Source organism: Flavobacterium sp. (genome assembly GCF_031409475.1).
GTDB lineage: Bacteria > Bacteroidota > Bacteroidia > Flavobacteriales > Flavobacteriaceae > Flavobacterium.
Window position 1 is genome coordinate 1 of the sequence record NZ_JANNXH010000029.1, and the last position, 115,343, is coordinate 115,343.

Below are 115,343 nucleotides of genomic sequence, written 5' to 3' on the forward strand. Positions count from 1 at the left end.
ATTACCCAAACCAGAATAGCCAAACTCAGTAGCCACACCCGGAACTTGAGTCGCGCTTGCTAACAAAATACCTTGAGATGCTCCTGTAGAAGTACTCGTAATATTAAGTGTTCCTTCGTTAACAATATTTCCTCCCGCAAGGGTTACTACGTTCACCGTAGCATTGTTTACAGTAAGTGTTCCTGATGCAATTGTCAAAGTTGCTCCTGAAGCAGTTCCAAAAGCATTACTAACCGTAAGCTTACCTATCTGACTAGTGCCTGTAAAGGTTGGAGCGAAAAGCGTACTATTATTGTCTACAACAACAAAGTCTACTAAAAATGTTTGACCTGGATAATCATCTCCTACACCAGGTGCGGATTGATTCCAGTTGGCTGCATCTGCCCAAGCGGTAGAAGTACTCCCGTTCCAAGTAAATGTTTCTTGCGCCATTACCGAATTGGCAAACAGACCACAAAAGAATATCATAAAGGAAACCAAATGCCTTTTAGGTTTTTTAATAAAATAATTTTTTTTCATAATATAAATAGAGTTTAGTAATGTATTATTTGCAGTAGTAAGAAATTTTTTAAATCTGTTTGTGCCATTTATTTGATTTAAGTTAAGGATGTTTTCTACTTTAATTTAAAATTCTCGAAAACATCCTTAACTTTTAATGTAACCTAAAGAAAAATTGAACTATTGTTTAATAACTTTAAAAGTTTCTTTAGTATTCTCAATAGTAACTTCCATTAGATAAACCCCTTTTTGTAGATTAGATATACTCAATCTTTTTTGTGTATCATTCACAGCATCACTTAGCACTTTTTGACCTAAAAGATTATAAAGTTCTACTTTACTTATATTTTTAACAGATGATAGATTTACTTCATCGCTTGTTGGATTTGGGTACACTCTAAATTTAAAGTTAGAGAATTGAGTTGTTGCAAGATTTGGATCAAAAGCCAATTGTACTTTTCCTCCTAAACCACCTGGATATACTACAGTCCAACCATTTGGTTTACCCACTACAGAAGCAAATTCGCCTATAACACCACCTTCTGAAAGAAGCGTAGTATTCGTTATAATGATATCTATTGTAGTCAACACGGTTGGAATATAAATTCCTGTTAAATCAAGTGTTGCAGCAGAAATGTCTATGATGTCAAGAGCACCTGTCAATTTCATTTGATCAAAATCTACACCGACAGTGGCACTTGCAGAAGCCTGAATTTTTAACGTACCACGAAATGTCAATAAATCCCCTGCTACTTCACCAAAAGCAGCAATTCCTTTTCCGGTGTCGCCACCAGGTGATAAAACGCTAGTAGCATCTGGTGTAGTAACTCCAGAAACACCAGTCATAGCAGTAATTCCAGTGTTAGTATTAATAGTACCACTGTTTAAGGTAGGTGCGAAAAAGGCATTATTATTATTAGTAACAATCGCCGTGAATATTATTGATGCATCACCAGCACCTGCTCCAGTTTTTGTAAGAGCTGATGCTGCTACTACTGGTGGTCCCACTGAAGCTACTACTACAGGAGGAGTAATAGCATTAGCAGCAACAGTAGCTATAAGGGCAGTACCTGTTGCAGCAACTTTAGCAGAAACTACGGTGTATACATTTAAGTTAGAATCAGTATAGGTTGTTCCAACGGCAGCAGCTGCGGCAATAGGAATTGTAAAAGTGGTTATTTTTAGAATGTTTGCTGGGTTACTTGCAAAATTGATATTCCCTGTACTCGTGTTTACGGTATAAAAAGATCTAAGTTCTTGATCTGTATTTAAGGTTCCAGAGTTGGTTATTCTAGAAGTACCTGTCTGCGTAAGCACATTAAGAGGATTATAAACTTTTGCTCCAAAATTGAAATTAGACCCTTTAAGGTTTAATGTACCGCTATTATTTACGTGCAAATTAGGAGCACCACCGAAAGTTGTCATAATAATTGCTGCACCCCAACTACCTCCATTAGGCAAGGTCTTTAATGTCATAGTACCTGTATTAGTAACATTAACATCAGCAGGTAGCGTCGCTCCTTGATTATTTGAAATACTAATACCTGACGCATTAGAATTTACATCTAAGTCAAAGATTCCATTATTTACAACATTAACTATAGCATTGTTTTGAGCACTAAAAGATAACGGGCTTCTTGCCACTGGACCTTTGATATTAAGAGTCCCATTATTTGTAATAAAACTGGGAATAGATGTTGCTCCAAAGGCATACATCGATAGTATTGGCATTGGATTATTGATATTACTGAATACATTAATAGTTGTTCCTGAAGCTATTGAAACATCAACTCCTCCTCCAGAAGCAGCAATCAATCCATTAACACCTCCTGAAAACGAATCTCCAATATCAAAACCTGTACCACCAAGTATTACTTTACAAGCAGCTAATGCGCCAATTCCTACAGCTCTAAATAAATGAGTATTTGCAGTATTTGTCGCTGATTTTACAGCAGAAAGCAATAAGTTAGTTGTTCCATTAAAAAGAATTTTATACGTAGCGTTACCCGCATTGGCATGAGCACCGTTAAGCATAATACCGCCACTGAACTGGTTTCCTGCAGATGTATCAATTTTTAAAGTCCCGATTCCTGAATAAGTATATTCTGTTGGTGCAGTAGGCACTACAGCCGGAAGACTAAATGTCATACCGTAAGCAGCAACAGTATTATTTGACCCAAAAGTTGCACTATTCGTCCCATTACCTAGAAAACTTTTGATATCTAAATAACCGTTGTTATTAATATTTCCTCCTTTTATCAAAACAGCCTCGTTCGAAGCAGCTTCAATAAAGATTTCAACATCAGCAGGGATTGTTAAAGTAGAACCTGTAATAGCACCTGTTTCATTGCTAATAGTAAGTCCACCTATATAGTAAGAACCAGCAGACAGAGTAGGGTTTCCGCCATTACTAATCAACGCAATATCAACAATGGTTGGTCCGCTTAAAGCTACTTTAGGAGCAGCAAAAGTAAATTGAACATTTGTACCTGGAGTTCCCACTCCAGCAATAGTATTTGAGCTGAGCGTAATTATTTTACTAGTTACATCTATAGCAGTAATGGTGGCACCAAAAGGAATCCCATAACCAGCCACTTTATCTCCAACAGCAATGTCTGTGTTAGCCGCAGTTAAAGTAATATTGGCCACGTTGCCAGCAAATGTTGCTACAGAGGTATTCGCAGGATAATTCCAGTTCCCTGCATTTGTCCAATCATTGTTAACAGCGCCTGTCCAGCCAATGTTTTTTTGAGCAAAAGCAGTATTGCCAAAAAGACCACACAAGGTCAATAAAAAGGCAATACATCCTTTTTTTAAATTTTTGATGCTAGAGTAATTTTTTTTCATAATGAATTAAATTTTTAGGATTTAAAATGCGAAATAGTTTTAATTTGTTTTAAAAAAGTTTGAAAAATTTATGCTTTAATGATTCATTTGAATTAAAATTTAAAAAAAAATCAATTCCTAATGATTGTAAAACAACCCTAAAACAAAGCTTTTTAAAAAAATAAATTAAAATGATTTGTTTTTTGAAAACAGCAAATTCAGAAAAAAAATTAACCCTTTTTTATACTGAGTTCTGACTTATTTCACAACTTCAAAAATAATTCTTTAACACAAATCAATACTTGTCAAATCAACCAATTAGTAGGGGTAAATCAATCAATCGTATATTTAGCCTTGAGATTAAGGGCTTTAAGCCTCGAGGCAAACAAATATTGGACTCTGTTTGTTTTTATTTTTTTTATTAAAAAAAAGCAAACCTCAATAAAAAAATTCCTAAATAATTTTAATTAAAAAGAAATTTTGATTCTAAAAATTTGATGAAAAAGTATATTTTTACAAAGTGAATTCTTACTATATACTCTTTAAACTGTGTATTCAAAAAGACTTAATATGCCTAACAATTGACCCAATCACCCTAATGTATATTTATTTATTTTTTGAACTTTGAGGACCTTTAGAATAGTATTTTTAACGCATTATTTTATGGCGTTTAAATAAGAAATAAAATTTTCAATAAACGCACAACTACACGAATAGGCAAAATTTAATTAGAAAAAAAATGAAAATAAATTACGTTCAAAATAGATTTCAGCATTCATTAACCTTAATCATTGTACTTTTTTTTTCAATATATTTTTACCCTCAAACGAATCTTATTGTCGATTCTGATTTTGAAAACGGAACTATTGCTTGGGATGTTTGGGGTGGCGCGACCAAAGTTTTAAATCCTACAAAATCGGGTAGTTATGCCGTTGCAGCTATTGATAATAGTGGTGTAAACCAAACCATAAGTGAACTTTCGCCTAATACAACATATTTGCTTACAGGATGGCTAAAATCAAGTAACAGCGCAGCTGTGATACTTGGAGTAAGGTCGCATGGAGGAAATGAATTAACCGTGCAAACATCTTCCGTTAACTATGTACAATTATCGCTTAAATTCACAACTGGTCCAGCCAGCACAACAGCCATTATATATGGCTATAATCCTTCTGGTGGTAGTAATACAATGCATATTGACGACTTGTCATTGATTTTAACTTCGGAAACGCCTTATCAACTAGTTTGGTCAGATGAATTTAATCAAAACGGAATAATTAATGCGCTTGATTGGAGTTTTGAAAATGGTTTTGTTCGAAACGAGGAAGAACAATGGTATCAATCTAATAACGCTTTTCAACAAGATGGTTATTTAAAAATAGAAGGGAGAAAAGAAAATGCCATCAATACAAGACTCAATCCAAATTACGTTTCAGGTTCAACAAATTGGAAATTGTCACGCCAATTTATAAATTATACTTCTTCGAGTATAAAGACCGCAGGAAAACAGTCTTGGTTATACGGTAGGTTTGAAATACGAGCCAAAATAACAAATCAAACTGGGACTTGGCCTGCCATTTGGACATTAGGCAACACTTGCGAATGGCCTTCAAATGGAGAAGTGGATATTATGGAAAATTATGGCGGTGCAATTTTAGCCAATTTTGCTTGGGGAACTAATACAAGATGGAGTGCAAAATGGGATACTGTTAAACAAAATGTAATCACAAATTTTGTAAACAATGACCCAGACTGGCTGTCTAAATTTCATATTTGGTCATTAGATTGGGACGAAAACAAAATGAGTATTTATCTTGATAATGTATTATTAAATGAAGTGAATTTAAACACCGTAGTCAACGGAACAGCCAATTGTTCTGGCGAGAATCCATTCAAAAAGAAACACTATTTATTGTTAAATCTTGCTTTGGGTTCCAATGGCGGAAGTGTCACCAACTTAGCTTTCCCTACACAATATTTAATTGACTATGTAAAAGTGTATCAACTGAAATCAAATTTAGCTGTAAACCAAATTGAAAATGAAGTTAAAATTAAAGTATATCCAAATCCAGTAAAAAAAATCTTGACAATTGACTGCCTAAATAGTAAACCAAAATATAAATTATATGATACTTCAGGCAAAGTAATACTTAGTGGCATTGGATCAGAAGTTGATTTAAGCTTGGTAGAAAAAGGAATATATTTTATCAAGATTGAAAATTTAAAGCCCATTAAAATCATAAAAGAGTAATGCGCAAAACTAGAGTATTAATAAACTCATCAAAGAAAATAAAACAACTCCCAATCATAACAAACGCTATTTAAATCATTGATTACTAGAATCAATCAATTTTAATTAAAGAATTGCGACTTAATACACCTTATAATTGACATATTTGTCCCTTCTACTCTCTTGTAACATTTTTTAACTTTGACTCCAAAGTTTGGTTGCTATAATCACAACTCAAAATCCGTTAAAAAATAAACTACATTATCATGAATAAAACCGCATACTTTGGAACACTATTATTTTTGTTACTCGGACAATTTGCTAATGCACAAGATATAGTTTGGACAGGAAGTGCATCAAACAATGATTTTTTTGATGAAGGGAATTGGAAAAATTCAGTTACAAATGCAGTACCTACCAGCGGTGCAATTGATCCAGCTACAGCTATTAATTTACCTTTAAAAATCAATACTGTTGCTACTACAATCACAGCAAACGGAGAAATTAATTTGGGAACAGGAACTCTTGATGTTACTACAGCAACCCTTTCAGGTCAATCATTATCTGGCGCTGGTGGAACTTTAACAGTCAATCAAGGCGGATATATAGAGTTGAGTGACGCTACACCATTTAAAACAACAACACCAAAAGTACAAATCAATTTTACTTCTGGTATTGGATGGGTAAAAACCTTAAATACCTCAGCTAGAATTATTTCGCTTAGTAATTTAGGGCAAATAAAAGTAAATGGAATTGCTTCTTCTTATACTTCAAATTTACGTTTAGATAATTATTACCTCAAAGGATGTGTGATTCGATCTAATGAAGCGACCACATCACCACTGACCGTTTATGACAGCGGAAACTTGCAAGGAAACTCTGGGCTAATTACTGTAAACACCATTCATAGCGGTGATGCAATTACTAGTACTATGAATAACAAAATAGAATCTTTTATACTAAAAAAAGGGTTTATGGCCACATTTGCTGACGAAGCAAATGGAACTGGAAGTAGTAAAAATTACATTGCTTCTGAGAGTGATTTAGTAATCAACGTTTTCCCTAAACTATTACAAAACTCTATTTCATTCATTCGTGTTTTACCTTGGAACTGGGTTACCAAAAAAGGAAGAAATAATACAGGCATCGATTTAAACACTTCTTGGCGTTACCAATGGAATCATACTGAATCAAGTAGTGTAAATTGGGAATTTGCCCCTATGTCTTGGGGTCACGGAACCACCACTGACGGAGCTATTGCTGGGTTTGTTGCGAAATACGGTAGCCCTTATATTATGTCATTTAACGAGCCCGATGATTGCGATGCGCAATCAGGACAGTATGGATTTGTTGGCTCTCCGAAATTATGTGTTATTGATGAAGCTGTAAAACTACATAAAAGCTTTATGAAAACCGGAATGCGAATTGTATCTCCTGGCGGAAGAGAAGAAGCTCCTTTTGGTTGGTTAGAAGAATTTTACAACAAAGCAAAAGCTCAAGATATTAGGATAGATGTCATTGCGGTTCACTGGTATGATTGGGGAAGCAATCCTGTTGCAAACCCTAATCCAACTGCGCTGCAAGTTTTTAATCGGTTTAAAGCCTATCTTACTAATGTGCACAATAAGTATGGTTTGCCAATATGGATAACCGAATTTAATGCAAACCCAGCACGATCACAAGCTATAAATGCAGGATTTTTAGCCTTGGCTATGCCTTATTTAGAAAGCTTAGAGTATATCGAAAGATATTGTTGGTTTCCTTATAACACAGGTACACATTTCTATACAACACTTGATGCAGCTGCGACTACTTTGAGTCAAGTTGGAACTATCTATAAAAACATAAATAATACTACACCTGTAGCTTCAACACCATCCATTCCCGAAGCTACTGTAGATGCAAATAACAATTTAAATTTACTAACCTATCCTAATATTGCCCTAAATAAACCTGCCACGGCAAATTCCTCTTATTCTCCATCCTATTTACCCTCGAATGCAGTTGATGGCGATATAACTACTGCCTCTTCGCAGTGGTTTGTAAACTTTGGAGTGTCTGGTGATGTTAATTATACTCCTTTACCTGCTTGGATTGAAATTGATTTACAAGGGAGTTATACTGTTGACAGTTTTAGAATTATTGAATTCTCAAAGGCTTTGAAAGACTTTCGTTTTGAAGTTTGGGATGCAACATTAAACTCTGGTGCTGGTGGTTGGGCAAGTGCTTTGACTGTAACCGGAAATCCTGCTTCACCATTAACAACCTTCAAGTCAATTTCGCCTGTAACAACAACAAAAGTGAGATTATACATAACGGCACACAATAGCACTGGTTACATGAGAATGTTTGAATTAGAAGTATATGGAAAGGCTATACAAACACTTGATGTGAAACAATATGAAAAACAAGGCTTTAAAGTATATCCAAATCCAGTTTCAAACGGAATACTAAATATTAATGGCAATCAAGAAGTGCAAACCGTTGAAGTATATTCGATTTTAGGAGCCCAAATAAATACTCCTTTTGAAAATGGTCAATTACTAGTAAATGATTTAGCGCCAGGTATCTATTTTTTAAGAATCAACAAGAGTTACAGTGTAAAATTCATAAAAAAATAACAATAATAGAATGAGGCTGTGAACTCATTAAAAGAATTTAGTTTTTAACTCTAATTTCTGTTTTGGATACGATTTTCTATCGAAAAAAGTTTTTAAACCAATTAATAGATAAACGAAAAAATCGAAATTAACTAAATCCAGTTAGGATTTTATTAAATTAAATATTCATAATAATGAACAAAATTGTACACTTTGGAACTTTTTTATTTTTGTTGATTGGGCTTTTGTCCAATACGGTAATGGGGCAAACCAACTATGTTTGGAATGGAACTACTGGTAGCTGGGCAACAGCTACCAATTGGACACCCAATGGTGTTCCTGGAACAAATTCCGGAGATACTGCTACGATTAGCAACGGTGGAACTCCTAGCATTGGTGATGGTATTACACCTATAAGCTATACATTAGCTAGAGTGACTATTACAAACGCCACCGGCTCTTTGTCAGGCTCTACCTTGTCAATCAATCCTGAAGCTATTCTTGCATTAAGTAGCAGTACGGCGGCGGTTATTACCTTAAACGGCGGGAACATTGTCAATAACGGAACATTAAGTGTCACTAGTACCAGTACCGCTGCTAGCATAGGAATTACTTGTGCAACTCCTACTAATCCTCCTACAATAAGTACACCAACTACTTATGGATATTCAGGAAGTGGCACTTTGAGCATTAATGTTAGCGCTTCTTTTACTGCTAACAGTTCTGCAGTGGCTGTTACTTCTCTTAATGCAAATACTACTTATCAAATGCTTTTTAATGCGGCAACTACAACAATTAATCTGTCTTCTACTCCTAATGCAGCCATTCCTCCTGTTTTAACGGCTTCCTATGCTATTAGAGCCACAGGAGGAACACTAGATTCTCCATTAATTATTGGAGGAACTGGTTTTACGATTGGTGGTGTAAATGGTGGATTATTATCGCTGGGAAGTCAATCTACTGTTACGGTAAACGCAGGAACGACCCTTACATTGAATAGTTCAAATACGAATGTTACTAATGGTATTCTAGGTGGAAATTCTACGGCTACTCCTACACAGTTCACAAATAAAGGAACTATCAACATACTTGGCGAAACACTAAGAAACGGATTAGCATTCAATACAAATTCAGCAGCGGCTGGAGACGATAGAAAAATAAGAATCATAAACGATGGTGTTTTAAACGTTGATATCATCGCTTCTAGTCCTACTGCTTCTGGGGTAAGTTATGCAGCCTTTGCTATCACTGATCCATCCGCTGGCGTAGGTAATCCAACAGGTAGTTTGGTTGACGTTGTTAATAATGGTACTCTTTCCTTAAAAAACTCTTCTAATGCACTTTCAACCGGTTTTGCTATATGGGGAACTGCAGCTGGTCAGGGAGCTGAATCAAAATTCACAAACAATGGTGTTTTCAACCTTTCGAGTACAGTAAATAGTGCATATCAACGAGTTGCAATTGTCAACAACAACGTTTTAAATTCAAACGGTCCTATAACACCTAGTAGAGGACTTATTAATAATACTAGTGGCACTATTAATTTTACGAATTCTCCTGCTAATTTTAGTGTGCTTGCAATTGTTGCAGCTACTGCTGGTGCAACCTACACTGATGATAACTTAAATGTTTATACTATTAGTGCTAACAAAATTTCTGGTACAGGGACACGTTTACTAGCGTCGTTAACAAATGCAATAAGCACTGTTCTAGCAACAGGAAGTCTTACTCTTGTTAGTGGGACAGGAGATGAAACAATTGCATATACCGCAGTGGGAACACTAGCAAATGCGATAACATTTGGTAGTGCTACTGTTAGTAATCCAAACAGCGGTGTTATTAATACTGGTAGAGGAACAGGTTCAAATTTAAGTGTTATTTCATACGTTTCAGACACATCAACTGGAACTATCTCGCCAGGTGGTTCCACTGGTAATGGAATTGCTCATTTTTCAAGAACTGCTGCTTTTCTAGATGCAACTTTCCCTGAAGTAACATTATCCGGAAAATTAACACTTCAAATATCTGGTAGTACTGCCGCAGGAGTTGATTTTGATCAAATTACCAATTCCGCAACAAATGGAGGATTTGATATATCAGCTGCAACATTAGATATTACCTCTTTATACACTCCTATCAGCAGTACAGTAATCCCTATCGTTACTACATCTGGAACAGGTACTATAACAGGTACTTTTGCGAGTATAACCGGTCTAACATCAGGATGGACAATATCCTATGCATCACCGACATCAGTTAATTTAGTATATACTGTCATTGTAATACCAACAGTTTGGACAGGTACGGCCAATAATGACTTTTTTAATGAGGCAAACTGGAGAGACTCAGTAACTAATATTGTCCCAGCTGCAAATACAATCAATCCAAGTGAAAATATAAATTTGCACTTGCAAATCAATAGTGCTGCGACTACTATTACAAGTGGAGTAATTCAATTTGGTAGTGGAAGCCTTGCTGTTGGTTCCGCAAACCTTACCGCTACTTCATTATCAGGAGGAACTGTAACAATAAATGAAGCTGCTTATGTAACATTAAGCAGTGCTACACCTTTTCTAAATAATGTACAAATCAACTTCACATCTGGAATTGGATGGATAAAAACACCTAATTATACCGCTAGTGCTGTATCTGCTGGTAATTTGGGACAAATAAAAGTAAATAGTAGTGCTGCAGTTTATGCAACGAATCTACGACTGGATCATTATTACCTCAACGGCTGCGTAATCAGGGCAAATCTAGCTGCAACAGCACCATTGACTGTTTATGACAGTGCAAATTTGGGTGGGAGTTCGGCTGCAATTACGGTAAACTCTGTACATAGTAATAGTGCAATCGCAAACAATATGAACAATAGAATAGAATCTTTTATACTGAAAAAAGGATTTATGGTCACTATTGCTATTGAAGATGATGGTACTGGAAAAAGTAAAAACTATATCGCCTCAGAACAAGATTTAGTGATTAACGTACTGCCGCAAACATTACAAAATTCAATTTCATTTATCAGGGTAATGCCTTGGAATTGGGTTACTAAAAAAGGCTTCAATGCACCAGTTGATTCTAACCTTGACGTATCCTGGCGCTATCAATGGAATCCTAATCAGTCTTCTACTCTTGATTGGGAATTTGCGCCAATGGCTTGGGGTCATACTAGTGCAAATGACCCGGCGGATGTAGCATTATTCATTGGGAAATATAACAGTCCTTATGTAATGTCCTTTAACGAACCTGATGATTGTGGCGGACAATCTGGTCAGTACGGTAATTTATGTCAAACTGATGTTGCAGTAGGGTTACATAAAAACTTGATGAAAACAGGAATGCGAATTGTGTCTCCAGGGGGAAGAGAAGAAGCCCCTTTTGGATGGCTTAAAGAATTTCATGATAAAGCAACTGTTCAAGATATAAGAGTTGATGTAATAGCTGTACACTGGTACGATTGGGGAAATAATCCTGCAGTCAATACCAACCCTACTGCTCTTCAAGTTTTTAACCGATTTAAAACCTATCTTACCAACGTTCACAATTTGTATGGTTTACCGATTTGGATAACAGAATTTAACGCTAATCCTGCCCGTTCACAAGCTATAAATGCCGGTTTCCTTGAATTGGCTTTGCCTTACTTAGAAAGCTTAGAGTATATCGAAAGGTATTGCTGGTTTCCTTTTAATACTAATACCCACTTTACAGGCTGGAACGATGCGACTAATATGCCTTCAAATACTATACCAACGCTAGTGGGCACAATTTACAAAAACATTAATAACACAACACCTGTAAATTCTAGTCCTTCAATTCCAGAAGCAACAGTAAATGCGAACAATAGCCTGGATTTATCTAATAATCCCAACGTGGCTTTAAATAAACCCGCAACTGCGAGTTCAGTCTATTTGTCAAATGTAGCCTCTGATGCAGTAGATGGAGATACAACCTCAAGCACATCACAATGGCAAGTAGAATTCGCAACCAGACCATTACCCGCTTGGATTGAAGTAAATTTACAAGGTAGTTTTACCATTGATAGTTTCCGTATTTTTGAAGGCTCTAATGCAGTTAGGGACTTTAGATTTGAGATTTGGGATAGCACATTAAATTCAGGAGCTGGTGATTGGGTTAGTGCCTTAACAGTCATAAACAATTCAACCGCATTAATTACATACAGGACAATTACGCCAGTTTCTACTACAAAAGTAAGGTTATTTGTTACTCGACATTACAATGCTACCTTTTTAAGAATGTTTGAACTAGAAGTTTATGGTTTGAAAAATAATCCTACTTGGACTGGAGGAACAAGTACAGCTTGGACAACTGCAACAAACTGGTCTACGGGAATAGTACCTGATCAATTTACTAATGTTTTAATTGCTGGAGGAGCGACATTTCAACCTACAATTTCGGCTACTACAACCATTAACTCTTTGACTATTGCAACTGGAGCCGCGCTAACTGTAACCGCACCAAATTTAACCGTTAAAGGAGTAATTGACAATGATGGAACAATGAGCGTGGCGAACAACTCCAACCTAATTCAAGGAGAAGAATTTTATCCAAACACGGGAAATGTTAGTATCAATAGAAACAGCAGTGCTTTAAGTCGTTTGGATTACACGATTTGGTCTTCACCAGTTGAAAATCAAAATTTATTGGCTTTCTCTCCAGCGACTTCATTAAATCGGTTTTACAACTATAATCAAACTTCCAACTTATATAATGCCGTGGCAAGTCCATCGACTACAGTGTTTGGATTGGCTGCCGGCAATTTAATTCGTATGCCAAATACGCATCCTACCTCTCCAACAGTATGGAATGGAACTTTCACAGGAGTACCTAACAACGGAACTATTACAAGAGTAGTGACCTATAAAAATGAAGCTCCTCTTAATTATGGTTACAATATGATTGGAAATCCGTATCCATCAACCCTAAATGCGAGTGCGTTTATTGTTGAGAATACTACAAAAATTGAAAGTACCTTGTATTTCTGGAGAAAAACGAATGGTGCACTAGGTTCAGCATATGCTACTTGGATTAATGGTATAGGTGGAACGGCTTCAGGTGCTGGTAGCGCAGTACCCAATGGAACTATTCAAGTAGGTCAAGGGTTTTTCGTGAGAGCAAAACCTGGAACTAATCCAGCTCTTTTGACCTATAATCAGACCTTAACCTTTAATAATACTATGCGTTTAGGAAATACAAGCACACAGTTTTTCAAAACCAAACAAGAAACGAAAGACCGCGTCTGGTTGAACTTGACCAATACTTCAGGCGTTTTTAGTCAAGCCTTGATAGGTTACGTGCCTAGTGCCACTACAGGTGTAGATGATTTTGATGGAAAATATATCAATGACAGCCCTATTGCGTTGACCTCGAATATCAACAACGAAGAATATACCATTCAGGGTCGTCCCTCATTCGACCCTGCTGATGTGGTTGTCTTAAACTTCAAAACGGATTTAGCTGGAGAGTATACTATTGCCTTAGACAACTTCGAAGGTACTTTTTCTATGGGTCAAGATGTTTATTTAGTTGACAGCAAAACTGGAACTGAAACAGATTTGAAAGCTTCGGCATACACCTTTACTGCCGCAGCAGGAGTAGATAATGCTAGATTTACATTAAAATACCAAAAAACATTAAAAGTGATTGATTCCGAATTTAATGAAAACAGCGTAAGAATATATAAAAACAACGCAACGTTTTATGTTAACTCAGGAGTAGTTCCCATAAGCAACATCAAAGTGTATGACCTTCAAGGAAGGCTAATAGCAGAGCAAAAGAACCTGAAAGCGAATACTGCGGTAATCAAGGATTTGAAAGCTACTCATCAAGTTCTGATTGTTAAAATTACAGGCGAAGATAAAAATGTGGTTACTAAAAAAGTAGTGAATTAACCCGTTGATTGTAATCAATAGAAAGCTCAATTATTAATGAAATTAAAAAAATAGGCCTGTATTAAGACCGTTTTATGTTTTTAAAATATAATTAATTAAACCCGTTGTGTGTAATTATTAAATTTTTAGAAATAGTAAAAATTGAAACGCATAGAATCATAGAAAAAAGAGTTAGATAGACCGTGTCTTGGATTCACATAGTTATGATTTACTAAAATTAAGCGAAGCGTCTTGGGGAAATCAATAAAAAACTATGTTCCTACCTGTCGGCAGACAGGTCTATGCGTTTCAAAAAAAATATAAATATAATTATGAATAAAATAGCAAGCTTTGGAACATTAGTATTTTTGTTCATTAGCCTTTTTGCTAAATCTCAAACTATTGTCTGGACTGGTGTCTCAAATAGTGATTTTTTTAATGAAGCAAACTGGAAAGACTTGGTAACGAATGGTGTTCCAGCTGACAATGCAATTAATCCCAGTCAAAACATTAATTTGGTATTGCAAATAAATGTAGCTACAACTATTTCAGCCAATGGAATAATCCAATTGGGTACAGGAAGTCTTGCTGTTGGTTCTGCAAACCTCACCGCCACATCATTGTCAGGTGGAAATATAACCATTAATACCGAAGGATATGTAGATTTAACAAGCACCTCTCCTTTTCAAAATAATGTGCAAATCAATTTTACATCTGGAATTGGGTGGATACGAACCTTGAATTATAAAACTACAGCTGTTTCCACTAACAATTTGGGGCAAATAAAAGTGAATAATAGCCCTTCTGTTTACAAAACAAATTTACATTTAGATAATTATTACCTCGACGGCTGTGTGATCAGAAGTAATATAGCTTCAACAACTCCTTTGACTGTGTATGACAGCACTAATTTACAAGGAAATTCGGCTTCAATAACGGTAAATACTATTCACAGCGACAATGCCATTGGTAATTCGATGAACAATAAAATTGAATCTTTTATATTAAAAAAGGGGTTTATGGTCACTTTTGCCAATGAAATGGAGGGCATCGGAAAAAGCAAAAACTACATCGCCTCCGAAGGTGATTTGGTAATTAATACACTTCCTAAAGCATTACAAAATTCCATTTCATTTATCCGAGTATTGCCTTGGAATTGGGTTAGTAAAAAAGGAATTGGGGGGTTAATTACAGGTTTAGATGAAAATTGGTACTATAGATGGGCTAATGTCGGAGAATCAACTGTTGAACGAGAATATGCACCAATGAGTTTTGGTCTAAGTGGAGCAAACGATGCTTCGGATATTACTTTATACAAAGGAAAATACAAAGCAACACACGTTATGGGATATAATGAACCTGATAATTGTACTGGTCAAGGAGGGACAAATGGAGGATGTATTATTGAAAATGCTGTAGGAACCTATCAAAATTTAATGAAAACCGGATTGCGTTTGGTATCACCTTCTTGTACAGAAGGGGCTGCATTTACTTGGTTGAAAAATTTTCACACAAGGGCTATTGAGTTAGATGTTCGTATTGATGTGATAGCAGTTCACTGGTATGATTGGGGATCTAATCCTACTGTGAATGCCAATCCTACTCCTGAACAAGTTTTTAATAGATTTAAAACCTATCTAACCAATGTACATAATTTATATGGTTTGCCTATTTGGATAACAGAGTTTAATGCCAATCCCAATAGGACAGGTAGTGTAAACCTAGAATTTATGAAACTTGCACTACCCTATTTAGAAAGCCTTAATTATATAGAACGATATGCCTGGTTTCAACCCAGTTCTGGTGTGGCAAATTACTTTGATGCCGGTGGAAATTATACTGCAGCAGGGATTTATTATAAAAATCATTTTTCCACCGCAGCTATTCCTGAACTGACTGTAAATGCAACAAACAATTTGAATTTAGTAGATTATCCAAATGTTGCAATGAATAAAACTGCAACTGCAAGCACGACCTATTCTCCATCCTATTTGCCAGTTAATGTAATTGATGGAGATAAAACCACATCGCAGTGGATTCTGAACTTTGGAGTTTCTGGAGATGTCAATTATGTCCCTTTGCCTGCTTGGCTCGAAGTGGATTTACAAGGTAGTTTTACAATTGATAGTTTTCGCATTATTGAAGCGACTAAAGCATTAAAAAACTTTAGATTTGAAGTTTGGGATGCTGCATTAGCCTCAGGTTCTGGTGCTTGGTCTAATGTTCTAACAGTTACAGGGAATCCTGCAACTCCAGTAACCACTTATAAAACATTTACTCCAGTAACCACAACAAAAGTAAGGCTCTATATCACTGGGCATAATAGTTTAGATTATATGAAGCTACTTGAATTTGAAGTATATGGAGTAGCTTCTGCAACTCTTGGAGTTACACAATTTGAAAAAAATCTACCCTTTACCGTCTATCCAAATCCAGTCGTGAATGGAATTTTAAATATAACTGGTAATCAAGAAGTGAAAACCGTTGTTGTTTATACTATTTCGGGGGATAAAATAAATACTCATTTTGAAAGGGGACAGCTACAGGTTAATGATTTAGCAACTGGGGTTTATTTTTTAAGAGTCAATAATAAATATAGCTTTAAATTCATAAAAAAATAATAGTTGTAAAAAAGATATTTTGAAAATCAATATAATAAATAGTATGAAAAAAATTACTCTCCTTATTCTCTTGCTTTCAATCTCGGGATTTTCACAATCAAAGTCAACTGCTATTATAGCTTTAAACGCTGATATGACTGCCCAATTCACTTTAGATAATGCAACATCCAAAGTTTCATTAGTGTTAACTGGCCCTTCGGATAAGTGGTCTTCATTAGGATTAGGAACTGCTTCTTCAACCACGAGCGGAGATGCTTATGTATATACAACATCGGTTACTGATGGAACTACCAGTCCGACCAACACGAATCAAGATTGGAATACTATATCTAATACTGTTACTTCGGGTAGAAGAACAATAACTTTAGAAAGAACCCTTACTAATTCAGACCTTAATGATTTGCAATTGGCTTTTGACACTACAAATTCTATAGATGTAGTTTGGTCTCGATCGGGTTCAGCCATTGCACCTGCTCCTAATGTCAATCGAGGTTCTCTTAACGCTACTTTTACAACTACTTTAGGGGTTAATGATGTTTCTCTAAATGATGAAATGCTACTTTATCCAAACCCAACTTCTGGTGAGTTATTCATTAAAACTAAAACTAATTTATCCAAGATTAATATTTATAATCAAACTGGTGCGTTGGTTAAAACTATACTAATTAAAGATAATTCAAACGAAGTTAAAGTAAACGTGAACGATTTGCCAAAAGCTTTTTACCTTTTTGAATTGCAAAACGATTCCGAAAAAACTTGGAAAAAAATACTGGTAAACTAATTAATTTGAAAAAAAATTACAATGAAAATATTAATTAAATACTTTGCCCTTCTTATTTTGTTACTATTAGCAACAACTGCCTTTTGCCAAGTAAGATTGCCTAAATTAGTAAGTAATGGTATGGTTTTACAACGTGATGCCAACATTAAAGTTTGGGGTTGGGCAGCTCCCAATGAAGCTATTTCTATAGATTTCATCAATGTAAACTATCAAGTTCAAGCAAATAGTAACGGAAATTGGGAATTGCAATTGCCAGTTTTAAGTGCTGGAGGTCCTTACACGATGACATTGACAGCAAGCAATACCATTACAATAAGTGATATTGTGATTGGCGATGTTTGGCTTTGCTCTGGTCAATCGAATATGGCTATGGCTATGTCAGGAGTAGCGAGTACTTACCCAACAGATGTCAGTAACTCAACCAATGATTTTATACGGAATTTTAATGTGCCTAGAGAATATGAATTTAATACGCCAAGAACAGATTTAACCGATGGTTATTGGATGAAAGCCAACCCTACTGATGTATTAAAATTTTCGGCTGCGTCCTATTTTTTTGCCAAGGCACTTTATGAAAAATACCAAGTGCCTATTGGCTTGATTCATGCTAGTTATGGAGGAACACCAATACACGCTTGGATGAGCGAAAAAGCCTTGAAAAATTTCCCAGAAACCTTAGCTGAAATTCAACTATTAAAAGATCCAACTTACGTTAACAATATCGTACAAAATGATATTACCCTGGAAAACAATTGGAACACTACGCTAAAAAACAATGACGCTGGAATAAAAAATAATTGGAAATCTAATGCTACAGATGCATCAACTTGGGCAGATATTACAGTTGGGTTTACCAAAAAAGATATAGGTTCGGTTTGGTATAAAAAGGATATCATTGTTAGTAGTCAAACTGCCTCTAACCCTTCGCTTTTGCAGTTAGCCATTCTTATTGAAGAAGATGAAACCTATGTAAACGGTATACTCGTAGGTTCCACAAATAATCAGTATGCCATCAGAAAATATAACATTCCTGCCAATACATTTGTAGTAGGCAAAAACACGATTACCGTAAGACTTGTAAATAACAGCTTAACAGGAGGTTTTTACGGTTCTACTTTTCAATTAATAGGTACTAATGAAACTATAAATTTAGCAGGAACTTGGAAAACTAAAGTAGGTTATGCTATGCCAACTTTAGCAACTCCGATTAATTTATTATTGAAGCCTACTGCTTTGTACAATTCGATGATAGAACCCTTGAAAAACTATGTTATGAAAGGAGCTATTTGGTACCAAGGCGAAGGAAATACAGGTAAACCATCTCTGTATTCCATCTATTTACGTTCGATGATTGAAGATTGGAGAACCCTTTTTAACAATCCAACGATGCCATTTCTATATGTTCAATTACCTAATTATCAAGCAGTAGTAGCCAATCCAGTTGAAAGTAACTGGGCACTTTTGAGAGAATCACAATTAAAAACTTTATCAGTTCCTTTCACAGGAATGGCAACAACTATAGATGTTGGAGATGCTAACAACATTCATCCTGTTTATAAAAAACCTGTAGGAATACGCTTAGCACTTGCTGCTCAAAGAGTAGTTTACAACAACCAACTAGTTGTTTCTTCTGGTCCAATGTACGAATCAATGAAAATTGTCAACAACACTATTGAGCTAACTTTTAATACTCTAGCAAGTCTCTTGAAATTCAAATCAACAGGAACGCCAGTAGGAACTCATACCAATTTTGCCATTGCAGGAAGTAATAAAGCTTTTTCTTGGGCACATGCCAGAATAGAAGGTAACAAAGTGATTGTCTGGAATGACGCCATACCTAATCCAATAGCTGTCCGTTATGCTTGGGGACAAAACCCAGCAGGAGAAAAATTATTTAACACCGAGGATTTACCTGCATCTCCATTCAGGACTGACTCTTGGACAATAGGGAAGCAATATTTTTTAATTAATTACAATTAAAAAACATAATCTAACAGTAACATTGAAATTGTGATTAACTTTTATAAACAATTTAAAAAAATGAAAATTAAACTATGTATAGTGCTATTAGTCAATAGTTTATTGATGTATTCACAAAATCAGATACAACATATTAGTTCGGCACAAGTTAGCCAAATCGAACGGGGTTATGGAATGTTTATTCATTTTGGGATCAACACATTTAACGAAATTGAATGGTCCAAAGGAAATTTACCAGCATCATCATATAATCCCACCAATTTAGATTGTGATCAATGGATAAAAACAGCTAAGGAAGCTGGGTTTAGGTATGTAATTCTAATTACAAAACATCACGATGGGTTTTGTCTTTGGGATAGTAAATACACGGATTACGATGTTGCATCATCTCTTGTAAAAACTGATGTGGTTGCAGAAGTAGCAAAAGCTTGTAAAAAATATGGAATTAAATTAGGTCTTTACTATTCATTATGGGATAGACACGAACCCTCCTACAAAGATGAATTGGCCTACAAAGATTATATGAAAAACCAATTAGGGGAACTCATGTCAAATTATGGAGATATTTGCGAATTATGGTTTGATGGGGGTTGGGACAAAAAGGAAAGTGCGTGGCATATACAAGAAATATATGATTCTGTTAAGGCAAAACAACCCAATTGTTTGATAACAATTAATCATTCTATTGGGTATCCAAAAGGAGGAACAAAAAAATCTATAATTGAACCTGTAGATTACAAATATGGTGATCCTATTCGTTATTTTCCTATTGATTTTAGAATCAAAGACCCCAATTTTGCGAGATGGGACGATCCAAAATATTTTAAATATGATAATACAATGTATTACCTACCTTTCGAGCACACTATTTGCCTTTCGGATCGATGGAATTGGTTTCAAAAGAAAAAAGTTTTAGCAGCAAGACCAATAGATGAGTTAGAGGAATTGGTCTATTGGGGCACTGCCAATAATAATATAATGATTATTAATGTTCCGCCCGATCCTACTGGACAAATCAGAACCAACGAGAAAAATAGAATTTTTGAGTTAGCAGATAGATTGGGAATTCGTGGTGGAAAAAAGAAACTTCCTTCTGGTCCAATAAATTTAACCTTCGAACAAAAAATAATCGCCAGCAGCGAACAAAAGGATTTTCCTGCCGAAAAGGCAAATGATTATAGCTTAGAAACCTACTGGACAGCCAATGATTCTGTGGCTGATTTAGAAATTACCTTCGACACTAAAGCCACATTTGATCGTATTGTTTTATTTGAAAATGCGGTATTGAAAGACTTGGGTGATAATTTTTCAAAAATCAGAACTTTCAAAATCAAAGAATATGAATTATTGTCGTATTCTAACGGAATTTGGGATACTTTTTACACCGGAGATTTAATTGGAGCCGCCAAAATTATCAAACTTCCGAATGAAATTACAGCCGAAAAAGTCAAATTGAAAATTCTTAAATCGGATGGCAATCCATCTATTTGTCATTTTTCGGTTTCTAAGGAATCTAGTAAAAATATTCGTAAGGTTACCAAATGATTAATTTTGTTCTAAAACCGAAGATTCTCTAATGTTTAATTGTCCATTTAGGACTATGATTTGGGGTTTGTAATTTACAGGATTTTCGATTTGTTCAATTAGTATTCTTGCAGCTTGTCTACCAATTTCTTTGGCAGGTTGCAAAACCGATGTTAAAGGCGGATCAATAATAGCTCCCATTCTTGACTCAGTAAAACCAACAAAAGCAATGTCTTTTGGAATCACAAACCCTCTTTTTTTAAAAACTTGCATTGCACCTATTGCCGAAGGATCATTTGAAGCAAATATAGCATCGGGAATTTTGCCACTATTGATAATTGCATCGGCTACTCTTTTGCCATCTTCAATATCAAATCCAGTGGGTATAATTTGTTCTTTCGAAAGGGCTAATTTGTGTTTAGCGTGTGCGTCTACGAAACCTTTCATTCTATCATTGGTTAAGGAAAGTGATTCTTTGCCTTTGAGATGGTATATGTTTTTATAACCCTGATTGATTAAATGTTCTGTAGCGAAAAAGGCCCATTTATAATCGTTGAAAAGTATTTTAGATGCTGATATTTCATCACATACCCGATTGAAAAATACAATAGGAAATCCAGAGTTGATTAAATGTTGATAGTAATCTACGTTTTTAGTTTCGCTAGTTTGTGAAATTATAATTCCATCAACCATACTATCCTCTAGGGCTTTGACATTTATGAGTTCGGTTTCATAATTTTCGTTTGATTGGGTGATTAATACTTGATAGCCTTTTTGAAATAAAATTTCTTGAGCTCCAATAATCACCTCGGGGAAAAAACTATTCAAAAATTCAGGAACCACAATACCTATTGTCAACGACCTTTTTTGCATTAATTTCTTAGCCATTGGATTGGGACGGTAGCCCATTTCTTTGGCCGTTTTTAAAATTAATTTTTTTGTTTCTAATTTGATGTCATTCTTGTTATTGAAAGCACGAGAAACTGTCGCTATAGAAATGTTTAATTTTTTGGCTATATCCTTAATGGTTATGTAGATCATATAAAGTAAATATAAAGATAGAATCGTGTTCTTCTTTGATTTTTAAAAGTTTTTAAGTTTTAATATTAAACCATAAAGGTATAGGTTTTTAGAAAATTATTGTAACAAATGATTTACATTTATTTAACTTACGAAAACGTTTCCGTTAAATATCTTGCTTCCGTAAGCGTTTCCGAAATGGTTTTAAACAAAGATTTAAATTTACAATAAAAAGGTGTTGTATTTTTACTTATCGTGGTTTTTTTATAATTAACTAAATCCTTAGTTTCAAAACAACCTAATAAAAAAAACAAAAAAATACAAATTGAATATGAAAAAGTTATCCATCCGTTTTTTTAAGATTTTTTACGGGATACTATTTTTAGCTGTAATTATTTTATCACCTGCAAGTATTGTAAACGCACAGGTTTCTACCAAAGCAAAAGCTGAAAATATAATCCAATTCAATGAGCAGGAAATAAATCCTACCCTCGATGGATTTGTTGCTCAAGCCTCTGGGAATTTTAATTCGAGCTTGTCGTATGCAGAGCTGAAAAGGTTTACAGGTTTTAACCGGGAAATCTATTTAACTTATGATTTTTCTACCCTTTCGATAGCTGCCAAATCGGCAAAATTGAAGATTTTTTGTCAATCATTCGACAAATTTGGTGATCTTACAGTATCTGTATATTGCTTACCCGAGTATCAAACTACTGGACTCACATGGGCAACACGTCCAACTGTTACAACAGCCATTGCGACCCTGTTAATTAATCAAACTGAGCACGCTAACAATTGGTTAGAATGCGATATTTCGTCAAGTCTTGCAACTGTTTTAAACACTCAAAGCAAACAAGCAACCTATGTAATAAAAATTACAGCTGGAAACGATGCATTATTGAGATTTGCTACAAGCGAAAGCGCTACCAATAAACCATCGATAGTTTTATCAGACGAAGATCCGCTGAATGGCGGTATTAATTCCACCATAAAAATGCCAACACTTTTTTCGGACAATATGGTGATGCAACGGGATAAACCCATAAAAGTATGGGGTGAAGTATTACCAAACTTACCTGTTTCTTTAGATTTTGATGGACAAACATACAATACACAATGTGATGTAAACGGAAAATTCATGACCCTAATTCCTCCCAAAAGTGCTTCTTCTAGTATTTATATACTAACTGTTACGGCAAATAACGAAATCCAAACCTATAAAAATATAGTTATGGGTGATGTGTATTTATGTGGTGGACAATCAAATATGGCAATGTATGTAAGTGGTTCCAATGCGGATCAAGTGGCAAATGCTATAGCTGATTCGAATTATCCTAATTTAAGATTTTTTGAAGTGGCCAAAATTGTAAGTGGTGGTGTTTTAATTAATGCTAAGGACAACCCTTGGAAAAGTGCTTTACCCGAGCGTGTTGTTAATTGGTCGGCAGTAGCTTTTTTTATTGGTCGCGATTTGCATAAACACCTGAATGTCCCTATAGGATTAATTAATGTGAGTCACGGTGGTGCACCATCGGATGCCTTTATATCGCCAGAAGCTTATGCTAATGACCCTATTCTGAATGCGGCAAAACGTCCAAATGCTACAGGAATTTACAGCTATTATCAGTCTCCATCGTCTTTGTACAACTCTATGATTTCCAAAGTTGCTGGCTACCCAATAAAAGCTGTTTTATGGTATCAAGCTGAGGCAAATGCCAACTATTGGCAAAATTATAAAACCATTTTTAAAGGGTTAATTAAAGATTGGCGTACCAAGTTTAACGAACCAACTTTACCTTGGTTGTTTGTGCAATTGCCTTCGTTTGATCCAAGTGGAGATGCTACAAAAATGACTTGGGCTGAAATACGAGATATTCAACTTCAGGTGTGGAAAGAAGATACAAACTCAGGAATGGCAGTAGCTATCGATTTAGGCGAAGCTGCTAATATTCATCCTACTGATAAATATACGGTTGCTAAACGAATGCTGCCTCATGTTAAATCATTGGTTTACAACGAACAAATTACACACAAATCTCCCATTTACAAATCGCATAGTGTTCAAGGCGCAGATTTGATATTGACTTTCGATAATTTAGGTAGTGGTCTGACAGCAGTAAAACCGATAACAGAATTTGAAATTGCAGGTTCCGATAAAGTTTACAAAACAGCTATTGCGACACTTTTACCAGATAATCGGATGAACCTAACTAATGCAACGGTTCCCAATCCGGTATATGCGCGTTATGCGTTTATAAATTTCCCTACTGTTTCTGTTTTCACTACTGATGCGTTGTCTTTGCCATTATCACCATTTAAAACGGAGAGTGGAGGAACTCTAAATATTCGAAATTTTAATACGAATTCTTCAGATTTGATAATTTATCCAAATCCTACCAAAGGGATACTAAATATTAAAAAGGAACAAGATCCAAAAAAAATTGAGGTTTTTGACTTGACTGGAACCACTGTCTATAAAGACAAATTCACCCCTAAAATTGACTTATCATTCTTACCTAAAGGAGTATACTTTGTTAGAACAGATTTGAATCAATTAGTGAAAGTTGTTATTGAAGAGTAGCTATTTCGAGTTAGACCTAAAAAATCAGAATGCTTAAACTTGATAAATCTATGATTACCAACAAGATAATAATACAATTTAAACAAACCATAATGAAAAAATTAGCAAAACATTTTATATTTTTTTTAACCCTAGTTGGGTTTCAACTTTCAGCTCAAAATGCTGTTTTGGTTGAAAACCAAAAGCTTACAATCACCAATCTAGGCGGGAATAATTACACTCTAGGAACTAATGCAGAATTACGTATAAACACTCCAATTACTGCTAATGGAACAATTAATTTCACCAGTGATTCAGCTTGGATAATTTTAGATGGCATTATACCTTCGGTAGCAATTGCTTCTCACATTGGTTACATAAACGTAAATGGACAACCTGCGGTAAACAATGTAAATATAAAAGTTACTAACTATTTAAGAGGCTGTATTATTATGCCTCATGCGCCAGATTTTAAAGCATTAACCGTTTATAAAGATGCTGGATTTTCAGGTGAGGAAATGAAACTCCAACCCTATACTTATTATAAAATAGCACAATTAGGAAGCTTTGATAATACTATTTCTTCGTTTAAACTTCAAAAAGGCTATATGGCAACATTTGCTCAAAATGAAAATGGTTCAGGATATAGCAAAGTTTTTATTGCAGATAGCCAAGATATTCAAATCAGTACACTACAAGTAGGCTTAAACGATAAAGTCTCATTTATCCGTGTGTTTCCATGGCGATATACCGAAAAAAAAGGATTTGGATCAGGATTACCTGATTTTAATAGAAGTGTGAAACCAGTAAATTTAACCAATTCGGGATGGTTTTACCATTGGGGTACAACATCGGCAGAGGATTTAACGAATGCAGAATTTGTACCAATGAAATGGAATGCAAAATCATTAACCGATTACAGATGGCAAGAAATTCTGGACATCAATTACTCCAATCATATTTTGGGATTCAATGAACCTGATGGTGCAACTCAAGGCAATATGACTTTGGACGAACTGCTGTTATATTGGCCAAAAATGATGGAATCTGGCTTGCGATTGGGTTCGCCAGCACCAGCAGGCAATCTACAATTACTATATGATTTTATAGATAAATGTGATGAATTAAATTATAGAGTTGATTTTGCTGCCATTCATGATTATGGCGAAGGAACTGCACTAGCTTTCTACAATAAATGTAAAGCGGTACACGACAGAACAGGCAGACCTGTTTGGGTTACTGAATTTAACTCTGGTGGTACATGGACTAATAGCACTCCAACTTACCCTGCTATATCAACACGAATTGCCGAGATTATGGATAAGTATGATACTGAAGGTATCATTGAGCGGTATTCCATATTCAATTTTGATGAAGATGTAAATAATTCTGGTGGTGCTCAAAATAGAGCGATTTTTTACACTCCTGCAATTCCAACTTATACTTTCACTCCACTTGGTGATACCTACAGAGATAATGTTTCTCCTATGGCATTTAATCCCGTAGAGCAAATCAATTTGCTTTTGAAACTAGTTGCTCCACAAAATTTAAAAATTACAAATGTTAGTAATACTATTAATAAACTAGAATGGATTAATTTAAATTTTGCTGATATAGGAACTGTTTTTATTGAAAGAGCGTCAGGAACCGGAGGTTATATAACTGTTGCACAAATAAGTAGTAACAATACTAGTTATAATGATGACATATCCGCTACTGGTCTAGTTCAGTATAATTATCGACTTTCGGTTAGACATGCCGGTTTTGCAAATTCTAAATTGGTTACTGCGTCAATAGATTTAAACCCAAATATTGTCCTAAATGTTGCCCTAAATAAAAATGTTTTTGCGAGTAGCGTTCACTCTGCTCCTTATCCAGCAACGATGGCTGTAGATGGAGATATCGTTTCTGATGCAAGTCGCTGGGTTACCAAAGCAGGCGAACTACCAGCTTATATAGAGATCGATTTGAATGGCACTTTTTTGATAAGTCAACTCAAATTTTACTCAGGATATCAAGGATACAATTCTCCAATAACGTCATTTGTATTTCAATATTGGAATGTGGATCGTTGGGAGGATTTGGTAACAGAAACTTCAAATATCATAAGTTCTTACAGCAAAAATTTTGCTGAAGTACGAACAAACAAAGTTAGATTGAATGTGAATTCAACAACCTCCGGAGTTGCACGATTCTATGAAATTGAGATATATGGTAGAGTAGCTAGCACTTTAGGCATTGATGAATTAAGTTCAAATAAGTTCACGATTTATCCCAATCCCACATCCAACATACTTCATATTTCAGGTATAAATGAGGTTGATTTTTTAGAGATTTTAGATTTAAATGGAAAACAATTAATTAAAAAAACAAGTGCAAATTCAGTTGATATTTCAAATCTTTCCAAAGGAGTTTATTTTCTAAAGTTGAACAATAAAGAAATATTTAAGTTTATTAAAAAATAAAAAGAAAAAATTATTATGTTAGTACAAGATTTTAGTCAAGTTACAAGAGGAAATAAAACAATCAGTACCAAATCAGATTTAGTTGTTATAGGTGGTGGTTTGGCAGGTTTATGCTGTGCCATTGCAGCTGCTCGTGACGGAATAACCGTAACTTTAGTGCAAGACCGACCTGTTTTGGGAGGAAATGCCTCAAGTGAAGTTCGTTTGTGGACATTAGGCGCTACATCGCACATGGGGAATAACAACCGTTGGTCTCGTGAAGGTGGAATAATCGACGAAATTCTAGTCGAAAATATGTATCGAAATAAAGAAGGAAACACCTTAATTTTTGATACCATTTTATTAGAAAAAGTAGTGAACGAAAAAAACATTACCCTTTTATTGAACACAGCAGTTTATGATGTAAAAAAATCAGACCCAACTACCATTAGTCAAGTTGTAGGTTTTTGCAGCCAAAACTCAACAACTTATGAGTTAAATGCAGATTTGTTTTGTGATGCGTCAGGAGATGGAATCGTAGGTTTTCAAGCTGGTGCGGCTTTTAGAATGGGTGCGGAAACAGTAGAAGAATTTGGCGAAAAGTTTGCTCCAGATATTGCTTACGGAGAACTATTAGGACATACTATTTATTTTTACAGTAAAAATGTAGGTGTTCCAGTAAAATATGTTGCTCCAGAATTTGCTTTGAAAGACATCACGAAAATTCCTCGCTATAAAGTTTTAAACGATAAAGACTTTGGGTGTAGATTGTGGTGGCTAGAATATGGCGGACGAAGAGATACCATTCACGAATCAGAAGATATCAAGTGGGAATTATGGAAAGTGGTTTATGGAGTTTGGGATTATATCAAAAATTCTGGAGCGTTTCCTGACTCTGAAAATTTAACACTAGAATGGGTCGGAACGATTCCCGGAAAACGTGAAAGTAGACGTTTTGAAGGATTGTATATGATTAAACAACAAGATTTAGTAGAACAAGCGCAATTTGATGATGCCGTTTCCTTTGGTGGTTGGGCTGTTGATTTACATCCGTCAGATGGAGTGTATGATAGCAAACCGGGTTGTACGCAATACCATTCTAAAGGGATTTATCAGATTCCATTAAGCACCATGATTAGCAAGAATATTACGAATCTATTTTTGGGCGGACGAGTAATCAGCGCCACTCACGTGGCTTTTGGATCTACTAGAGTTATGGCAACAACCGCACTCAGCGGACAAGCTGTTGGTTTTGGAGCGGCACAGTGCATCAAGAATAAAATACTTCCAGCTCAATTGTTAGAACAAAATCAAATTAAAGAACTGCAACAAACCTTGAGTATAAACGGTCAAAGTATACCCGGAATTGCGATTGATAAAGCGGCTAATTTAGCTAGTATTTCAAAAATAACCACTTCTTCTAATTTCAAATTAGACAGCTTAAAACCCAACGGCGATTGGTTTAACTTGACAACTGGCGTTGCACAAATACTTCCACTCGAAGCCAATACTAAATACAATTATACATTTTCATTTTCGGTTTATCAAGCCACTACTGTAAAAGTAGAATTACGAATTTGTGAAAATACGGGACATTATACTCCAGATGTAATTTTGGAAAGTAAATCCATCGAATTGGTTGAGGGCGAACAAGAAATTCAATTTGCATTCGATACCGTTTTAAGCAAAAAACAATATGCTTTTATAACCTTTTTGAGCAATGAATCCGTTTCTATTCGCCGAAGCGAACAACGTTCAACAGGACTTATATCTGTATTTAACGGAGTAAATAAAGCCGTAAACAACAATGGGAAACAAGTACCACCAGATAATATTGGAATTGATGCTTTTGAGTTTTGGATTCCGCAAAGAAGACCTAATGGTGAAAACTTAGCTTTTTCGATTAGTCCAGCTTTAGAATTGTATGATGGTGCAAATCTATGCAATGGTTTTGTAAGACCGTATATAGGAACCAATGCTTGGGCTGCAGATCTTAATGATGCCAAGCCAGAAGTAACTTTAGAATGGAATGCTACAAAAGAAATAAACAGTATAAAATTATTTTTCGATACTGATTATGACCACGCAATGGAATCGTCGTTGATGGGACATCCAGAAAGTGTAATGCCGTTTTGTGCCAAAAGCTATACAATATCCGATGGAAATGGTAATTTAGTTTATGAAACAAAAGCGAATCATCAAACCATCAACTCAATCGTATTGCCAAACACTTTAAAAACGAACAAATTGACAATAGAATTTGAACCTCAAGGAAGCAATGTTCCAGTTTCGGTATTTGAAGTTTTTATCGCCTAAATTAATTCTTGTAATTGCAAGCAACGAAGCAATATCATTAGAAATAATCCAAGCGAATAATTAACCACAAAGTACACAAAGAAGGCACCAAGTTCACAAAATGAGAAAATAATCTGTGAAATCTGTGGCTAAAAAAATCGTTTAATGCCCAAATTTATCATAAAACCTATGTACTCAAAAAAAATCATAATCGCTATTTGCTGTTTTTTCAGCTTTGCTTTATTTGCACAAGATGCGACTAAACTGTCATTGGACGGAAATTGGTCTTTTAAAATTGACCCAGAATATCAAGGGGAAACTTTAGGATTCGAGAAGCAAAATTTTGATGCCTCGCATTGGGACAAAATGGAAGTGCCAGGGAACTGGAATTTGCACAATCTATATTCTGAATATTCAGGCGATGCTTGGTACACGAGAACATTTAAAGTGGATGAATCCCAGAAAAATCAATTGGTTCGTTTGGTATTTGAATCCGTTTATAATGATTGTAAAGTTTGGGTAAACGGAAAATTAATTGGTGAAAATCATTTGGGTTTTATGCCTTTTCAGTTTGATATTTCTAAACATATTGATACCAATCAAGAAAATAGAATTACAGTATTGGTGAACAATATGTTCAAAAAAGGAGCCATGTGGAGTTGGGGTGGCATCCGCCGACCGGTTTCATTAGAAATTACAGCTCCAGTTCGTATCGATTACCAACACATAACTGCTATTCCTGATTTAAAAAAAGGAACAGCAACTGTGCAAATAAAAATAGCGACTAGCAATACAACGACTGTTGCGAAAACAATTTCTTATACGGTTCAACTAAAGAAAGACGGAAAAATAGTGGCACAAAAAAAGGAAACCGCTACCATTCCAGCCAATACAATCGAATTTGAATCGTTTTGTTCAATTGCATTACCAAAAACTAAAGTAACTTTATGGCATTACGATTTCCCTGTTTTGTATGAGTCGTCTGTTTCTATAAATGATGAGAATAAAACGTTTCAAACTATTTCGAATAAATTTGGTATCCGAAAAGTAGAAGTCGTTGGAACCAAAATTTTATTAAATGGCGAAAGTATTCGTGCTGTTGGTTTCAACGTTTTGGCAGAAGATAGAATTACGGGTACAACGCTACCTTTAGAAAAAATCAAAGCCGATGTCGATATGATGAAAAGTATGGGTGTGGTTATGACTCGTTTGGCACACGTTACACTTCCTGAAGAGTATTTGGATTATTTAGACGAAAAAGGAATTCTAATTTTCTCAGAAGTTGGGCTTTGGGGAAAAGACCGTTGGGTTGATCCAGAGCATCCAATGCCTAAAGAATGGTTACAAAGAATTATAAAAAAAGAATACAATCACCCTTCGATTATTGGCTGGAGTATTGGCAATGAAATTGGTAGTGAAAAAAATAATCCAAAAAACAAGGCGTACATTAAAGGGGCGATTGAAATGGCGAAAACACTTGATCCCAATCGGTTTGCCGTTTACGCATCCAATACAGCGCAAAGTCAACAAGATGATGCTGCTATTTATGGCGATTTGATTTTGCTCAATTTGTATGGCGGATTTACAGGTGTTGATAAATCTTGGAATTTTCATAAAAAACCGATTTTTGTTTCAGAATTTGGTCAAAATTTAAATTCAGATGATCCCAATTTAGGAGTGATAAGCATCAAAAAAATGATGGATGATATGCGAAACAGAGAATACGTTTTAGGACTATCATTATGGACATTAAACGATTATAGAAGTAAATATAATGCTGAACCTCCAACGGCTGCATCTTGGACAACACCACCTTCTCAAAATAGAACTTGGGGAATTGTTACCACTATGGGTCGCCCTAAGCGAATTTACGAAACAACTCAAAGGGAATATGCTCCAATAAAAGCATTAGCACTAGCTGATATTAATGTTGCAAAAGGAACCGCAAATATCACGATTACTCCGAGATCTAAATTAGACATCCCTGCTAATATCTTACGAGGTTTCAAAGTAAAATGGAGCGTTTTTGATAGCTCTTTTAAAGCGGAGAAAATAGGTGAAAAGGTAATTCCCACTATTAATCCCGGCGATGCGCCATTTTCTTTTGGCATAAATTCGGATTTGTCTAAGGCTAATGGTTTAAAAGCTGAATTCATTGATCCACAAGGCTATGTAGTTTTAACTGAAATTAAGTATTTCGCAAAACCTAACAAACCTGTGATTAAGCATATAAATCAGGCAATCGATGGAATACGATTTGTATTTGATAAAATAGCTGGCGCCGATGAGTATGCGATTCAATACCAATATAATGACTCTACCTTCACTACGAAGAAAACCATAAATGATTTTGTAGAAATAGATAATAAGAAAATCAAACAGGGTCAAAAATTAACTTGTAATCTAATTGCATACAATAACGCAGGACAAAGTGAACCATCCGATACTGTTGTAACGGCGATGAACGAAAATGATTTACCTCCTGCAATTTGGGATGCCATTAGAAATAGCACCAATATTTTTATTGGTTACGAAGTTTTACCAAAAGATGATATGTACGAAATAGAATATGGTTTTAAGCCCAAAGAATACAACAAAAAATTAGCTTTCAAAAATCAAGGTGTGGTCAGAATTTCGAATGTACCGATTAAAACTCCTGTTTATTTTAGAATGCGTACCAGAAAACAAACTGGTTTTACAAGCGAGTGGACACACGAAATTCAGGTAAATTAATTTTTTAAATTATCAGAAAAAATAAGGAGACCCAAGTGTTGATTTTATTTTTTAAAACAAAAAACTATTATTTAACTACTAAATAAATTACAAATGAAAATTAAAGGTATGCGCTGGTGGATTATTGTATTACTATTTTTTGCCGCAGTTCTAAATTATATAGACCGACAAACGTTATCGGCTTTAGCGCCAACGATACAAGCCGATTTGGATATGGACGATCAAGCCTATGCCAATGTTATCAATATATTTTTAATTGCTTATACCATCGCTTACCTGATTTCAGGACGAGTTGCCGATAAAATAGGTACACGTGCCAGTTTATTTTTCTTCGTAGCTTGGTGGTCTATATTCAATATGCTTACTGCTGCTTCACGTGGTGTAACTTCGTTAAGTTTTTACAGATTTGGATTAGGTTTAGGTGAAGCTGGTATTTGGCCTGCAGCGTCTAAGGCTGTATCAGAATGGTTTCCTGCAAAAGAAAGAGCTTTAGCAATTGGTTTATACACAATGGGAGCAACAGTTGGCGCTACTATTGCACCTTACATTGTTATTCCGTTAGCCACTTATAATTACGCCGAAGTAGTTCCAGGAATAGCCGAATCGTTGGGTCAAGGAGCAGGTTGGCGTATTGCCTTTATACTTACAGGATTGGCTGGTTTAATATGGCTTATTCCGTGGTTGATGATATACCGAAAGCCAGAGAAAAGCAAACTCATTACCGCAGATGAACTGGCTATGATACAAACTGCTTCCACTACAGAGGACGCAGGCAGTACCGAAACTGCTCAAGCTTGGTCTTGGAAACAAGTACTCACTTTTAGAGGAACTTGGTTGTTGTTATTAGCGCGGTTAATTACGGATCCGGTATGGTATTTCTACCAATTTTGGTTCCCAAAATACTTAAGTTCCGATAGAGATCTTTCGCAAGAGCAATTAAAAATTACTTGGGTAATTTATGCAGCAGCAGGAGTTGGTAGCTTATTAGGAGGAATTATATCAGGGCAAATTGTAAAAAAAGGAGTATTTCCTGTTGCAAGTAGAATGTGGGTTATGTTATTTTGTGCTCTACTTATGCCTTTATCACCCTTTATTGCATCTGCAACCGGATTAAATACTTCACTAACATTAACAGTTTTTACCGTAATTGCGGCTTTGGCTTGGTTAATAAATATTAGTTCGTTAGTAGTAGACATTGTGCCTAAACACTCATTAGGCACTGTATTTAGTGTTGTAGCTGCGGGCAGTACACTTGGAGGAATTATAATGAATATGATTGTTGCTGCTATGGTAACTGGACCTTCAAATAAGCCAGCTGGTTTTTTAGATTCGGCTTTTCATACGTTACTGGACCCAATATTAAATTTGGTACAAGGGCAAGGTTATGGACAGTGGTTTTTAATTATGGCGTTCCTGCATCCATTGGCTTGGTTATTATTAAAATTTGGAGGGATTTATCGGTATTCAACAGATAAATAATATTCTTTAAATTTTTGGTTCAACTACAAATCGTGTGGGAATTACAAAATAGAATTTTAAAGAAAAAAATCAAAAACCATTAAATAGTAAGCTCACTATATCTTACTGTTTAATGGTTTATTGTTTAAAAAAATATATCAAAGTTACCTTGGTAGTTAAATCATTTATTGATTTGTATAGCACCCATACTTGGAATCCCATTAATGGTATCACCCAAAATGTCTTTTTCCATTTTTAAATCAAACAATAATTTTATCGTACTCTCTGGCAAAGGAAGAATTTCTATTCCTTTATTTTGGATTAAAACTACATTTTGCGGAATATAATCGGCTATTTTCAAACCACCTTCAATAGCGAAAAATGGATTTCCAACTATTGGTGCAGTGTCGTTTATTTTAAAATCTTTTGGCCAAGTATTCTCGTTTAAAAAAAGATTGTTCTGGAATAATACATTTTCAACTTTCAATCCATTTTGAGCATCTCTTTTGTTTTGGTCACCTAAAACAACTTTCGAAAGTCCTTTTATACAAAAGATATTATTAGCAATTAAAATTCCATTGCTGGTATTGTCAATCGCAAATTTGGCTTCGATTGTAGCATCCGAAAATATAGTGTTATTGTAAAAATAGGAATTTACTGGACCTTTTGGTTCTTTGCCACCTTGATAACCACTCAACCAAAAAACCTTGCCTTCTTGAAATGCGCCATCAACGCCTTTTATACGATGACCGTCATTAACACTGATATTATACCTGTAAATACAATTGTAATTGTTTCCTAGTATTTCACAAAAACCTCCCGCATTATGTGCACTAATATTATATTGCAAAACTATATTGTCACAGTTATAATCGATGTGAGCTCCAGCTGAATCTCCGGGTCCATTAGCAAAAAGGAATTCGTTTTTTTCTATTAAAACATTCGATGAACCCCAAGTCCAGAGACCGCTGCCTCTGCCCCATTTTCTAGAGTCGTTATTGATTCCGGAATGTGATACTCTGTTTTTTGCTACATAAACAGCTGCTACTTCCGACATTTGTATTCCAGGTCCACCTGTGTTTTCAATTTTATTATTTAAAATATTAATTTTAATAATGTTTTTATTATTTCCAGTTAATTTTATTCCTGTGTGACAAACGCTATTGATGTGACAGTTTTCAATTGTAATATTTTCGATAATATTTTCGGGATGGTCATTTATTAAACGAATTCCCCAACCGTATTTTTGAGTTCCGTTAGCGGATTTAACTTCTTCTTTTCCTCTAATAAAACCTGCATTCTCATAAAAAACATCCTGTATCGTAATGTTTTGAATCAAAATATGTTCTACACGTTTCGAGTTTTTGGTCGTCAATAATATACCACATCGCATTTTGCCGTTTTTATCCTCTTGAGTATAACCATTTGCTGTAAGGGTAATACCTGTTATTTCAATAAAACTACAATCTTCAAGCAGGATACCATTAGCATGGTTTTTAAAATCGATGATGGCATTTTTTTTGGGTTCGTTGGTGTCCCAATTTTCGGAAATAATTACAATAGGGTTTTTATCTGTACCTTTTTGATTGATCAAATTGAGGCTACCAAAATAACATTCTCCAGAAGCTAAAATTATCTTATCGCCAGATGAAAATTGTATTTGTTCTAACTGTTTTAAAGTTTTTAAAGCATTCTTTTTAGAAATACCTGAATTGGTATCTTTACCTAGAATAGGGTGAACATAATAGTCTTTAGCCAATGCTTTTTGATAAAAAAGTGCTAAAAGAAGAACTACAATAAGTGCGTATTTATAATTCATTTGTTTAGATAGTTTTAAAATAAATCGAGTGGTGTTTTTTTTTATAAAAAAACACCACTCGATTTATACAACATTAATTAGATATAAAAGACTTTAACAAATTTATTTAAATAGAATAGTCTTCTATACAGTTACATTTTACCAACCCGTATTTTGTATCAGGTTTTTATTTTTAAAAATTTCTGATTGTGGTATTGGATATAAATTCATACGTTCATCAAAGGTTCTTGATTCTAATAACTTTATTTCATAGTTGATACTCAAATTGGCATTTCGAGTTAAATCCATACGGTATATATCTTTGGTTTGGTTACCAATTTTCCAACGACGTACATCCCAAAAACGATGGTCTTCAAAGGCTAATTCTACTCTACGTTCATTACGAAGTTTAGTTCTGAAAGCGTCTTGACTTAAACCCGCAGAGAATCTTGTAATTCCTGCTCTTGCTCTTACAAAATTTACGGCTTGAAGCGCAGTCATACCCGGTGTTGGAGGAGCAACTTCAGGACCATAAGCTTCATTCATTGCTTCGGCATAATTTAATAATATCTCACCATAACGAAATAATACCCATGTATGTTCTTTAGTAGTAGTATTTCCTGGTAAAAGATTTATAGATTCGATTACATATTTTTTTAAATAATAACCTGTTTTGGTAGCATTAATTATTGGTAAACCATTTTTACCTCCATAAAATGATTCTACTGGTACGCCTTTCCAAGATAAACCATTTAGAATTACAGTTTGAGCTAATCTAGAATCTCTACCGCTGTAAGGAAGCAATGGGTTATAACGTGATGCTGGGTCAGTAATAGGAAGTCCATTAGTCCTCATTTCATAGGAATCTACTAAATTTTGTGTTGGACAAGTACCGGTGTTTCCGCCTTCATAACCAATAGGAAAGTTTCTTTTTTCGAAACCATTTGATACTCCTTCACGTCTTCCAAAAATTAACTCAGAACTAGCATTATTATTAACAATTGTAGAATAAGAAGATGGAAGTGCATAAGCATTTAAATCAATTACTGCCTTTGCTGCACTAGCTGCCTTTTGCCACAATACTAAATCGTTTCCGGCATTATGCAATGGGCTAGCGGCATATAATAAAGCACGTGCTTTTAATGCCAAAGCGGCTCCTTTTGTTGCACGACCTACTTCTTTTACAGATGCAAAATTTGCATAATTAGCTGGCAAAACTGCTGCAACTTGATCACACTCACTAACAATAAAATTGATCACTTCTTCAAAGGAATTTTGCTGGATATTTACAGCTTCCTCTGGAGTTAATACTGTAGTTATAAGCGGAATATTTTTATATCTCTTTGCGAGCTCAAAATAGAAAAATGCTCTTAAAAATCGAGTCTCATAAGGATAATTTTTATACTGTAATATAATATCCTTGTAGTTATCATTATAAAATTGTTCAATAAATTCTTGACCTTCGGATTCCTTAAGAAAAAGATTACTTGCGCGAATACCCGCATACATTGTATTCCAAACATTGTCTAATGGTTGTGCAGCACTCCAAGTACCATTATTGAATTTTTGAATATCCGATAAATCTGATACATGCTCTGCCTCATCACAAGCAGCGGCTCGCATTGCTCCATCTACACTATTAAAGTCTGTTGGCAAATAAGCATAAATACCTGTTAGAAAACTTTTTTGACGCGCAAAATCGCTAAAAATATCCTCTTTTTCGTTAAATGATGTTTCATCATAATCCAAATCTTCACAGTTGGTAAACGTTACTAATAGTAATAAAACTAATCCGTAAATTTTATAGTTTTGTATCTTCATGAGTTCTTTTTTTAAAATTCAATTTTAAGTCCTAAATGATAAGAAGCTAGCGTAGGATAACTTACACCTATTGATTCCGGGTCAACTATGTTTATATTATCAATAGAAAAAACATTCATTCCTCTGGCATATAGTTTCGCTTTATTCATTTTCATTTTTTTTATCAATTTTTCTGGCAAATTATAATAAAATTCAAAATGCCTCATTTTGAGATAATTCCCAGAGGTTAACGAAATATCGTTTTTACGATAATTATTATCGTTACCAAGCAGTGTCAATCTTGGCAATGTAGCTGATCCTGCTGTTTCTGGAGTCCATGCTCCTGCTGAATACTCACTAATATTAGTTTGTCCAACTAAAGGTACAAAAACACTTTTTGTATTGAGATAAAGTGTTTGATTTGCAATACCCTGAAGCTGTACATCTAACCCAAAACCTTCCATTTCTAATCCAAAATTTATTGCATAGTACAATTCTGGATTTGTTCCGCTTTTTCCAATTGAAATAATGTCTAATTCATCAATAAAGCCATCATTGTTTTGATCTTTGTATTTTACATCACCAGGTCTAACTGGAGATAAGAAGAGTTGTTGTGGGCTATTGTTTATTTCGGTTTGGTTTTGAAAAAAACCTAAACTTTGTAAACCGTATTGTTGCCCTATAGCGTTGCCTGTTTCTTTTAGATAATCATACGGTTTGAATTCTTCATTCATATTAACTATTTCATTTTTGGCATAAGTAAAATTACCTCCAAAAAAATAGTTTAGATTGTCTACTTTATTTTTTAATAAAAATGATCCTTCAATACCTTTATTCAAAACTTCACCAGCATTTTCGAATGCAGCGGTAACTCCTATAAGAGATGGAACTGCGCCACTGGTTGATAATATAATATTTGTTCTCTTATCGCTAAAAGCATCAATACTAACAGAAAGATGATTAAACAATTCCATATTGACACCAAAGTTCATTTTTTCGGAACTTTCAAAGGTAAGCCCTTCTGCTGCTAAACGTCCTTCTCGAATACCATTAAAGGTGGTATTATTAGCATTAAAATAATACGTTCCTCCAGTATCAAAGGCTTGCTGGTCAAGATTTTGCGTCATAATATCATTACCACTCATTCCCCAAGAACCTCTTAGCTTTAAATAATTTATACTTTTATTATTTTTAAGAAAATTTTCACGATTCACAATCCAACCAGCGGATACAGCGGGAAAAAAACCAAAACGATTTTCTTTTGGTAAAACATTAGTACCACTATACGATACCACACCATCTATAAAATAACGATTTTTGTAGGCATAACTAGCTGATGACATAAAATTTTGACGCAAAAATGTATTGTATTGATTATCATTTACACGTTTGTCTTGTTGATACAAAATGCTAGCATTTAATTTGCTTTCATTCCATTTAGTTTCATAATTTAATTTACCAATACCTGTTGCGTGACGCACTTGATCTCCAAAACTGTCCGAATACAATAAATCAGAATCCGTTCCGAATGTTTGTGGAGTTCCAAATAGAATTGCACCATTAGAATCTCTTGTAAAAGGTACATTTTCGTAAACAAAACTTCTTGTTTTATTTTCAAAAAATGAGGCATAATTATCATAAGCAATAGCCACTTCTGCAGAAAGGCCTTTGACCCAACCACCTAAATCTTGAATAATTTTACCATTAGCAAATAAGGTTCTGTAATTTGGTTTACTAATACCCGTCGAAGAAGCCAGCGCTATGGGATTATTAGAATAAATGTTATTTCCGCCCCATTCTCCTGATTGCGTTCTTACAGGGAAAGCAGCAGATGGAATACTGTAAATAGCATTCATTATCCCACTAATTCTTGAATTTGGTTCATTTTGTCCACCAATATACCCTGAGGCATCAACAATAAATTTAGTGGTTTTTGTTAATTCAATATCAAGATTGGTTCTAAAATTTAATCGATCGTATTTTACCTGACTGTCGTATCGAGCATCAATATTTGTATTGTCTATTAATCCTCTCTCATTTTGATAACCTAAAGAAACATAATAATTAATACTTTTTCCACCACCCCAAAAACTAGTGTTTAGGTTATTAGTAATGCCATAATCCTTGAAAGTTTCGTCCCACCAATCCACATTTGGATGTGAAAATGGACTTAGCCCACTTTTATAATCCTGTAAATCTAGATTAGAATAAACTGGTGCATTACCATCATTTAAACTTGCTTGATTAACTGCCTTTGCATATCCATAAGAGTCAAGAAATCTTGGTTTACGCATAGGCATGTTCCACCCTTTTTCATAGGTTACACCTACGTGAAAAGAATTGCTCTCTCCTCGTTTTGTTGTAACTAAAATTACCCCATTCGCACCTCTCAATCCGTATTTGGCAACATCTGTTCCGTCTTTTAAAACAGAAACGTTTTCGATATCATGAATTGAAAGTGACCCTAAGTCTCTTTCAAATCCATCTATAAGAACTAATATTCTATTACTTCCTGATGTTCCTACTCCACGAATAAATAAATTAGGGCTTCTATTCCAAGGTTCTCCACCATTTTGAAGAACCATAAGCCCTTTTAGTTTACCATAAAGACTTTCTGCTGGATTAAATAATGAGCTTTTTTCTAGTATATCAGAATAAACCAAATCAATGGAAGAATTAATTTCATCCGTCGATTTGAGAATACCATATCCCACATTAATTTTTTTATCTGATTTTCGCAATTCAATATTTATACTGTTTGAATTCACAGAAATCATTTTTTCCATACCATTATAAAAAATTTTTACAAAACCTGTAGGTTCTATAGCTAAAGTCACACTCCCTTTATCATCCGTAATACCGGATATATCAGCATTTGTAACTGACATAACAACTGCTCCTACCATAGGTTTTTTTAATTCATCTACTACATTAATTTTAACAGTACCATTTTGTGCAGATAACTTTTGAAAGGATACCATTAGTAACAAAAAGAAAATAAGCTTAATAAATCCTAGGTTTATTATATTCAAATTGAAGAAAGGAGTTGCTTCAATATTAGACAAATGTTTCTTCATTATGGAATCATTTAGTTGTTCGGTTTTGTTTTTTTTCATTTGATTTGAGTAATACATTCATAGTCAATTGCTATTCCCATCCTGGGTTTTGGATTAATCCATACCCTTTATTAATTTCGTTTGGAGGAAAAGCACTCAGATACCATTTTGCTGACCAATTCGCTTGCCAAAAGCGTGGAGGCAAAGTAACAGTTTCATAACTGTATGATCCATCAGGGTTTTTTGTTGTATTCACACCGTGAAGTGTTTGTCTAAAAAGGTCGTCTCGTTTCCAACGAATAATGTCGTACAAACGAACTTCTTCAAAACCAAACTCTAAAGCTCTCTCTTGAATGACAGCGTTTCGAAAAGCTAAATGAGATAATCCTGCTGGTAAATCATTAAGACCTACTCTATTTCTAACCATATTCACGGCATCATAAGCTTCCTGAGTTGGTCCGTTATTGAATTCATTAGCCGCTTCTGCTAAGGTTAAATAAATCTCAGCCAAACGCAAATAAGGCCATTGAACAATAGATTGTATCGAGGTCGAAGAATCACGATCTAATAAAAACTTTTTAAGACCAAATCCTGATTTACTGGCATTAGCGGCAAGAGTTGTTCTTTCTCTACCACCTACCCAGAGTTCCGCTTCTCGACCTTGATATGAATCGCCATTGACAAGAATAGTTTCATAAAGACGTGGGTCACGATTTTCCCATGGTTTAGCGGGATTCCAACCAGAATTAGCATCAGTAATTGGTGTTCCATCTGACATTGGAAACATATCTACATATTCTTTTGTAGGACAGGCTGTACCATAACCACTTGCACTTTGATAAAAGTAATAATTTGCTGCCCAATAAGCACCTGATTTATATCTTGTTCTTGTACTTATCAATACTTCTCCATTACCACGTTTGTAATACGCATCTTGAAAATCTTTTCTTGGATTACCCGTTTTTACAAGATTATATCCTCCAAGATTAAGTAAAGCCCTAGAAGCATCAGCGGCACGTTTCCATAAATTAGCATCGTAAGTACCATGCCAAGTTAATTTTTTTGTTGCAGCTTCTCCATCTAGATAAGCAGCACTAGAATTAAAAAGTGGGCTCGCACCAAACAAAAGGATTCTGGCTTTTAGACCCAATGCACTTGCTTTTGTAAATCGACCGTCATTGTTTGATAAATCGGGCATAATTAAGGGTAAATCTTTTTCAGCTTCATCGAGCAACGCTACAATTTTATTTAAGGTTTCCAAGGAAGTTAATCTATCTAACTTAGTATCCTCCTCAGGTGTGTAGGCATGGTCTACCCATGGTAATCCTCCAAAATTTCTGTACATATCGCAATAATGAACTGCAATAATCATTTTAGCCTCTGCTTTCAGTTGTTTTTTCAATGCTTCGGAAGCATCAGGAATTTTGTCAGCGTTTTCTATAAAATTCCAACCTATACGTATTCCTACCCAGCTGTCTTCTTTTGTAAAATGATATTTTGTACTTGAACTAGTATTTTCGGAAGCTGCACTATACTGACCATTGTAGTAATACTGATTGATTCCTCCCCAAGATAAATAGGAATGACAAAGATCACTTAAGGGTTCTAAAATATCCATCCCAAGTTTATTAGTTTTAGCTTCAAAATCAAGGTTTAAACCATAAGGCAAGGTACTATACCCTTTTGTTAGATATCTAAAGGCTAGTTCCTTGGACCCAAAAATAGTATCTTTTGTAACATCTACTCCGGGTTCTTTTTCTAAGAAATCGTTTCCGAATTCTACATCATCGCAGCTGTTTAAAATCAGTAACGCAACTGCTATACTAAATAATAATTTTTTTGCTTTCATAACTTTTTTTTATATGTAATTGTGTACTATTAATTTTATAAGAAATTCAATTTAACGCCTAAATTATATAATTTTGTAAGCGGATATTCTTGTATTGCTCCTGCTCTAGATTCGGGATCAATAATATCTAGTTTTGAAAATGTAACTAAATTATTGCCATTAAAGTATAATCGCAACGTAGATATCCCCATTTTTTTTAGAAAAACACCCTTAAAATTATAACCCATTTCGAGAGTTTTTAATCGGACATAAGATGCATCACGCAACCAAAAATCTGAATTTTTTGAATTATTACCAGAACCTTGAAATGTTATTCTAGGAAAAGTGGCTGTATTTGCTGTTTCAGGTGTCCATGCTTGGTCTGCCATATACTGCAATAATGATCTTTCACCTGTTGTTCCAAAAGGTACTCGTAAGGATTCATCCAATAGCCTTGATGTTTTTGTTGCTCCAGCCCATGACATGCTAAAATCAAAATTTTTGTATTCAAAACCTACATTTAGTCCAAAATTATAACCGGGATAATTTGGATATCCTATTGCTTTTTGATCATCTTGATCAATAACATTATCACCATTTAAATCTTTATACACTATATCACCTGGTTTGAGTAAATAGTTGTGATTTGGAATATTACTGTTGAGTTCGTCAATACCAAAAAATCTATCAAATATATATCCAAAAGGTTGACCTACTGGTTTACCTGTACGATATAGGTAATCTTCACTTTGTGGCACTTCTGCTTGATAAATAATTTTATTTTGTGTGTGCGATACATTGGCGTTAATTCTATAACTAAAATTTGAATTTAATTTTTGATTCCAGTTAAGTTCTACCTCAAATCCTTTGTTTTCAACTTCTCCGATATTTACTGCTGGAGGAATGTAAGCAACAAATCCCGGAATTATACCGTTAGTGGTTAAGATATTTGTTCTGTTTTCATTAAAAACATCAACAATAATACCTAGTTTATTTTCAAGAAATTTTAATTCAACACCTATGTTGCGTTTTGTAGCGGTTTCCCATGTTACATCAGCGTTTCCTATTATTCCTTCGGCAGCTGCTTGCAGGTTAACAGGGTTGTCTGTTCCAAAACTGTAGCTACCGCTAGTTGGATCATAGCTGTCAGGCAAATAAAGGAAACGATTTCCTCCAATTTTATCATTACCTACCAATCCATAAGACATTCTTAATTTTAAGAAATCAACAAATGGAACTTTTTCCATAAATTTTTCTTTAGTAACTATCCATCCAACAGAAAAAGCTGGAAACACACCAAATCTATTGGCTTCTGCAAAATTTTCTGAACCGTTGTATCCAATATTAAAATCGGCAGAATATTTGCTTTTGTAATCATAAGTTACCCTTCCTGCGATACCTACCAAACCTCTTGGGATATCTTGGTTTGTTGTTGCAACACCATTTGAATCTGTTGGATAATAATCTTTTTGCTCATTATAGAGTAGTAAACCTCCAAAGTTGTGATTTCCAAATTTTCGATTATAGTTAAAACCAGCTTCAAAATACCAATCTCTATCCTTACCTTGGGTTTCACTGTAGGATAAATTACCATTTGATCCAGCGGTACGGTATACAATCTCATTGCTGTTTTGATCGGCTGTTGGATCTAAGTCTCTTAAAAAATAAGGGATATATCGTATGATTGATGTAGCTCTATTTTTTGTGTGGGTATAACTTGTATTGTAAGATAATTTTGTTCTGAAACTTAATCCATTTATAAATTTTAATTGTTGCGTCAAATCAATATCAAAATTTAGCCTGTTTTGAAGGATATTTGAAAATCCAAGTCCATAATAGGAATCAAGACCATCTTTTTTAGTCCCTGTTATGTAATCATCTCCACCTGTGATATATTTTCCATCAATTATACCTGGACTAGAATAAGGTTGCGACCAATATGTTTCTCTAAACAACTGATTGACGCCACTTTTTGTTCTAGGCTCATTTCTAATACCTACTTGACCACCAATTGTTACCCCTAACTTTGTTGTTTTAGTAACATCGATATCTAGGTTTGTACGAAAGTTGTATCGCTGAAAACTGAAATTGTAATCGTAATTAGTATCAAATGTTCTAAAAAGTCCATCTTGACTTAAAACTCCTAAAGAAGCAAAATACCTTACATTATCATTACCTCCAGAAACATTTACATTTGCTCTAGATTGGTTTGCAAGTGGCTTTAATATATAATCCAACCAGTCCGTGTTAGGATATATTATAGGATCAGAATTAGTCCTAAAGGCTTCTAATGCTTCTGGAGAAAATTTAAGTTCCCCTACAGTAAGCAATGGATTATCGCTTAATCGAGCTTGATTGTGGCGCTGTGCATAAGTATAACTATCCGCAAAATCGAGTAAACGTGTTGCTTGTTGTACCCCTTTTGAGTAGCCTGATGTAATTGTGGCTTTGCCTTTTGTACCACGTTTTGTTGTTACTATAATCACCCCATTTGCACCACGTACTCCATAAACAGCAGTAGCAGATGCATCTTTTAATATAGAGAAACTTTCAATTTCATCTGCATCTAAACCTGTAAATGGTCGTTCTACACCATCTACAATAATGAGAGGTTGTGATCTATCCTCTGTAAGTGATGCAATACCACGAATAAAAATGCTTGGATCATCAGCTCCAGGACGTCCAGAAAACTGAACTGTTGAGATTCCTGTAATTTGTCCTGCTAATGAATTTGCAATATTAGCACTTGGTGATCGGCTTAATTGATCGGCACTTATGGTACTTATTGCTCCAGTAACTGATATTTTTTTCTGTTTTCCATAAGCCACAACAACCACATCGTTTAATTCTGTAGAGCTTGTTGTCATTTTAAGATTCACAACGCTTTTTCCATTCACAGTAACTTCGGCAGTTTCGAAACCAATATAACTAAAAACAAGTACACTTTTTGAGGAAATACTAAAGGTATATTTTCCGTCAATATCTGTATTAACACCTTTTTTTGTGCCTTTTTCCATTACGGTAACTCCAAAAATTGGCGCACCTTGATTGTCTGTTACGGTTCCTGTTACTTGCAATGATTGTGCCCATGAGGCATGATTTATTCCAAGTATAATTATTAAATTTAGAAATAAATAAATTCTTGTTTGTTTTATTCTCATCGTATTAAATTTTCATAAAATTAATTGCTTGGTTATTTTTAGTTTTTTGGCGGAAAATTAATTTATTAGTATAAATCATCAGCACTACTTCTAATTGTTTTGATGTTAAATATCATAAAATGGTATTAATTATTTAACACAAAATTAAAGAGAACTAACTTTAAAGTATAGTACAAGTTATTCAAATAAGAGGTCAAATAGCTCATTTGTCAAAAAAAAGGGTTGAATTTAAGTGTGATTTTAATCCTATTGGATTTAATTAGTTAACATCAAAAGGAGTTGCGTGAATTAATTTGTAAATGCTATACTGTTTATTTTTTTAGCCTGTCATTCTGAGTGAAATCGAAGGACGTCATTGATACTTGGCATAAACACATCTCAACCACTGACCTTCTTCTACAAATAATAAAATTATTACCTACTCGTTGGGTGTAATTATTAAAAACGGTTCTCGATACAAGTCACTTCGGGTAGCGAAGCGTATCGAGAAGTTTTGTTCCGTTTTACTCCCGAAGCAACGGGACAAAAAACCGAACTGACGTTTTGAATAATTACATTCAACAGGTTATCAGATAGGATTAATTAGTCCTAAAATAATGGTTCTGAATAATAAGCACTACATTTTTTTGCTGGTGATTTTAGCTTTGTATTTTGAGGGCAAACACTTGAATTGTTTTTCAAAGGAAATCTTAAAATATTTATAATCGTTGAAACCAACTTCGTAAGCAATTTGACTTAAATTAAGGTCATCAATCAAAATGAGATGCGCTGCCTTTTTGAGTCTTATAGAACGAATAAATGAAGTTAAAGACAAACCTGTTAAGGATTTAATTTTACGATACAATGTAGATTGACTCATATTCAACTCATCGACCATGGTTTCAATACTAAAGGAACTATTTTGAATATTAGTTTCTACAAGAACAATTGCTTTGTGGATGAAAGCACTTTCTGTATTGGTGTCATTTTCAATCTCTGTTTGTGTAGGTTCAAACTGAATTTTGTTTAACAGCAATGCTCTAAGTTTTTTTCGGTTTTCGAGTAAACCCGCAATTCTTGCTTTTATTATAATAGGATTAAACGGTTTAGTAATATAATCATCAGCTCCAGTTTGTAATCCTTGTATTTCATATACGGCTGACGATCGTGCGGTTAATAAAATAATAGGAATGTGCGAAGTGATAATTTGTGCTTTGAGCTCTTTACATAGCGTAATTCCATCTTTACCGGGCATCATGATATCACTCAATATTAAGTCTGGTATTTCTGATGAGGCTATTTTAAATCCTTCATTCCCATTTTCTGCCATAAATATGGTGTAGGAATCCGAGAGAAAATCTTTTAAATAATCAAGAATATCCTTGTTATCATCGATTATAAGTATTGAATTTTCTTTGGTTTTAATACTTAAATTTTCTTTTTGATTTTCGTTCCATTTTGTATCGTAAGCAACTATATTGTCTGTGTTTACAAAATTAGTATCTACTCCAGATTCGTCATAATTTATGCTTAATGGGAGTTTAATAAGGAATTCGGTACCACAATTTATTTTACTTTCGACCTCAATAGTTCCGTGATGAAGTTCAATAATTTTTTTTGAAAACGTGAGACCTATACCGCTTCCAATCATTTTAGTAGATTCGGCAGATTTGATTTGAAAAAAATGATCAAAAATTTTGTCAAGATAATCTTCTTCCATGCCCAAACCTGTGTCCTGTACGGAGATTATACAAAAATCGTCTTTCTTTTCAAGGCTTAAAGTAATTTTATCTCCTGGTTTACAATATTTGATTGCATTAGACAGTAAATTACACAATACTATTTCGATTTTATTTCGATCAAATTGGAAAAAAATTTCATCATCGCTATATTTAAACTTATATTTTATATCTCTAGATTTTGCCATTTCATTAAAGTATAAAAATACTTCTTTTGAAAATCGAACGATGTTGCCTTGCGATACACTCAACTCTAATAAACCATATTCTGCTTTACGAAAATCTAATAATTGATTTATTAAATTGAGTAGCCTGTTAGCATTTCTATCAATAATACTAAGTTTTTTTGCCATTTTTGGAGCTAGGTCTGGGTTTTCCATAAGCTCCGTCAACGGACTAATAATGAGGGTTAATGGAGTTCTAAATTCATGTGAAATATTAGTGAAGAAGTTCAGTTTTAACTCACTCAATTCAATTTCTTTTTCCTTGTCGTTTCTGGCAATTTCTAGATTGTTTTCAAGTTTTAATTGATCGTTATATAATTTTAAAATATAGAAAAATAGGATAAGTATTAAAATAGTATATAACGCTATAGCCAAAGGACTTTTCCATGGTGAATTTAATATTTCTATTTCTAGATTTTTGGATTTACTCCAGGTTTGATTGTCTCTAGTTGCAGCAACTTTAAGAATGTATTTTCCGTTATCTAGTCCTGCAAAATTGATTTCGTTTTGGCTTTGCAAATCAAGCCAATTGTTTTGATATCCTTCTAATTTATAACGGTATTTAACATTTAATTTTCCCGAAAAATCATTAGTGATAAATCCAACAGAGAAAAATTTATCGTCATGAGTAAGTTGTATTTTGTCGACATAACTAAAATTTTTGTCTATTATTTGATGCTCTCTTTTTTCAGTCGAATATTGAACGAGGCTATTATTTACTCTAAGATTTGTAAAAATGACTTCTAGTACTGAATTGTCCTGTGCAATTTTATTAGGATTGAAGTAAGTAACATTGTCTATTCCGCCAAAAAAGAGGAGGTTATTTTCAAAATTAAAACGGCTTCTATTATTGAACGATGTTGTTTTTACGCCGTCATTTTCTCCATAACTTATAAAGGAATGTTTTTGCTCGTTGTACTTTACAATTTCGGTTTTGGTACTCAACCATATATTTGATTTGGCATCAAAGGCTACTGAGCAAATAAAATCGCTGTTCAATCCATCTTCTTTAGTAAGTTGATCCTTTATAATTAACTTTTTATTTAGGAAGGCTAATTTTATTAATCCGCTTGGAGTTGCCAGCCAAATATAGTCGTCTTTGATCACGACGGAGTTGATGATGACGCTAGGTAATTTATGATTTATCAAAAGTGATTTAGCATTAAATTTTCTTTTTGCTCTATCAAATAAATGCAAACCATTATAAGTTCCTACCCAAATATTACCTTTTGAATCTTCTTTTATACTGGTTATACGACTATTTTCTATTTTGAAATTTCCCTTTAAAACATCGGAATAAAATCGGTAGGCATTTTCATTTTCAAAATCCTTGAGTGCAACAACTGCGATTCCGTTAAGTTGTGTTCCAATGAACAGAATATTATTTTTGTCAACATAAAACGAGGTCACTTTAATGATTTTTTTACTGGTAAAAATGATTTTTTTTGCCTTTAAATCATAAACATAAAAACTTGAACCAGTACCTATATACAATTTATTTTGGTGTTCGTATAGGCTAATTATTTTAGTTAATCCAATTTCTTTTATGTGTGTTAAATTAGAAAAATTTGTCCCTGAATAGACTCCATTATTAAGTGTTCCTACAAATAAACTATTTTTATTTTTATAAATAGCCCCAAAATTTAAGTCTCCATTTAGTGATTTATTATCCACTAGTTCACTAGCATTTTTAAATCCCTTGCCTTCAATTAATTTTACAACTCCGCCGTTTGCAGTGGCAACCCAAATTTGATTATTCTTGTCATGATGTACTTTGAGTATCGTATTATAATTAATTTTCAATTTACCCGAATTTGGAGAAACTAACTCTATTTTGGAGAATTTAGTTAATTTGGAATTACTTCTATAAAGTCCATTTAGCCAAGTACCTATCCAAAGTCTGTTTTTGGAATCTAAGGAAAGTGTTTTATAAAAATTACTGCTTACTCCAGTTTCTATAGAATCAATTTTTTGGGTTTTAAAATCATAGTTATATAATTTTGTTGTAGTTAGAGAAGTCCCTATCCATAATTTATTTCGTTTTGAATCTAATAGTAAATCCGAAAGATTGGTTTTAAAATTGTAATTGCGTAGTAGTTCTCCTTTGGTGTTAAATTTAGATACTCTTTGATAATAACTAATCCATATATTAGATTGGCCATCACTAATAATACTATTTATGATGGAGGATATTTTAATGTGTTTTACTAATTTGTTTTTGGTTGAGTTTATCACAAATACACCATCTTCCCATGTTCCAATCCAAATATTACCTTTTTGATCAGCTGCAATTGCAGTAATATAGATATCGCCATTATTCCCTTTGTCAATGAGATGATTGTAGTTTTTGACAGTATTAGTTTTAACATCCAATGAAGAAATTCCTCCGCTTTTTGTACCAATCCAAATTAAGTTAGAATCATCTTTAAATAGTACTTCAATATTTTCATTTTTTAATTTTTTGTAACTTTTACCTGGTTTTATATTTTCAAAATCATAACCGTTATATTTAGTTAAACCATTTTCTGTACCAATCCATTTCGCATTAAGATCATCGCTTATTATTGAAGTAACATAATCGTGAGGCAGACCTTGATTGGTAGTAATGTATTCTAAAACAAAATTAGACTGGTCGGTCTGAGCAGAAATTATGGAAATGAATAACAAATGAAAAATAAGTAATGTTTTTTGCATTTTATAATCGGGTTAAAATTTAATTATTGTATTGTATATGCTACTAGTATTTTTTTTTTTTGAATTGATTGCAAATCAAATTAGTTGATAAATAGTTTTTGTGAGCATTGTTATATAAATATTTAAAGTAGATGTTTGTTGTATACGGTACTTCGTAAAAGTATACGAATTTAAAGTATTTAATTCTTTGTATAATATAAATGCCCTTAAAGTCCTGTTAATTGAACTAATTACACCCCTAATAAATACCAACTATCATTTATTTTTGTTAATACAATATTGTTATGGCATGGTTTAAATAACACTAAAGTTACAAAAATATAACCTTTGTCAAACTTATAAATTTAAAAATTAAATTTTAATTACTCAAAGCAAAGACTTTTCTGAATAAATTAAAATATTTAATAATCCAGAACGATTTGATAAATTATAAATAAACATGCAACCACAAAAAACTAGAAAGTCAAGCTAAAACTAAAATTCATCACAACGAATACAATTTACAAAATTAAGACACTAAAAACATAATTAATGATTGAGAAAAAGCGCTCCATTGTATTCAAATTCTTTTTAATACTTTTTTTAACATTTAGTCTTGCAAAAGCACAACAACTAAAATCAAACAAAAAATTACCCAACATAGTTTTCATCTATGCGGATGATTTAGGATACGGTGATCTTGGCGCTTATGGTGCAACCGAAATAAAAACCCCAAATATGGATGCCCTTGCAAACGGAGGCGTTCGTTTTACAAACGGATATGCTACCTCGGCAACTTGCACACCAAGTAGGTACGGTTTACTTACTGGTATTTATCCGTGGAGAGAAAAAAACGCTAAAATTTTACCAGGAACAGCTCCATTGCTTATCAAAACTAATCAAATGACGATTCCTAAAATGTTAAAAGAAAAAGGATATCATACCGGAATAGTAGGGAAATGGCATTTAGGTCTTGGCGACGGCGCTATTGATTGGAACAAAAACATATCACCAAGTCCGCGTGAAGTTGGGTTTGATTATTCCTATATAATGGCAGCAACTCAAGATAGAGTTCCTACTGTTTATATTCAAAACGGAGCTGTTGTTGGGCTAGACCCAAAAGATCCTATTGAAATCAATTATGACAAAAATTTTGAAGGAGAACCTACAGCTCTAACTAATCCTGAATTATTAAAAATGAATTGGCATCATGGACACAATAATAGCGTGGTAAATGGTGTGCCGAGAATAGGTTTCATGAAGGGTGGAAAATCTGCCATTTGGAATGATGATGACATGTCCGATACTTTTTTGCAACAAGCTAATGACTATGTGAAAACGCATAAAAACGAACCTTTTTTTCTATATTATGCTATTCAACAACCGCATGTACCAAGAATTCCAAACCCTCGTTTTGCAGGTAAATCAGGTTTAGGACCCAGAGGAGATGTTATATTAGAAGCAGATTGGACTATTGGAGAATTCATAAAAACACTCGAAAAGGAAGGACTTTTAGAAAACACTTTAATTGTACTCTCCAGTGACAATGGTCCTGTTTTAAACGATGGTTACTACGATGATGCTGTAACAAAAATAGGAAATCACAAGCCTGCAGGTCCTTTAAAAGGAGGAAAATATAGTTTGTTTGAAGCCGGAACACGTGTCCCATTTATTGTTCATTGGAAAGGAAAAACAAAACCAACGGTTTCTGATGCATTAGTTTGTCAGATTGATTTGTTTTCGTCTCTAGCTGCTCTGGTGGGAAGTAAATTACGAACTAAAGACAGCGAAAATCAAATAAATGCATTTACAGGTAAAAGCACGAAAGGAAGAAAAAAACTTGTTATAGAAGCAAATTCCAAAACCGCCTTCAGAAAAGGAGATTGGGCTATGATTCCACCATATAATGGTCTTGCTGTTAATAATGACGTTAATATTGAACTAGGAAATAATAAAGAGTATCAATTGTATAATTTAAAAGAAGATATTGGGCAGGAAAATAATCTAGCAAAATCAAATCCTGAAAAATTGAATGAAATGATAGATTCTTACGTTAAAATTCGTGGAAAAGTTAACAATAATGCTCAGGAGCTAAAGTTGGAATAATTTTGAAATTTTTTATATTACTTATGAAATCTCTAAAAATATTTTTTGTTCTTATATTAAATTTAATACCCATTTTATGTAATTCACAAGAAAACATTAGAGTAAACAAATCTAAACCTAATGTGATTTACATTCTTGCAGATGATCTAGGATATGGAGATTTAAGCTGTTACGGTCAAGAAAAATTCGTAACTCCAAATATTGATAAATTAGCTAAAGAAGGAATGCTATTTACCCAGCATTATTCAGGAGCACCAGTTTGTGCACCTTCAAGATCTGCATTATTAACGGGTTTAAATACAGGACACACACCCATTAGAGGAAACAAGGGCGTTGAACCCGAAGGACAATTTCCAATACCAAAAGAAGCTTTTACAATTGCCGAATTAATGAAACAACAAGGTTATGTAACGGGTGCTTTTGGCAAATGGGGCTTAGGAAACCCTGAATCAGAAGGAGATCCTTCGAACCAAGGTTTTGATACTTTTTATGGATATAATTGTCAATTATTAGCACACAATTATTATCCTGACCATTTGTGGGACAACAATAAAAAAGTACTGTTTCCTGAAAATGAAGGAATCAATAACGGGCAATATGCTCCAAACTTGATTCACAACAAAGCACTTTCATTTATAGAAAAAAACAAAAATCAACCTTTTTTCTTATACTATGCAAGCGTTTTGCCCCATGCCGAGTTGATTGTACCTCAAAAGAACTTAGATAAGTTCATAGGAAAGTTTAATCCCGAGAAAGTCTACAAGGCTAAAGACAATAAAGAAGGTTTTAAAAAAGGAGAATACTCGTCCCAGCCCAATAGTCATGCTGCTTTTGTAGCGATGATTACTTTATTAGACGACCAAGTAGGCGAAATTGTATCTAAAATTAGAGAATTGGGACTAGAAAATAACACCCTTATTATTTTTACCTCGGACAATGGTCCTCATAAAGAAGGTGGAGCTGACCCGGATTATTTCAAAAGCAATGGTGCTTTTAGAGGATACAAAAGAGATTTATACGAAGGGGGAATTCGAGTGCCGATGATTGCAAAATGGAAAGGCAAAATTGCAGCAGGAAGTACAACAGACCATATTTCTGCATTTTGGGATGTCATGCCAACATTGGCTGAACTTGAAAATGCAAAAATCTCTACTCCAATTGACGGTATTTCGTTCTTACCTACATTGTTAAAAAATGGAACTCAAAAAAAGCACAAGCATTTATATTGGGAATTTCATGAATTGGGAGGAAGACAGGCAATTAGGCAAAAAAATTGGAAATTAGTCAAATATAATGTAATACAAAACGGAAAATATGAATTGTATAATCTTAAAAAAGACAGCTCCGAAACGCAAGATTTAGCCTCTAAAATGCCTGAAAAAGTAGCCGAATTAGCTAAAATATTAGAATCAAGAAGAACAGAATCTAATGTATTTAAGTTCAATTAATATCCATTTAAACATTAAAATAATTCCAAGATAAATTATAATCCAAAAATCATGAAACTTTATTTTATCAACAAGACATTTCTAATCCTTAGCTTATTTTTAGGAGTGACAGGATTATTACAGGCTCAAAATGAAACTATTCCATTATGGCCTAATGAAATTCCTGGAAGCAAAAATACCGTTGATTATAAAGAAGTAGCGAATGGAGTAACGGATCAAGTCAGCAAAGTTACAATACCTACATTATCTGTATTTATTCCCGAAAAACCAAACGGGACTGCAGTTGTCATTTGTCCTGGTGGAGGTTATTCGTATTTAGCCATAAATAAAGAAGGATATAAAGTTGCCAAATGGTTAAATAAATTGGGCATAACCGCTTTTGTTCTAAAGTACAGACTGCCTAGCGATGAAATTATGAAAGATAAAACATTTGGACCATTACAAGATGCACAAGAAGCCATTCGATTCATTAGACGAAATGCTGAAAAATGGAATATAAATATAGATAAAGTTGGCGTTATTGGATTTTCGGCTGGTGGTCATCTTGCTTCTACCCTATCAACTCATTATAATGATGAAGTCTATAAAGTTATTGATTCCACTAGTGCTAGACCCGATTTTTCGGTTTTGGTTTATCCAGTAATTTCAATGGAAGAAAAAATTACTCACAAAGGTTCCAGAAATAATCTAATTGGAACTTCTCCTTCTGATGCATTGATTGAAAAATATTCGAACGAAAAACAAATAGACGCTTCAACTCCACCTACACTTTTGATTCACGCCAATGATGATAAATCAGTTCCAGTTGAAAACAGTATTCAATATTTTTTAGCGTTAAAGAAGCATAGTGTTTCTTCAGAAATTCATTTGTATCAAAGTGGCAAGCATGGCTTTGGTCTAGGCAACAAAGGAACTTCTAGCGAGAATTGGACAAAACAATGCGAAGAGTGGTTGCGTTTTAATAATTACGCACCATTAATTAATAACCCAAAAAAATAAATTATTAACCTGGCAAAATCATTTAAATGAAAAAAGGCTTTTTACTTGTTGCATTTTTTTTTTCAAGTTATTTTATGATAGCACAAACCGTTTATGACAAATTCAAACCTGGCGAAGTATGGTTAGATCATAAAGGAAATCTCATCAATGCACACGGTGGTGGATTTTTGTATTACAACAATACCTATTATTGGTTTGGAGAACACAAAGCTGCGGGAGAAATGGGGAATAAAGCAATGGTGGGCGTACATGTTTACAGCTCGAAAGATATATACAACTGGAAAGACGAAGGCATTGCTTTAAAAATGGCGAAAAACAAAAATTCCTTATTGCAAAAAGGATGTATTTTAGAACGTCCAAAAGTGATTTACAACAAAAAAACAGGCAAGTTCGTCATGTGGTTTCATCATGAGCTAAAAGATCAAGGTTACAAAGCAGCATTGACAGGAGTTGCCGTTGCAGATAAAGTTACGGGACCTTATAAATACATCAATAGTTTTAGACTACATTCTAAAGTTTGGCCAATAAATTTTACCAAAGAACAGCAAGAAAGTGCCGCTCTCATTTATAAAACAGAATTTAATAAAACCCGAAGAGGAAAAGAAGGGCTTGATTTGTACAGAGATTTTGAAGTCGGTCAAATGTCAAGAGACATGACTTTGTATGTTGATGATGACCAGCAAGGATATCATATTACAGCTTCAGAGGAGAATCAGACCTTGTTAATTTCTAAATTATCCGATGATTATTTGTCCATGACCGGCGAATATGTTCGGATTTTACCCGGAGAAAGAAATGAAGGTCCAGCTATTTTAAAAAAAGACGGGAAATATTATTTATTCTCCTCTGATTTAACAGGTTGGTTGCCCAATCCCGCACGACTAGCTGTTTCAGATAACATGATGTCGGGATGGAAATCATTAGGAAATCCGTGCCGAGGAACTGAGGAAGAAAATAAAACAACCTTTCGTTCTCAAAGTACTTATGTTTTGCCAATAGAAGGAAAAAAAGACGCATTTATTTTTGTGGCAGATCGTTGGGATCCAAAAAATCTAATAGACAGTCAGTACATTCTGTTACCAATAGAGTTTGAAAACGAAATTCCTTTTTTGAAATGGTATGACTCATGGAATTTAAATTTATTTGATAAAAAGTAAGATTACTTAAAAATGCGAAATAAACAATTTCAAATATTTCTCCTACTCGCTTTTCTTGTTCTTTGGAATGGATACAGTCAGAATGCGCAGAAACCAAATATAATTATCATTCTTACTGATGATATGGGTTATGCCGACGTAGGTTTTAATGGCTGCAAGGACATACCTACACCCAATATAGACCGAATTGCAACAAACGGAGTAAAATTTACCAATGGTTATGTAACCTATTCCGTTTGCGGACCAAGTAGAGCAGGACTTTTAACGGGACGTTACCCACAACGTTTTGGATACGAACGAAATCCTCAATATCGTCCTCATGATCCTAATATGGGTTTACCAAAAGAAGAGAACACTCTGGCGGAATCCTTAAAACAAGTGGGGTATACTTCAGGAATTATTGGCAAATGGCATCAAGGTGCTGATATTTCGAATCATCCTTTGAATCGAGGATTCAAGGAATTTTTTGGACATTTAGGTGGTGGTCACAGGTATTTCCCAGAGGATTTGACCATACAAGACAGTTATGCTGTTGATAACGACGAAGGAATGAGTTATAAAACTTGGATAATGCGAAATCACGAACCCATTCAAACCAAAAAATACCTAACCGATGAGTTTTCGGATGAAGCCGTTCAATTTGTCGAAAGACATCAAAAAGAACCTTTCTTTTTGTATCTAGCCTACAATGCGCCACATTCGCCACTTCAAGCTACACAAGAATATTTAGATCGATTTCCAAATATCAAAGATAAAAAACGAAAAACCTATGCCGCAATGGTCAGTGCCGTTGATGACGGAGTTGGACGCCTTTTAGATCAATTAGAAGCTTTAAATCTGGACAAAAATACCCTAGTTTATTTCTTATCAGACAATGGTGGACCTGTCAAAAGTAATGTTGCGGGTAATGGTTCTGACAACGGCATTTTAAGAGAAGGTAAATCATCTATTTATGAAGGTGGATACCGTGTTCCTTTTGCTATGCAATGGAAAGGAACAGTAAATCCTGGTGTTTATGAAAATCCTATTTCATCACTCGATATTTTTGCCACTATTGCAGCACTTTCAAAATCACCGGTCAAGAAAGGCAAACCTTTAGATGGTGTCAATTTAATTCCATTTCTAACCGGTAAAAACAAATCAATTCCTCACGAAACCATTTTTTTAAGAAAATTTGATGAAAAGGGATATTCCGTTCGTTACAAAAATTTGAAATTAGTGGTAGACAACAACAATCCACCAGAACTTTATAATTTAAAAGAGGATATTGAAGAAAAAAATAATATTGCAAAACAAAATCCTAAGGACGTTAAAAAATTAGAAAAAATAAGACAAGAATGGAACTCAGAGTTAGTCGAACCCATTTTTGGAGGATTGATAATGTCTAAAAAAGAGAAAATAAAAGAAAATAATAAAGATTAATTCAACAATAATGACACAAGTAAAAACATATTTTCTTTTTTTAGTTACATTACTAATTACAACTACTGGGTATTGTCAAGTAAAACTTCCAAAGTTAATTAGCAATGGAATGGTTTTACAGCGCGACACCAAAATTAAAATTTGGGGATGGTCTGCACCGAATGAAAAAATTGCTATAGATTTTATTAATTCAAAATATAAAATTAAGGCGAATAATAATGGCGAATGGGAATTACAATTGTCTAATTTAAAAGCTGGCGGACCTTATTTAATGAAAATAAACGCGAGTAATACCCTTGAAATAAATGATATTTTAGTTGGTGATGTTTGGCTTTGTTCTGGGCAATCTAATATGGCAATGACGGTTGGCGCTGTAAGTTCTTTGTACGAAAATGATATTGCAAATGCTGAAAATAAATTTATTCGAAATTTTGAAGTTCCCAGGGAATACGAATTCAATATTCAAAGAACCGATTTAAGTGGTGGTTCATGGAAAGCTGCTAATCCAAAAAATGTGAAGCAATTTTCGGCAACAGCTTACTTTTTTGCAAAAGAACTCTATGCAAAATACAAAATCCCCATCGGGATGATTAATTCCAGTTTCGGAGGAACTCCTATTCATGCTTGGATAAGTGAGAAAAACTTGAAACCGTTTCCATCAAGTTACAACGAAATTGTAGCATTAAAAAATCCTGAGTTTGTAAAAAATATCGAAAACAAGGAAATAGAACTCGAAAAAAAATGGAATGCTATGCAACTCATAAATGATGAAGGCATAGCAACCAAAGGCAATTGGGCTTCTAATTCGACCATAGTCCAAGACTGGCAAGTAGCAAAAGTACCTGGTTTTTGGAATGGCACTCCTTTGGATAAAGTTAGTGGAGTGGTTTGGTACAAAAAAGAAATAGAGGTTTCAAAAAAAATAGCATCACAAGTCTCTTTTTTACATTTAGGAACTATAATGGGAGCTGATTCTACGTATGTAAACGGAAAATTAGTTGGCAACTTAAAGGATCAATGGTCACAACGAAAATACCAAATTCCGGCCAACACATTTCTTGAAGGCAAAAATACAATTACCATTAGAGTTGTCAAAAAAAGAGGAAACGGTGGTTTTGTTGGTGGCTATCAATATGCACTTAGTAACAAAGACGAAACTATTGATTTAACTGGAACATGGAAATATAAAATAGGAACTCAATTAGATGCGTTACCCAATCCTGTACCAATTAGATGGAAGCCCACGGCTTTACATAATTCTATGATTCAGCCCTTAAAAAAATATGCTGTTAAAGGTGCAATCTGGTATCAAGGCGAAGGAAATGCAGGAAAACCAAAGGAATATGGTCAGTTTTTGCCCGCACTAATTAATGATTGGAGAACGCTATTTAGTAAACCTTCAATGCCCTTTTTATTTGTTCAATTGCCTAATTATGGCGCTGAAAAACCGAATCCTACACAAAGTAATTGGGCAGAACTTCGGGAATCTCAATTAAAAACATTGTCATTGCCTGATACAGGAATGGCAACAACAATTGATGTTGGTGAGTGGAACGACATTCATCCTCATAAAAAGAAAGATGTTGGAACACGTTTAGCTTTGGTTGCTCAAAATCTGGTTTATGGCGATTCAAAAGTAATTTATTCAGGGCCAAAATACGAATCGATGCAAATCGAAAATAACAAAATAATTCTTTCGTTTTCAACTTATGGTAGTGCATTACAATTCAAAGGAGAAGGAAAACATTCCAATTTTGCAATTGCAGGAGCGGATAAAAAATTTGTATGGGCTCAAGCCAAAATAGAAAACGGGAAAATTACAGTTTGGAGTAATGAAATATCAAATCCAGTAACTGTACGATATGCATGGGCAGACAATCCTGATGGCGAATTATTATTCAATCCTGAAGGTTTACCAGCTTCTCCATTTAGAACTGATGCTTGGTAGTTAAATAAATTTCTTGATTTTTTGATATATAAAAATAAAAAATGAAAACAGTGAAAAGTTTAGTTCATATAGTTTTGCTTCTAATAGCAACTAATGCATTTACACAAGTAAGACTTCCAAAATTAATTAGTGATGGAATGGTTTTACAGCGAGATACGAAAATCAAAATTTGGGGTTGGGCTGCACCAAACGAAAAAATTGTTTTAGATTTTGTAAATAAAACATATAAAATTACCGCAAATAATAAAGGCGAATGGGAAATGCAATTACCAAGTCAAAAAGCTGGTGGACCATTTGTTATGAAAATAAAAGCAAGCAATACTATTGAAATCAAAGATATTCTAATGGGCGACGTTTGGCTTTGCTCAGGGCAATCGAATATGGCAATGACTGTCAATGAAGTGCGCAATTTGTATGAAAATGAGATTGCCAATTCCGAAAACAAGAACATTCGTACTTTTTTAGTTCCTCGTGAAGTTGATTTTATTGCAGCAAGAACCGATTTGAGTGGTGGCGAATGGAAACAAGCAAATCCAAAAAATGTAACTCAATTTTCGGCCACAGCTTATTTTTTTGCAAAAGAACTGTATGCCAAATATCAAATACCAATAGGATTAGTAAATGCAAGTTTAGGTAGTACTTATGCAGAATGTTGGATGAGTGAGGAAGCTTTAAAACCTTTTCCGAGCAGTTATAACGAAGTTCAATTAACAAAAAATCCTGATTATTTAAAATCAATTGAAAATAAAGAAAAAGAACTAGAAGCCAAATGGGACGCAACACTTCAAAAAAATGATGAGGGAAGTAAACCTAAAAACAACTGGATTTCAAATGCGACTAATACAAAAGATTGGATAGAAACAAAAGTACCAAGCTATTGGAATACAACATCTTTAGTTAAAATTAACGGTGCGGTTTGGTATAAAAAAGAAGTTGAAGTTTCAAAAAATATGGCTTCTCAAGTATTGGTTTTAGAACTCGGAAGCATTATGGGAATTGATTCTACCTACGTAAACGGAAAATTTGTAGGAAGTGAAAACGGCGGTAATAAAACTCGAAAATATAAACTACCAATCAATACCTTTATAGAAGGCAAAAATACCATCACAGTAAGAATCATCAATAAACGAAATAATGGTGGTTTTACGCCCGGTCTAAACTATGCAATAATCGGGAAAGACGAAAAAATTGATTTGTCAGGAATTTGGAAATACAAATTAGGCGCAAAATTAGACCAATTACCCGAAATTGTGAATTTCAAATTGAAACCAACAGGATTATACAATGCCATGATTGAACCCCTTAAAAAATATACCTTTATAGGAACAATCTGGTACCAAGGCGAAGCTAATGCCCGAAGACCTAAAGAATACGCTCAAGTTTTACCCGCACTCATCAACAATTGGAGAACACTTTTTAATCATCCTACGATGCCATTTTTGTTTGTTCAATTACCCAATTTTATGGTACCTCAAGAGCTACCATCAGAGAGCAATTGGGCTTTGTTACGAGAATCTCAGCTCAAAACTTTATTGGTTCCACATACAGGAATGGCGACTACGATTGATGTTGGCGAATGGAATGATATTCATCCCCATAAAAAGAAAGAAGTTGGAACCCGATTAGCATTCGTTGCTCAAAATCTAGTTTATAGTGATTCTAAAGTAATTTGTTCTGGACCAAAATATAAATCGATGCAAGTTGAAAAAGACAAAATCACCTTGTCGTTTTCTGCCTTTGGAAGTACATTGCAATTTAAAGGCGAAGGTACACACACTAATTTTGCAATTGCTGGCGAGGACAAGAAATTTGTTTGGGCTCAAGCCAAAATCCAAAATGGTAAAATTATAATATGGAGTAACGAAATACCGAATCCAGTTGCAGTTCGCTATGCTTGGGCAGACAATCCAGAAGGTAAAAAATTATATAATACCGAAGGCTTGCCAGCTTCACCATTTAGAACAGATACTTGGTAATAATTAAAATATTCAAATTAAAACAGTCGCATACAATATGAAATCTATCCACATTATGAAAAAAAATATAATTATTGCACTTTTTTTTAGCCTAGCTTTTCAAGCTAATGCTCAAGATAAAACAACAACGAGAGAAGTTCAATTGCTAGACACTGGATGGCGTTTCCTCAATAAAGAGATTCCAACGACAAATTTAAATCAAATAGATGATTCCTCTTGGCAAACCGTAACTGTGCCGCACGATTGGGCAATCACTGGCCCTTTTGATATGACAATCGATATGCAAGAAGTAAAAGTTATCGAAGATGGCGATAGAGGAGCAAAATTAAGAACCGGAAGAACAGGTGCATTACCTTGTTTTGGAATTGGTTGGTATCGCAAGGTGTTGCCAGTTTCAAAAACAGATGAAGGCAAGCGCATTTTTGTAGAATTTGATGGTGCAATGAGCCGTGCCAAAATCTATTTGAATGGGGTTTATCTAGGCGAATGGCCTTATGGATATTCTTCCTTTACTTTTGAATTGACAAAATACCTTCAGTTTGGAAAAGAAAATATTTTATCAGTACGTCTAGAAAATAAAGAAGAATCCTCCAGATGGTATCCAGGAGCAGGAATTTATAGAAATGTGAGATTGGTAAAAACTGCTCCAGTAAGAGTAGCGCATTGGGGAACTTACATCACAACTCCAGTGGTAACAGAAAAAAAAGGAGAGGTAACTATTAAAACAGAAATTGATGGTGATACAGCATTAAATTTGGTTACCGAAATTTATGATGCAAAAGGCAAAAAAGTAGGAACTGCGACTACGAATAAAAAAGCCGATGGAAATGCAACAATAGAACAAACAATTAAAATAAGCAACCCAAATTTATGGAGTGTTGATACTCCAAATTTATATACGGCAGTTTCAAAAATAGTTGTTGGTAAAACTCAAAAAGACGAATATAAAACGACCTTTGGTTTCAGAACCATAAGGTTTGACAAGGACAAAGGCTTTTTCCTGAATGGAAAATCTCTAAAATTTAAAGGCGTTTGTTTGCATCACGATTTAGGACCATTAGGAGCAGCGGTAAGTTATCGCGCTACCGAACGTCAATTAGTAATAATGAAAGAAATGGGAGTAAATGCCATTCGAACTTCACATAATCCACCGTCATTAGAATTACTAAAAATATGTGATAGTATTGGTCTTATGGTGCAAGTCGAAGCTTTTGACGAGTGGAAAAACGGTAAAAACACCAATGGATACGGTGAATTTTTTGACGAATGGGCCGAAAAAGATTTAACCGCAATGATAAAAAGAGATAGAAACCATCCCTCTGTGGTGATGTGGAGTATTGGAAACGAAATCAGGGAACAAACTATGCCAGTAGGTGCAAAAATAGCTCGTTTCTTGACCAAAATCAGTCACGATTTAGATCCTACTCGTCCCGTTTCGGCAGGATTTAATGTTCATAATGCAGCTATCAAAAATGGTTTAGCTGCAGAGGTTGACTTAGTTGGTTTTAACTACAAACCTCAGGATTATCTTAAAAAACACATTGAATTTCCCAATCTAACGATCTATGGAAGTGAAACCGCTTCAACAGTAAGTTCACGTGGTGTGTATAAATTTCCTGTTATAGAATCAAAAAAAGCTTGGCATACCGATTATCAATTATCTAGTTATGATTTAGAATCTTGCTCTTGGGCAACGACTCCAGATTTCGAGTTTCAATATCAAGACGATTTAGAATTTATTTCAGGTGAATTTGTTTGGACAGGATTTGATTACCTAGGAGAACCGTCACCTTACAACGAAGGAACTCCTGCAAAAAGCTCTTATTTTGGAATTGTAGATTTAGCTGGAATCCCAAAAGACCGTTATTATTTATACCAAAGCAAATGGAGTGACAAACCTGTATTTCACGTGCTTCCACATTGGACTTGGCCAGAACGACTCAACCAAAAAGTGCCGGTTTATTGCTATACTAATTATCCTAAAGCCGAATTATTTGTAAACGGAAAAAGTATGGGAATGAGACAAAAAAATAATTCTACAACCTACACTCGCTATCGATTGATGTGGGATGATGTGATTTACGAACCAGGAGAAATCAAAGTAGTAGCCTATGATAAGAATAATAAAGCGGTTGATGAAAAAATAATTAGAACTGCTGGCGAAACCTATTCAATCAAGCTAACTGCCGATAGAAATAAAATTAAAGCAGACGGAAAGGATTTGTCGTTTGTTACGATTGAAATACTAGATAAGAATGGAAATTTATGCCCAAAAGCCTCTAATTTATTATTTTTTGATGTAAAAGGCGCAGGTAAATTGAAAGCAATTTGTAACGGCGATCCAATAGATCAAACGGCATTTGTATCTAAATATATGCAAACCTTTAACGGAAAAATGGTGGCAATTGTAGAATCCGATATGCAATCAGGAGAAATAGTATTGAAAGTTTCTGGAGGATTATTAGTTCCACAAGAAGTGAAAATTACCACCGAAAATAGTTCAAAGTAAAAAACGTAGAGAAAAAAATGAATAAATCAATTGTAATAATCACACTTTTTTTTGCTGTTTTAATCACAGGATGTAAAGCTAAAAAAGGGATTCTAGTAAGTAATAAAAATACTTTTGTAGATACAGAAACACCTAAAAACGCTATACCGCTGTCACTTTTAGATTCAACATCAAAAAAAGAGGAAAACAAGAAGTGGAAACTCGTATTTTCAGATGAATTCAATGATAATGTAGTCGACACCACTAAATGGACCGTTGAAAAAACTCAAAAAAAACGTGTTGACATAATGCTTTATGCTGATGAGAACCAAGTGGAGGAAAAAGAGGGAAATGTTTATATTTACTACAGAAAATCTCAAATGAACGACACTACTTATATGGCTGGAAGGTTTAATTCTAAAGGTAAATATGCCCCAAGTTACGGATTTATGGAAAGCCGAATGCACTTAGTAAAACCCAATGGCTTTCAAATGGCTTTTTGGATGATGCCCGAAGGAAATGGAATGCGAAATTTAAATGAACCTGAAGGAACCGCTAACGATGGCGCTGAAATTGATATTGTAGAAGGCAATAAACTAGATGCGTATTCTCTTGGTCTACATTGGGATGGCTATGCAAAACCAGCTCACAAATCAAATGGGGCATTGGTAAAAATACCAAATATCCACGATACAGAATATCATATATTTGGTTTTGAATGGACTCCAAAGTATTTAAAATTTTATTACGATGGAAAAGTGGTAAGAGAAATGAAAGACCCAAAATTAATACCCCAAGTGGCCCATTTTCTTTATTTTTCTGGTAGTTGTTTTGGTAAAAGTGATTGGGTTGATGGCGATGTACGTAAAAATGAATTCATTCAAAATGGTGGTGTAGCAAAAGCCTATGTTGATTATGTGAGAGTATATCAAACAGAAGAAAATAAATAAATCAATAGCAATAAAAATAGGACTATGAAAGTAATAAATCAAATCATTTTTGGAGCTCTAACCCTATTATTTCTTAATTCCTGTGCTGAAAAAAAAACAGTTTCAGCGATAAAAGAGACTTCACCCAATGTTATTTTTATCATCGCTGACGATTTAGGTTATACAGATCTGGGTGTTTATGGAAGTAGTTTTTATGAAACACCAAATATTGACCAATTAGCAAACAACTCGGTACGATTTACAAATGGATATGCAAATTGTCCTGTATGTTCGCCATCACGTGCTAGTTTTCAAACTGGAAAATATCCTGTAAATACGGGTATTACGGATTGGATAAAAGGGCGAAAAGTAGATGTAGGCGCAACTCCCAACGACCGATGGGTTGTTCCTGACACCGAATATGATATGAAATTGAGCGAAATAACTATTGCCGAAGCCTTAAAAGGAAAAGGTTATAACACTGCATTTCTAGGAAAATGGCATCTCGGCGAAACCGAAGCGTTCTGGCCAGAAAACCAAGGATATGACGTAAACATTGGAGGTTGGAGTTCAGGTGGACCACAACATTCAAAAGGAAGTAATGGTTATTTCTCCCCTTATGGAAATCCGAGACTCAAAGATGGTCCAGTGGGAGAATATTTGCCCGAAAGATTAACTAATGAAGCCATTTCACTTTTAAAATCAAATACTGACAAACCGATTTTTATGTGTTTATCTTATTATTTAGTACATACAAAACTTCAAGCAAAAGAGGATGATACTGCTATTTTTAAACAAAAAAGAGAAAAATTAGGAATTACAGAAGACCAAGAGTTTGTAAAATCATTACCTTGGATGGAAACCGCATCTGGGAATTCAAAAAATTATCGTGAACGCATAAAACAAGGAAATCCAACTTATTCAGCCATGATAAAAGCTTTAGATGATAATGTTGGAAGACTTATCAATCATCTGAAACTAACAGGCACTTACGACAACACACTTATTGTTTTTATTTCTGATAACGGAGGATTATCTACAGCAGAAGGTTCCTCAACATCGAACCTGCCATTAGCAAAAGGAAAAGGATGGATCTATGAAGGCGGAATTAGAGTTCCATTGATCATAAAACCACCACAATCTAAAAAAGGAAATGTGATGAATATACCCGTTTCTGGAGTTGATATATTTCCAACTATTATGGGTTACGCCAATAATTCAACAACTATTTCAGTAATTGACGGGATGAATTTAAAACCATTAATAGAAGGTGCAAAAGAGCCAAAAGAACGTCCAATTTTCTGGCATTATCCGCATTATGCCAATCAAGGAGGAAACCCAGCAAGTGCCATCCGATTGGGAGATTTTAAATTAATTCACGATTTAGAATTAGATAAATACGAACTTTACAATCTAAAATCAGATGTTGGCGAAACTAAAAATTTGGTTGCAACATTACCTGAAAAAACAGCAGTACTAAAAAAATTACTGAATGAATGGCTTGCTAAAAGTTATACCAAAACACTAGAACCCAACCCAACTTGGAATCGTGGCGATTTCAAATAAACCATACTTTGTCCTGATTTATTTGTAACTTTCAAAAAAAAGAAGCGTCCCACATCTATTTTTTTATTAAATAATACGATTTGGTTTACACCAAAATTAAAAAACAGTGAATTATATAACTTTTTACTAAAGTTGTGTAAGTATTTCCTATAGAATTTCCTTGACTTTTACATTGTAAGTTTAAAAACAAAATAATTTGAAATTATACATCAAATATATGGTCAGCAACCGCTGCAAAATGGCAGTCAAAGAGGAATTAAGAAAACTCGGATTGCATTTCATTGTGGTTGATCTTGGCGAAGTGGACATAATGGAAAACATTACTGCAGTACAACGCGAAGTCCTCAAAGCTAATTTACTTCATTCAGGTCTTGAATTAATGGATGATAAAAGAGCAATGCTGATCGAAAAAATTAAAAATATAATTATACAAATGGTGCATCACACCGATGAAAACATCAAGGTCAATTTTTCGAATTATTTAAGCGAAAAAATGAATCACGATTACACCTATTTGTCTAATTTATTTTCAGAAGTACAAGGAACAACTATTGAACACTTCATTATTTCCCATAAAATTGAGCGAATCAAAGAATTAATTATATACGGAGAACACAATATTACCGAAATCGCATGGAAAATGGGCTACAGCAGTGTGGCGCATTTATCGAGTCAGTTCAAGAAGGTTACAGGACTTTCGCCTTCCCATTTTAAACAACTCAAAGACAAAAGACGAAGCCCTATTGAGGATCTATAAATCCAATACGAATTGGTGTAAACTTATTTTTACAAAAGCATTATGACATTCATATTAGAAAAAAAAACGAAACTCTTTTATATCATCTCAGCTCTACTGTTGATCACTGTTTTGGCAATTTTCTATGTCAACTCTAAAAAAGAATTAACTTCTACCAAAAAATTGATCCATACACAAGATATAATTAGCAAGAGTGATGAAGTACAATTAGATGCTCTTAATATTGAAACTGGATTTAGAGGGTTTTTATTGTCAGGCAACCCTATTTTTTTAAAACCTTATAAGGAATCTAAAAAAAAAATTAGGACAAATTTATTCGAGTTGATGTTACTTACAAAAGACAATTCAAATCAACAAATCAGAATCACTTTATTAAAAAAAATGATTTCGGATAGACTCACTTTTACAGAAAAATATATTACAACGAAGAATATTGTTTTATTGAATAATTCTGAAAAATCAGCCGTTATTATAGAAGGTAAAATTCTTAGTGATAAAATTAGAAATACAATTAGTTCCATCAAGAAGGAGGAATTTAGGACACTTAAGATTCGAAAAATTGAAAGTGAAAAAAACAATGAATTTTCAAAATTAGTATTTTTGCTATTACTGGTATTTCTTGGTGTCATTTTTATTCTTATCATACTTATCATAAAAAATCAGAAGGATAAGAATACTGAATTAATGACTCACACCGAGGATCAAAAATTAGCTTCACAGTATGCACTAAGTCTTATCGAAGCAAGTCTAGATCCATTAGTTACTATCAGTATCGAAGGCAAGATTATGGATATGAATCAGGCAACGGTAAATATTACAGGAATAGATCGAGAAAAACTTATTGGTTCTGATTTCTTTGATTATTTCACAGAACCACAAATGGCTCGTGAAGTATATCAAGAAGTTTTTGCCAAAGGTTCCGTAGCTGATTCTCCGCTGACTCTTCGTCACAAGGAAGGCAAATTAACAAATGTTTTGTTTAACGGCTCCGTTTATAAAGATGAAAGCGGCACTATTCTGGGAGTTGTAATTGTCGCCAGAGATATTGCCGAACAAAAATGGGCATTAGATTTACGAATGGCCAACAAAGAACTCGCTTTTCAGAATGAAGAGAAGGAAAATCGAGCAGCAGAATTAATCATTGCCAATGAAGAACTTGCTTTTCAAAACCAAGAAAAAGAAAATCGAGCTGCAGAATTAATCATCGCTAACGAAGAATTAGAATATCAAAATAAAGTTAAAGAAAAACGTGCCGCTGAATTAGTTATAGCAAACAAAGAACTTCTATTTCAAAACACAGAAAAGGCAAAAAGGGAAATTGAAACCAAAGAACTAGAAGCACTAAACTTTTCTTCAAAACTAGCTTCGCAATATTCTTTGAGTTTAATCGAAGCTAGCCTAGATCCTTTAGTTACCATAAATATTGAAGGTAAAATTATGGATATGAACCAAGCAACGGTAAATATTACAGGAATAGATCGTGAAAAACTCATAGGTTCAGATTTCTTTGATTATTTTACTCAACCACAAATGGCTCGCGAAGTCTATCAAGAAGTTTTTGCCAAAGGTTCAGTAGCCGATTCACCGCTCACGCTTCGCCATAAATACGGCAAATTGACCGATGTTTTATTCAACGGTTCGGTTTATAAAGATGAAAATCAAAATGTGATGGGAGTTGTAATTGTGGCCCGTGATGTTACAGATCAAAAAAGAATTGAAAAAGAATTGACCGAAGCAAAAGTGTTTGCTGAACTCGCAACAGCTATAGCAGAAGAAGCACAATCAAAAGCAGAAACTGCCACAAAAATTGCTGTAGATGCTGTAAAATCTAAACAACAATTTTTGTCGAATATGAGTCACGAGATTCGTACTCCGATGAATGCCATAATTGGATTTACAAAAGTAGTCTTGAAAACAGACTTATCGACAAAACAAAGAGAATATTTATCAGCCATAAAAATGAGTGGCGATGCCTTAATCGTTCTTATCAATGACATTCTTGATTTAGCAAAAGTAGATGCGGGAAAAATGATATTTGAACAAGTGCCCTTTAAATTACAGCAATCCATAAAAGCAATGTTGCACGTGTTTGAAACCAAAATTCAGGAAAAAAATCTGGAGTTGGTTACCCAATACGACGAAAACATCCCAGAAGTACTACTTGGTGATCCTGTACGTTTGCATCAAATTATTTTGAATCTGGTGAGTAATGCAGTAAAGTTTACAACCATTGGTACGATTACAGTAAGTGTACGCTTGTTGAAAGAAGATGAAGAAAAAGCAACAGTTGAGTTTGAAGTTTTGGATACCGGAATTGGAATTTCAGAAGAAAAATTAGGAGGCATTTTCGAAAACTTTCAACAAGCATCCAGTAATACCTCAAGATTATACGGAGGAACAGGATTAGGTCTTGCCATAGTAAAACAATTAGTAGAACCACAAGGCGGAATTATTACTGTAAAAAGCAAAGTAGGCGAAGGTTCTAGCTTTAGTTTTATTTTGGATTTTCCAAAAACTGATGCCGAAGCCGAAATTGATACCGCAATAATAGAATTGGATCCTGAAAATAAAAACATCAAAGTTCTGGTTGTCGAGGATATGGCGCTAAACCAGTTGTTGATGAAGACCTTATTAGATGATTTTGGATTTGAACGCGACATCGCCGAAAACGGTCAAATAGCCATCAAAAAACTACAAGCCAAATCGTATGATATTGTATTGATGGACTTGCAAATGCCCGTAATGAATGGGTTTGAAGCCACAGAATACATCAGGAAAACTATGAATTCGAAAATTCCTATCATCGCTCTAACTGCAGATGTAACCACTGTTGATGTCGCAAAATGCAAAGCCGTAGGAATGAATGACTATATCGCAAAACCAGTTGACGAACGATTGTTGTACAGTAAAATAATAGGATTGGTAAAAAAACCTACCCTTGACAAACTCAATAAACAACAATTAATTGATGCCGATGAAAATATAAAAGCAAAATGTATAGACTTGGATTATTTGTATCATCGCACTAAATCAAACCCACAATTAATGATGGAAATGATTTCACTTTATTTAGCACAAACGCCACCATTAATAATCGCAATGAAACAAAGTTTACTCGATAAAGATTATGTTTTATTGCACGCATCAATGCATAAAATAATACCTTCCTTCTCGATTATGGGAATCAGTTCAGAGTTTGAGGACATAGCCCGAAAATTACAAGAATATGCTGGTTCGCAACAACTCAAAGAAGAAATCGATGAAATGGCTTTGGAGTTAGAAGTTATTTGTGAGCAAGCTTGCGAAGAATTAGAAATAGAATATAACATAATTAAAAACACCTTATCGTGAAAGACGAAAACAAAATTAAAATTTTCTTGGTTGATGATGATGCCTTGTATCTAAAATCATTAGAAATAGAATTCCTGCAACACGCAGATTTCATCATAGAAACCTATGCAACTGGCGAACTTTGTATTGCAAATTTATCTCACAATCCTGATATCATTGTCTTGGATTACCATCTTGATGGTATTGACACAACAGCTATGAATGGACTAGAAACCTTAGATAAAATTAAGGCTAAAAATCAAGATATTCCGGTTATAATGCTGTCGTCACAGGACAAAATTGATGTTGCAATTAAATGTATGCATCATAGGGCTTTTGATTATGTGGTGAAAAGCGAAACTGCTTTTATGCGTTTACAAAAAATTATTACTACCATTTTTAGCTACAAAAAAATGGAAAAAGAATTGAGCTGGTATATGGACAGAATGTAATCATTCTGGTCTTATTCCACTTCATTTTTCAATCGATTACTATAGTCAAATGTTGCAATTTCAAATAGAAATTGCAACATTTTTTTTTAGAAATCATACTATTTTACTTTAGATTTTACTGACAAAACGAGCCAACTATTTGTCATTATAATGATAAAATAATACGCTATTATAGGATTTACTACTAAAAATTTATAAAGCAAATTTTGTGGTAAATGTGTGAATGATATAACTATTTTGAGAAATTGTGTAATAGATATTATGGTCCATTAAACCAACTTTGTATATTAATTAAACTAATTATTTATAACAACAACACTTTAAAATAGACATTATGAATATCAAAAGAATTTTTGGAGCATTGCTCACAATCTTAGGAATTGGTGGACTTATTTATACTGCTGTAGTATTTACCAACACTACGGGTAGCACTCACGATGTAAAAGAACTTATCATTTACGGTGTACTTGGCATGCTCTTTTTTGGTTCAGGCATTAGTCTTGTGCGTTCTACTATAGACGAATCGTAAAGTAAATTTTTGTTGTAGAACTATTTTAGGCTTTGCATAAAAAAATACTATGTGCTACTATCAAAAAAAATAAAAAATATGAATACAACGAATACATCGTTAATCAAAAAACTACTCCTACTCTTTCTTGTTTTTGCAGGACTGTATTATGCCAAAACTTTTTTGATGCCGTTGTTTATCGGGGGAATCTTGGCAACCCTTTTTCTTCCTTTTTGCAATTGGATGGAAAAAAAGAAAACTCCCAAGGGTTTGTCCGTTTTTATTTGTCTGTTATCATTGCTATCGCTCATTACAAGTGTTTTTGTACTTCTTGGTTGGAAAATTTATGCTCTTTTAGATGATTTTGTCTTAATAAAAAAAGTTTCAATTCAGACTTTTGAAGCAATTCAGATATACATTTATAACCATTTGGATTTAACCTATAAAGAGCAATCCCAAATACTTATGAATGAGCAACCATCCTATACTAACATTATGCAGATGTTGTTAGGATCACTTGCTTATTTCTTTACTAATCTTATTCTGATACTAGTTTATTTTCTTTTTCTGCTCTATTATAGAGTTCACATTAAAATATTTTTTTTGAAACAAACCATGGCTTCACAACGCAACGAAATGGAGCAGTTAATTGATAGTGCTGCTAATGTATCACAACAATACTTATTGGGAATTTCAAAAATGATTGTGCTTTTATGGATAATGTATGGCATTGGTTTTAGTGTTATTGGGGTCGAAAACGCACTTTTTTTCGCCATTCTTTGTGGTTTGCTCGAAATAGTTCCTTATGTAGGCAATATAACGGGAACCCTAATTACTGTTGTAGTTGCAGGATTACATGGAGCAAATTTATCAATGCTGGGTGGTATTGTTCTTGTTTATATTGCAATTCAAATGATTCAGGGTTGGATTTTAGAGCCGTTAATTCTAGGACCACAAGTCAAAATTAATCCATTATTTACCATTTTCGCGCTTGTTCTTGGCGAATTGCTTTGGGGAATTCCTGGTGTAGTTCTCGCCATTCCGGTTACGGCTATTATTAAAATTATGTGCGACCATATTGAAACTTTAAAACCGTATGGTTTTTTGATTGGCGAAACTGAATCAGAAAAAACAGAAAAAGGGTTGTTAAGAAGACTTAAAATGGATATTTTAAGTTCGAACAAAAAATAATCAGGAATAAAAAAAAAGATCCTATTTTCCTTTTTTGTGATACTTAAATAAAACCGTTTGGTGTAATTAATAAAAACAAGTTTAATAAAAAATTAAACACATAGATAATTTGAATATAAAGACATAGATAGCCCATTTTCTTCGCCCGTTCGCTATTGCTCGGGTAAATGAATTCAGTATGCTATGATTTTCTTAAAATAAGTGAAACGCCTTTTTAAATTTAAAAAATCTATGTTTCTAGCCTGCACTGAGCTTTGACGAAGTGTATTAAAAAAAAATTAATTATACCCAACAGGTTACTTAAATAAATAAAATTATGAATTTAAAATCTATTATTTTATCCACTTTTAAGAGCAATATCAAAAGCAATATTCTTTTTTTAGAGTTGGTATGTTTGATGTTTTTGGGATGCAAAGACAAAGAATTCGCTAAAACAAGCGTTTATAAAACCCAAAATTACACAGATTTAATCCTTGATGAAAAAGCTGTAAATGACTATTTCGAAGCATTCCCAGAAAGTGATACTATTATGAGTGAAGTCAATCAATTTTATGAAAGACGCGAATATCAATTTGCTTGGTTCAACAAAAAAGGGATGACGGCTTCGGTACCAATTTTCTACAACCAAATCCAGAATTACAGCGCTGATTTTAATGATACAAGTTTTAAAAACATTCCGTTAGACTCTTTGATTGGGCTAATTTCAAACGACAAAAAAACGTCATTGGTTAAAGAAAATCGTGTAAAAGAATTAGAATTGTTGCTAACCACCACCTTTTTTAAATACTCAAAAAAAGTGTACGAAGGGATTGCTAAAAACCCCGGTGAGTTAGACTGGTTTATTCCAAGAAAAAAGAAAAATTATCAAATTCTGCTCGATTCACTAGTGGATTTAAGTAAGGGAGAAAAAATTTCAGAACCTGTAAATCCATACTATAAAACTTTAAAAGAAAAATTAAGAGACTATCGTGAAATCTACAAAAAAGGAGGCTTTCCGGTTGTGGTCACCACAAAAAAAGAGTTGTCGGTTACAGAAACTGATTCTTGTATATTAGCTGTAAAACAACATTTATTTTTAAGTGGAGATTTGAAAAAGAATGACGGTTCAATTATTTTTACGGATGAATTGGCAAAAGCGGTAACCCATTTTCAGCATCGAATGGGTTTGATAGCAAACGGAAAAATAAACACCCAAACCTTGACTGAATTAAACAAACCAGTCGAATTTAGAATCAAACAAATGATGCTGAATTTAGAGCGATTGCGTTGGGTTCCCGTAAATATGGAAAATGAATTTTTGCTTGTCAATATCCCAGAATACAAGTTGCATATTATCGAAAAGGGTAAATTAATTTGGACTACGAATGTTGTAGTGGGAAAAGATGCAAAACAAACCACTATTTTCAAAGGAAATATATCCCGAATTATGCTAAATCCCTACTGGAATATACCCAACAGCATTATAAATAATGAAATTATCCCGCACATAAAAGAAAACTCAAATTATTTGGCAAACAATAATATGGAAGTACTTTCCGGTGATAAAGTCATAAATCCATCAACCATAAATTGGGGTAAATACAAAGGAAATGTTCCTTTTATCATTCGACAAAAACCTGGCCCAGATAATGCATTGGGCAAAATGAAGTTTTTATTTCCTAATAATTTCAATATTTATTTACACGACACACCTTCGAAAGGGTTGTTCAACGAGTCCAAACGGGCATTCAGTCACGGTTGCATCCGAGTAGAAAATCCTAATAAATTGCTGATGCATTTCCTCCGAAACGATGCGTCTTGGAATCAAGAAAGAGTAGCTACAATTTTAAAAACCAATAAGGAATTTGGCATTCCTATTAAGCCAACAATCCCTGTTTATATTGTTTATTTCACTTCTTGGGTGGATCATACAGGGCAATTGAATTTCAGGAATGACATCTATAATTTAGACAAGCAACTGTCCAATGAGATTTTTGGAGAATGATTTTTTTTTGGTTTTGGTTTGGTGGCTGTCTTTTTATGGCATTCACTTTTTTTTAAAATCAAAGCGAAACAAAAATGTAAGATTCAGACAGTGTGAATATTACAACTTTTATCAAAAGTTATGTAACATTATAAAGTTACGTTCTAGGTAGTTTTACATTAAATATTTGAACTTAATTGAATATTCTTAAACCGCAATTATTATGAAAAAAAATGTATTTAAAATTGGATTGGTATCAATGATTCTAATAGGAATAGTTTCTTGTAACAACAAAGAAAAAGAATTGGCCGATAAACGAATTGGAGAATTAGAAAGTTTTGTAGATTCATTAGAAACAATTTCAGCTTCAGAAAGAGAAGCCAACTGGGACAAAATATCCGAAGATTTTGAGAACAAAGAACTAAATGCAAATGACGCAACGATTAATCTTGATAAAGAAAATAAGTTAGCATCACAAGCAAAAATTGACGCTTCAACAACAAAATACAATGAATTTAATTTAAGTATAGAAGCAAATAAACTTGCAGCAATAGCCAAACCAAGTTCGTCCCAATTGTTGAGAGATCGATTGTTTGGAGCCGGAAAAATAGGCGCTGATATGAGCTTTACTTGGGTCAACAAAGATAATATTCTTAATGTTTATGATACTTTTTTTCAATCCTACAAAGACAATAAAAGTGATTTTTCAAGAGAAGATTATGATGAGATTAAATTAATGTACGAAGCACTGGACAGCAGAAAAAACACTGTAGAAAAAGAGGGTTTATCAGCATCAGACAACACTAAAATCGCATCCATTAAATTCAAATTTGCCCCAATGTTCAAAATGAACAGAATAGGAGCTAAAAGTAGAGAAACTGCCGCAGCTAAAGAATAATTTTGGTTATTAGTTCAAGGAAGGAATGGCAGTCAGAAATGGCTGTCATTTTTATGTTTATAAACTATCGAAAGAGAAATTCAAAGGTTTAATTACAATTATGGAGTTGAATAATTTGAACTCAGTGAATTATGCAACTAATTCCCGAAGTTATATAACAATTGCATCCTACTATTTTTAGAAGTTTACAGTATAGAAAATGAATAAAAATTAATGCATAAAAAAAAGAATCAATGTTGTTTAGTCAAGGGAAGAAGTCGCTCACCACAATTTAAATTTTGGTACTAACAAATGACATTGATTTTCTTTATACAATATATAAATTGGATAAAGAATTGAAAATCAAAATTCATCCCTAAAATAAATTCTAAAAATGAAAAGAATATACAGCTACACCGAGAAAATTTTTGAACGTATTGCATCAATAACTACTTCAATTTTAGGGAATTCGATTACCTTTATTTTGGCTTTTTGCTTGGTCATTTTCTGGTGGATTAACAATTTATTTACCACACGTGATCTTCACCAAATTATTGGAGATTTAATTTTTGGAACAACTTTTTTAAGTTTGTTCATTATCCAAAAATCATTCAACAGGTTTTCAGGTTCTTTACATTTAAAAGTTAATGAGTTGGTTTCATCTCACGAACCAGCCAATAACTCTGTCATTAATGCCGAAGAAAAAACAGAACGAGAAATAACGGAACTTTCAAAAGAATATGCAGAACTAGCAGAACAAGTCAAAGCGCTTGAGGATCAAAACTCCTTAAATTAGTTTCATTCAACTCTGTTTAATAGCGTAAATAAATTAGAAAAAAATTCTAAAATTAATATTGATTTTATTGCAAAATCTGTGAATAATACAACTTATCCCGAAAGTTGTGTAACACATTCTTGACCAAAGCAGGTCATCTTTGTAAAGTCTCGAAAATACATTCCCGACAAAAAACACACTATGATGACAGCAAAGAAAACCCTAATAAATGTAGCCAAAATTCAAGACACTTTAGCGAAAATTCAAGTGTTAATTGAGGGCAACAATAGCAATGCTAAATGGCGTCAAGGTTTCTCGATGCATCCAAATGAAGCCTCAAATAAATTGGAACAAGAATTTTATGACAAGGCCAGAGGCTGTTCTGTAAAAGCGCAAGAAGATAATATTTTTGATTATCAGGATTTTTTGAAATAGTATTAAAAATAGTTTTAGTCCTGCAAAAAAACAGAACTTATGAAAACCGAAAAAGAAATCAACGAGAGAATTTTAAAAATTACCATAAAAATTAAAGAAAAATATCCTGAATTATCAGAATTTATTCTGGAAATGCCAGTCACGATTCCTAACGTACTAAACCCAAAAATTAATCTTAAATCATTGAAAGAGTACAATAATTCATTAAAAATCTTGCTAAAGAATTATATCGAAAATCAAAACTTAGCAACAAAATAATTTCAAAAATGAAACATATATAGTTTCACGGAGAAAATTTTTGGAACAACTTTTTTAAGTATGTTCATTATCCAAAAATCATTCAACAGGTTTTCAGGTTCTTTACATTTAAAAGTTAATGAGTTGGTTTCATCTCACGAACCAGCCAATAACTCTGTCATTAATGCCGAAGAAAAAACAGAACGAGAAATAACGAAACTTTCAAAAGAATATGCAGAACTAGCAGAACAAGTCAAAGCGCTTGAGGATCAAAACTCCTTAAATTAGTTTCATTCAACTCCCATTAATAGCGTCAATAAATTAGAAAAAAATCCTGAAAATTAATATTGATTTTATTGCAAAATCTGTGAATAATACAACTTCTAGTTAAAGTTATGTAACACTTTGTCGTTACAATACAACCACCTTTGCACTGTCGTGAAAACACTTTCGCACCTAAATCTAAAAAAATGAACACTACCGAACTAAAAGGAAATTGGGACGAGCAAAAAAGTAAACTAAAACAAAAATTTGCCGCCCTGACTGACAATGATTTGCTTTTTGCAAATGGCAAAAAAGAAGAAATGATGGCTAAACTCGAAATAAAACTAGGAAAAACTAAAGAAGAATTATTCAAAATCATTGGAGAAATATAATTACAAGTCTTAATAAATAGTAGATAATTTTGGACCAGACTTGGCTTTAGGAGTTCCATGTACTTTTTAATTCGTTTAACCCGTTGGGTGTAATTATTAAGAACGTCAGTTCGATTTTTTTTTTTGTAAAGTAGTTCTCGCTACTTTTCAAAATTTAAAATTTTAAAAAACTCGAAGTGACGCGGAACAAAACTTCTCGATACGCTTCGCTACACGAAGTGTCGTGTATGGAGAACCGTTTTTAATGAAATTTCCCTCGTTCTGTCCTCCTAAGTGAAATCGAAGTACGATTTTCTTCCTGAAGCTTCGGGAGAAAATTACTCGTCTCGTAGCTTCGGAAGACGAAAAATTTTCATCAAAAACTAATTTCACCCAACGGGTTCTTTTAATATTTAAAAAGTTACAAAGATTAAAAAAGCAATATAGCGGCGAGTTAGTTCTCGTCGTTTTCATTGAATTGTATTGCAAAAAGCGTGAATGTTGCAACTAATCAAAAAAGTTATATAACAGATTCTAAAACTATTGAATTGACCTTTGTATTGTAATAATGATGTTACAAATAAATATAAATAAAATGAAAAAATCAAAAATTATAATGACAATGATGCTCTTAATAAGTGCCTCGCAATTGACCTTTTCACAGCTAAAGAATGATTTCAAATTCGGGATTAAAGGCGGTGTAAATTTCACGAATATTAATACCAATAATACCAGCGAAAACAAGAGTCTTACTGGTGTAAATTTTGGAATATTCGCAAAATTACCCATCACGAGTTCGTTTGCCATTCAACCCGAAATGTATTTCACTACCAAAGGTTCAGAACTAACCTACCAAAGTGTTTTTGTTGATGGAACTGCACAATTTGATTTGAATTATATTGAAGTTCCTGTTTTGGCAGTTTTCAAAATTACCAATAAATTCAATGTTCAATTAGGTCCTTATGCATCGTATTTAGTGAATTCTAATGTTAAAAATGTTTCTGATATTAATTTCAATTTTGAAGATAATATAGATTCTGGCGATTTCACAAAATTTGATACAGGAGTTGCTGCAGGTGTAGAATTTGAAGGAAAATCTTTTAGTCTTGGTGTACGATACAATTTTGGGTTGATAACAGTTGGGGAAGAAAAAACCTATTTTGGAACTAATTATATATTTCCTGACGGAAAAAATAGTGTCCTTAATGTATACCTCTCTTATTCCATTTTTTAACTTTAAAAAACAACAATTATGAACAATCTACTTTATACCGTCGCAGTAATTTTAGTCATTTTATGGGCTATTGGATTCTTCGCTTATAGTGCTGGATCTATTATTCACATTCTTCTAGTTATAGCAATTGTTGCTGTATTATTAAGAGTGATACAAGGAAAAAAATTATAAATAAATTAATCATTAATAAATAGAAATTATGAATTCAGGTAAAATAATATTAGGAGTTTTGGGCGGAATAGCCGCTGGTGCAATAGCAGGAATCTTGTTAGCGCCAGAAAAAGGATCCAAAACCAGAAAAAAAATTATGGATAAAGGCAAAGGTTATGCGGATGATATGAAAATAAAATTTGAAGATTTATATCAAAATGCAACCAGCAAACATGAAAATGTTTTGCAGGACAGCAAAGAACTGTTCAAAAATAATGAGATGAAATAAACCATTATGGACTAGAATACTATAGATTTATTTTGCAGACCGAAAGGCTGCTTGTGCATAGATTTTGCTACGAATTTCAAGAATTAATTCGTGAAATTCGTAGCAAATTTTTTAGAACCTAAAAGGAAAATACACTAGAGTGCATAGTTTTAACAATTTTGAGACCCATAAAACCTGCTGTTCAAGACACAATCAAAAATAAATTTCAAAATAAAAATACCCCTAAAAAGTGTCTGACTTTTTGGGTGTAGTCTAAAACCCTTTTTTATATCAAAAGCGAACCCTTTGTCTGAAACTGTGAATTTTACAACTAATACAAATAAAGATGTAACACATCACGCATCAGTTATTTTCACCTTTACACTATAAATAATATAACCATTTAAACAAAAAAAAATGAAAACTTTAAAAATAATTACATTGGCTATAATGATGCAATTTGCATCCTATTCAGTAAATGCACAAGTTTCAGTAAATGTAAATCTAGGAACGCAACCCTATTGGGCTCCAGTAGGTTACAGTTCCGCAAACTACTATTACATTCCTGACATTCAGACCTATTACGATGTAAGAACTACACAATTTATATATTTAAACAGAGGAGTTTGGGTTCGATCAAGTAATTTACCAAGACAATATAGAAACTATGATTTAAACAGAGGCTACAAAGTTGTGATAAATAATTACAAAGGATCAAGACCATACTATAACTACAAAAATGATAAGATAAAATATTACAAAGGGTATAAAGGTAGTCCTCAAAAATCCATAGGTCATAGAAAAGAAAACCACAAAGCGTATGGCAACAATAAAAATAATAGTGCTAAACACGAAAAAGGAAATAAAGGGAACGGGAACAATTAATTTTTGATTTTCAAACAAAATAAATTTCTACAATCTCATTCAAAACGGAGCAACCAAATCTGGTTGCTCCGTTTTTGCATGATTAATCCCAACTTAATTTTTATTAAAAAAAACCTAAATAAAATTAGTCTCCTAATTGCTAATATTTCTTATAAAAACAAAAACCACACTGAAATAATTTTCCTATTTTTGTCCAAACAATAACACTTATTTTTATGCTAATAATAGGAATTGCAGGCGGAACAGGTTCAGGCAAAACAACCGTAGTTCATCAAATAATGAATGAACTTCCAGACACCGAAGTTGGTATTATTGCACAAGATTCCTACTATATGGAAACCCATAATTTAAGTTATGAAGAGCGAACAAAAATAAATTTTGATCATCCTCGAGCCATTGATTTCGAACTATTGGTTACACATCTCAAAGAATTAAAAGCCGGAAACACCATCAATCAACCCGTATATTCGTTCGTAACACACAACCGAACAAACGATACAATCGTCACACATCCCAGAAAAGTAATGATCGTCGAAGGAATATTAATACTCACAAACCCCGAATTAAGAGAACTATTCGACATCAAAATATTTGTCCACGCCGATTCTGACGAACGATTAATCCGTCGTTTAAAACGCGATATTTCGGAACGTGGCCGCGATATGGACGAAGTGCTAAACCGCTATCAAACCACCTTAAAACCCATGCATCAGCAATTTATCGAGCCAACAAAAGCCTTTGCCGATATCATCATACCCAACGACAAGTACAACACCGTAGCCATAGACGTAGTTCGCGCAGTAATAAATCAACGAATTCTATAATTTTATTGTAATTTTATGACAAAATAAATGGTACTCAATTCAGTCATTGCGCGGAACGTGGCAATTTGAAGCTATTTCCTGCTGTCCACTCTATCTTGTCATTGCAAGCTTGCGTGGGCAATCTCACAACAACAAGGATGCCGCTTCCATCAGGGCTAGGGCATTTGATTTCAATTCAAAATTCTCTTAAAACAGAAACAATTTTTTATGACAAATTCATATAAAGACAAACCTTGGTTCAAATTTTTAAGCAACAAATACGTTTGGGTTCTACTATTCTTCGCCACTTGGATGATTTTCCTAGACAATTATTCCTATTTTGACCATCGTTTTCTAGACCATCAAATCAATGAACTAAACGATAACAAAAAATACTATCTAGAGGAAATCAACAAAGACAAACAAAGCATCAAACAACTCAAAAATCCAGAACAAATAGAAAAATACGCTCGCGAAAAATATTACATGAAAAAAGATAGCGAAGACATTTACATCATCGAATACGAAGGTGACACCATACAAAAAGTAAACAAACAATAGTAGTTTAGACAATCGAAATGAAAAACCTTTTCCAAGATTTCAATCCCGTTTCTACCAAACTATGGAAACAAAAAATCCAGTTTGAACTCAATGGTGCAGATTATAATCAAACCCTAATCTGGAATTCTCCCGAAGACATAAAAGTAAAACCATTTTACAATTCAGACGATTTTGACACCTGTTTTGAAATAAAAACAAAAGCAACACAGTTTAAAATTTGTCAAAACATCTTTGTACACGATATAGACAAATCAATTACCAGAGCAAACGACAGCATCAATCGTGGTGCCGAGAACATACGTTTTACCATACAAGATGAAAATATAGACCTCCAGAAACTGCTCGAAAATCTACCTTTAGAAAACCAAACCATCTACTTCAATTTGTCGTTTCTCTCCATCGATTTCGTAAAAAAAATTGATGCCATAACCAACAAAAAAAAGACTACAATTTTTTATAATCTGGACCCAATCGGGCAATTAGCTAGGGATGGAAACTGGTATAAGACACAAGAGAAAAACAATTTCGAAACCCTAAATTTACTTTCAAACACAATTATAAACCAGTCATTAATTAGTATTGACTCAGGATTATATCAAAATGCTGGTGCCAATTTCACACAACAAATTGCCTATAGCTTAGCTCATGCAAACGAATATCTAAACAGAGTTAAAACCATAAACCAACCTGTAGTTTTTCAAATTTCGGTAGGTACAAATTACTTTTTCGAAATTGCAAAACTTCGAGCCATGCGATTGCTATTCCATACAATTGCTAGAGAATATAATCCTAATTTTGAATGTCATTTTATAGTTTCGCCTACAAAACGCAACAAAACAATATATGATTACAACGTAAATATGTTGCGCACCACAACCGAGTGTATGAGCGCAATACTTGGCGGTGCAAATGCAATTGCAAATCTCCCATACGATGCTTTGTACCACAAAGACAATGAATTTGGTGATAGAATTGCCCGAAATCAATTACTAATTCTCAAAAACGAAAGCTATTTTGACAAAGTTAATAACCCCGCAGACGGAAGTTATTATATAGAAAGTCTAACGCATCAACTTGCCGAAAAAGCATTACTTTTATTCAAAGACATCGAGGCAAATGGTGGTTTTCTAAAACAACTCAACGAAGGAATCATCAAAAGAAAAATCCAAGAAAGCGCTGATAAAGAACAAGAATTATTCAATACAGGAAAAGAAATTTTGCTAGGAACAAACAAATATCCTAACAAAAACGACAGCATGAAACACGATTTAGAACTGTTTCCTTTTGTAAAAAACAAACCCCGAAAAACACTAATCACTCCAATTATAGAAAAACGATTGGCCGAAAAAACAGAACAAGAAAGACTCGAAAACGAAAAATAAACAAACCCAAACGATTATGAAAAACCTATTTTATTGCTTACTTGCACTTATTTCTTTTACAGCAATAGCACAACAAAAAACAATCCAAATTACTAATATTACCAATGGTAAAATAAAAATATATGAAGAAAATCAACGTGTCAAAATAAGAACATTAGAAGGCAAAAAACTCGTTGGAAACCTAACTTTCACTGACAATGAAACCTTTGTAATTAACAATCAATCCATAAAAATTGATAGTGTTCTAAGCATAAAAAAACAACCCAAACTGTTAGGAACAATACGAACAGTAGTATTAGTTACAGGATTAGCAATCGTAGGTTCGTCTATAATTGTAGCCGCTAGTGGCGGAAATGCAGCGTTTTTGCTTTTTACAGTGGGTTCAGGAGTAACCATTAGTGCTGGATTGATTGAAGCCATCAATAGCAACAACTCAAACAGACAGTGGAAATTTAAAATCGTTGATGCGAGCCTTAAAGCCGAATTGGAGACGCAAAAACAATAAAAAAAACTTACTTTTACATATAAAAACAAACTTATGGAAGCAATCAGACAAACCGTTAAGGTAAAGAACCATAAAATAAACATCACATTGCCAGATACTTTTAATGCTGACGAAGTAGATGTAATCATCATGCCGTCTTCAAGAGAATATACTATTCCGCAATGGCAAATTGATGAAGTAAGAGAGCGAACAATTGAGTATTTTAAAAATCCTAAAATTGCTTTAGATTTTGATGAAGTTATGAAGGAAATTGAAGATGGAATATAAACTTATCATTCTTCCTTTGGCTAAAATTGATCTTGAAGAAATCGCTTCTTGGTACGTAATTGTTAATAAAAATCTAGGAAGTCGTTTTTTAAAATCTGTAAAAAACGAAATAAAAATTTTAAGAGTTAAGCCTCATTTATATCAAATTAGATACGATGGAACGAGAGTTGCTTTAATAGAAACATTTCCTTATTTGATACATTTTGAAATTGATAAAAAGGAAATACTAATTAAAGCCATAATTCATACCTCAAGAAACACAAAAGTTTGGAGGAATAGAAATAATTATTAAACTAAAATTCCTTTAGATTTCTACATCAAATTCAAATGAGAAAAAATCTCCAACATATAAAATTAGAAAAGTCAGAAGATGGAAACTGGGAGTCAGAAGAAAAAAACTTCCTCACCGCCGAAGGCATTGAATTAAAAGAAACCTATTCAAATCAAGACATCGAAAACCTCGAACATCTTGATTTTGGAGCTGGCTTTGCGCCAAATTTACGCGGACCTTATGCCACAATGTATGCTCGCAGACCATGGACTATTCGTCAATATGCAGGATTTTCAACCGCCGAAGAAAGCAACGCATTTTACCGTAGAAATCTTGCCGCTGGACAAAAAGGGCTTTCCATCGCTTTTGATTTACCCACACACAGAGGTTACGATTCCGATCACGAACGTGTAGTTGGCGATGTCGGAAAAGCAGGTGTTGCCATAGATTCTGTCGAAGATATGAAAGTGTTGTTTGACCAAATTCCGCTAAACGAAATGTCGGTTTCGATGACGATGAATGGCGCAGTTTTACCCATAATGGCTTTTTATATCGTTGCTGCCGAAGAGCAAGGCGTGCGATCAGAACAACTATCAGGAACCATTCAAAATGATATTCTAAAAGAATTCATGGTACGCAATACCTACATTTATCCGCCAACGCAATCCATGAAAATAGTAGCCGATATTTTTGAATTTACTAGTAAGAAAATGCCCAAATTCAACACCATTTCAATATCAGGTTACCACATGCAAGAAGCTGGAGCAACTGCTGATATTGAGTTGGCGTACACACTTGCTGATGGTTTAGAATACATTAGAACTGGACTGGCAACAGGCATGAAAATTGATGAGTTTGCTCCTCGACTTTCGTTTTTCTGGGCCATTGGAATGAACCATTTTATGGAAATTGCCAAAATGCGTGCCGCAAGAATGATTTGGGCAAAACTCGTAAAACAATTCAACCCAAAGGACGAAAAATCATTGGCATTACGAACCCATTGTCAAACTTCAGGTTGGAGTTTAACCCAGCAAGATCCTTTTAATAATGTGGCGCGAACTACAATCGAAGCTACTGCAGCCGCATTTGGTGGCACACAATCTTTACACACCAACGCACTCGATGAAGCCATCGCTTTGCCCACCGATTTCTCCGCAAGAATTGCAAGAAATACCCAAATATACTTACAAGAAGAAACCAAAATTACAAAAACCGTTGATCCTTGGGCTGGTAGTTTTTATGTCGAAAGTTTGACTCATGAAATTGCACAAAGCGCCTGGAAACTAATCGAAGAAGTCGAAGAATTGGGCGGAATGACCAAAGCCATCGAAGCAGGAATTCCAAAATTACGTATCGAGGAAGCTGCCGCCAGAAAACAAGCCCGAATTGATAGCAACCAAGACATTATTGTAGGTGTCAACAAATACCGGTTAGAAAAAGAAGATCCGCTGCAAATTCTCGATGTAGATAACCAAATGGTGCGCAAGCAACAACTCGAACAATTAGAACATATAAAAGCAACACGAAATACAGAAAAAGTAGCATTTTCACTCAAAAAATTAACCCTTTGTGCTCAAACCCAAGAAGGTAATTTACTCGAATTAGCCATCGAAGCTGCTCGTAATCGGGCAACTCTAGGCGAGATAAGTACTGCACTAGAAACCGTTTTTGGTAGATACAAAGCACAAATTAAATCCTTTAGCGGTGTGTATAGCAAAGAAATAAAAGACGACAAAAGCTTTGAAAAAGCAAAACAACTAGCCGACGAATTTGCCAAAAAAGAAGGACGTCGCCCTAGAATTATGATTGCTAAAATGGGACAAGACGGTCACGATCGTGGTGCAAAAGTAGTTGCCACAGGTTATGCCGATTTGGGTTTTGATGTTGATATTGGACCACTTTTTCAAACACCAGCCGAAGCCGCGAAACAAGCCATAGAAAACGATGTGCATATTCTGGGAGTTTCATCGCTTGCTGCAGGACACAAAACACTTGTGCCACAAGTAATCGAAGAGCTCAAGAACTTCGGACGACAAGATATAATGGTGATTGTAGGTGGTGTAATTCCGGCACAAGATTACCAATTCCTTTTTGATGCTGGAGCTGTTGCAGTTTTTGGACCTGGAACAAAGATTAGTGAAGCAGCGATTCGTATTTTGGAGGTTTTGATTGGAGATTAGGTTTTATAATCCCGTTAGGGATTAAATATGGTTAGACAAAAAAAATATCCGATATCCAAAATCCCGTTAGGGATTAAATATGGTTAGGGATTAAATATCGTTAGATTAAATATGGTTATACAAAAAATCAAAAACATAATCCAAAATCCCGTTAGGGATTAAATATGGTTAGAGATTAAATATGGTTAGGATTAAATATGGTTAGATTAAATATGGTTAGATTAAATATGGTTAGACAAATAAAAATATTCGATATCCAAAATCCCGTTAGGGATTAAATATGGTTAGGGATTAAATATCGTTAGGGATTAAATATCGTTAGACAAAAAAATATCCGATATCCAAAATCCCGTTAGGGATTAAATATTGTTAGACAAAAAAAAACCGAGATCCAAAATCCCGTTAGGGATTAAATATTGTTAGATGATATAATTATGGCAAACACCTACACAGAAATTCACATTCAATTTGTATTTGCGGTAAAACGTCGTGATGGGTTAATACATTCCTCATTCAAAAACGAATTATACCAATACATAACCGGTATTATTAAAAATCACAACCACAAATTATTAGCCATTAATGGAATGTCGGATCATATCCATATTTTTATTGGTATGCGACCAACGCAATCAATTTCTGACTTACTACAAGACATTAAGGGTAATTCCTCGAAATGGATAAATGAAAAGAAATTTTTAAAAGTAAAGTTCGAATGGCAAGAAGGTTACGGTGCATTTTCTTATTCTAAATCTCAGGTAAATAGTGTAATAAATTACATCAAAAATCAAGAACAGCATCATACTGCTAAATCCTTTAGAGAAGAATATCTAGAATTTTTAAAACTATATGAAGTTGAATACGATGAACGTTATATTTTCAAAGACCCAATATAATATCATCCCTAAAGGGATTCCAACCATAAATTCAAACCTGCTAACTAACCTTATTTAATCCCTAACGGGATTATAAATAGTATTGGCTACTCCTAAATCTCTTCGATCCCAATACTCTTAAAAAAATCAAAAGTGCCATCATAAATATAATTTGGTCTGGTAAAATCTTCGCAATTACCGTTTGGAACATAAATAATCATTCCTTGTCTAGCGCGGGTTAAAAAAACGCTATAGGAATTTATTAAATAAGTAAAACACCGACCGAAAAGTTGGTGTTTTTTTTTATGTTTTTAAAATCTGAAAACTTTGTTGAAAAATAATAATTCATGCTTACAATTGTAGGCTGGTCAATTGTAGGCGTAAAACTAATTTTAAACACATGAATATAAAAGAAAAATTCGGGCAAAAAGTAAAGATTTTAAGAGAAGAAAAAAACCTCTCTATTGAACAATTAGCGAATATTTCAAATGTTGATAGAAACTACATTTCCGATATTGAAAAAGGGAAAAGAAATATTTCCATAGAAATAATCGAAAAGGTTATTACTGGATTAGAAACCGATTTAGCAACATTCTTTAGTGATAAAAGTTTTAAAAAATGAAAATGAAAGAGAAAATATCAATAGATGAATTTGACGGGAAAAAATTTAAGATTCGCTTCATCGAAGAAGAAGACAATAAAAAAGCTGTCTTAACACATTATTTACATAATTATAATAATGGTGTAAAAGAACATTTTGAAGAAGCAGCAACTGAATATTTAAAGCAAATTATTGAATACAAAAATGAAGAAGATAATATAAATATTGTTTCTGATATAGCATTACAACAATTACTTTTTGAAGTCGAAGATGTACCTTTTCCAACACCCAAAAATTATTCTTTTAAATTTATTGATTTATTTGCAGGAATTGGTGGATTTAGATTAGCTCTTCAAAACCTTGGAGGTAAATGTGTTTTCACGAGTGAATGGGATGAAAATGCAAAAAAAACTTACAGAGCTAATTTTGGAGAAGTTCCTTTTGGCGATATAACTAAAGAATATACGAAAAACTACATACCTGAAAATTTTGATGTTTTATGTGCTGGATTTCCATGCCAAGCGTTTTCTATAGCTGGTAAAAGGGGCGGATTCGAAGATACCAGAGGAACTTTGTTTTTTGACGTTGCTGAAATCATCAAAAAAAGAAGACCAAAAGCTATCTTTCTTGAAAATGTAAAAGGCTTAAGAAATCATAACGGAGGTAAAACATTGGCAACAATTTTAAATGTTTTGCGTAATGATTTAGATTACTATGTTCCTGAACCACAAATAGTAAATGCAAAAAATTTTGGTGTACCACAGAACAGGGAACGAATATATATAGTGGGATTCCGGAAAAATTTGGGAATTGATTCATTTACATATCCTGAACCATTTAAAGATAAAGTTTCTTTTAAAAAAATAAAAGAAAAAAAAATTGTTCCAACTAAATATTATCTGTCAACACAATATCTACAAACTTTGATTAATCATAAAGAAAGACATGAAAGTAAAGGTAATGGTTTTGGATACGCAATAATTGGTGATGAAGAAATATCAAATGCAATTGTAGTTGGTGGAATGGGTAGAGAAAGAAACTTAGTTATTGATAAGAGAATAACTGATTTTACACCAACTACTCATATAAAAGGTGAAGTAAACAGGGAAGGCATTAGAAAAATGACTCCACGAGAATGGGCAAGACTTCAAGGATTTCCAGATAATTATATAATCCCAGTTGCCGACGCTTCTGCATATAAACAATTTGGAAATTCCGTTGCTGTTCCTGCAATTCAGGCAACAGCAGAACAAATTTTAAAATTAATAACTAATATCGAATGAATCAACTTAATAAATTAGGGATTACAGTAGGGAAAGATAATAAAGCAGAAATTGTGTTTGACCAATTAATGCCTGATTTTCTTAAAGTAAATTATAAAAAGCCTTCTGACTATATTAGGACATATTGGGATGCTTATAAAAAACATCCTGAAGGTAATAATAATCTTAATGGAAAAATATTTGAATATATATTAGCTACACTATTTGTTCGTGAAGGTTTAATCCCATTATACATAAGTGCAAAAGTAGCTTTTGTCCCAAATGTAATTTACGATTTGATGTTTTATACATCAGAAAGAGGTCCAATTTGCATTTCAGCAAAAACAAGTCTACGAGAAAGGTATAAACAAGCAGATTTAGAAGCAATAGCTTTAAAATACGTTCATAGAAAAGCTTTAAGTTTCTTAGTTACCCTAGAAGAATCAGAAGCCAAGAGTGTAAAAGCTAAAATTAAAAGTGGTGACGTAATTGGGCTAGATAATGTTATTGTTGCTACAAATGAAGAATTTAATGACTTAATTATTGAATTGAAATTATTTAATTTTTCAGAACCACCAACTGTTAAAGTAATTGAGAGTAATCAAATTGTTACTAAAGAAAAAGTTTTAAATTTAAAATAGGTTCAGCGTAAAAATTATTCATCTATTCTTACTCCTATTTATACAACTCCTCAAAACAATTATAGTAAAAACCCTTTATTCATTGCAAATGACAGTGAGGTGACACCCAAATGTCGTTACAAAGTGCGCAACCCAAGGCTAACTTTGTCCCTATAAAAAACACACCTTATGGAAACACAATCAATTGCAAAAAATTTAGTTTACCAACGAAAACTAAAAGGGTTTTCTCAAGAAGAATTGTCCGAGAAAACGCAAGTAACCGTTCGCACCATTCAGCGAATAGAAAAAGGAGATGTAAATCCGCACCTGCAAACCATTAAATTATTAGCCACAGCGCTCGAAATTGAGCTGGATGATTTAATGATTTTAGAAAACCCAAAGCAGGAAAACATTCAAACCAAATGGTTATTACTCCTTCATGGCACACCAATTTTAGGATTGATTTTACCTTTGTGCAACATATTATTTCCCCTTTTTTTATGGATTCACAAGCGCGAAGACAATGTTCTTTATGACACTCACGGCAGGAAAGTTATCAATTTTCAAATCAGCATTACACTTTTATACCTACTGTCGTTTGTTGCACTAGTAACTATCGAAGGCTGGGGATTTTTGTTTTTCATCGCCGTAATTCCGTTTAGTATCATTGTCACTTTTATTAATATCTTTAAAGCAATTAATACCCAAAAATGTTATTATCCGTTATCCATTCCGTTTATAAAAACGAATGCAATAGCAAAAATGATTGTGGTTCTTGTTGGAAGTGTAACAATGCTCACACCATCAAAAACTGATGCTCAAACCATAAAACGGCTTGACGGAAGTAGCATATCAACGGATTCATTGACTAACAAAATCAATCAACTTGTTAATGATGCGAAAATTCAAGGAATTGCAGTTACAGTTTTTAATAATAACAAAGTGGTTTACGAAAAATCTTTTGGTTACAAAGATTATGAGAAGAAACTTCCTTTTAACGAAACCACCAATATATACGGCGCTTCCTTTAGCAAAGCCGTTTTTGGCGTTTTGGTCATGAAACTTGTAGAACAAGGAATTATAGATTTAGACACACCATTAGAATCGTATTTGCCAAAAAAAATCCACGAATACAAACCTCTTACACGCTGGCACGATGATTATTCGGCATTAAAAAAGGATAGTTTGTATCCTCAAATTACTGCTCGAATGTGTTTATCGCACACTACAGGTTTCCCAAATTACAGATGGTTTGAAAGCGACCAACAACTGCGGGTTCTAACCAAACCAGGAACAAGATTTAGTTATTCAGGCGAAGGATTAATTTATTTACAAGTTATTTTAGAAAAAATTACAGGCAAAAATTTAGAAGAATTGGCTCAAGAATTCGTTTTTAAACCCTTACAAATGAATCGCTCCAGTTACAAATGGCAACAAAAATTTGCTCTGGATTTTGCTTATGGACACAACACTATTGGCGAAAAATATGAAAAAGATATCGACAATGAACCCCGAGGTGCAGGCACTTTAGAAACTACAGCATTGGATTTTGGTCAGTTTTTAAAAGCCGTTTTAGATCATAAAATCCTATCTAAAAAATCATGGAATGAATTGTTCAAAAACCAAATTAATATAAAATCAAAACGACAAGTAGGCGCTTTATCCCTTGAAGATGGAACTCAAAACGACGGCATACAACTCGGGTATGGTTTAGGCTGGGGAATATTACAAACTCCTTATGGTTTTGGTACTTTCAAAGAAGGTCACGGCGATGGTTTTCAGCATTATTTTATTTTATTTCCAAAAGCAAAAACAGGAATTATGATTATGACCAATAGTGATAACGGCGAAGGTGTTTTTAAGGAATTATTAGAAGTCGCCATCAAAGACATTTATACTCCTTATGAATGGCAAAATTATTTCCCATACAATAGAAAATAAAAAAAACATTAAAAATATCACTGATATTCAACATTTTATATTAAATTTAATCTCCCAAATCAAAGATCAAAACCATCATAAGTAATTTTAAACCAAATATAATTATGAAAAAAAAGATTTTAATGAGAGGACTATTACTGCTTATTGTAACTTTAACAATTGCATGTAATAAAAAAGTAGAAGAAGTCGTAGTTGCGCCAGCAGTAGACAACGATCAAATTAAGACCGAAATACAAGCTATGGAAGATGCTTTTGCAGTCGCTTACAATGCTGGAAATGTGGATGCTCTAACCTATTATGCGGATGATGCTACCAGTTTTCCAAACGAAAAAATGCCATTAGTTGGCAAAGCTGCTATTCTAGCATCGGTTAAAGAAGACATTGCAAATACACCAAAAGGAGCAAAAGTTACTTATGTTGCAAATGAAATTTACCCATCGAATGATGGCAATCAAGTAGTTGAAATTGGAAGTTATGTACTTGTAGATTCAAGTGCTACAAAATTACGCAGCGGAAACTACATTAGTATTTTTGAAAAAAGAGACGGAAAATACATTTGTATTAGAGATATGGCTTCTATTGATGCTCCTGCTCCAAAAAAATAACTATATAAACTAAATTACCCAAGCACTTCTGAAAAGAGGTGCTTTTTTTTGGTTTAGCATTAAAATATTTTCTATATCGGTTTTAAACAGTACTTTTATTTTTTATAAAAACGATGTCAAAACTTCCTCACATAACCACAAGTATATTTTCGGTAATGTCTAAAATGGCTTCCGATTACAATGCTATAAATCTTGCGCAAGGTTTTCCAAATTTTCCTGTTGACGAAAAGTTGACCAATATTGTTGCTCGATTAGCCAAAGAAGATGTGCATCAATACACACCAATGTCTGGTTATTCAACGCTTTTGTCGAAAATAGCTACACTTATCCAAAAGTCCTATAATAGAATCGTACAACCAGAAAATGAACTACTTGTTACTGCTGGCGCAACTCAAGGAATTTTTGCTACAATTCTAGCTTTGGTAAAAACAAATGATGAAGTCCTAATTCTCGATCCAAGTTATGATTGTTACGAATCACCCGTTTTGTTATGCAATGCAAAACCAGTGAGAATAGCCCTTAATGATGATTATACCCCAAATTGGGAACGAATAGAAAAAGCATTCACGTCCAAGACAAAAATGATTATCATCAATAATCCGCACAACCCAACAGGGAAAATTTTAAACAAAACTGATTTTGAAGTTCTAGAAAAGCTGTTACAAAAATACCAAGATGTAATTTTATTATCCGATGAAGTTTACGAATACATCACTTTTGAAGAGCAACATATTTCGACACATTCTCGCAAAAAATTACTGAATCGTACGGTTATGGTTTCTTCCTTTGGGAAATCATTTCATATTACAGGTTGGAAAGTGGGTTATCTTGTAGCACCCGAATTCTTGATGAGAGAAATCAAAAAAGTGCATCAGTTTATGGTTTTTAGTGTCAATAGTATTTCACAAATAGCTATAAGCGAGTATCTTGATTTAGTTTTGGTTGATGAATTAGGAAGTTTTTATCAGCAAAAACGGGATTATTTTCGAAAATTACTCGCCAACAGCCGATTTGAATTGATGTCTTGCGAAGGAACGTATTTTCAAGTGGTTTCCTACGCAGCAATCTCGGATGAAAATGATGTTGATTTCTGCAAGCGGTTAATTACAGAATTTGGAGTTGCTGCCATTCCTATTTCTACTTTTTATGCTGATGGAAAAGACTTAAAACTCATTCGGTTTTGTTTTGCGAAAGACAATGGAACACTGGAAGAAGCTGCAAAAAGGTTGTGTGGTATTTGATTTGTCATTACGAGGCACGAAGCAATCCCATATATTACTCTCAATAAGAGATTGCTTCGTGCCTCGCAATGACAAAATCATAAAAAAGAAACATAATAAAATTATAAGTTTACTATGCATGCATACTACTAATTTTTCCTATATTTACAATTCTAAAAAAATAAACTATGGATTTTTCAGCAAAAATGTTAAGAGATAATGCTCTTGAAAATAAAGTAATTGTAGTAACCGGTGGCGGAAGCGGTTTGGGCAAAGCAATGACCAAATATTTTATGGAATTGGGTGCAAAAGTAGCTATCACTTCGCGTGATTTAGAAAAACTAAAAAATACCGCAAAGGAACTAGAATCCGAAACTGGCGGAACATGTCTTGCCGTACAATGCGATGTACGTCATTACGACCAAGTCGAAAATATGTTGCAAGAAGTGTTGAAAGCCTTCGGAAAAGTAGATGTTTTATTGAATAATGCTGCAGGAAATTTTATCTCACCTACCGAAAGATTATCAGCTAATGCTTTTGATACTGTAATTGATATAGTCTTAAAAGGTTCTAAAAACTGTACACTCGCTTTCGGGAAACATTGGATAGATACCAAACAAACCAGCGCAACAGTTTTGAATATTACAACTACTTATGCCTTCACAGGTTCGGCTTATGTGGTGCCAAGTGCTACTGCAAAAGCTGGTGTACTGGCCATGACCAGAAGTCTTGCTGTGGAATGGGCAAAATACGGAATCCGTACAAATGCTATTGCTCCTGGACCGTTTCCTACAAAAGGTGCTTGGGACAGATTATTGCCCGGAAACTTAGCCGATAAATTTGACATGGCCAAGAAAGTACCTCTGGGAAGAGTGGGTAATCATCAAGAGTTAGCCAATCTCGCTGCTTATTTAGTTTCGGATTTTTCGGGTTATATCAACGGAGAAGTTATTGTTATTGATGGTGGCGAATGGTTGAAAGGTGCGGGAGAATTTAATATGCTCGAAGCCATTCCGGAGGAACTTTGGGATCAACTAGAAATGATGATTAAAGCGAAGAAAAGTAGCTAGCGCTGAAAGATTACTACCTGCAAGTTAAAGGTTTATAAATTAAAGGAGAACTTATTGGGTTCTCTTTTTTTTAGCCCCGATAAAAGTGGAAATCCTTTTTTAAGGCTTCCAGTCCGCCACGGCGGACTGGAAGCCTTAAAAAAGATTGCAACGGATAGCGGGATAAAGCTCCTAAAAATTATAAAAACTACCTCCTACTCTACCCATAATCAAAGGGTAACAAATGTTAACAAAATAGATTTTCAGATACCATAAATAATCGTATTTTTACCGTTCAAAATTCATAAAAATAAATGGGCAAAATCATTGCGATTGCTAATCAAAAAGGTGGTGTTGGAAAGACTACAACTTCAGTAAATCTCGCTGCATCTCTTGGTGTTTTAGAAAAAAAAGTGTTACTTATAGATGCTGATCCACAGGCAAATGCCAGTTCTGGATTGGGTGTTGATGTAAATACGGTAGAAATTGGTACGTATCAAATTATTGAGCATAGCAATACTCCAATAGAAGCCATAGTTCCTTGTTCTGCTCCAAATGTGGATTTAATTCCTTCGCATATTGATCTTGTTGCCATTGAAATCGAACTGGTTGACAAACCCGATCGGGAATACATGCTCAAAAAAGCGCTAGAAAGTGTCAAAGACGATTATGATTATATTATTATAGATTGCGCACCATCACTGGGTTTATTGACATTAAATGCTTTGACAGCGGCAGATTCTGTGATTATTCCTATTCAATGTGAGTATTTTGCACTCGAAGGTTTGGGTAAATTATTGAATACGATAAAAAGTATTCAAAAAATTCACAATCCCGATTTAGACATCGAAGGTCTATTATTGACCATGTTTGACTCGAGATTACGTTTATCAAATCAAGTGGTTGAAGAGGTTCAAAAACATTTTAACGATATGGTTTTTGAAACTATTATTCAAAGAAATGTCAAATTAAGCGAAGCACCAAGTTTTGGCGAAAGCATCATAAACTATGACGCTACAAGTAAAGGTGCGAATAATTATTTACAATTGGCGCACGAAGTTATAAAGAAAAACAGCAAATAGGATTATGGCAAAAGCGGTAAAAAAGCAAGTCCTAGGAAGAGGATTATCGGCATTATTAAAAGATCCAGAGAACGACATAAAATCAGTAAGCGATAAAAATGCCGACAAAGTTGTAGGAAATATTATTGAGCTCGAAATAAATGCTATCGAAATAAATCCGTTTCAGCCTAGAAGCAATTTCAATGAAGATTCCTTGCGAGAATTAGCGTCTTCTATCAAAGAATTAGGTGTGATACAACCCATTACAGTTCGAAAATTAGAATTTAATAAGTACCAATTAATTTCAGGAGAACGTAGACTTCGCGCTGCAACACTTGTAGGATTGCAAACTATTCCTGCTTATATTAGGATTGCAAACGATAATGAATCCTTGATTATGGCACTTGTTGAAAATATTCAACGTCATGATTTAGATCCAATAGAAATTGCTCTTTCGTATCAACGATTGATTGACGAAATACAACTCACACAGGAGCAAATGAGCGAACGTGTTGGCAAAAAACGTTCTACAATTGCAAATTATTTACGTCTTTTAAAATTAGATCCTATTATTCAAACCGGAATTCGTGATGGATTTATCAGCATGGGTCACGGTCGAGCCATAATCAATATTGAAGACCAAGACATTCAAACTGCCATTTATCAAAAAATTGTGAGTCAGAATCTTTCGGTTCGTGATACCGAAGCATTGGTGAAAAATTATCAAGAAAGCCTGAAACCAAAAAGCACAAGTAAATCAAAATCTGCCTCGTTTGCCATAAACGAAACCGAAAAGAAAACTTTCGCAAACTATTTTGGCGCCAAAGTCGATGTAAAAGTAGCTGGAAACGGAAAAGGAAAAATCACCATCCCATTTCAATCCGAAGAAGATTTCAACCGAATTATAAAACTAATAAAAGGATAGTGCGCAAAATCGTTTTCATATTCATTCTTTTTATTACGTTAGGAAACACTACTGTTTTTTCTCAAACGAAAACCGAAACCGCTTTGGTTGTAAAAGACACTTTGAAATCAATTGATATTGATCCATTAACACCTGCAAAAGCGGCGTTTTATTCGGCAATCTTACCAGGTTTAGGACAAGCTTATAATAAGAAATACTGGAAAATCCCATTGGTTTATGGTGCGATTGGAACAAGTCTTTACTTTTATGCTGACAGCAACAAAAAGTACAATCAATATCGTGATGCCTACAAACGCAGATTAGAAGGTTATTCTGATGATAAATTTTCCTATTTAGATGACAGTAGATTAATTGCCGGACAAAAATTTTACCAACGCAACAGAGATTTATCAGTTTTAGTAGCCCTAGCTTTTTATGTATTGAATATTGTTGATGCTAATGTTGATGCGGCTTTGATACAGTTTAATGTAAACGAAAATTTATCAGTAAGACCCACCGTTTACCCAAATGATGTAACATTTAAGACTAATGTTGGACTAACTTTAAATTATAACTTTTAGAATAAATACAATGAAAATTGCACTTTTAGGATACGGAAAAATGGGGCAAACAATCGAAAGAATTGCGCTGGAAAGAGGTCATGAAATCGTTTTGAAAAAAGAGGAGTTCAACACTTACGAAGGACTTTCTGGAGCTGATGTTGCTATCGATTTTAGTATTCCAACAGTTGCAGTAGCCAATATTTCGAGTTGTTTCCATAACCATGTTCCTGTGATTTCAGGGACAACAGGTTGGTTAGAACATTATAACGAAATGGTTGCACTTTGCCTAGAGAAAAAAGGAGCTTTTATATCGAGTTCTAATTTTAGTTTAGGCGTAAATCTTTTCTTTGAACTCAATGAATATTTGGCAAAAATGATGTCAAAATTTGATTCCTATAAAGTGAATATGGAAGAAATTCATCACACTCAAAAATTAGATGCACCAAGTGGAACTGCAATTTCACTAGCAAAAAGTGTTATCGAAAACAGTGAATACACCAGCTGGACATTAGAAAATCCATCTGAAAAGGAAATTCATATAGAAGCAATCAGAACCGAGAATGTTCCCGGAACACACACTGTTACTTACAATTCTGCAGTAGATACAATTGAGATAAAACATACCGCACACAATCGTGATGGTTTTGCACTTGGAGCTGTAATTGCCGCCGAATGGATTGTTGGAAAACAAGGCGTTTTTACAATGAAAGATGTATTGAATTTAGAGTAAAGAAAATAGAATAAAGAGTATAGATTTGATGAGACATAATTATAAGAATTTGAAAATTTGGCAATTAGGTATTGAAATCGCAAATGATATTTCGGACGTATTGCTTGATTTTCCAAAACAGGAGAGATATGATTTAAGTTCTCAAATTAGTCGTTGTTCGGTTTCCATGCCAAGTAATATTGCTGAAGGTTCTTCTAGAACTGATAAATCTTTTAGTAATTTTATTGATTATTCTTTAGGTTCTTCTTTTGAATTAACAACACAATTGCTGGTAGCAAAACATAGAAAATATATAAACGAAATTACATTTGAAAAAATAGAAAATAAAATTGAGGAATTCCAAAGAATGACAATGTCATTTCAAAATGGATTGAGTTAAATCTATTTTCTTTATTCTATTTTCTTTAATCTTAAACTAAAAATTATGACACTATATCAATGGTTTGTTTTTTTCTTACTAGTACAAATAATTCATTTTCTTGGAACTTGGAAAATGTATCAAGTAGCGGGCAGAAAATCTTGGGAAGCTGCAATTCCTGTATACAACGCAATTGTATTAATGAAAATTATTGGTCGGCCAACGTGGTGGACGCTATTGCTTTTTATTCCAATTATCAACTTAATTATGTTTCCCGTAATTTGGATAGAAACCTTGAGAAGCTTTGGAAAACGAACTGCTTTAGATACTTTTTTAGGATTAATCACCTTTGGTTTATACATTTATTATGTAAATTACACTCCTGATTTAAAACATAGAACTGATAGAAGTTCAACTCCGTTAAGCAAAACCGCAGATACGGTTAGTTCGTTACTTTTTGCCATAATAGTTGCTACATTAGTTCATACTTACTTCATACAACCGTTTACAATTCCAACTTCATCGCTAGAGAAATCATTATTAGTAGGCGATTTTTTGTTTGTGAGCAAAATGAATTATGGTGCTAGAACTCCAATGACTACTGTGGGATTACCAATGGTTCACGACTCAATTCCATTGACAAAAAGAAGATCCTATGCTACTTGGCCCCAATTGCCTTATTTCAGATTACCCGCTTTTGAATCAATAAAACGCAATGATATTGTAGTTTTTAACTGGCCAGTGGATACTGTTTATCAATTTTTTGACAAATCAGGCAGACGATTTGATAAACCGATAGATAAAAAATCAAATTATGTAAAACGTTGCGTGGGTATTCCAGGAGATAGTTTACAAATAAAAGATGGAATCGTTTTTAATAACGGAGTAGAATTGATTTTACCCGAAAGAGCAAAGCCTCAATATTCTTACAAAGTAGCATTAGACGGAAAAACATCAATTGATTTTGAGTACCTTTTTAAAGACATGAATATTACAGATGGTGCAGGTTTTATAAGTGAAGCGAGAGATACTTTATTCATGAGTGCACTTACAGCTGCTGGTGCAGACCGATTGAAAAATGTTCCTGGAATCACCGCAGTAATTCGAGAAATTTCTAAAAATGTAGAATCAGGTATTTTTCCGCACATCAACAAATGGAATAAAGATAACTTTGGTCCAATTTATATTCCTCAAGCAGGGAAAACAGTATCCTTATCAACACAATCATTGCCTTTTTACAGAGCTATAATAACTGATTACGAAAAAAATGAATTGAAAATTATAGGAAACGAAATTAGAATTAACGGCAAAATTGCAACAACTTACACCTTCAAACAAAATTATTTTTGGATGATGGGAGACAACCGCCACAACTCCGAAGACAGCCGTTATTGGGGTTTTGTTCCAGAAAATCACATTGTAGGCAAGCCTGTATTTATATGGATGAGTTGGGATACAAATGGTAAAGGTTTTGGAAAAATTCGTTGGGAACGCATGTTTACTACTGTTGGTGGCGACGGTCAACCTCAATCGTATTTTAAATTATTCTTGCTCGCCTTAGTAGCTTATTTTGTTGGTGAATATTTTTGGAAAAAAAGAAAAGAGAAAAAAGTTTAAATGTTTAAATGTTTAAGGTTTAATGTTGTTTAACCGCAAAGGGATTAAACTTTTAAACCATTTTAAACAAAGTTAAACCATATTAAACCTTATTAAACAAATGAAAATGAACAACATTATCATCCATCCCACCTATTTTCCATCGATAAGTCATTGTGTTGCAATGGTTCAATCGGATAAAATTGTGTTCGAAATGGAGGATAATTTCCAGAAACAAACCAATCGCAACCGGACTTATATTTATAGTCCAAACGGGATTCAGTTGTTGAATATTCCTGTAAAACATTCGAATCAGCTGCATCAAAAAACTAGAGACGTTCAAATAGAAAATGATTTTGATTGGCAAAAACAACATCTAAAATCATTGGAAGCTGCTTATAGAAGTTCTCCTTTTTTTGAATATTTTGAAGATGATATTCGTCCAATTTTTGAAAAAAAACATACTTATTTGATGGATTTAAATTTTGAGAATTTCGAAATTATTTCTAAATGTTTGCGATTTAAGTTTGAATATACTACAACAACCGAGTATTTTCGTGAAGTAGATAAAGATGTTTTTTTAGATTTCAGATTTTTGGCAAACGGAAAAAAAGATGCTTCTCAATTTGAATCTTACCCTCAAGTATTCAACGATAAACATGGTTTCTTGAATAATTTAAGTGTACTAGATTTAATTTTTAACGAAGGCAAATTTGCTTTGGATTATTTAAAAAATCAGAAACTTACACCATTCAATTTTTAAAAAAAACCGAATAAAATTGTGTGTATTTGTCATTCTGACGCAGGAAGAATCTCAACAAATGAAAGCAACAAGATAAGATTCTTCCTGCGTCAGACCCGAGAGCAAAGCTCGAACCGGCGAAGCAATGACAAATAACCGGTTAGCTTTTGTTAGTAAATTTAATACTAAAATGGCATAAACGTTTTATTCTAATGACAATTTTGCCATAATTGGATAATGATCTGAGTTTTCAAAATCCGAGAAACTTTCGAATTTTTTGATTGACATTTTAGGATCAGCAAAAATATAATCAATCCTTGCAGGATAATATCTAAACTTATACGTTGCGCCAAAACCAACTCCAGCTTCTTCAAAACTGTCGTTTAAATTTCCTTTGACATTTCTATATACATACGAAAACGCACTGTTGTTCATGTCACCACAAAGAATAATTGGATAATAACAGTCTTTTTTATGCTCTTTGATTATCTCTGCTTGTTGTTGCTGTTGTTTAAAAGCTTTACTTATTCTAATGAAAAGCAATTGCGATTTATTTTGATTAATCACATCAATGTTTTCGTTAATTTCATTAACATCTGGCGAGATTTTTATAGATTGCAAATGCATATTGTAAACCCTAATAATGTCCTTTCCTTTTTTGATATCAGCAAAAATTACATTGTTGCTTGAGTTTGGGAACGTAATATTTCCTTGATTTATAATAGGAAATTTAGAAAATATTGCTTGTCCCGTTTTAATTTGATTTCCATCCATAAAAATATATTTATGCGGATATATTTTTAAATCGATGTGAGCTGAATTTGAATACTCCTGAATACACAATAAATCAGGGTTATTGTTATTGATAAATTCTAAAATGTTTTCAGGAACATTATCTCTTTCAATCCATTCAAAAACATTAAATAAGCGCACATTATAACTCATTACCGTAAAATCTTTCTCATCATCTAAAAAATCATTAACTGAAAATTTATAAAATTTATTGATGAAAGTGATTCCCATTAAAAGGACTAAAACAGGTAATATCAAGCGCTTTTTAAATTGAATCGCCCAGTAGATTAAGAAAAAAAAGTTTAAAATAAAAAAAACAGGCATAAATAAAGTAAGTACTGACAAGAGTGGGAAAAATTCTGGAGCAAGAAAAGGCAAAAGATATGCAATCAATGTCAATACAGTGAGTACGATATTCAAAATAAACATTCCTTTATTAAACCAAGAGAGGTTTTTCATTTTTATTAGTTTCAAGTTTCAAGTTTCAAGTTGCTCAACTTTAAACCTGTAACAAAATTATTTTCCTGCTTTAAACAAAAATTCTTTTTCTTCTTTTGTCAAACAATCGTAACCCGATTTACTTATTTTATCTAAAATTTCATCTATTTGTTGCTGAGTTTTGTCCTTATTTATAGTTTTAGAAGTGTTTTTTATAGGTGCACTTTTGTAATTTTTGTGCACTTTTTTAAATGGTGTAGCTTTAGATTTCGAAAACAAATTAACAAAAAAATCGATTACGCTAGTAACAATTTTACTTAAATCGGTTCCGTTTTCTAATAATTTAATAAATATAAAACCAAAAAAAGCTCCAGCTAAATGAGCAATATGTCCACCGGTATTGTCTATACGAATTTGCATTAAGTCAATAAGAAGAATTACAGCAGTTATATGCCACAATTTTACATTTCCAATAAGAAGTAATCGCACATTCATTAAAGGTCTATAGGTTGTAGTTGCTACTAATATTGCCATTATAGCTGCCGATGCACCAACTAATGATGCGATTAAATCCATAAAAAAATATCCCGTAACAAATGCAATTCCCGCAAAAATTGCACTTAAGACATACAAACCTAGCAACTGTTTTTGATTAAAAAAAGTAAGGAAAAAAGTACTCGAAAAATTTAAAACTATCATATTAAAAAAGACATGTCCAAACCCATCATGAAAAAAAGAATACGTCAGCAAAGTCCAAGGTTTTGTCATAAAAACAGTTGGTTCAGAGGCTAAAGCGATCCAATTTGGAAAATTAAAAGACCCTAAACTGAATTGATAAAAAAATACTAACGAGACTAGAAAACAAGCAACATTCCAGTAGATTAGCCTTTGAGCCATTCCACCTAATTTATACTGTGATTTCAAGTCGTCAATAATACTTGCCATTTTATATTTTTGATTTTAGTCCCGACGCTACGGGACTGAATACTGAACACTAATTTTTAATTCCAACGGTTCTTATTAAACTGGCTTTTCTTCCAAAACCACATCATTAAAAAACCCGTTATTGCTCCGCCAACGTGAGCAAAATGAGCAATTCCTGAGCTGACTCCTAAAAAAGAATTTCCAAATATCCCAAAAAATCCATCATATAAAATCAACCAAATCGGAACAAAATATTTGGCTTTTATAGGAACAGGAATAAACATCAAAGCCAGTTCCGCATTGGGAAACATAAAAGCAAAAGCAACCAATAATCCATACACAGCTCCAGACGCTCCAACAGCAGTTCCAAAATATGCACTTGTGAAATTATCAAAATCGGATACTGACATTAATTCCTTCCAACTTGTGCCTATTTTCCCTTGGTCTAATAATTGCACAATATCAAATTTAACAAATCCATTTGCTGTAAGTATGTTAACACCTTCCTGAAAAAAATAATAATTTACTCCAGAATGCAATAAAAATGCACCAAGTCCACATGAAATATAGAAAAACAAGAATTTTTTTCCTCCCCAAAAATGTTCCAATGTTGAACCAAAAGAATACAATGCAAACATATTAAAAGCAATATGCATAAAACTTCCATGCATAAACATATGTGATAAAGGTTGCCAAGAGTAAAAATTACTGTTTTCAAAAAAATAAAGAGCAAGAAATCTATAAGCTGGGTTAGTAGAATTGAAATCTCCTAATGCCATAGTTCCAATAAAAAAAAGAATATTAATAATCAATAGTTGTTTTACAACTGGTGTCATGTTCATCATAATGCAAATTTTTTGTCTATATCTTCTACACGCATCGTGATGAAAGTAGGTTTTTGAAAAGGAGAAACACTAGGATCTTTGCAAGCAAAAAGTCCGTTTACTATGTTTTCCTGCTCTTTCTCTGTTAAATAAGTGCCCGTTTTTATTGCCAAACTTTTTGCCATAGATTTCGCAATCGTATCATTTTGACTGAAACTACTTTCTGGAATTCCGTCTTGCAAATCGCTCAAAAGTTGTTCCAAAACCACGGAAGCCTCACTTTCTGTCACATTGACGGGCAATCCTGATATGACAACACTGTCCTCATTGGTTTCCTCAAAAACAAAACCTGTATTGGATAAGGAAGGTTTCAATTCGGTTATCAACTGCATTTCTCCATTAGTAAAATACAAATGCAACGGAAATATCAATTGCTGACTCGACGCTAAATTAACTGTAATATTGGTCAAAAATTGTTCGTACAAAATGCGTTGGTGTGCGCGTTGCTGATCCACAATTATCATTCCTGACTTTATAGGATTTACAATGTATTTTTTATGGATTTGATGCGTTTTATGAATGGCTTGTTCAATTTCATCGTTGTTGAATAATGAAGAAGTAACTTCCATATTCTCGAAAGAAATTGTTTCAACATCGTCATTATCGGGTTTTAGTCCAACATATAAACTTTCCCAGTGCGCAGTTGCTTCTGGTTTATTATAATTTGAAAAATGCCTGTTGGGTTTACCTTCCTCAGAAAACGGATTAAAACTTCCGTCAACTTGTATTGTGGGAGTTGCGCCAACTAAATTTTTATAATGATACGGTGTGTCCAAATTTGAATCGCGCTCAAAATCTAATATTGGAGCTACATTGAACTGTCCCAAACTGTGCTTAATTGAGGATCTCAAAATAGCATACAACGTACTCTCATCGTCAAACTTAATTTCTGTTTTTGTAGGATGAATATTAATATCAATTGTATTTGGTGGTACATTTAAATATAAAAAATAACTGGGTTGCGCACCCTCTTTAAGCAAACCATCATAAGCAGCCATGACGGCGTGATGCAAATAACCATTTTTAATAAAACGATCATTGACAAAGAAAAACTGTTCACCCCGATTTTTTTTAGCAAATTCAGGCTTACATACAAATCCTTGAATGTTTAAGATTTCTGTTTCCTCAGAAACAGGAACTAATTTTTCATTGGTTTTACCTGAAAAAATATTGACTATCCGTTGTTTGAACGTTGAAGGTTGCAAATTAAACATTTCGCTTCCATTGTGATAAAACGTAAAATGAATTTTTGGGTGTGCCAATGCTACTCGTTGAAACTCATCAATAATATGGCGGTATTCGACCGTATCACTCTTTAAAAAATTACGTCTTGCTGGAATATTAAAAAATAAATTTTTGACTGAAAATGAAGTCCCTTTTGGTATGACTGCTACGTCTTGAGAAACAAACTTACTGCCTTCGATTACAATATGCGTTCCTAATTCTTCTTGATCTTGCCTGGTTTTCATTTCTACGTGAGCAATTGCAGCTATGGAAGCAAGAGCTTCTCCACGAAAACCTTTGGTATGCAAAGAAAATAAATCTTCGGCTTGACGAATTTTTGAAGTAGCATGACGTTCAAAACACAAACGAGCATCGGTAACGCTCATTCCTGATCCATTGTCTATGACTTGAACTAATGATTTTCCGGCATCTTTTATAATTAATTTTATATCAGTTGCTCCAGCATCAACTGCATTTTCGAGTAATTCCTTCACTACAGATGCTGGTCGCTGAACGACTTCTCCAGCAGCAATTTGATTGGCAACGTGATCAGGAAGTAATTGAATGATACTTGGCATTTTTATAGTGTTCAGTGTTCAGTCCCGAAGCTTCGGGATTAGTGTTCAGTTAAAAAGTGATGTGAGCAAATTTAATGAATTTATAATCGTATTTATAACTAAATTAATCATAAAAAACAAAAAACCTATACCATTAATAGAATAGTATAGGCTTTAGATTTATATAATTTGTTTTATTCTTCTAACATTTTCAAACCTTCGATTTGAATTTGTCCGGATGATAATAATTGTTGGTTTTTCATTTGGTGACTAAACGAAGCTTGCTGTCTTAAATAAGCCATTTTAATAGCTGCAACAGCGGCTTCTGTCCCTTTATTTCCATGTATTCCACCACTTCTATCTATGGATTGTTGCATGGTATTATCGGTTAAAACACAAAAAATAACAGGAATATCGGTTTGTACATTCAAATCTTTTATGCCTTGTGAAACGGCTTCGCATACAAAATCAAAATGCTTGGTTTGCCCTTGAATTACACAACCTATTGCGATCACTGCATCAACATTTTGAGTTTGCAACATTTTTTTTGCTCCATAAATAAGTTCAAAACTTCCTGGTACATTCCACCTAATGATATGTTCCGTTGGGACTTCATTTTCAATTAGTCCAGTTATTGCACCATTAAATAATCCTTCGGTGATCGTATCGTTCCATTCTGAAACAACAATCCCAAACCGAAAATTTTTCGCGTTTGGGATTGAATTTTTATCGTATTCAGATAAGTTTTTATTTATAGTTGCCATCTTATTGAGGTTAGAAGTTGGAAGCTGGAAGCTGTAAGTTGGAAGAATTTACATTACCTCTAACCTTTAACTTCTGACTTCTAACTTTTTTATTGAGCTAATCCTATCAATACATCTATAGAAGCTGCTTCTGGCGAAGCATCGAAATTGTCTTTTATATCTGTAAAATATTTCAAAGCGTCTTCTTTTTGTCCTAGTTCTAAAGCAGTTTTTCCCGCTTTCAACAAGAAACGAGGTGTTGTAAAATCATTTTTATTGGCTTCGAAAGCTTTTATATAATTTTCTAATGCTTCTTTTGGTTGGTTATTTTGAGAATAAGCATCGCCTATTGCTCCTTTTGCCATTGCACTCAAAACAATATCATTTGAACTAAACTTGTTTAAATAAGTAATAGCTTCAGTATATTTTCCTGTATTTAAATAGGCAATACCAGCATAATAATTAGCTAAATTACCTGCATCTGTACCTGAATATTTATCTGCAATATCAACAAAACCAAATTTTCCTTCGGCACCTTTTAATGATAATTTATACAATGAGTCGCTAGCAACTCCATCAGTAGCTTGTTGAAAATACTGTTGGGCTTGAAACATTTCAGAAGCAGCTTCTTCTTGTTTAGGTGCAGCAACAAATTTTTGATATACTAAATAGCCTACAATTAAAAGTGCAATTGCACTAATTGCTCCTATGATAAATTTTTGATTTTTGGCAACAAAATCTTCCGTTTTTGATGCTGTTGCGTCTAATGCCGAAAAAACACCCGCAGTGGTACTGTCTTTTTCAAGAACAGCGATGTCCTCTGTAACTTCTTTTTCTTTTGTTGGTTTATATCCTCTCTTATTATAAGTAGCCATTTAATTTTAATTTAGTGAGTGGCAAAAATATAATATTTATTCAAATCTAAAACCTCTTTTATCGATATTTTTCAATAATTTGCACCCACTTTAAAAAACCAAATCAAAAACAGCAAAGTTCTCAACACTGGCATGCCTTACAAATGTATTTAAAAAAAATTTCACTATTCAATTACAAGAATTTTTCGGGGGTAAATTTCGATTTTGACAACAAAATTAATTGTTTTGTAGGCAAAAACGGTATTGGTAAGACTAATGTACTTGATGCAATCTATCATTTGTCCTACGGAAAAAGCTATTTTAACCCGTTAGCGGTTCAAAATATCAAGCATGGCGAAGAGTTTTTTGTCATTGATGGCGAGTTTGAAATCAATCAAAGAAACGAACAAATTATTTGTAGTCTTAAAAAAGGGCAGAAAAAAATATTGAAACGCAACGGGAAAATTTATGATAAGTTTTCGGAACATGTGGGATTTATTCCGTTAGTAATTATTTCACCTGCTGACAGAGATTTAATTGTTGAAGGCAGCGAAACTCGAAGAAAATTCATGGATAGTGTCATCTCTCAATTGGATGCTCATTATCTAAAACAACTCATACAATATCAAAAAGTAATGAGCCAACGCAATGCTTTGCTGAAATATTTTGCAGTGAATTATGTTTTTGAAACCGACACACTTTCTATATATAACGAACAACTCGATGTTTTTGCGAAATATATTTTCGAAAAACGTGCAGCATTTATAGCACAGTTTATTCCTATTTTCAACGCCCATCATCAAGCCATTACCGGTCTAGAAGAAACCGTGCAATTAGTTTATGAAAGCCATTTATTCGAAAAGGATTTACTTTCACTTTTAGAAGAAAATACCAACAAAGATAGAGCGCTGCATTACACCAGTGTAGGAATTCATAAGGATGATTTATCCTTTGAAATTGACAATTTCCCCATAAAGAAATTTGGCTCACAAGGCCAACAAAAATCATTTTTAATTGCTTTAAAACTAGCACAATTTGAATTTTTAAAAAGGAAAAGTGGCATGAAACCCATTTTATTATTTGATGACATTTTTGATAAATTAGACGAAAACCGTGTGGCCAAAATTATTGAAATGGTAAATAGTGACACCTTTGGACAGTTATTTATATCAGATACACATCCTGAACGCACTGAAAATATTGTGAAAACAACACATCAGAGTTATAAAATTTTTAATTTATAATCATTCAGAAAATTGTAATTTTACTCCTTTAAAAACCTAGCAATGAATCATAAAATCCTATCAATACTTTTCGTTGGTTTTTTATTTTTTGGGTGTAAAGTGCAGAAAACCAATGTCAATTTTGCAAATTCTACTAACAATAACATTCCAAAAGTAGCTCTTTTTAATACAACTGTTGACTATTCAATAAATCACAATTGGGCGGTTTCACCTGGAAACTATCCTGATAATTTAAAAGAGTTTGCTACCCAAAAACCACTTGATTCTATTGATGTTTTTTATGTATATCCTACATTAATAACCTCAAAGAGTGATACAAGATGGAATGTCTCAATCGAAGATAGTTTACAACGAAAAAAAGTTCTCAATACAGCTGTGCATTTTCAAGCATCGGCATGGGCAAACACCGGAAATTTATATGTTCCGTATTACAGGCAAGCACACATCCGATCCTATGCAGATTTTGAAAATGGTGGCGAAAATGCATTATTAAATGCTTATTCAGACGTTAAAGCTTCATTTGAATATTACTTAAAACATTACAATCAGGGCAAAGGAATTGTACTGGTTGGACACAGTCAGGGAAGCACACATCTTTCGAAAATATTGAACGATTTTTTTGATGGAAAACCATTACAAAAACAATTGGTTGCAGCCTATATTCCAGGAATAGGATTTAATAAAAATCAATTTGGCACTATTAAATTTATGGACAAACCAGACCAAATAGGAGGTTTTGTTACTTGGAACACTTTCAAAAAAAAGTTTGACAAAAAAAATTATAAATGGTACAAAGGAAAAGCTGTTATAAATCCAATAACTTGGGATACAACAAAAACTTCCAAAAGAGCACTTCATAAAGGGTTCCTTTTTTCTAATGGAAAAATGTACAAAAATAGTTTTGATACTCATCTTGACAATGGTGTAATTTGGATTTCGACTCCACATTTTCCCTTCAGGTATTTGACTTTTGCGATGCGCAATTATCATGCGGGTGACATCAATTTATTTTGGGAAAACATACGAATTAATTCGCTTCTTCGAGCAAAAACCTATCTCGAGTCAAAAAAAACGATTAATTAACAGCTATTTTAGAACTTTTAAAAAGAAAATATTTATTTTAACGCTTTGAAATTTAAACAAATGAAGATGAAACAAATTGCAATGGCGTTAATAATTTTTTTGGTTTTATCCTGCAATGGGCAAACATCAAAAAACATAAAAACTATTGACCCAACGGCTTTCGCCAAAAAAATAAATGAAACTCCAAAAGCTCAAATTCTAGATGTGAGAACTCCCGAAGAATTTGAATCAGAACATATTGACAATGCCATAAATGTAAACTGGAACGGAACTGATTTTGATGCAAAAGCAAACACTTATGATAAATCAAAACCTGTTTTTGTGTATTGCAAAATAGGCGGAAGAAGTGCAAAAGCAGCAGCAAAATTAGAAGAATTAGGCTTTACAACAATATATGAACTACAAGGCGGAATCATGAAATGGAACGCCGCAGGATTATCCAAACCAAGTAATAATCTAATTGGAATGAGTGTTTCAGAATACAACGAATTATTAAAAACTGATAAAAAAATACTTATCAATTTTTATGCGCAATGGTGTGCACCTTGCAAAATAATGGGACCATATCTCTTAAAAATGCAAAAAGATTTAGCAAATGAAGTAGTCATTATCCGATTGGATGCAGACAAAAACAAAACATTGATTAACGAATTGAAAATTAGTGAAATGCCCGCCATTTTATTATACGAAAACAAAGAAATAAAATGGAAACATTTTGGTTTTATTAGTGAAAAAGATTTAAAAAAACAATTACAATAACACGCAAATGCTTTCAAAAGACACGCTACAATTTCTAGAAGATTTAAAAAACAACAACAATCGAGATTGGTTTTTAGACAATAAAAAACGGTATGAAGCCTTCAAAAAAGACTATCACAAACTCATTACAGATTTTCTTGACGCAATGAAACCACTGGATTCATCGCTAGAAATGTTAGAAGTCAAAAATTGTACTTTTAGAATTAATCGTGACATTCGGTTTTCAAAAGATAAATCACCTTACAAAGCCCACATGGGAATATGGCTTTCTAGCGGTACAAAAGGGCAAAATCGATCGGGTTATTACATTCATATCGAAAAAGGAACCAGCTTTATTGCAGGAGGATTTTATTCGCCCGAAGCCGATGATTTGAAAAAAGTGCGCAAAGAAATTGCGTTTTTCTACGAAGATTTAGAAGAAATCCTTACTGATAAAAATTTCAAAAAAGAGTTCAAAAATTTAGACATCACCGAAAATAACGCCTTAAAAAATCCGCCAAGAGGTTACGAAAAAGAACATCCTGGAATTGAATTTTTGAAATTAAAAAGCTTTACTGCTACTCAAAAATTTGATATTTTAGCAGTTACGCAACAAGATTTTGTTTCCATAATGAGTCAAAAACTAATTGCCCTGAAACCGCTGAACGATTTTATCAATCGCGCTTTAACTTCTGAAGAATAACCGAAAAATGACCAAAAGAAAAATACTTTTTCTAGGAGAAACCTATCGTGCCGATGCCATCACTTGGATGAATGGATTGCGGGAGTTTGGCGATTTCGAAATTATTACTTGGGAATTAAAAACACCAAATCATAACTATTGGTCTCGGTTATTAAGAATTTTAGAATTTAGCACCGCACTTTTTCAAATAAAAAAAATAATCAAACTACACCAACCTGATATGGTTATCGCCGAGCGAACCACAAGTTATGGTTTTTTGGCAGCATTATCTGGCGTGAGACCAATTGCCATTGCACAACAAGGCAGAACCGATTTATGGCCCGAAAAATCAATTTTGTTACCCTTAAAAAAAATAATTCAGAATTATGCCTTCAAAAAAGCCACTTTAATTCACGCTTGGGGTTCAGTGATGACCATTTCTATGAAAGCGGTTGGCGTGGATATGCGCAAGGTTTTGGTTTTACCAAAAGGCATCGATTTGACAAAATTTGAAAATAAAAATACCGTTGATAATTCAAGAATTAATGCCATTGTGACTCGGTCTTTGATGCCTGATTACCGTCACGAAATTATCCTGAAAGCTTTTGGAATTTTAAACCAGAGAGGAATTGATTTCTCACTTACCATTGTTGGAGATGGAACACGGTTAGCCTTTTTGAAAGAATTATCAAAAGAATTAAACATTGAAAATCAAGTCAATTTCAAGGGAAGAATTTCAAATACACAATTACCAAAACTATTACAACAATCAAATTTTTACATCAGCATGCCCATAACCGAAGGCGTTTCGGCATCCTTATTCGAAGCTATGGCTTCTAATTGTTATCCTGTTGTAACCCATATTTCAGGAAATAAAAGTTGGATAAAACACCGTGAAAACGGACAATTAATTGCCGTTGATGATTACAAAATGCTTGCCGAAGAACTCATTTGGGCATTTGAAAATAGCAAATATCGAAATAACGCAGTCCTTGAAAATAGAAAATTTATCGAAAAGAACGCCGATTACAAAACCAATATGAAAATTATCGCAGCAAAATACCATGAATTAATTAACACATCTAAAACAAACTAGCCATGTGTGGAATTAATGGAATCTTACATTTACAATCCCAAAAAAAGGTAGACGAACGTTTGCTCACAAAAATGCGCGATGCACTGGAACATCGCGGTCCAGATGACAAGGGTTTATTTATCGAAAACAATATTGGTTTTGGTCACAGAAGGTTATCTATACTCGATGTTTCCTCCGCTGGGCATCAACCGTTTTTATCCGAAGATGGAAGATATGTACTGGTTTATAATGGCGAAATATACAATTTTAAGGATTTTTATCCCGAGCTAAAAAGCAATGGATATGTTATAAAAACCACATCCGACACCGAAGTTTTGATGCAATTATACCAATTGCATGGTCTAAAAATGCTCAATAAACTCAACGGAATGTTTGCTTTTGCTATTTGGGATAAAACCGAAAAAAAACTTACCGTTGTTCGAGACAGAATGGGTGTTAAACCATTGTATTACTCGTTTTATAACGAAAGTTTTTATTTTGCCTCCGAGCAAAAAGCACTTTTTACGGCTGGAGTTCCATTAAAAATGGCACAAGACGGATTGGAAGAATACATTTTCAATCGGTTTGTAGCTGGCGAAAACACCTTGTACGAAAACATAAAAAAAGTATTGCCTGGTCACAGCATGACTATTGCTGAAAGTGGAAAAATAACTACTGAGAAATGGTGGGATTTAAAATCCGAAATTCAAAATCAAGAAAAAATCAACAATCCAGTCGAATGGTTTCGAGAAACTTTTGACGATTCTGTAAGACTCCGAATGGTGAGCGATGTTCCTGTAGGCGTTTTGTTAAGTGGCGGACTGGATTCTTCCTCCATTTTGGCCTCATTGTATCATCAAAATTACAAAGGGATTCAGACTTTTAATATGGGTTTCAAAGAAAAAGAGCATAATGAATCCCATCTTGCCAAAATGATGGCAGAAAAATTCAATTATGGTTTTCACACCATGCAATTAGAGGGTAATTTGCTTTTTGAAAAACTGGTAAATTCAACTTATTTTCAAGATGAACCCATTATACATTTGAGCGAACCACATATTTTGGGGCTTTCGCAACTGGCAAAACCCGAAGTAAAAGTGTTGCTTTCTGGCGAAGGCGCAGATGAATTAATGGGCGGTTATGTGCGCTACAAAGCCTTGCAATATCCGTCATTGCTACATTCTATAGGAGCAATTGGTCACATGGATTTGTTTACAAACAAACCCCGATACGAAAAATTAGCCCGTTATGCACAAATTCAAGAAAAATCAGATTTGGTGATATACAATGGTTCCAATATTTATCCAAATGATATTGCAGCAACTTATGTAATCAATACGCCTCCAAAAAACGCCTACCGAAAACAAATTTATGAAGAAGCAAAATCATTATATCCCGATAATTTAAGACGGCAAGCGCTTTATTTTGACCAACATACTTATTTATGTTCGCTTCTGGATAGAAACGATCGATGCACAATGGGCGCATCAATAGAATGTCGGGAACCATTTCTGGATCCAAGATTAATTGTAGGATTGGGTTCGCTGGAGGACAAATGGCTTTTTACAGGTAAAAAGTGGAAATTTATTCTAAAATCTGCCATGCAAGAACGACTACCACAAGAAATTCTGGACTTTAAAAAAGTAGGATTAAGTGTTCCGTGGGGAGATTATATTGTAAAAAGTCCCGTTTTTAAAGACGAATTAGCCGCTTTTGCAAAAAGTGATTTGTTTCAAATGTCTTATTTTGAAAATATTGACGCACCAAAACTCATTCAGAATTTACAAAAAGGAGATTCAAAAATGATTCCGTACATCATGCCTTTATTTATGATGCATATTTGGTTAAAAAATTATGCAAATAAATTTTGATGACTATCTGTATGAATAATTTTCGCCACAGATTTCACGGATTTTCACAGATTAAAAAATAATGAATTTAATTTATTGAAAAAATCTGTGGAAATCCGTGAAATCTGTGGCAAAAAAATAAAGTTAGTTTGCATTACAATCATTCATATAAATTTTAATACTTACTTTTGGATTTAAGATTAAAACGCATCTTTAATTTATGAAAATACAAACTGATTTTTCTCTAAAAAACTACAACACCTTTGGCATTGAAGCCAGCGCCAAACAATTTGTAGCCGTTCACTCGGTAGCGGAATTAAAAACTATATTAGAGGAAAATAAATCAAACAAAAAATTTATTTTGGGTGGCGGAAGCAACATGCTTTTGACTCAAGACATCCATGCACTAGTGATTCATATTGATCTAAAAGGTCGAAAAATTATCAAACAAGACAATGATTACGTTTGGGTCGAAAGTCAAGCTGGCGAAAACTGGCACGAATTTGTGCTTTGGACAATCAACCAAAATTTTGGCGGACTAGAAAACATGTCGCTTATTCCCGGAAATGTAGGTACAACTCCAGTTCAAAATATTGGTGCTTATGGCACTGAAATCAAAGACACTTTCGTTTCCTGTCAAGCCATAAAAATTGAAAACCAGGAATTGAAAACGTTCACTGAAGATGAATGTAATTTTGGTTACAGAGAAAGTGTTTTTAAAAACGAAGTCAAAGACCAATACATTATTACTTCGGTGGTTTTCAAATTGACCAAACGCAACCATAAAATCAACACTTCCTATGGAGATATTACAACTGAATTGGGGAAAAATAATATCGTTACACCTACACTAAAAGACGTGAGTAATGCCGTAATTGCGATTCGTCAGAGCAAATTACCAGATCCAAAAGAACTGGGAAATAGCGGAAGTTTCTTCAAAAACCCCATACTTTTAAAAACCGATTTCGAGAAAATTCACCTACAATTTCCTGAAATGAAATTCTATGATGTTTCAGAAACTGAGGTAAAAGTTCCAGCAGGTTGGCTCATAGAGCAAGCTGGATTCAAGGGAAAACGTTTTGGCGATGCTGGAATTCATAAAAACCAAGCTTTGGTTTTAGTCAATTATGGTACTGCAACCGGGCAAGAAATTTTGAGTGTTTCAAAGGATATTCAAGCAACTATTTATAAAATTTTTGGCATTCATATCGAAGCCGAAGTAAATGTGATTTAGGTGCTATTTTATAAAATGCCGTTGACTTTAGTGAAATGCATTTAAATTTAGAAAAATCGCTATGATTTTGTCATTAGTTCGCCAGTTCGAGTTTTGCTCTCGGGTCTGACGTAGGAAGACTCGAGCAAAGCGAACTGGCGAAGCAATCTCAACAAACGTGAGCAACAAGTGGCGATTCTTCCTGCGTCAGAATGACAAATAAACTGTTAACTTAGTACCCTTTGGTTAAAGCCAAAGACAATTCAACTCAATAAATTAAATTTCTACTCAAAACTCAAAAAATGTACATTCCTGATAGCAACAAAAACGAAAATAAAGAGGAAATAGAAAAGTTCCTACACGCAAATAGCTTTGGTATTTTAGTAAATCAAACCCATGGAAAATTGTGGGCAACACATATTCCACTAGAGTTAGACACAAACGAAAACGGAAAACAAGTACTTTACGGACATATTGCCAAAGAAAATCCACAATGGCAAAGTTTTAATAATAACGACCAAATATTAGCCATTTTTAATGGCCCACATTCCTATATTTCTTCCTCTTGGTACGATCATGAAAATGTGCCAACATGGAACTATATTGCGGTTCATATTTACGGAAAAATAAAAATTATCGAAGGAGCAATCGTAGTAGAACATTTGAAAAAACTAGTCGATAAATACGAGCAAAACTCTGCAAACCCAGTTCGCGTAGAAGATTTTTCTAGAAAAACCATGATGCAAACTCGTGGAATTGTTGCCTTTGAAATTGAAATCGAAGAAATTCAAGCCACACGCAAATTATCACAAAATCGAGATGATAAAAATTACCAGAATATCATTTTGGAGCTAGAAAAAACAAATGATAATCAGTCGATTGCAGTTGCAAACGAAATGAAAAAATGTCCAAGATAAATTATTTTAAAATTCGGAATTTATACTAAAATTCCTTTTTCTATTCCTACCTTTGCACTCGGTTAAAAAAAATATATTAAACGCTGATGCTGATACTAATTCTTTACTTTTTTGTGGTTGTAGTTGTCATTCAACTAACTTATTATCTTGCTTTTTTTGGAAAATTTGCTTTCGCCAAAGCGCAAAAAATAACACCAAAGCGTATTCCAATATCCGTAATTGTTTGTGCCAAAAACGAAGAAGAAAATGTAGCCAAATTTATTCCGTTACTTGCCGAACAAAATTATCCTGACTTTGAAATTATATTGATTGACGATGCTTCGAGTGATACTACATTAGAAATTTTTGAAGATTTTGAAAAACAATATTCAAATGTTCGTTTGGTAAAAGTCAAAAACAACGAAGCTTTTTGGGGAAACAAAAAATACGCATTGACATTAGGAATTAAAGCGGCAAAAAAAGAGTATTTATTATTTACTGATGCCGATTGTTATCCAACTTCTAAAGAATGGATTACGGCGATGAGTTCCCAGTTTACGATGCAAAAAACCATTGTTTTGGGTTATGGTAAATA

At 33.8% G+C, this 115,343-nt stretch carries 85 protein-coding genes and 1 pseudogene (1 of these 86 running past the window's edge); 69 read left to right on the plus strand and 17 right to left on the minus strand.

Features of this window, described 5'->3' with window-relative positions:
• Together RMO53_RS05605 and RMO53_RS05610 are read right to left on the minus strand one after the other, a co-directional pair.
• Window positions 1-519, minus strand: a 519-nt coding sequence (locus RMO53_RS05605) for a hypothetical protein (RefSeq protein WP_310378818.1), incomplete at its 3' end; no start/stop codon positions are given.
• Between the two features lie 159 nt (window positions 520-678).
• Window positions 679-3,345, minus strand: coding sequence for a T9SS type A sorting domain-containing protein (locus RMO53_RS05610; protein ID WP_310378819.1), 2,667 nt, complete (start codon window positions 3,343-3,345; stop codon window positions 679-681).
• 718 nt (window positions 3,346-4,063) lie between these two features.
• Between RMO53_RS05610 and RMO53_RS05615 the strand changes: the two genes are divergently transcribed.
• The 7 genes from RMO53_RS05615 (at window position 4,064) to RMO53_RS05645 (ending at window position 20,972) form a co-directional block, all read left to right on the plus strand.
• Window positions 4,064-5,575 (plus strand): family 16 glycosylhydrolase, encoded by a 1,512-nt coding sequence (locus RMO53_RS05615; protein ID WP_310378820.1) that lies wholly within the window; start codon window positions 4,064-4,066, stop codon window positions 5,573-5,575.
• Between the two features lie 245 nt (window positions 5,576-5,820).
• Entirely contained in the window at window positions 5,821-8,175 is a 2,355-nt protein-coding gene (locus RMO53_RS05620) for a glycosyl hydrolase (protein WP_310378821.1), read from the plus strand.
• 173 nt (window positions 8,176-8,348) lie between these two features.
• The gene (locus RMO53_RS05625) at window positions 8,349-14,066 is read left to right on the plus strand and encodes a glycosyl hydrolase (RefSeq protein WP_310378822.1); all 5,718 of its coding nucleotides are present in this window, start codon (window positions 8,349-8,351) and stop codon (window positions 14,064-14,066) included.
• A 311-nt stretch (window positions 14,067-14,377) separates the two neighbouring features.
• Window positions 14,378-16,666, plus strand: coding sequence for a glycosyl hydrolase (locus RMO53_RS05630; RefSeq protein ID WP_310378824.1), 2,289 nt, complete (start codon window positions 14,378-14,380; stop codon window positions 16,664-16,666).
• A 43-nt stretch (window positions 16,667-16,709) separates the two neighbouring features.
• Window positions 16,710-17,447, plus strand: coding sequence for a T9SS type A sorting domain-containing protein (locus RMO53_RS05635; RefSeq protein WP_310378826.1), 738 nt, complete (start codon window positions 16,710-16,712; stop codon window positions 17,445-17,447).
• A 21-nt stretch (window positions 17,448-17,468) separates the two neighbouring features.
• A complete protein-coding gene (locus RMO53_RS05640) occupies window positions 17,469-19,427 on the plus strand; it encodes a sialate O-acetylesterase (RefSeq protein ID WP_310378829.1) in 1,959 nt (652 codons plus the stop codon).
• A gap of 60 nt (window positions 19,428-19,487) precedes the next feature.
• Window positions 19,488-20,972 (plus strand): alpha-L-fucosidase, encoded by a 1,485-nt coding sequence (locus RMO53_RS05645; protein WP_310378830.1) that lies wholly within the window; start codon window positions 19,488-19,490, stop codon window positions 20,970-20,972.
• Here RMO53_RS05645 and RMO53_RS05650 read toward each other — a convergent pair whose 3' ends face one another.
• Window positions 20,973-21,992, minus strand: a complete 1,020-nt coding sequence (locus RMO53_RS05650; RefSeq protein ID WP_310378832.1) for a LacI family DNA-binding transcriptional regulator — start codon at window positions 21,990-21,992, stop codon at window positions 20,973-20,975.
• A 310-nt stretch (window positions 21,993-22,302) separates the two neighbouring features.
• On the opposite strand from RMO53_RS05650, the gene RMO53_RS05655 reads away from it, so the two are divergent.
• From RMO53_RS05655 to RMO53_RS05675, 5 genes are all read left to right on the plus strand, one after another.
• Window positions 22,303-24,552, plus strand: coding sequence for a sialate O-acetylesterase (locus tag RMO53_RS05655; RefSeq protein ID WP_310378833.1), 2,250 nt, complete (start codon window positions 22,303-22,305; stop codon window positions 24,550-24,552).
• Window positions 24,553-24,644: 92 nt separating this feature from the next.
• Entirely contained in the window at window positions 24,645-26,996 is a 2,352-nt protein-coding gene (locus RMO53_RS05660; RefSeq protein WP_310378835.1) for a glycosyl hydrolase, read from the plus strand.
• Between the two features lie 15 nt (window positions 26,997-27,011).
• The gene (locus RMO53_RS05665; protein ID WP_310378837.1) at window positions 27,012-29,291 is read left to right on the plus strand and encodes an FAD-dependent oxidoreductase; all 2,280 of its coding nucleotides are present in this window, start codon (window positions 27,012-27,014) and stop codon (window positions 29,289-29,291) included.
• A gap of 168 nt (window positions 29,292-29,459) precedes the next feature.
• Window positions 29,460-32,003, plus strand: coding sequence for a sugar-binding domain-containing protein (locus tag RMO53_RS05670; RefSeq protein ID WP_310378839.1), 2,544 nt, complete (start codon window positions 29,460-29,462; stop codon window positions 32,001-32,003).
• Window positions 32,004-32,096: 93 nt separating this feature from the next.
• Complete coding sequence (locus RMO53_RS05675) at window positions 32,097-33,482, plus strand: MFS transporter (RefSeq protein WP_310378841.1); 1,386 nt, start codon at window positions 32,097-32,099, stop codon at window positions 33,480-33,482.
• Window positions 33,483-33,642: 160 nt separating this feature from the next.
• Here the strand turns inward: RMO53_RS05675 and RMO53_RS05680 are convergent, their stop codons facing one another.
• The 6 genes from RMO53_RS05680 to RMO53_RS05705 all read right to left on the minus strand — a co-directional run bounded on the left by RMO53_RS05680 (window position 33,643) and on the right by RMO53_RS05705 (window position 49,740).
• Window positions 33,643-35,280: a right-handed parallel beta-helix repeat-containing protein gene (locus RMO53_RS05680; protein WP_310378843.1), complete on the minus strand. Its 1,638-nt coding sequence runs from the start codon at window positions 35,278-35,280 to the stop codon at window positions 33,643-33,645.
• Between the two features lie 138 nt (window positions 35,281-35,418).
• Entirely contained in the window at window positions 35,419-37,080 is a 1,662-nt protein-coding gene (locus RMO53_RS05685) for a RagB/SusD family nutrient uptake outer membrane protein (RefSeq protein ID WP_310378845.1), read from the minus strand.
• 11 nt (window positions 37,081-37,091) lie between these two features.
• Window positions 37,092-40,175: a SusC/RagA family TonB-linked outer membrane protein gene (locus RMO53_RS05690; RefSeq protein WP_310378847.1), complete on the minus strand. Its 3,084-nt coding sequence runs from the start codon at window positions 40,173-40,175 to the stop codon at window positions 37,092-37,094.
• Between the two features lie 31 nt (window positions 40,176-40,206).
• Window positions 40,207-41,964: a RagB/SusD family nutrient uptake outer membrane protein gene (locus RMO53_RS05695; RefSeq protein WP_310378849.1), complete on the minus strand. Its 1,758-nt coding sequence runs from the start codon at window positions 41,962-41,964 to the stop codon at window positions 40,207-40,209.
• Window positions 41,965-41,999: 35 nt separating this feature from the next.
• Complete coding sequence (locus tag RMO53_RS05700) at window positions 42,000-45,104, minus strand: TonB-dependent receptor (protein ID WP_310378850.1); 3,105 nt, start codon at window positions 45,102-45,104, stop codon at window positions 42,000-42,002.
• Window positions 45,105-45,720: 616 nt separating this feature from the next.
• Entirely contained in the window at window positions 45,721-49,740 is a 4,020-nt protein-coding gene (locus RMO53_RS05705; protein WP_310378851.1) for a two-component regulator propeller domain-containing protein, read from the minus strand.
• A 531-nt stretch (window positions 49,741-50,271) separates the two neighbouring features.
• On the opposite strand from RMO53_RS05705, the gene RMO53_RS05710 reads away from it, so the two are divergent.
• The 22 genes from RMO53_RS05710 (at window position 50,272) to RMO53_RS05815 (ending at window position 76,939) form a co-directional block, all read left to right on the plus strand.
• Window positions 50,272-51,825, plus strand: coding sequence for an arylsulfatase (locus RMO53_RS05710; protein WP_310378853.1), 1,554 nt, complete (start codon window positions 50,272-50,274; stop codon window positions 51,823-51,825).
• 23 nt (window positions 51,826-51,848) lie between these two features.
• Entirely contained in the window at window positions 51,849-53,273 is a 1,425-nt protein-coding gene (locus tag RMO53_RS05715; RefSeq protein WP_310378855.1) for an arylsulfatase, read from the plus strand.
• Window positions 53,274-53,324: 51 nt separating this feature from the next.
• Window positions 53,325-54,272: an alpha/beta hydrolase gene (locus RMO53_RS05720; RefSeq protein WP_310378856.1), complete on the plus strand. Its 948-nt coding sequence runs from the start codon at window positions 53,325-53,327 to the stop codon at window positions 54,270-54,272.
• Between the two features lie 26 nt (window positions 54,273-54,298).
• Window positions 54,299-55,429, plus strand: coding sequence for a glycoside hydrolase family 43 protein (locus tag RMO53_RS05725; protein WP_310378858.1), 1,131 nt, complete (start codon window positions 54,299-54,301; stop codon window positions 55,427-55,429).
• Window positions 55,430-55,441: 12 nt separating this feature from the next.
• Window positions 55,442-56,851: a sulfatase-like hydrolase/transferase gene (locus RMO53_RS05730; RefSeq protein ID WP_310378860.1), complete on the plus strand. Its 1,410-nt coding sequence runs from the start codon at window positions 55,442-55,444 to the stop codon at window positions 56,849-56,851.
• 10 nt (window positions 56,852-56,861) lie between these two features.
• The gene (locus tag RMO53_RS05735) at window positions 56,862-58,799 is read left to right on the plus strand and encodes a sialate O-acetylesterase (protein ID WP_310378861.1); all 1,938 of its coding nucleotides are present in this window, start codon (window positions 56,862-56,864) and stop codon (window positions 58,797-58,799) included.
• A 41-nt stretch (window positions 58,800-58,840) separates the two neighbouring features.
• Complete coding sequence (locus RMO53_RS05740; protein ID WP_310378863.1) at window positions 58,841-60,775, plus strand: sialate O-acetylesterase; 1,935 nt, start codon at window positions 58,841-58,843, stop codon at window positions 60,773-60,775.
• Between the two features lie 55 nt (window positions 60,776-60,830).
• The gene (gene galB, locus RMO53_RS05745; protein WP_310378865.1) at window positions 60,831-63,284 is read left to right on the plus strand and encodes a beta-galactosidase GalB; all 2,454 of its coding nucleotides are present in this window, start codon (window positions 60,831-60,833) and stop codon (window positions 63,282-63,284) included.
• A gap of 17 nt (window positions 63,285-63,301) precedes the next feature.
• Window positions 63,302-64,213, plus strand: a complete 912-nt coding sequence (locus RMO53_RS05750) for a family 16 glycosylhydrolase (RefSeq protein ID WP_310378867.1) — start codon at window positions 63,302-63,304, stop codon at window positions 64,211-64,213.
• A 24-nt stretch (window positions 64,214-64,237) separates the two neighbouring features.
• The gene (locus tag RMO53_RS05755) at window positions 64,238-65,758 is read left to right on the plus strand and encodes a sulfatase (protein WP_310378870.1); all 1,521 of its coding nucleotides are present in this window, start codon (window positions 64,238-64,240) and stop codon (window positions 65,756-65,758) included.
• Between the two features lie 217 nt (window positions 65,759-65,975).
• The gene (locus RMO53_RS05760) at window positions 65,976-66,515 is read left to right on the plus strand and encodes an AraC family transcriptional regulator (protein WP_310379016.1); all 540 of its coding nucleotides are present in this window, start codon (window positions 65,976-65,978) and stop codon (window positions 66,513-66,515) included.
• Window positions 66,516-66,557: 42 nt separating this feature from the next.
• Window positions 66,558-69,866, plus strand: a complete 3,309-nt coding sequence (locus RMO53_RS05765; RefSeq protein WP_310378871.1) for a PAS domain S-box protein — start codon at window positions 66,558-66,560, stop codon at window positions 69,864-69,866.
• On the plus strand, window positions 69,863-70,297 hold the full coding sequence (locus RMO53_RS05770) for a response regulator (protein ID WP_310378873.1): 435 nt from the start codon (window positions 69,863-69,865) through the stop codon (window positions 70,295-70,297). Before RMO53_RS05765 ends, RMO53_RS05770 begins: the two co-directional genes overlap by 4 nt.
• A gap of 334 nt (window positions 70,298-70,631) precedes the next feature.
• Window positions 70,632-70,826 carry a hypothetical protein gene (locus RMO53_RS05775; protein ID WP_310378875.1) on the plus strand — a complete coding sequence of 65 codons (195 nt, stop codon included), beginning with the start codon at window positions 70,632-70,634 and terminating at the stop codon, window positions 70,824-70,826.
• Between the two features lie 78 nt (window positions 70,827-70,904).
• The gene (locus RMO53_RS05780) at window positions 70,905-71,996 is read left to right on the plus strand and encodes an AI-2E family transporter (protein WP_310378876.1); all 1,092 of its coding nucleotides are present in this window, start codon (window positions 70,905-70,907) and stop codon (window positions 71,994-71,996) included.
• Between the two features lie 316 nt (window positions 71,997-72,312).
• Entirely contained in the window at window positions 72,313-73,980 is a 1,668-nt protein-coding gene (locus RMO53_RS05785; protein ID WP_310378877.1) for a L,D-transpeptidase family protein, read from the plus strand.
• A 202-nt stretch (window positions 73,981-74,182) separates the two neighbouring features.
• The gene (locus tag RMO53_RS05790) at window positions 74,183-74,857 is read left to right on the plus strand and encodes a hypothetical protein (protein ID WP_310378879.1); all 675 of its coding nucleotides are present in this window, start codon (window positions 74,183-74,185) and stop codon (window positions 74,855-74,857) included.
• 373 nt (window positions 74,858-75,230) lie between these two features.
• A complete protein-coding gene (locus RMO53_RS05795; protein ID WP_310378880.1) occupies window positions 75,231-75,632 on the plus strand; it encodes a low affinity iron permease family protein in 402 nt (133 codons plus the stop codon).
• 183 nt (window positions 75,633-75,815) lie between these two features.
• Window positions 75,816-76,046, plus strand: coding sequence for a hypothetical protein (locus RMO53_RS05800; protein ID WP_310378881.1), 231 nt, complete (start codon window positions 75,816-75,818; stop codon window positions 76,044-76,046).
• A 39-nt stretch (window positions 76,047-76,085) separates the two neighbouring features.
• Window positions 76,086-76,304, plus strand: a complete 219-nt coding sequence (locus tag RMO53_RS05805) for a hypothetical protein (RefSeq protein ID WP_310378883.1) — start codon at window positions 76,086-76,088, stop codon at window positions 76,302-76,304.
• A gap of 60 nt (window positions 76,305-76,364) precedes the next feature.
• Window positions 76,365-76,571: a low affinity iron permease family protein gene (locus RMO53_RS05810; protein ID WP_310378884.1), complete on the plus strand. Its 207-nt coding sequence runs from the start codon at window positions 76,365-76,367 to the stop codon at window positions 76,569-76,571.
• A 182-nt stretch (window positions 76,572-76,753) separates the two neighbouring features.
• Complete coding sequence (locus RMO53_RS05815; RefSeq protein ID WP_310378886.1) at window positions 76,754-76,939, plus strand: general stress protein CsbD; 186 nt, start codon at window positions 76,754-76,756, stop codon at window positions 76,937-76,939.
• 162 nt (window positions 76,940-77,101) lie between these two features.
• Here the strand turns inward: RMO53_RS05815 and RMO53_RS05820 are convergent, their stop codons facing one another.
• Window positions 77,102-77,311: a hypothetical protein gene (locus RMO53_RS05820; RefSeq protein ID WP_310378887.1), complete on the minus strand. Its 210-nt coding sequence runs from the start codon at window positions 77,309-77,311 to the stop codon at window positions 77,102-77,104.
• A 202-nt stretch (window positions 77,312-77,513) separates the two neighbouring features.
• On the opposite strand from RMO53_RS05820, the gene RMO53_RS05825 reads away from it, so the two are divergent.
• The 12 genes from RMO53_RS05825 (at window position 77,514) to tnpA (ending at window position 86,320) form a co-directional block, all read left to right on the plus strand.
• Window positions 77,514-78,152 carry a porin family protein gene (locus RMO53_RS05825; RefSeq protein WP_310378889.1) on the plus strand — a complete coding sequence of 213 codons (639 nt, stop codon included), beginning with the start codon at window positions 77,514-77,516 and terminating at the stop codon, window positions 78,150-78,152.
• A gap of 18 nt (window positions 78,153-78,170) precedes the next feature.
• Entirely contained in the window at window positions 78,171-78,323 is a 153-nt protein-coding gene (locus RMO53_RS05830; protein WP_310378891.1) for a lmo0937 family membrane protein, read from the plus strand.
• Window positions 78,324-78,351: 28 nt separating this feature from the next.
• Window positions 78,352-78,591 carry a YtxH domain-containing protein gene (locus tag RMO53_RS05835; RefSeq protein ID WP_310378893.1) on the plus strand — a complete coding sequence of 80 codons (240 nt, stop codon included), beginning with the start codon at window positions 78,352-78,354 and terminating at the stop codon, window positions 78,589-78,591.
• Between the two features lie 396 nt (window positions 78,592-78,987).
• Window positions 78,988-79,455, plus strand: a complete 468-nt coding sequence (locus RMO53_RS05840) for a hypothetical protein (RefSeq protein ID WP_310378895.1) — start codon at window positions 78,988-78,990, stop codon at window positions 79,453-79,455.
• Between the two features lie 215 nt (window positions 79,456-79,670).
• Entirely contained in the window at window positions 79,671-80,279 is a 609-nt protein-coding gene (udk, locus tag RMO53_RS05845; RefSeq protein WP_310378897.1) for a uridine kinase, read from the plus strand.
• Between the two features lie 207 nt (window positions 80,280-80,486).
• Complete coding sequence (locus RMO53_RS05850) at window positions 80,487-80,819, plus strand: septum formation initiator family protein (protein WP_310378898.1); 333 nt, start codon at window positions 80,487-80,489, stop codon at window positions 80,817-80,819.
• Between the two features lie 17 nt (window positions 80,820-80,836).
• Window positions 80,837-82,201, plus strand: a complete 1,365-nt coding sequence (locus tag RMO53_RS05855) for a methylmalonyl-CoA mutase subunit beta (protein ID WP_310378899.1) — start codon at window positions 80,837-80,839, stop codon at window positions 82,199-82,201.
• A gap of 16 nt (window positions 82,202-82,217) precedes the next feature.
• Window positions 82,218-82,706 carry a hypothetical protein gene (locus RMO53_RS05860; RefSeq protein ID WP_310378901.1) on the plus strand — a complete coding sequence of 163 codons (489 nt, stop codon included), beginning with the start codon at window positions 82,218-82,220 and terminating at the stop codon, window positions 82,704-82,706.
• Between the two features lie 33 nt (window positions 82,707-82,739).
• On the plus strand, window positions 82,740-82,973 hold the full coding sequence (locus RMO53_RS05865) for a hypothetical protein (RefSeq protein ID WP_310378903.1): 234 nt from the start codon (window positions 82,740-82,742) through the stop codon (window positions 82,971-82,973).
• Complete coding sequence (locus RMO53_RS05870) at window positions 82,963-83,265, plus strand: type II toxin-antitoxin system RelE/ParE family toxin (protein WP_310378908.1); 303 nt, start codon at window positions 82,963-82,965, stop codon at window positions 83,263-83,265. Before RMO53_RS05865 ends, RMO53_RS05870 begins: the two co-directional genes overlap by 11 nt.
• A 35-nt stretch (window positions 83,266-83,300) precedes the next feature.
• Window positions 83,301-85,424 (plus strand): methylmalonyl-CoA mutase, encoded by a 2,124-nt coding sequence (gene scpA / locus RMO53_RS05875; RefSeq protein ID WP_310378909.1) that lies wholly within the window; start codon window positions 83,301-83,303, stop codon window positions 85,422-85,424.
• A 434-nt stretch (window positions 85,425-85,858) separates the two neighbouring features.
• Complete coding sequence (gene tnpA / locus RMO53_RS05880; protein WP_310378911.1) at window positions 85,859-86,320, plus strand: IS200/IS605 family transposase; 462 nt, start codon at window positions 85,859-85,861, stop codon at window positions 86,318-86,320.
• Window positions 86,321-86,412: 92 nt separating this feature from the next.
• Here the strand turns inward: tnpA and RMO53_RS05885 are convergent.
• Window positions 86,413-86,568 (minus strand): annotated as a pseudogene (locus RMO53_RS05885) (hypothetical protein); the annotation flags it as partial.
• Between the two features lie 131 nt (window positions 86,569-86,699).
• Between RMO53_RS05885 and RMO53_RS05890 the strand changes: the two are divergent.
• The 14 genes from RMO53_RS05890 (at window position 86,700) to RMO53_RS05955 (ending at window position 99,572) form a co-directional block, all read left to right on the plus strand.
• Window positions 86,700-86,921: a helix-turn-helix transcriptional regulator gene (locus RMO53_RS05890; RefSeq protein ID WP_310378914.1), complete on the plus strand. Its 222-nt coding sequence runs from the start codon at window positions 86,700-86,702 to the stop codon at window positions 86,919-86,921.
• A gap of 2 nt (window positions 86,922-86,923) precedes the next feature.
• Complete coding sequence (locus tag RMO53_RS05895; RefSeq protein ID WP_310378917.1) at window positions 86,924-88,183, plus strand: DNA cytosine methyltransferase; 1,260 nt, start codon at window positions 86,924-86,926, stop codon at window positions 88,181-88,183.
• Window positions 88,180-88,803: a hypothetical protein gene (locus tag RMO53_RS05900; RefSeq protein ID WP_310378918.1), complete on the plus strand. Its 624-nt coding sequence runs from the start codon at window positions 88,180-88,182 to the stop codon at window positions 88,801-88,803. The genes RMO53_RS05895 and RMO53_RS05900 overlap by 4 nt, the downstream gene beginning before the upstream one ends.
• Window positions 88,804-88,971: 168 nt before the next feature.
• On the plus strand, window positions 88,972-90,723 hold the full coding sequence (locus RMO53_RS05905; protein ID WP_310378920.1) for a serine hydrolase: 1,752 nt from the start codon (window positions 88,972-88,974) through the stop codon (window positions 90,721-90,723).
• Between the two features lie 104 nt (window positions 90,724-90,827).
• A complete protein-coding gene (locus RMO53_RS05910) occupies window positions 90,828-91,328 on the plus strand; it encodes a nuclear transport factor 2 family protein (RefSeq protein WP_310378923.1) in 501 nt (166 codons plus the stop codon).
• 113 nt (window positions 91,329-91,441) lie between these two features.
• On the plus strand, window positions 91,442-92,569 hold the full coding sequence (locus RMO53_RS05915; protein WP_310378924.1) for a methionine aminotransferase: 1,128 nt from the start codon (window positions 91,442-91,444) through the stop codon (window positions 92,567-92,569).
• A gap of 167 nt (window positions 92,570-92,736) precedes the next feature.
• Window positions 92,737-93,618, plus strand: coding sequence for an SDR family oxidoreductase (locus RMO53_RS05920; protein ID WP_310378925.1), 882 nt, complete (start codon window positions 92,737-92,739; stop codon window positions 93,616-93,618).
• 293 nt (window positions 93,619-93,911) lie between these two features.
• Window positions 93,912-94,679, plus strand: a complete 768-nt coding sequence (locus RMO53_RS05925) for an AAA family ATPase (protein WP_310378926.1) — start codon at window positions 93,912-93,914, stop codon at window positions 94,677-94,679.
• 4 nt (window positions 94,680-94,683) lie between these two features.
• On the plus strand, window positions 94,684-95,583 hold the full coding sequence (locus RMO53_RS05930; RefSeq protein ID WP_310378928.1) for a ParB/RepB/Spo0J family partition protein: 900 nt from the start codon (window positions 94,684-94,686) through the stop codon (window positions 95,581-95,583).
• Complete coding sequence (locus RMO53_RS05935; protein ID WP_310378929.1) at window positions 95,583-96,143, plus strand: DUF5683 domain-containing protein; 561 nt, start codon at window positions 95,583-95,585, stop codon at window positions 96,141-96,143. The genes RMO53_RS05930 and RMO53_RS05935 overlap by 1 nt, the downstream gene beginning before the upstream one ends.
• A gap of 10 nt (window positions 96,144-96,153) precedes the next feature.
• Complete coding sequence (gene dapB, locus RMO53_RS05940) at window positions 96,154-96,855, plus strand: 4-hydroxy-tetrahydrodipicolinate reductase (RefSeq protein WP_310378930.1); 702 nt, start codon at window positions 96,154-96,156, stop codon at window positions 96,853-96,855.
• A gap of 28 nt (window positions 96,856-96,883) precedes the next feature.
• A complete protein-coding gene (locus tag RMO53_RS05945) occupies window positions 96,884-97,234 on the plus strand; it encodes a four helix bundle protein (RefSeq protein WP_310378932.1) in 351 nt (116 codons plus the stop codon).
• 45 nt (window positions 97,235-97,279) lie between these two features.
• Entirely contained in the window at window positions 97,280-98,830 is a 1,551-nt protein-coding gene (lepB, locus tag RMO53_RS05950) for a signal peptidase I (protein WP_310378933.1), read from the plus strand.
• Between the two features lie 106 nt (window positions 98,831-98,936).
• Complete coding sequence (locus RMO53_RS05955; RefSeq protein ID WP_310378935.1) at window positions 98,937-99,572, plus strand: WbqC family protein; 636 nt, start codon at window positions 98,937-98,939, stop codon at window positions 99,570-99,572.
• A 183-nt stretch (window positions 99,573-99,755) separates the two neighbouring features.
• Here the strand turns inward: RMO53_RS05955 and RMO53_RS05960 are convergent, their stop codons facing one another.
• The 6 genes from RMO53_RS05960 to RMO53_RS05985 form a co-directional block, all read right to left on the minus strand.
• A complete protein-coding gene (locus tag RMO53_RS05960) occupies window positions 99,756-100,802 on the minus strand; it encodes an endonuclease/exonuclease/phosphatase family protein (RefSeq protein WP_310378937.1) in 1,047 nt (348 codons plus the stop codon).
• A gap of 57 nt (window positions 100,803-100,859) precedes the next feature.
• Window positions 100,860-101,726 (minus strand): rhomboid family intramembrane serine protease, encoded by an 867-nt coding sequence (locus RMO53_RS05965; protein WP_310378939.1) that lies wholly within the window; start codon window positions 101,724-101,726, stop codon window positions 100,860-100,862.
• Between the two features lie 56 nt (window positions 101,727-101,782).
• Window positions 101,783-102,550: a rhomboid family intramembrane serine protease gene (locus RMO53_RS05970; protein WP_310378941.1), complete on the minus strand. Its 768-nt coding sequence runs from the start codon at window positions 102,548-102,550 to the stop codon at window positions 101,783-101,785.
• Window positions 102,547-104,391 carry a DNA mismatch repair endonuclease MutL gene (mutL, locus tag RMO53_RS05975; protein ID WP_310378943.1) on the minus strand — a complete coding sequence of 615 codons (1,845 nt, stop codon included), beginning with the start codon at window positions 104,389-104,391 and terminating at the stop codon, window positions 102,547-102,549. The genes RMO53_RS05970 and mutL overlap by 4 nt, the downstream gene beginning before the upstream one ends.
• 173 nt (window positions 104,392-104,564) lie before the next feature.
• Window positions 104,565-105,134, minus strand: coding sequence for a 6,7-dimethyl-8-ribityllumazine synthase (gene ribH / locus RMO53_RS05980; RefSeq protein ID WP_310378945.1), 570 nt, complete (start codon window positions 105,132-105,134; stop codon window positions 104,565-104,567).
• Between the two features lie 89 nt (window positions 105,135-105,223).
• Window positions 105,224-105,988, minus strand: a complete 765-nt coding sequence (locus tag RMO53_RS05985; protein ID WP_310378947.1) for a tetratricopeptide repeat protein — start codon at window positions 105,986-105,988, stop codon at window positions 105,224-105,226.
• A 143-nt stretch (window positions 105,989-106,131) separates the two neighbouring features.
• Here RMO53_RS05985 and recF point away from each other — a divergent pair, with 143 nt between their 5' ends.
• From recF to RMO53_RS06030, 9 genes are all read left to right on the plus strand, one after another.
• Window positions 106,132-107,211, plus strand: coding sequence for a DNA replication/repair protein RecF (gene recF, locus RMO53_RS05990; protein WP_310378948.1), 1,080 nt, complete (start codon window positions 106,132-106,134; stop codon window positions 107,209-107,211).
• Between the two features lie 42 nt (window positions 107,212-107,253).
• Window positions 107,254-108,294, plus strand: a complete 1,041-nt coding sequence (locus RMO53_RS05995; protein WP_310378950.1) for a DUF3089 domain-containing protein — start codon at window positions 107,254-107,256, stop codon at window positions 108,292-108,294.
• A gap of 66 nt (window positions 108,295-108,360) precedes the next feature.
• Window positions 108,361-109,053, plus strand: coding sequence for a rhodanese-like domain-containing protein (locus RMO53_RS06000; RefSeq protein WP_310378952.1), 693 nt, complete (start codon window positions 108,361-108,363; stop codon window positions 109,051-109,053).
• Window positions 109,054-109,060: 7 nt separating this feature from the next.
• Window positions 109,061-109,735: a DUF2461 domain-containing protein gene (locus RMO53_RS06005; RefSeq protein WP_310378953.1), complete on the plus strand. Its 675-nt coding sequence runs from the start codon at window positions 109,061-109,063 to the stop codon at window positions 109,733-109,735.
• 7 nt (window positions 109,736-109,742) lie between these two features.
• Window positions 109,743-110,810 (plus strand): glycosyltransferase, encoded by a 1,068-nt coding sequence (locus RMO53_RS06010; RefSeq protein WP_310378955.1) that lies wholly within the window; start codon window positions 109,743-109,745, stop codon window positions 110,808-110,810.
• A 2-nt stretch (window positions 110,811-110,812) separates the two neighbouring features.
• Window positions 110,813-112,660: an asparagine synthase (glutamine-hydrolyzing) gene (asnB, locus tag RMO53_RS06015; protein WP_310378957.1), complete on the plus strand. Its 1,848-nt coding sequence runs from the start codon at window positions 110,813-110,815 to the stop codon at window positions 112,658-112,660.
• 199 nt (window positions 112,661-112,859) lie between these two features.
• Window positions 112,860-113,873: a UDP-N-acetylmuramate dehydrogenase gene (gene murB / locus RMO53_RS06020; RefSeq protein WP_310378959.1), complete on the plus strand. Its 1,014-nt coding sequence runs from the start codon at window positions 112,860-112,862 to the stop codon at window positions 113,871-113,873.
• 281 nt (window positions 113,874-114,154) lie between these two features.
• Window positions 114,155-114,769, plus strand: coding sequence for an FMN-binding negative transcriptional regulator (locus RMO53_RS06025; protein WP_310378962.1), 615 nt, complete (start codon window positions 114,155-114,157; stop codon window positions 114,767-114,769).
• A gap of 86 nt (window positions 114,770-114,855) precedes the next feature.
• Window positions 114,856-115,343: the 5' end (the start) of a glycosyltransferase gene (locus RMO53_RS06030; RefSeq protein ID WP_310378964.1), read on the plus strand. The gene runs 619 nt beyond the window's last position; the window shows 488 of its 1,107 coding nt (coding positions 1-488); it begins with the start codon at window positions 114,856-114,858; its stop codon lies off the right edge, out of view.

Bases quoted from the DNA above. Each gene is read 5' to 3' on its own strand.
- RMO53_RS05610 (WP_310378819.1), bottom strand. From the start codon at position 3,345: ATGAAAAAAAATTACTCTAGCATCAAAAATTTAAAAAAAGGATGTATT.
- RMO53_RS05615 (WP_310378820.1), top strand. From the start codon at position 4,064: ATGAAAATAAATTACGTTCAAAATAGATTTCAGCATTCATTAACCTTA.
- RMO53_RS05620 (WP_310378821.1), top strand. From the start codon at position 5,821: ATGAATAAAACCGCATACTTTGGAACACTATTATTTTTGTTACTCGGA.
- RMO53_RS05625 (WP_310378822.1), top strand. From the start codon at position 8,349: ATGAACAAAATTGTACACTTTGGAACTTTTTTATTTTTGTTGATTGGG.
- RMO53_RS05630 (WP_310378824.1), top strand. From the start codon at position 14,378: ATGAATAAAATAGCAAGCTTTGGAACATTAGTATTTTTGTTCATTAGC.
- RMO53_RS05635 (WP_310378826.1), top strand. From the start codon at position 16,710: ATGAAAAAAATTACTCTCCTTATTCTCTTGCTTTCAATCTCGGGATTT.
- RMO53_RS05640 (WP_310378829.1), top strand. From the start codon at position 17,469: ATGAAAATATTAATTAAATACTTTGCCCTTCTTATTTTGTTACTATTA.
- RMO53_RS05645 (WP_310378830.1), top strand. From the start codon at position 19,488: ATGAAAATTAAACTATGTATAGTGCTATTAGTCAATAGTTTATTGATG.
- RMO53_RS05650 (WP_310378832.1), bottom strand. From the start codon at position 21,992: ATGATCTACATAACCATTAAGGATATAGCCAAAAAATTAAACATTTCT.
- RMO53_RS05655 (WP_310378833.1), top strand. From the start codon at position 22,303: ATGAAAAAGTTATCCATCCGTTTTTTTAAGATTTTTTACGGGATACTA.
- RMO53_RS05660 (WP_310378835.1), top strand. From the start codon at position 24,645: ATGAAAAAATTAGCAAAACATTTTATATTTTTTTTAACCCTAGTTGGG.
- RMO53_RS05665 (WP_310378837.1), top strand. From the start codon at position 27,012: ATGTTAGTACAAGATTTTAGTCAAGTTACAAGAGGAAATAAAACAATC.
- RMO53_RS05670 (WP_310378839.1), top strand. From the start codon at position 29,460: ATGTACTCAAAAAAAATCATAATCGCTATTTGCTGTTTTTTCAGCTTT.
- RMO53_RS05675 (WP_310378841.1), top strand. From the start codon at position 32,097: ATGAAAATTAAAGGTATGCGCTGGTGGATTATTGTATTACTATTTTTT.
- RMO53_RS05680 (WP_310378843.1), bottom strand. From the start codon at position 35,280: ATGAATTATAAATACGCACTTATTGTAGTTCTTCTTTTAGCACTTTTT.
- RMO53_RS05685 (WP_310378845.1), bottom strand. From the start codon at position 37,080: ATGAAGATACAAAACTATAAAATTTACGGATTAGTTTTATTACTATTA.
- RMO53_RS05690 (WP_310378847.1), bottom strand. From the start codon at position 40,175: ATGAAAAAAAACAAAACCGAACAACTAAATGATTCCATAATGAAGAAA.
- RMO53_RS05695 (WP_310378849.1), bottom strand. From the start codon at position 41,964: ATGAAAGCAAAAAAATTATTATTTAGTATAGCAGTTGCGTTACTGATT.
- RMO53_RS05700 (WP_310378850.1), bottom strand. From the start codon at position 45,104: ATGAGAATAAAACAAACAAGAATTTATTTATTTCTAAATTTAATAATT.
- RMO53_RS05705 (WP_310378851.1), bottom strand. From the start codon at position 49,740: ATGCAAAAAACATTACTTATTTTTCATTTGTTATTCATTTCCATAATT.
- RMO53_RS05710 (WP_310378853.1), top strand. From the start codon at position 50,272: ATGATTGAGAAAAAGCGCTCCATTGTATTCAAATTCTTTTTAATACTT.
- RMO53_RS05715 (WP_310378855.1), top strand. From the start codon at position 51,849: ATGAAATCTCTAAAAATATTTTTTGTTCTTATATTAAATTTAATACCC.
- RMO53_RS05720 (WP_310378856.1), top strand. From the start codon at position 53,325: ATGAAACTTTATTTTATCAACAAGACATTTCTAATCCTTAGCTTATTT.
- RMO53_RS05725 (WP_310378858.1), top strand. From the start codon at position 54,299: ATGAAAAAAGGCTTTTTACTTGTTGCATTTTTTTTTTCAAGTTATTTT.
- RMO53_RS05730 (WP_310378860.1), top strand. From the start codon at position 55,442: ATGCGAAATAAACAATTTCAAATATTTCTCCTACTCGCTTTTCTTGTT.
- RMO53_RS05735 (WP_310378861.1), top strand. From the start codon at position 56,862: ATGACACAAGTAAAAACATATTTTCTTTTTTTAGTTACATTACTAATT.
- RMO53_RS05740 (WP_310378863.1), top strand. From the start codon at position 58,841: ATGAAAACAGTGAAAAGTTTAGTTCATATAGTTTTGCTTCTAATAGCA.
- galB (WP_310378865.1), top strand. From the start codon at position 60,831: ATGAAAAAAAATATAATTATTGCACTTTTTTTTAGCCTAGCTTTTCAA.
- RMO53_RS05750 (WP_310378867.1), top strand. From the start codon at position 63,302: ATGAATAAATCAATTGTAATAATCACACTTTTTTTTGCTGTTTTAATC.
- RMO53_RS05755 (WP_310378870.1), top strand. From the start codon at position 64,238: ATGAAAGTAATAAATCAAATCATTTTTGGAGCTCTAACCCTATTATTT.
- RMO53_RS05760 (WP_310379016.1), top strand. From the start codon at position 65,976: ATGGTCAGCAACCGCTGCAAAATGGCAGTCAAAGAGGAATTAAGAAAA.
- RMO53_RS05765 (WP_310378871.1), top strand. From the start codon at position 66,558: ATGACATTCATATTAGAAAAAAAAACGAAACTCTTTTATATCATCTCA.
- RMO53_RS05775 (WP_310378875.1), top strand. From the start codon at position 70,632: ATGAATATCAAAAGAATTTTTGGAGCATTGCTCACAATCTTAGGAATT.
- RMO53_RS05780 (WP_310378876.1), top strand. From the start codon at position 70,905: ATGAATACAACGAATACATCGTTAATCAAAAAACTACTCCTACTCTTT.
- RMO53_RS05785 (WP_310378877.1), top strand. From the start codon at position 72,313: ATGAATTTAAAATCTATTATTTTATCCACTTTTAAGAGCAATATCAAA.
- RMO53_RS05790 (WP_310378879.1), top strand. From the start codon at position 74,183: ATGAAAAAAAATGTATTTAAAATTGGATTGGTATCAATGATTCTAATA.
- RMO53_RS05795 (WP_310378880.1), top strand. From the start codon at position 75,231: ATGAAAAGAATATACAGCTACACCGAGAAAATTTTTGAACGTATTGCA.
- RMO53_RS05800 (WP_310378881.1), top strand. From the start codon at position 75,816: ATGACAGCAAAGAAAACCCTAATAAATGTAGCCAAAATTCAAGACACT.
- RMO53_RS05805 (WP_310378883.1), top strand. From the start codon at position 76,086: ATGAAAACCGAAAAAGAAATCAACGAGAGAATTTTAAAAATTACCATA.
- RMO53_RS05810 (WP_310378884.1), top strand. From the start codon at position 76,365: ATGTTCATTATCCAAAAATCATTCAACAGGTTTTCAGGTTCTTTACAT.
- RMO53_RS05815 (WP_310378886.1), top strand. From the start codon at position 76,754: ATGAACACTACCGAACTAAAAGGAAATTGGGACGAGCAAAAAAGTAAA.
- RMO53_RS05825 (WP_310378889.1), top strand. From the start codon at position 77,514: ATGAAAAAATCAAAAATTATAATGACAATGATGCTCTTAATAAGTGCC.
- RMO53_RS05830 (WP_310378891.1), top strand. From the start codon at position 78,171: ATGAACAATCTACTTTATACCGTCGCAGTAATTTTAGTCATTTTATGG.
- RMO53_RS05835 (WP_310378893.1), top strand. From the start codon at position 78,352: ATGAATTCAGGTAAAATAATATTAGGAGTTTTGGGCGGAATAGCCGCT.
- RMO53_RS05840 (WP_310378895.1), top strand. From the start codon at position 78,988: ATGAAAACTTTAAAAATAATTACATTGGCTATAATGATGCAATTTGCA.
- udk (WP_310378897.1), top strand. From the start codon at position 79,671: ATGCTAATAATAGGAATTGCAGGCGGAACAGGTTCAGGCAAAACAACC.
- RMO53_RS05850 (WP_310378898.1), top strand. From the start codon at position 80,487: ATGACAAATTCATATAAAGACAAACCTTGGTTCAAATTTTTAAGCAAC.
- RMO53_RS05855 (WP_310378899.1), top strand. From the start codon at position 80,837: ATGAAAAACCTTTTCCAAGATTTCAATCCCGTTTCTACCAAACTATGG.
- RMO53_RS05860 (WP_310378901.1), top strand. From the start codon at position 82,218: ATGAAAAACCTATTTTATTGCTTACTTGCACTTATTTCTTTTACAGCA.
- RMO53_RS05865 (WP_310378903.1), top strand. From the start codon at position 82,740: ATGGAAGCAATCAGACAAACCGTTAAGGTAAAGAACCATAAAATAAAC.
- RMO53_RS05870 (WP_310378908.1), top strand. From the start codon at position 82,963: ATGGAATATAAACTTATCATTCTTCCTTTGGCTAAAATTGATCTTGAA.
- scpA (WP_310378909.1), top strand. From the start codon at position 83,301: ATGAGAAAAAATCTCCAACATATAAAATTAGAAAAGTCAGAAGATGGA.
- tnpA (WP_310378911.1), top strand. From the start codon at position 85,859: ATGGCAAACACCTACACAGAAATTCACATTCAATTTGTATTTGCGGTA.
- RMO53_RS05890 (WP_310378914.1), top strand. From the start codon at position 86,700: ATGAATATAAAAGAAAAATTCGGGCAAAAAGTAAAGATTTTAAGAGAA.
- RMO53_RS05895 (WP_310378917.1), top strand. From the start codon at position 86,924: ATGAAAGAGAAAATATCAATAGATGAATTTGACGGGAAAAAATTTAAG.
- RMO53_RS05900 (WP_310378918.1), top strand. From the start codon at position 88,180: ATGAATCAACTTAATAAATTAGGGATTACAGTAGGGAAAGATAATAAA.
- RMO53_RS05905 (WP_310378920.1), top strand. From the start codon at position 88,972: ATGGAAACACAATCAATTGCAAAAAATTTAGTTTACCAACGAAAACTA.
- RMO53_RS05910 (WP_310378923.1), top strand. From the start codon at position 90,828: ATGAAAAAAAAGATTTTAATGAGAGGACTATTACTGCTTATTGTAACT.
- RMO53_RS05915 (WP_310378924.1), top strand. From the start codon at position 91,442: ATGTCAAAACTTCCTCACATAACCACAAGTATATTTTCGGTAATGTCT.
- RMO53_RS05920 (WP_310378925.1), top strand. From the start codon at position 92,737: ATGGATTTTTCAGCAAAAATGTTAAGAGATAATGCTCTTGAAAATAAA.
- RMO53_RS05925 (WP_310378926.1), top strand. From the start codon at position 93,912: ATGGGCAAAATCATTGCGATTGCTAATCAAAAAGGTGGTGTTGGAAAG.
- RMO53_RS05930 (WP_310378928.1), top strand. From the start codon at position 94,684: ATGGCAAAAGCGGTAAAAAAGCAAGTCCTAGGAAGAGGATTATCGGCA.
- dapB (WP_310378930.1), top strand. From the start codon at position 96,154: ATGAAAATTGCACTTTTAGGATACGGAAAAATGGGGCAAACAATCGAA.
- RMO53_RS05945 (WP_310378932.1), top strand. From the start codon at position 96,884: ATGAGACATAATTATAAGAATTTGAAAATTTGGCAATTAGGTATTGAA.
- lepB (WP_310378933.1), top strand. From the start codon at position 97,280: ATGACACTATATCAATGGTTTGTTTTTTTCTTACTAGTACAAATAATT.
- RMO53_RS05955 (WP_310378935.1), top strand. From the start codon at position 98,937: ATGAACAACATTATCATCCATCCCACCTATTTTCCATCGATAAGTCAT.
- RMO53_RS05960 (WP_310378937.1), bottom strand. From the start codon at position 100,802: ATGAAAAACCTCTCTTGGTTTAATAAAGGAATGTTTATTTTGAATATC.
- RMO53_RS05965 (WP_310378939.1), bottom strand. From the start codon at position 101,726: ATGGCAAGTATTATTGACGACTTGAAATCACAGTATAAATTAGGTGGA.
- RMO53_RS05970 (WP_310378941.1), bottom strand. From the start codon at position 102,550: ATGATGAACATGACACCAGTTGTAAAACAACTATTGATTATTAATATT.
- mutL (WP_310378943.1), bottom strand. From the start codon at position 104,391: ATGCCAAGTATCATTCAATTACTTCCTGATCACGTTGCCAATCAAATT.
- ribH (WP_310378945.1), bottom strand. From the start codon at position 105,134: ATGGCAACTATAAATAAAAACTTATCTGAATACGATAAAAATTCAATC.
- RMO53_RS05985 (WP_310378947.1), bottom strand. From the start codon at position 105,988: ATGGCTACTTATAATAAGAGAGGATATAAACCAACAAAAGAAAAAGAA.
- recF (WP_310378948.1), top strand. From the start codon at position 106,132: ATGTATTTAAAAAAAATTTCACTATTCAATTACAAGAATTTTTCGGGG.
- RMO53_RS05995 (WP_310378950.1), top strand. From the start codon at position 107,254: ATGAATCATAAAATCCTATCAATACTTTTCGTTGGTTTTTTATTTTTT.
- RMO53_RS06000 (WP_310378952.1), top strand. From the start codon at position 108,361: ATGAAACAAATTGCAATGGCGTTAATAATTTTTTTGGTTTTATCCTGC.
- RMO53_RS06005 (WP_310378953.1), top strand. From the start codon at position 109,061: ATGCTTTCAAAAGACACGCTACAATTTCTAGAAGATTTAAAAAACAAC.
- RMO53_RS06010 (WP_310378955.1), top strand. From the start codon at position 109,743: ATGACCAAAAGAAAAATACTTTTTCTAGGAGAAACCTATCGTGCCGAT.
- asnB (WP_310378957.1), top strand. From the start codon at position 110,813: ATGTGTGGAATTAATGGAATCTTACATTTACAATCCCAAAAAAAGGTA.
- murB (WP_310378959.1), top strand. From the start codon at position 112,860: ATGAAAATACAAACTGATTTTTCTCTAAAAAACTACAACACCTTTGGC.
- RMO53_RS06025 (WP_310378962.1), top strand. From the start codon at position 114,155: ATGTACATTCCTGATAGCAACAAAAACGAAAATAAAGAGGAAATAGAA.